109 protein-coding genes, 1 pseudogene and 1 riboswitch (2 of these 111 running past the window's edge) are annotated in these 108,309 nt (G+C 70.5%); of the genes and pseudogenes, 50 read left to right on the top strand and 60 right to left on the bottom strand.

Going from position 1 to position 108,309, the window contains the following annotated elements; all coding sequences use genetic code 11:
* A protein-coding gene (locus PARN5_RS0105700; RefSeq protein ID WP_017998813.1) for a condensation domain-containing protein crosses the window boundary here: on the bottom strand, positions 1–439 show its start. It extends 923 nt beyond the left edge of the window; only the first 439 of its 1,362 coding nucleotides appear in the window; the start codon lies at positions 437–439; its stop codon lies off the left edge, out of view.
* 195 nt (positions 440–634) lie between these two features.
* On the opposite strand from PARN5_RS0105700, the gene PARN5_RS0105695 reads away from it, so the two are divergent.
* Entirely contained in the window at positions 635–2,257 is a 1,623-nt protein-coding gene (locus tag PARN5_RS0105695) for a (2,3-dihydroxybenzoyl)adenylate synthase (protein ID WP_017998812.1), read from the top strand.
* Positions 2,258–2,267: 10 nt separating this feature from the next.
* Positions 2,268–2,504: a phosphopantetheine-binding protein gene (locus PARN5_RS0105690; protein WP_017998811.1), complete on the top strand. Its 237-nt coding sequence runs from the start codon at positions 2,268–2,270 to the stop codon at positions 2,502–2,504.
* On the opposite strand, the gene PARN5_RS0105685 is transcribed toward PARN5_RS0105690, so the two are convergent.
* The 3 genes from PARN5_RS0105685 to PARN5_RS0105675 are packed head-to-tail and all read right to left on the bottom strand — an operon-like array spanning position 2,501 to position 5,071.
* A complete protein-coding gene (locus PARN5_RS0105685) occupies positions 2,501–3,271 on the bottom strand; it encodes a 2,3-dihydro-2,3-dihydroxybenzoate dehydrogenase (RefSeq protein ID WP_017998810.1) in 771 nt (256 codons plus the stop codon). The genes PARN5_RS0105690 and PARN5_RS0105685 overlap by 4 nt on opposite strands.
* Before the next feature lies 1 nt (position 3,272).
* Positions 3,273–3,911 carry an isochorismatase family protein gene (locus tag PARN5_RS0105680; RefSeq protein ID WP_017998809.1) on the bottom strand — a complete coding sequence of 213 codons (639 nt, stop codon included), beginning with the start codon at positions 3,909–3,911 and terminating at the stop codon, positions 3,273–3,275.
* Positions 3,911–5,071: an isochorismate synthase gene (locus PARN5_RS0105675; RefSeq protein ID WP_232419304.1), complete on the bottom strand. Its 1,161-nt coding sequence runs from the start codon at positions 5,069–5,071 to the stop codon at positions 3,911–3,913. The genes PARN5_RS0105680 and PARN5_RS0105675 overlap by 1 nt, the downstream gene beginning before the upstream one ends.
* 387 nt (positions 5,072–5,458) lie before the next feature.
* Between PARN5_RS0105675 and PARN5_RS0105670 the strand changes: the two genes are divergently transcribed.
* From PARN5_RS0105670 to PARN5_RS0105645, 6 genes are all read left to right on the top strand, one after another.
* Positions 5,459–6,433, top strand: a complete 975-nt coding sequence (locus tag PARN5_RS0105670) for a diacylglycerol kinase family protein (RefSeq protein ID WP_017998807.1) — start codon at positions 5,459–5,461, stop codon at positions 6,431–6,433.
* Positions 6,430–7,218, top strand: a complete 789-nt coding sequence (locus PARN5_RS0105665) for a metallophosphoesterase (RefSeq protein WP_017998806.1) — start codon at positions 6,430–6,432, stop codon at positions 7,216–7,218. The genes PARN5_RS0105670 and PARN5_RS0105665 overlap by 4 nt, the downstream gene beginning before the upstream one ends.
* Before the next feature lie 229 nt (positions 7,219–7,447).
* The gene (locus PARN5_RS0105660; protein ID WP_017998805.1) at positions 7,448–9,085 is read left to right on the top strand and encodes an alpha/beta-hydrolase family protein; all 1,638 of its coding nucleotides are present in this window, start codon (positions 7,448–7,450) and stop codon (positions 9,083–9,085) included.
* Positions 9,070–9,945, top strand: coding sequence for a dienelactone hydrolase family protein (locus PARN5_RS0105655; protein ID WP_017998804.1), 876 nt, complete (start codon positions 9,070–9,072; stop codon positions 9,943–9,945). The genes PARN5_RS0105660 and PARN5_RS0105655 overlap by 16 nt, the downstream gene beginning before the upstream one ends.
* Before the next feature lie 26 nt (positions 9,946–9,971).
* Positions 9,972–10,865: a methionyl-tRNA formyltransferase gene (gene fmt / locus PARN5_RS0105650; protein ID WP_017998803.1), complete on the top strand. Its 894-nt coding sequence runs from the start codon at positions 9,972–9,974 to the stop codon at positions 10,863–10,865.
* 149 nt (positions 10,866–11,014) lie between these two features.
* Positions 11,015–11,563, top strand: coding sequence for a DUF308 domain-containing protein (locus tag PARN5_RS0105645; RefSeq protein ID WP_017998802.1), 549 nt, complete (start codon positions 11,015–11,017; stop codon positions 11,561–11,563).
* A 41-nt stretch (positions 11,564–11,604) separates the two neighbouring features.
* Here the strand turns inward: PARN5_RS0105645 and hrpB are convergent, their stop codons facing one another.
* The gene (hrpB, locus tag PARN5_RS0105640; protein ID WP_017998801.1) at positions 11,605–14,022 is read right to left on the bottom strand and encodes an ATP-dependent helicase HrpB; all 2,418 of its coding nucleotides are present in this window, start codon (positions 14,020–14,022) and stop codon (positions 11,605–11,607) included.
* A gap of 108 nt (positions 14,023–14,130) precedes the next feature.
* Here hrpB and PARN5_RS0105635 point away from each other — a divergent pair, with 108 nt between their 5' ends.
* The 7 genes from PARN5_RS0105635 (at position 14,131) to PARN5_RS0105605 (ending at position 22,746) form a co-directional block, all read left to right on the top strand.
* Positions 14,131–15,552, top strand: a complete 1,422-nt coding sequence (locus PARN5_RS0105635) for a hypothetical protein (RefSeq protein ID WP_017998800.1) — start codon at positions 14,131–14,133, stop codon at positions 15,550–15,552.
* A 58-nt stretch (positions 15,553–15,610) separates the two neighbouring features.
* The gene (locus PARN5_RS0105630) at positions 15,611–16,978 is read left to right on the top strand and encodes a YcjX family protein (protein ID WP_017998799.1); all 1,368 of its coding nucleotides are present in this window, start codon (positions 15,611–15,613) and stop codon (positions 16,976–16,978) included.
* Positions 16,979–16,987: 9 nt separating this feature from the next.
* Positions 16,988–18,136 (top strand): TIGR01620 family protein, encoded by a 1,149-nt coding sequence (locus PARN5_RS0105625; protein WP_036744745.1) that lies wholly within the window; start codon positions 16,988–16,990, stop codon positions 18,134–18,136.
* Positions 18,137–18,305: 169 nt separating this feature from the next.
* Positions 18,306–20,357, top strand: a complete 2,052-nt coding sequence (gene pbpC / locus PARN5_RS0105620; protein WP_051070974.1) for a penicillin-binding protein 1C — start codon at positions 18,306–18,308, stop codon at positions 20,355–20,357.
* Between the two features lie 66 nt (positions 20,358–20,423).
* A complete protein-coding gene (gene arfB, locus PARN5_RS0105615; protein WP_017998796.1) occupies positions 20,424–20,855 on the top strand; it encodes an alternative ribosome rescue aminoacyl-tRNA hydrolase ArfB in 432 nt (143 codons plus the stop codon).
* A complete protein-coding gene (locus tag PARN5_RS0105610) occupies positions 20,852–21,310 on the top strand; it encodes an NUDIX hydrolase (RefSeq protein ID WP_017998795.1) in 459 nt (152 codons plus the stop codon). Before arfB ends, PARN5_RS0105610 begins: the two co-directional genes overlap by 4 nt.
* Before the next feature lie 8 nt (positions 21,311–21,318).
* Positions 21,319–22,746, top strand: a complete 1,428-nt coding sequence (locus tag PARN5_RS0105605) for an inorganic phosphate transporter (RefSeq protein ID WP_017998794.1) — start codon at positions 21,319–21,321, stop codon at positions 22,744–22,746.
* On the opposite strand, the gene PARN5_RS0105600 is transcribed toward PARN5_RS0105605, so the two are convergent.
* From PARN5_RS0105600 to PARN5_RS0105585, 4 genes are read right to left on the bottom strand one after another with little or no spacing between them, the layout of a single operon-like run.
* A complete protein-coding gene (locus PARN5_RS0105600) occupies positions 22,743–23,519 on the bottom strand; it encodes an ABC transporter ATP-binding protein (RefSeq protein WP_017998793.1) in 777 nt (258 codons plus the stop codon). The genes PARN5_RS0105605 and PARN5_RS0105600 overlap by 4 nt on opposite strands.
* Positions 23,519–24,553 (bottom strand): iron ABC transporter permease, encoded by a 1,035-nt coding sequence (locus PARN5_RS0105595; protein WP_017998792.1) that lies wholly within the window; start codon positions 24,551–24,553, stop codon positions 23,519–23,521. Before PARN5_RS0105595 ends, PARN5_RS0105600 begins: the two co-directional genes overlap by 1 nt.
* Complete coding sequence (locus PARN5_RS0105590; RefSeq protein ID WP_017998791.1) at positions 24,550–25,644, bottom strand: ABC transporter substrate-binding protein; 1,095 nt, start codon at positions 25,642–25,644, stop codon at positions 24,550–24,552. Before PARN5_RS0105590 ends, PARN5_RS0105595 begins: the two co-directional genes overlap by 4 nt.
* 57 nt (positions 25,645–25,701) lie before the next feature.
* On the bottom strand, positions 25,702–27,108 hold the full coding sequence (locus PARN5_RS0105585; RefSeq protein ID WP_017998790.1) for a YncE family protein: 1,407 nt from the start codon (positions 27,106–27,108) through the stop codon (positions 25,702–25,704).
* A gap of 141 nt (positions 27,109–27,249) precedes the next feature.
* Between PARN5_RS0105585 and PARN5_RS0105580 the strand changes: the two genes are divergently transcribed.
* On the top strand, positions 27,250–28,083 hold the full coding sequence (locus tag PARN5_RS0105580) for an alpha/beta hydrolase-fold protein (RefSeq protein WP_017998789.1): 834 nt from the start codon (positions 27,250–27,252) through the stop codon (positions 28,081–28,083).
* 51 nt (positions 28,084–28,134) lie between these two features.
* The gene (locus PARN5_RS0105575) at positions 28,135–28,383 is read left to right on the top strand and encodes a hypothetical protein (protein WP_017998788.1); all 249 of its coding nucleotides are present in this window, start codon (positions 28,135–28,137) and stop codon (positions 28,381–28,383) included.
* Here PARN5_RS0105575 and PARN5_RS0105570 read toward each other — a convergent pair whose 3' ends face one another.
* On the bottom strand, positions 28,384–32,244 hold the full coding sequence (locus PARN5_RS0105570) for a non-ribosomal peptide synthetase (RefSeq protein WP_017998787.1): 3,861 nt from the start codon (positions 32,242–32,244) through the stop codon (positions 28,384–28,386).
* A gap of 153 nt (positions 32,245–32,397) precedes the next feature.
* On the opposite strand from PARN5_RS0105570, the gene PARN5_RS0105565 reads away from it, so the two are divergent.
* Both PARN5_RS0105565 and PARN5_RS0105560 read left to right on the top strand, forming a co-directional pair.
* A complete protein-coding gene (locus tag PARN5_RS0105565; RefSeq protein WP_017998786.1) occupies positions 32,398–32,970 on the top strand; it encodes a cytochrome b in 573 nt (190 codons plus the stop codon).
* Positions 32,971–33,064: 94 nt separating this feature from the next.
* Positions 33,065–33,391, top strand: a complete 327-nt coding sequence (locus tag PARN5_RS0105560; protein WP_157404010.1) for a DUF2794 domain-containing protein — start codon at positions 33,065–33,067, stop codon at positions 33,389–33,391.
* A 9-nt stretch (positions 33,392–33,400) separates the two neighbouring features.
* On the opposite strand, the gene PARN5_RS0105555 is transcribed toward PARN5_RS0105560, so the two are convergent.
* The 5 genes from PARN5_RS0105555 to cobA all read right to left on the bottom strand — a co-directional run bounded on the left by PARN5_RS0105555 (position 33,401) and on the right by cobA (position 36,751).
* The gene (locus PARN5_RS0105555) at positions 33,401–34,198 is read right to left on the bottom strand and encodes a crotonase/enoyl-CoA hydratase family protein (protein ID WP_017998784.1); all 798 of its coding nucleotides are present in this window, start codon (positions 34,196–34,198) and stop codon (positions 33,401–33,403) included.
* Between the two features lie 80 nt (positions 34,199–34,278).
* Positions 34,279–35,202 (bottom strand): AEC family transporter, encoded by a 924-nt coding sequence (locus tag PARN5_RS0105550; protein ID WP_017998783.1) that lies wholly within the window; start codon positions 35,200–35,202, stop codon positions 34,279–34,281.
* Positions 35,195–35,434 (bottom strand): sulfurtransferase TusA family protein, encoded by a 240-nt coding sequence (locus PARN5_RS0105545; protein ID WP_017998782.1) that lies wholly within the window; start codon positions 35,432–35,434, stop codon positions 35,195–35,197. Before PARN5_RS0105545 ends, PARN5_RS0105550 begins: the two co-directional genes overlap by 8 nt.
* On the bottom strand, positions 35,431–35,934 hold the full coding sequence (locus PARN5_RS0105540; RefSeq protein WP_017998781.1) for a DUF2478 domain-containing protein: 504 nt from the start codon (positions 35,932–35,934) through the stop codon (positions 35,431–35,433). Before PARN5_RS0105540 ends, PARN5_RS0105545 begins: the two co-directional genes overlap by 4 nt.
* Before the next feature lie 85 nt (positions 35,935–36,019).
* Entirely contained in the window at positions 36,020–36,751 is a 732-nt protein-coding gene (gene cobA / locus PARN5_RS0105535) for a uroporphyrinogen-III C-methyltransferase (protein ID WP_017998780.1), read from the bottom strand.
* Positions 36,752–36,853: 102 nt separating this feature from the next.
* On the opposite strand from cobA, the gene PARN5_RS0105530 reads away from it, so the two are divergent.
* From PARN5_RS0105530 to plsY, 3 genes are read left to right on the top strand one after another with little or no spacing between them, the layout of a single operon-like run.
* On the top strand, positions 36,854–37,813 hold the full coding sequence (locus PARN5_RS0105530; protein WP_017998779.1) for an aspartate carbamoyltransferase catalytic subunit: 960 nt from the start codon (positions 36,854–36,856) through the stop codon (positions 37,811–37,813).
* Positions 37,810–39,081: a dihydroorotase gene (gene pyrC, locus PARN5_RS0105525; RefSeq protein ID WP_017998778.1), complete on the top strand. Its 1,272-nt coding sequence runs from the start codon at positions 37,810–37,812 to the stop codon at positions 39,079–39,081. The genes PARN5_RS0105530 and pyrC overlap by 4 nt, the downstream gene beginning before the upstream one ends.
* Positions 39,078–39,662 (top strand): glycerol-3-phosphate 1-O-acyltransferase PlsY, encoded by a 585-nt coding sequence (gene plsY, locus PARN5_RS0105520; RefSeq protein WP_017998777.1) that lies wholly within the window; start codon positions 39,078–39,080, stop codon positions 39,660–39,662. The genes pyrC and plsY overlap by 4 nt, the downstream gene beginning before the upstream one ends.
* An 82-nt stretch (positions 39,663–39,744) precedes the next feature.
* Here the strand turns inward: plsY and PARN5_RS0105515 are convergent, their stop codons facing one another.
* The 6 genes from PARN5_RS0105515 to PARN5_RS0105490 form a co-directional block, all read right to left on the bottom strand.
* Positions 39,745–40,620: a 3-hydroxybutyryl-CoA dehydrogenase gene (locus tag PARN5_RS0105515; RefSeq protein ID WP_017998776.1), complete on the bottom strand. Its 876-nt coding sequence runs from the start codon at positions 40,618–40,620 to the stop codon at positions 39,745–39,747.
* Between the two features lie 199 nt (positions 40,621–40,819).
* On the bottom strand, positions 40,820–41,746 hold the full coding sequence (locus tag PARN5_RS0105510) for an FAD-binding protein (protein ID WP_017998775.1): 927 nt from the start codon (positions 41,744–41,746) through the stop codon (positions 40,820–40,822).
* On the bottom strand, positions 41,746–42,504 hold the full coding sequence (locus tag PARN5_RS0105505; RefSeq protein WP_017998774.1) for an electron transfer flavoprotein subunit beta/FixA family protein: 759 nt from the start codon (positions 42,502–42,504) through the stop codon (positions 41,746–41,748). The genes PARN5_RS0105510 and PARN5_RS0105505 overlap by 1 nt, the downstream gene beginning before the upstream one ends.
* A 120-nt stretch (positions 42,505–42,624) precedes the next feature.
* On the bottom strand, positions 42,625–43,197 hold the full coding sequence (locus PARN5_RS0105500) for a cob(I)yrinic acid a,c-diamide adenosyltransferase (protein ID WP_017998773.1): 573 nt from the start codon (positions 43,195–43,197) through the stop codon (positions 42,625–42,627).
* Positions 43,197–43,397: a twin transmembrane helix small protein gene (locus tag PARN5_RS0105495; RefSeq protein WP_017998772.1), complete on the bottom strand. Its 201-nt coding sequence runs from the start codon at positions 43,395–43,397 to the stop codon at positions 43,197–43,199. The genes PARN5_RS0105500 and PARN5_RS0105495 overlap by 1 nt, the downstream gene beginning before the upstream one ends.
* 25 nt (positions 43,398–43,422) lie before the next feature.
* Positions 43,423–44,238 (bottom strand): SDR family NAD(P)-dependent oxidoreductase, encoded by an 816-nt coding sequence (locus PARN5_RS0105490; protein WP_017998771.1) that lies wholly within the window; start codon positions 44,236–44,238, stop codon positions 43,423–43,425.
* A 102-nt stretch (positions 44,239–44,340) separates the two neighbouring features.
* On the opposite strand from PARN5_RS0105490, the gene parC reads away from it, so the two are divergent.
* The gene (parC, locus tag PARN5_RS0105485; protein WP_017998770.1) at positions 44,341–46,569 is read left to right on the top strand and encodes a DNA topoisomerase IV subunit A; all 2,229 of its coding nucleotides are present in this window, start codon (positions 44,341–44,343) and stop codon (positions 46,567–46,569) included.
* 28 nt (positions 46,570–46,597) lie between these two features.
* Here parC and PARN5_RS24070 read toward each other — a convergent pair whose 3' ends face one another.
* The 8 genes from PARN5_RS24070 to cbiE all read right to left on the bottom strand — a co-directional run bounded on the left by PARN5_RS24070 (position 46,598) and on the right by cbiE (position 52,517).
* A complete protein-coding gene (locus PARN5_RS24070) occupies positions 46,598–46,747 on the bottom strand; it encodes a hypothetical protein (protein ID WP_017998769.1) in 150 nt (49 codons plus the stop codon).
* Positions 46,748–46,810: 63 nt separating this feature from the next.
* Positions 46,811–47,398 (bottom strand): cytochrome b/b6 domain-containing protein, encoded by a 588-nt coding sequence (locus tag PARN5_RS0105475; RefSeq protein ID WP_017998768.1) that lies wholly within the window; start codon positions 47,396–47,398, stop codon positions 46,811–46,813.
* Complete coding sequence (locus tag PARN5_RS0105470) at positions 47,398–47,853, bottom strand: cytochrome c (protein WP_017998767.1); 456 nt, start codon at positions 47,851–47,853, stop codon at positions 47,398–47,400. The genes PARN5_RS0105475 and PARN5_RS0105470 overlap by 1 nt, the downstream gene beginning before the upstream one ends.
* 351 nt (positions 47,854–48,204) lie before the next feature.
* Complete coding sequence (gene cobF, locus PARN5_RS0105465; protein WP_017998766.1) at positions 48,205–48,954, bottom strand: precorrin-6A synthase (deacetylating); 750 nt, start codon at positions 48,952–48,954, stop codon at positions 48,205–48,207.
* Complete coding sequence (locus PARN5_RS0105460) at positions 48,951–50,240, bottom strand: cobyrinate a,c-diamide synthase (protein ID WP_017998765.1); 1,290 nt, start codon at positions 50,238–50,240, stop codon at positions 48,951–48,953. The genes cobF and PARN5_RS0105460 overlap by 4 nt, the downstream gene beginning before the upstream one ends.
* Positions 50,237–51,010 (bottom strand): precorrin-4 C(11)-methyltransferase, encoded by a 774-nt coding sequence (gene cobM / locus PARN5_RS0105455; protein ID WP_017998764.1) that lies wholly within the window; start codon positions 51,008–51,010, stop codon positions 50,237–50,239. The genes PARN5_RS0105460 and cobM overlap by 4 nt, the downstream gene beginning before the upstream one ends.
* Positions 51,007–51,357 carry a cobalamin biosynthesis protein gene (locus tag PARN5_RS0105450; RefSeq protein ID WP_017998763.1) on the bottom strand — a complete coding sequence of 117 codons (351 nt, stop codon included), beginning with the start codon at positions 51,355–51,357 and terminating at the stop codon, positions 51,007–51,009. Before PARN5_RS0105450 ends, cobM begins: the two co-directional genes overlap by 4 nt.
* Complete coding sequence (gene cbiE, locus PARN5_RS0105445; RefSeq protein ID WP_017998762.1) at positions 51,354–52,517, bottom strand: precorrin-6y C5,15-methyltransferase (decarboxylating) subunit CbiE; 1,164 nt, start codon at positions 52,515–52,517, stop codon at positions 51,354–51,356. The genes PARN5_RS0105450 and cbiE overlap by 4 nt, the downstream gene beginning before the upstream one ends.
* Here cbiE and PARN5_RS0105440 point away from each other — a divergent pair.
* A complete protein-coding gene (locus PARN5_RS0105440; protein ID WP_017998761.1) occupies positions 52,516–53,253 on the top strand; it encodes a cobalt-precorrin-6A reductase in 738 nt (245 codons plus the stop codon). The two genes, cbiE and PARN5_RS0105440, sit on opposite strands and share 2 nt — an antisense overlap.
* Here the strand turns inward: PARN5_RS0105440 and cobJ are convergent.
* The 7 genes and pseudogenes from cobJ to PARN5_RS0105405 form a co-directional block, all read right to left on the bottom strand.
* Complete coding sequence (gene cobJ, locus PARN5_RS0105435) at positions 53,229–53,957, bottom strand: precorrin-3B C(17)-methyltransferase (protein ID WP_017998760.1); 729 nt, start codon at positions 53,955–53,957, stop codon at positions 53,229–53,231. The genes PARN5_RS0105440 and cobJ overlap by 25 nt on opposite strands.
* Entirely contained in the window at positions 53,954–54,709 is a 756-nt protein-coding gene (gene cobI, locus PARN5_RS0105430; protein ID WP_017998759.1) for a precorrin-2 C(20)-methyltransferase, read from the bottom strand. Before cobI ends, cobJ begins: the two co-directional genes overlap by 4 nt.
* Positions 54,706–55,332 carry a precorrin-8X methylmutase gene (locus PARN5_RS24505; protein WP_036744739.1) on the bottom strand — a complete coding sequence of 209 codons (627 nt, stop codon included), beginning with the start codon at positions 55,330–55,332 and terminating at the stop codon, positions 54,706–54,708. The genes cobI and PARN5_RS24505 overlap by 4 nt, the downstream gene beginning before the upstream one ends.
* Before the next feature lie 918 nt (positions 55,333–56,250).
* Positions 56,251–56,433 (bottom strand): annotated as a pseudogene (locus PARN5_RS24795) (precorrin-3B synthase); the annotation flags it as partial.
* Between the two features lie 41 nt (positions 56,434–56,474).
* The gene (gene cobN, locus PARN5_RS0105415; protein ID WP_017998757.1) at positions 56,475–59,627 is read right to left on the bottom strand and encodes a cobaltochelatase subunit CobN; all 3,153 of its coding nucleotides are present in this window, start codon (positions 59,625–59,627) and stop codon (positions 56,475–56,477) included.
* A complete protein-coding gene (gene cobW, locus PARN5_RS0105410) occupies positions 59,628–60,662 on the bottom strand; it encodes a cobalamin biosynthesis protein CobW (RefSeq protein ID WP_017998756.1) in 1,035 nt (344 codons plus the stop codon). It lies immediately after the preceding gene.
* Entirely contained in the window at positions 60,659–61,033 is a 375-nt protein-coding gene (locus PARN5_RS0105405; protein ID WP_017998755.1) for a DUF1636 domain-containing protein, read from the bottom strand. The genes cobW and PARN5_RS0105405 overlap by 4 nt, the downstream gene beginning before the upstream one ends.
* 77 nt (positions 61,034–61,110) lie before the next feature.
* A riboswitch (cobalamin riboswitch) is annotated at positions 61,111–61,313 on the bottom strand.
* A gap of 37 nt (positions 61,314–61,350) precedes the next feature.
* Between PARN5_RS0105405 and cobO the strand changes: the two genes are divergently transcribed.
* Both cobO and PARN5_RS0105395 read left to right on the top strand, forming a co-directional pair.
* Complete coding sequence (cobO, locus tag PARN5_RS0105400) at positions 61,351–61,962, top strand: cob(I)yrinic acid a,c-diamide adenosyltransferase (RefSeq protein WP_017998754.1); 612 nt, start codon at positions 61,351–61,353, stop codon at positions 61,960–61,962.
* Between the two features lie 60 nt (positions 61,963–62,022).
* Positions 62,023–63,537 (top strand): hypothetical protein, encoded by a 1,515-nt coding sequence (locus PARN5_RS0105395; protein WP_017998753.1) that lies wholly within the window; start codon positions 62,023–62,025, stop codon positions 63,535–63,537.
* A 44-nt stretch (positions 63,538–63,581) separates the two neighbouring features.
* On the opposite strand, the gene bluB is transcribed toward PARN5_RS0105395, so the two are convergent.
* From bluB to leuD, 3 genes are read right to left on the bottom strand one after another with little or no spacing between them, the layout of a single operon-like run.
* Positions 63,582–64,208, bottom strand: coding sequence for a 5,6-dimethylbenzimidazole synthase (gene bluB / locus PARN5_RS0105390; RefSeq protein WP_017998752.1), 627 nt, complete (start codon positions 64,206–64,208; stop codon positions 63,582–63,584).
* Positions 64,205–65,215 carry an endonuclease/exonuclease/phosphatase family protein gene (locus PARN5_RS0105385; RefSeq protein WP_017998751.1) on the bottom strand — a complete coding sequence of 337 codons (1,011 nt, stop codon included), beginning with the start codon at positions 65,213–65,215 and terminating at the stop codon, positions 64,205–64,207. The genes bluB and PARN5_RS0105385 overlap by 4 nt, the downstream gene beginning before the upstream one ends.
* 17 nt (positions 65,216–65,232) lie before the next feature.
* Positions 65,233–65,838, bottom strand: coding sequence for a 3-isopropylmalate dehydratase small subunit (gene leuD / locus PARN5_RS0105380; protein ID WP_017998750.1), 606 nt, complete (start codon positions 65,836–65,838; stop codon positions 65,233–65,235).
* A gap of 92 nt (positions 65,839–65,930) precedes the next feature.
* Between leuD and PARN5_RS0105375 the strand changes: the two genes are divergently transcribed.
* Entirely contained in the window at positions 65,931–66,512 is a 582-nt protein-coding gene (locus PARN5_RS0105375; RefSeq protein ID WP_017998749.1) for a hypothetical protein, read from the top strand.
* A gap of 17 nt (positions 66,513–66,529) precedes the next feature.
* Here PARN5_RS0105375 and leuC read toward each other — a convergent pair whose 3' ends face one another.
* On the bottom strand, positions 66,530–67,966 hold the full coding sequence (leuC, locus tag PARN5_RS0105370) for a 3-isopropylmalate dehydratase large subunit (RefSeq protein ID WP_017998748.1): 1,437 nt from the start codon (positions 67,964–67,966) through the stop codon (positions 66,530–66,532).
* Between the two features lie 292 nt (positions 67,967–68,258).
* Here leuC and PARN5_RS0105360 point away from each other — a divergent pair, with 292 nt between their 5' ends.
* The 4 genes from PARN5_RS0105360 (at position 68,259) to PARN5_RS0105340 (ending at position 71,130) form a co-directional block, all read left to right on the top strand.
* Entirely contained in the window at positions 68,259–68,492 is a 234-nt protein-coding gene (locus PARN5_RS0105360) for a hypothetical protein (RefSeq protein ID WP_017998746.1), read from the top strand.
* 102 nt (positions 68,493–68,594) lie between these two features.
* Positions 68,595–69,026 carry a ribosome silencing factor gene (gene rsfS, locus PARN5_RS0105355; protein WP_017998745.1) on the top strand — a complete coding sequence of 144 codons (432 nt, stop codon included), beginning with the start codon at positions 68,595–68,597 and terminating at the stop codon, positions 69,024–69,026.
* Between the two features lie 3 nt (positions 69,027–69,029).
* A complete protein-coding gene (rlmH, locus tag PARN5_RS0105350) occupies positions 69,030–69,497 on the top strand; it encodes a 23S rRNA (pseudouridine(1915)-N(3))-methyltransferase RlmH (protein ID WP_017998744.1) in 468 nt (155 codons plus the stop codon).
* 1,111 nt (positions 69,498–70,608) lie between these two features.
* The gene (locus tag PARN5_RS0105340; RefSeq protein WP_017998742.1) at positions 70,609–71,130 is read left to right on the top strand and encodes a hypothetical protein; all 522 of its coding nucleotides are present in this window, start codon (positions 70,609–70,611) and stop codon (positions 71,128–71,130) included.
* Positions 71,131–71,148: 18 nt separating this feature from the next.
* Here PARN5_RS0105340 and PARN5_RS0105335 read toward each other — a convergent pair whose 3' ends face one another.
* On the bottom strand, positions 71,149–71,973 hold the full coding sequence (locus tag PARN5_RS0105335) for a TIGR00730 family Rossman fold protein (protein ID WP_026155190.1): 825 nt from the start codon (positions 71,971–71,973) through the stop codon (positions 71,149–71,151).
* Positions 71,974–72,071: 98 nt separating this feature from the next.
* Here PARN5_RS0105335 and dapD point away from each other — a divergent pair, with 98 nt between their 5' ends.
* Positions 72,072–72,896, top strand: coding sequence for a 2,3,4,5-tetrahydropyridine-2,6-dicarboxylate N-succinyltransferase (gene dapD / locus PARN5_RS0105330; protein ID WP_017998740.1), 825 nt, complete (start codon positions 72,072–72,074; stop codon positions 72,894–72,896).
* A gap of 106 nt (positions 72,897–73,002) precedes the next feature.
* On the top strand, positions 73,003–73,254 hold the full coding sequence (locus PARN5_RS0105325) for a GlsB/YeaQ/YmgE family stress response membrane protein (RefSeq protein ID WP_017998739.1): 252 nt from the start codon (positions 73,003–73,005) through the stop codon (positions 73,252–73,254).
* Positions 73,255–73,289: 35 nt separating this feature from the next.
* Here the strand turns inward: PARN5_RS0105325 and PARN5_RS0105320 are convergent, their stop codons facing one another.
* Positions 73,290–73,760 carry a YbaK/EbsC family protein gene (locus PARN5_RS0105320; RefSeq protein ID WP_017998738.1) on the bottom strand — a complete coding sequence of 157 codons (471 nt, stop codon included), beginning with the start codon at positions 73,758–73,760 and terminating at the stop codon, positions 73,290–73,292.
* A 55-nt stretch (positions 73,761–73,815) separates the two neighbouring features.
* Between PARN5_RS0105320 and PARN5_RS0105315 the strand changes: the two genes are divergently transcribed.
* Both PARN5_RS0105315 and PARN5_RS0105310 read left to right on the top strand, forming a co-directional pair.
* The gene (locus PARN5_RS0105315) at positions 73,816–74,130 is read left to right on the top strand and encodes a hypothetical protein (protein ID WP_017998737.1); all 315 of its coding nucleotides are present in this window, start codon (positions 73,816–73,818) and stop codon (positions 74,128–74,130) included.
* Positions 74,131–74,198: 68 nt separating this feature from the next.
* Positions 74,199–75,449 carry a lytic murein transglycosylase gene (locus PARN5_RS0105310; RefSeq protein WP_017998736.1) on the top strand — a complete coding sequence of 417 codons (1,251 nt, stop codon included), beginning with the start codon at positions 74,199–74,201 and terminating at the stop codon, positions 75,447–75,449.
* Between the two features lie 82 nt (positions 75,450–75,531).
* Here PARN5_RS0105310 and PARN5_RS0105305 read toward each other — a convergent pair whose 3' ends face one another.
* The 7 genes from PARN5_RS0105305 to PARN5_RS0105275 all read right to left on the bottom strand — a co-directional run bounded on the left by PARN5_RS0105305 (position 75,532) and on the right by PARN5_RS0105275 (position 83,395).
* A complete protein-coding gene (locus PARN5_RS0105305) occupies positions 75,532–76,020 on the bottom strand; it encodes an RNA pyrophosphohydrolase (protein WP_017998735.1) in 489 nt (162 codons plus the stop codon).
* Positions 76,017–77,435 (bottom strand): S41 family peptidase, encoded by a 1,419-nt coding sequence (locus PARN5_RS21670; protein WP_017998734.1) that lies wholly within the window; start codon positions 77,433–77,435, stop codon positions 76,017–76,019. Before PARN5_RS21670 ends, PARN5_RS0105305 begins: the two co-directional genes overlap by 4 nt.
* Entirely contained in the window at positions 77,432–78,670 is a 1,239-nt protein-coding gene (locus PARN5_RS21665; RefSeq protein WP_017998733.1) for a peptidoglycan DD-metalloendopeptidase family protein, read from the bottom strand. Before PARN5_RS21665 ends, PARN5_RS21670 begins: the two co-directional genes overlap by 4 nt.
* Positions 78,667–80,190, bottom strand: a complete 1,524-nt coding sequence (gene gpmI / locus PARN5_RS0105290) for a 2,3-bisphosphoglycerate-independent phosphoglycerate mutase (protein WP_017998732.1) — start codon at positions 80,188–80,190, stop codon at positions 78,667–78,669. The genes PARN5_RS21665 and gpmI overlap by 4 nt, the downstream gene beginning before the upstream one ends.
* A 114-nt stretch (positions 80,191–80,304) precedes the next feature.
* The gene (locus tag PARN5_RS0105285) at positions 80,305–81,417 is read right to left on the bottom strand and encodes a transglutaminase domain-containing protein (RefSeq protein WP_017998731.1); all 1,113 of its coding nucleotides are present in this window, start codon (positions 81,415–81,417) and stop codon (positions 80,305–80,307) included.
* 149 nt (positions 81,418–81,566) lie between these two features.
* A complete protein-coding gene (rlmN, locus tag PARN5_RS0105280; RefSeq protein WP_017998730.1) occupies positions 81,567–82,760 on the bottom strand; it encodes a 23S rRNA (adenine(2503)-C(2))-methyltransferase RlmN in 1,194 nt (397 codons plus the stop codon).
* Between the two features lie 107 nt (positions 82,761–82,867).
* Entirely contained in the window at positions 82,868–83,395 is a 528-nt protein-coding gene (locus PARN5_RS0105275; RefSeq protein WP_017998729.1) for an invasion associated locus B family protein, read from the bottom strand.
* Between the two features lie 153 nt (positions 83,396–83,548).
* On the opposite strand from PARN5_RS0105275, the gene PARN5_RS0105270 reads away from it, so the two are divergent.
* Together PARN5_RS0105270 and PARN5_RS21660 are read left to right on the top strand one after the other, a co-directional pair.
* Positions 83,549–84,535 (top strand): asparaginase, encoded by a 987-nt coding sequence (locus tag PARN5_RS0105270; protein WP_017998728.1) that lies wholly within the window; start codon positions 83,549–83,551, stop codon positions 84,533–84,535.
* Positions 84,536–84,684: 149 nt separating this feature from the next.
* A complete protein-coding gene (locus PARN5_RS21660) occupies positions 84,685–85,494 on the top strand; it encodes a calcium-binding protein (protein ID WP_017998727.1) in 810 nt (269 codons plus the stop codon).
* Positions 85,495–85,524: 30 nt separating this feature from the next.
* On the opposite strand, the gene PARN5_RS0105260 is transcribed toward PARN5_RS21660, so the two are convergent.
* The 4 genes from PARN5_RS0105260 to fsa form a co-directional block, all read right to left on the bottom strand.
* Complete coding sequence (locus tag PARN5_RS0105260) at positions 85,525–86,280, bottom strand: TSUP family transporter (RefSeq protein WP_017998726.1); 756 nt, start codon at positions 86,278–86,280, stop codon at positions 85,525–85,527.
* 158 nt (positions 86,281–86,438) lie between these two features.
* Positions 86,439–87,377 (bottom strand): tyrosine recombinase XerC, encoded by a 939-nt coding sequence (locus tag PARN5_RS0105255; protein ID WP_017998725.1) that lies wholly within the window; start codon positions 87,375–87,377, stop codon positions 86,439–86,441.
* Positions 87,374–88,084: a DUF484 family protein gene (locus PARN5_RS0105250; protein ID WP_017998724.1), complete on the bottom strand. Its 711-nt coding sequence runs from the start codon at positions 88,082–88,084 to the stop codon at positions 87,374–87,376. Before PARN5_RS0105250 ends, PARN5_RS0105255 begins: the two co-directional genes overlap by 4 nt.
* On the bottom strand, positions 88,084–88,737 hold the full coding sequence (fsa, locus tag PARN5_RS0105245) for a fructose-6-phosphate aldolase (RefSeq protein WP_017998723.1): 654 nt from the start codon (positions 88,735–88,737) through the stop codon (positions 88,084–88,086). Before fsa ends, PARN5_RS0105250 begins: the two co-directional genes overlap by 1 nt.
* A 247-nt stretch (positions 88,738–88,984) precedes the next feature.
* Here fsa and PARN5_RS0105235 point away from each other — a divergent pair, with 247 nt between their 5' ends.
* The gene (locus PARN5_RS0105235) at positions 88,985–91,183 is read left to right on the top strand and encodes a primosomal protein N' (RefSeq protein WP_017998721.1); all 2,199 of its coding nucleotides are present in this window, start codon (positions 88,985–88,987) and stop codon (positions 91,181–91,183) included.
* Here the strand turns inward: PARN5_RS0105235 and PARN5_RS0105230 are convergent.
* Positions 91,180–92,217, bottom strand: coding sequence for an AbrB family transcriptional regulator (locus PARN5_RS0105230; protein WP_017998720.1), 1,038 nt, complete (start codon positions 92,215–92,217; stop codon positions 91,180–91,182). The genes PARN5_RS0105235 and PARN5_RS0105230 overlap by 4 nt on opposite strands.
* Positions 92,214–92,954, bottom strand: coding sequence for an N-formylglutamate amidohydrolase (locus PARN5_RS0105225; protein ID WP_017998719.1), 741 nt, complete (start codon positions 92,952–92,954; stop codon positions 92,214–92,216). Before PARN5_RS0105225 ends, PARN5_RS0105230 begins: the two co-directional genes overlap by 4 nt.
* A gap of 118 nt (positions 92,955–93,072) precedes the next feature.
* Between PARN5_RS0105225 and pyk the strand changes: the two genes are divergently transcribed.
* The 7 genes from pyk to pheS all read left to right on the top strand — a co-directional run bounded on the left by pyk (position 93,073) and on the right by pheS (position 98,696).
* A complete protein-coding gene (gene pyk, locus PARN5_RS0105220) occupies positions 93,073–94,518 on the top strand; it encodes a pyruvate kinase (protein ID WP_017998718.1) in 1,446 nt (481 codons plus the stop codon).
* 36 nt (positions 94,519–94,554) lie between these two features.
* Positions 94,555–94,953, top strand: coding sequence for a hypothetical protein (locus tag PARN5_RS0105215; RefSeq protein WP_026155189.1), 399 nt, complete (start codon positions 94,555–94,557; stop codon positions 94,951–94,953).
* A gap of 108 nt (positions 94,954–95,061) precedes the next feature.
* On the top strand, positions 95,062–95,262 hold the full coding sequence (rpmI, locus tag PARN5_RS0105210; protein ID WP_017998717.1) for a 50S ribosomal protein L35: 201 nt from the start codon (positions 95,062–95,064) through the stop codon (positions 95,260–95,262).
* 12 nt (positions 95,263–95,274) lie between these two features.
* Complete coding sequence (gene rplT, locus PARN5_RS0105205; RefSeq protein ID WP_011748559.1) at positions 95,275–95,634, top strand: 50S ribosomal protein L20; 360 nt, start codon at positions 95,275–95,277, stop codon at positions 95,632–95,634.
* Positions 95,635–95,802: 168 nt separating this feature from the next.
* On the top strand, positions 95,803–97,155 hold the full coding sequence (locus PARN5_RS0105200) for a cytochrome P450 (protein ID WP_017998716.1): 1,353 nt from the start codon (positions 95,803–95,805) through the stop codon (positions 97,153–97,155).
* A 32-nt stretch (positions 97,156–97,187) separates the two neighbouring features.
* A complete protein-coding gene (locus PARN5_RS0105195; protein WP_017998715.1) occupies positions 97,188–97,532 on the top strand; it encodes an arsenate reductase family protein in 345 nt (114 codons plus the stop codon).
* Between the two features lie 72 nt (positions 97,533–97,604).
* Positions 97,605–98,696, top strand: coding sequence for a phenylalanine--tRNA ligase subunit alpha (pheS, locus tag PARN5_RS0105190; RefSeq protein WP_017998714.1), 1,092 nt, complete (start codon positions 97,605–97,607; stop codon positions 98,694–98,696).
* Between the two features lie 956 nt (positions 98,697–99,652).
* Here pheS and PARN5_RS0105185 read toward each other — a convergent pair.
* Together PARN5_RS0105185 and PARN5_RS0105180 are read right to left on the bottom strand one after the other, a co-directional pair.
* Entirely contained in the window at positions 99,653–100,012 is a 360-nt protein-coding gene (locus PARN5_RS0105185) for a hypothetical protein (RefSeq protein ID WP_017998713.1), read from the bottom strand.
* An 89-nt stretch (positions 100,013–100,101) separates the two neighbouring features.
* Complete coding sequence (locus PARN5_RS0105180; protein WP_026155187.1) at positions 100,102–100,410, bottom strand: TM2 domain-containing protein; 309 nt, start codon at positions 100,408–100,410, stop codon at positions 100,102–100,104.
* Positions 100,411–100,607: 197 nt separating this feature from the next.
* On the opposite strand from PARN5_RS0105180, the gene pheT reads away from it, so the two are divergent.
* Together pheT and mscL are read left to right on the top strand one after the other, a co-directional pair.
* Positions 100,608–102,995 (top strand): phenylalanine--tRNA ligase subunit beta, encoded by a 2,388-nt coding sequence (gene pheT, locus PARN5_RS0105175; RefSeq protein ID WP_017998711.1) that lies wholly within the window; start codon positions 100,608–100,610, stop codon positions 102,993–102,995.
* Positions 102,996–103,288: 293 nt separating this feature from the next.
* Positions 103,289–103,726, top strand: a complete 438-nt coding sequence (gene mscL / locus PARN5_RS0105170; RefSeq protein WP_017998710.1) for a large conductance mechanosensitive channel protein MscL — start codon at positions 103,289–103,291, stop codon at positions 103,724–103,726.
* 41 nt (positions 103,727–103,767) lie between these two features.
* Here mscL and ald read toward each other — a convergent pair whose 3' ends face one another.
* Positions 103,768–104,883, bottom strand: a complete 1,116-nt coding sequence (gene ald / locus PARN5_RS0105165) for an alanine dehydrogenase (RefSeq protein ID WP_017998709.1) — start codon at positions 104,881–104,883, stop codon at positions 103,768–103,770.
* A 137-nt stretch (positions 104,884–105,020) separates the two neighbouring features.
* On the opposite strand from ald, the gene PARN5_RS0105160 reads away from it, so the two are divergent.
* Entirely contained in the window at positions 105,021–105,479 is a 459-nt protein-coding gene (locus PARN5_RS0105160) for an Lrp/AsnC family transcriptional regulator (RefSeq protein WP_026155186.1), read from the top strand.
* A gap of 98 nt (positions 105,480–105,577) precedes the next feature.
* On the opposite strand, the gene rpsU is transcribed toward PARN5_RS0105160, so the two are convergent.
* Entirely contained in the window at positions 105,578–105,784 is a 207-nt protein-coding gene (gene rpsU, locus PARN5_RS23305; protein WP_011748553.1) for a 30S ribosomal protein S21, read from the bottom strand.
* A gap of 124 nt (positions 105,785–105,908) precedes the next feature.
* Here rpsU and PARN5_RS0105150 point away from each other — a divergent pair, with 124 nt between their 5' ends.
* On the top strand, positions 105,909–106,598 hold the full coding sequence (locus PARN5_RS0105150; protein WP_017998706.1) for a COQ9 family protein: 690 nt from the start codon (positions 105,909–105,911) through the stop codon (positions 106,596–106,598).
* An 11-nt stretch (positions 106,599–106,609) separates the two neighbouring features.
* Entirely contained in the window at positions 106,610–107,587 is a 978-nt protein-coding gene (locus tag PARN5_RS0105145; RefSeq protein WP_036744560.1) for an NAD(P)H-quinone oxidoreductase, read from the top strand.
* Positions 107,588–107,818: 231 nt separating this feature from the next.
* Here PARN5_RS0105145 and PARN5_RS0105140 read toward each other — a convergent pair whose 3' ends face one another.
* A protein-coding gene (locus tag PARN5_RS0105140) for a ribonuclease T2 (RefSeq protein WP_017998704.1) crosses the window boundary here: on the bottom strand, positions 107,819–108,309 show its 3' portion. 133 nt of this gene lie beyond the right edge of the window; only the last 491 of its 624 coding nucleotides appear in the window; its start codon lies off the right edge, out of view; the stop codon is at positions 107,819–107,821.

Genomic DNA, 108,309 nt, shown 5'->3' with positions numbered 1-108,309 from the left:
CCAGCGCGATGTGATGGCCGCGGTTGAACCACAGGCAATGCCCCTCGGCCAGACGCACCAGCCATTGCGCCGAAAGCGGCTGCGACAGCAGGTCCAGCGGGGCATCGACATCGGCCTGCATCATCGCGAAGGCCCGCGCCCGGCCGTCGGGCAGGCCCGACAGGTCGATCTGGCGCAGCACCGGCCGCCGGCCGGGCTCGACCCGCTGCACCGGCTGGCCGTCCGGGTCCAGCGCAAAGCGCAGCGCCATGATGTCGGTCTCGGCGATGGTGGCCTCGATGGCGCGGGTCAGCGCCGCCATGTCGGCCACGCCGCGCAGTTCGAGAGCATGGGCGACGGTGGAAACCGATTCTCCGGGGTGGAAACGGAACTCTTCCCAGAAATCCAGCTGCGCCAGTGTCAGGGGCATCCACAGCCCTTGCGCATCGTAATTCGTCATGAAAATCCTGTGCTTAGGCCAGGTGGCAGTCTTTCCGAACGAGAGAGGGCTGGCTGTGAATGCTCAGGCAGGCACGCGGCTGGCTTGCTTCAAGAGAGAAAGCGGAATAAAAATACTCAACTATTCAGATCCGCGCAAGGTGCCATCGCGTCGCCTGCGCGGGATATTGCCGTCTCGAATCGCAGGATGTCACAGATGATCGAATTCAGCCCCTGGCCGCCGGAGCTCGCAGAGCGCTATCGTCAGGCCGGTTACTGGATCGACCAGCCGCTGACCCATATCCTGGACGCGCAGATGGCCGTGGCGCCCGAGGCCGAGGCGCTGGTCTGCGGCGCACGCCGCTTCAGCTATGCCGACCTGGACCGCCTGTCGCGCAACCTGGCGGCGCATCTGGCCGGGCAGGGGCTGGGGCATGGCGACACCGCGCTGGTGCAGCTGCCGAACGTGGCCGAATTCTATGTCGTGTTCTTTGCGCTGCTGCGCATCGGCGTGGTGCCGGTGAACGCGCTGTTCAGCCACCGCCGGCTGGAACTGGCCGCCTATGCGCAGCAGATCGCGCCGCGCGTGGTGATCGCCTCGCGCCGGCACGAGCTGTTCCGCGACGACGCCTTCGTCGATGAGCTGCGGGCGCGCGGCGCGCAGCATGTGCTGCTGCTGGACGAGGATGCGCCGGCGCTGAGCCTGACGCAGCGCCTGTCGCAGCCGGGCGCGTTGCCGCGCGGGGCCGGCCCGACGCCCGCCGACCAGGTCGCCTTCTTCCAGCTGTCCGGCGGCTCGACCGGCACGCCGAAGCTGATCCCGCGCACCCATAACGACTATGACTACAGCATTCGCGCCAGCGTCGAGATCAGCGGCGTCACCGCCGCCACCCGCTTCCTGTGCGCGCTGCCGGCGGCGCATAACTTCACCATGAGCTCGCCGGGCACGCTGGGCGTGTTCCACGCCGGCGGCACCGTGGTCATGGCGCCCTCGCCCGAGCCGCTGGCCTGCTTCCAGCTGATCGCGGATCAGCGCGTGACCATGGCGGCGCTGGTGCCGCCCGCGGTCGCCCTGTGGCTGCGCGCGGTCGAGGAAGAGCCCGCGCGCTGCGCCATGCTGGACAGTCTGGACCTGGTGCTGGTCGGCGGCGCCAGCTTCGCCGAGGCGACCGCCCGGCAGGTGCCCGAGCGGCTGGGCTGCCGCTTGCAGCAGGTCTTCGGCATGGCCGAGGGGCTGGTGAACTATACCCGCCTGACCGATCCGGCCGAGGTGATCTTCACCACCCAGGGCCGCCCGATCAGCCCCGACGACGAGCTGCGCATCCTGGACGAGGACGGCAACCCGGTCCCGGACGGCACCCCCGGCGCGCTGGCCACGCGCGGTCCCTATACCTTCCGCGGCTATTACCGCAGCCCGGAACACAATGCGAAGGCCTTCGATGCCGAAGGCTTCTACCACTCGGGCGACGTGGTGGTGCGCCAGGGCGGCAACCTGCGCGTGGTCGGCCGGATCAAGGACCAGATCAACCGGGGCGGCGAAAAGATCGCCGCCGAAGAGATCGAGAACCTGCTCCTGCGCCATCCCGACATCACCCATGCCGCGCTGGTCGGGGTCGAAGACAGCCATCTGGGCGAGAAAAGCTGCGCCTTCCTGGTCTTGCGCGACGGCGCCGCGAAGCTTTCTCCGCCGGCGCTGCGCCGGCATCTGCTGGATCTGGGCATCGCGGAATACAAGCTGCCCGACCGTTTCCGCCAACTGCCCGAACTGCCGCTGACGGCGGTGGGCAAGATCGACAAGCGCCGGCTGCGCGACAGCCTCGCCGCAGCCGCCACCGCCTGAAAGGACCGACATGCTCGACAAGACCCAACTCAGCCCGGAATGGCTGGCCGCCCGCGTCGCCGCGATGATCGAGGACGATTGCGAGATCGAGCCCGCCGAGAACCTGGTCCTCTATGGGCTCGATTCCATCGCGGTGATGACGTTTTCCAGCGAATTGAAGCAGATCGGCGTCGAAGCCAGCTTCGAGGAGCTGGCCCGCGAGCCGACGCTGGACAATTGGTGGGCGCTGATCGCGGGCCGGCTCTAGGCCCGCAGCGTCGCGCCGCCATCGACATAAAGGTCAGCCATGGTGACATGGCCGGCCTGGTCCGACAGCAGATACATGACCGCGCCGGCGATATCCTCGGGCGTCGCCAGTTTCTTCAGCGGAATGCCGGTGCGATAGGCTTCCAGGCTGCCCTCGATCACCGCGCGCTCGCCCGCGCCGCCGTCCTCGGTCCACATGCCGGTCTGCATCGGCGTCAGGGTCGAGCCCGGCGCGACGATATTGCAGCGCACGCCTTGGCCGGCCAGTTCCAGTCCCAGGCAGCGGATCAGCATGGTCGCCGCCGCCTTGGACGCCGCATAGGCGCCCATGTTGGCGCGCGGAATCCCCGCCGCATTCGAGCTGACGGCGACGATGGCGCCCCGGCCCTGCCGCGCCATGGCCCGGCCGAAGGCGCGGGTCACGTTGAAGCTGCCGGTGGCATTGACGCCGATCACCCGGTCCCATTCCGCCGCCGGCAGATCCAGCAGCGGCGCGATGGCCAGCACCCCCGCCGCATGGACGCCCAGCGCCAAGGGGCCGTGTTCGGCCTCGACCTCGGCCACCAGCGCCTCGGCGGCCTCGCCGTCGCGCACGTCCAGAACGCGATTCGGCACGCCCGGCACCGGCGCGGCTTCCAGCGCGGCCATGGTGTCGGTGGCGGTGACCCGGGCACCGGCCTCGACCAGCGCCGCGACCACCGCGCGGCCGATGCCGCCGGCAGCGCCGGTCACGATGGCGGTCTTGCCCTGAAATCCGGTCAGCTGCATGTCATTCCTCCGCCAGCGCGGCCAGGGCGCGATCCGTCGTCAGGGCCACGCCGCAGGTCGCCGCGATCCAGCCCATCGCCAGGTCATGCTTCTCGCGCGAGAAATCGGCCTGGGCGTCGGCGATGGCAAAGGCCTCGATGTCGCGCTGGAACGCCTCGGCGGCGGTGGCAAGGCAGCCGATATGCGCATAGATGCCGCAGATCATCAGCTGGTCGCGGCCGCGCGCGCGCATGAGATGCTCGAGGTTGGAGCGCTGAAACGCGCTGTAGCGGTGCTTGTGCAGCACGAAATCGCCGACCACGGGCGCAAGCTCGGGCAGGATCTCCTCGTGCTCGGGGATGGCGCTCATCCCCGGTCCCCAGAGGTCGGCCTGCAAGCCGCGATCCGGGCGGAACTGGTCGCCCTTCTGCGCGGTATAGAAGACCGGCACGCCCGCCGCCCGCGCCGCGCCGATCAGCCGGGCGATATTGCCGACCACCGGCGCCAGCGGCGCGCCTTCGGGATAGGGGCGGCAGAAATAGCGCTGCATGTCATGGACCAGCAGCGCCAGCCGGTCGCGGCGCGGCTGCCAGGGGCCGCGCGGCTGCGGCAGCTCGGCCGCGGTCGGCGGGTCATAGGGGGCGATGCCGGGCAGGGCCATCAGTCTTCTCCGTCCTTGCGCAGGCCCTCCAGCCCGGCATCGGCCGGCAGGCCCAGCGCGGCCAGGAAGGCACCGAATTTCGCGCCGGTCTCGGCGGCCTCGGCCATCGGGTCCGAGCCGGGGACGATCCCCGCGCCCGCGTAAAGCCGCGCTTGCCGGCCGCTGATCTCGGCGCATCGGATGGCGACATACCAGGCACCGTCGCCCTTGCCGTCGCACCAGCCGACGGCGCCGGCATAGAAGTCCCGGGCGACGGGTTCAAGCTCGCGGATCAGCCTGGCGGCGCGGGGCGTCGGCACGCCGCAGACGGCGGGCGTCGGATGCAGCGCCGAGGCCAGCACGACCGAGGGCGTGTCCTCGTCGCGCAGCCGGCCCTCGATGCGGGTGCCCAGGTGCCACATGCTGCGGGTCGAGGTGACGCGGGTGCCCTCGGGGCAGCTGAGTTCGCGGCACCAGGGCGAGAGCGTGTCGAGGATGGCCTCGACCACCAGCGCATGCTCGCGGTGGTCCTTGGCCGAGCCGGCCAGCGCCTCGGCGCCCTCGCGGTCGGCGACCGGATCGGCCAGCCGCCGGGCCGAGCCCGCCAGCGGATGCGAGCTGACCAGACGGCCGGTCTTTTCCACCAGCAGCTCCGGCGTGGCGCCGCAGAGCATCCGGCCCTGCGGATGCGCGGGCCCCGCGGGCAGGGCGACGCGGAAGGCGGTCACGGTGCGGTCGGCCTGCAGCCGCGACATCAGCGCCTCGACCGGGATCGGGACCGCGGCCTCGACCAGCAGGGTGCGGGCCAGCACGATCTTTTCCAGCGCGTTCGCCCGGCCAGCTTCCTCATACATGATCGCGAGCGCCCGGGCGACGGCGCGGGCATAGTCGGTGGCGGCGGGCTCGGCCGCCAGGCGCCAGCCGGCCAGCGGCAGCCCCTGCGGCGCCACGCCGCTGGGCTGCGGCGCCGGCGCGCGGCGGCAGTGCCACAGGCAGTCCTCGGCCTGCCGGTCGAAGGGCAGGGCGCCGCCGATCAGGTCGTCGGCGCCGGCCTTGTCCAGCACCGCCGCGACCCGCGCGCCCAGCGTCCCGGCACTGCCGGGGGCAAGCCGCCGGGCCGGGCCGCGCGCCAGGACATGACCCGAAGGGCCGTGGAAACCGAAAAGGACTGGATCAGGCACAGGCGACGCCGATGTCTTGGGCGCCTCGGACAGGCGGACATTCATGATACATCTCGTTTCAAAGGATTTTCCTCCCCGCTCGGGCCCGTTCCGACGGGTGGCGGAGCCGGGCGCGGCGGGGAAAAGGACGAAGCTTCGCGGTGCGGACGTTCTCGCATTGGGTCAGGTTGCGGCGGCATCGGGTGGCGTCCCCGCAACCCGCGGGGTGGGCAAGGCATATGGCCCCACCCTTGGGCTTCCCGCGCGCAACCTGTCAAAGCGGCCGACAAAAGGCAAGTAAAAAGATCAGGATTTTCCCGCCGCGGCGAAATCCCGCAGGCCGCCCGGCCGGAACCCGAAGACCCCGCCGCGTGTTGCAAGGCGTATTCAGGGGCCAAGGGACAGGGCATGACGGCACAGGGCGAAGGCGCGGCGGATGAGGCGGAAGCGGGCGGCTTCGACCTGGGGCGGGCGCGGGTCTGCGTGATCGCCAACCGGGGATCGGGCCGCAAGCAGGGCGCCGACATCGCCGAAACCCTGCGCGAAGTGCTGCAGGGCCGCGTCGCCGAGCTCGAGATCCACGGCACCGACGAGGGCACGGCGCTGCCCGACATGGCGCGCGACGCCGTCCGGCGCGGCTTTCACCTGATCGTGGCGGCCGGCGGCGACGGCACCCAGGCGGCGGTCGCCAGCGCCGTCGCCGGAACCGACACCGCCATGGCGGTGATCCCCGGCGGCACCTTCAACTATTTCGCCCGCGACATCGGCTCGGGCGAAACGGTCGAGGAGGCGCTGAAGATCTTCGACGCCCCGGCCCTGCGCCGCGTCGACGTGGGCGAGATGAACGGGATGATCTTCCTCAACAACGTCAGCTTCGGCGCCTATCCCGAGATCCTGCGTCGCCGCGAAAGCATCTACAAGCGCTGGGGCCGCTCGCGCGTCGCCGCCTATTGGTCGGCGGCGGTGGCGCTGTGGAACCTGCGCCATCCGCTCAAGCTGGTGGTGCGCAGCCATGGCGAGGAACGCCGCTTCACCACCGCGCTCGCCTTCGTGGCGAAAAGCGCCTATCAGCTGGACAGCTTCGGGCTGGAAGGCGCGGATTGCGTGCGCAAGGGACAGCTGGCGCTCCTGGTGGCGCGGGCGCGACGGCCGGGGCCGCTGGTGCGCTCGGCCATGCGGCTGGCCATGGGCAAGAGCGCGCGCTATCAGGACTTCAACCTGGTCTGCGCCGAGGAGATCCGGCTGGAAACCGAGCCCGCCCATGAATATGTCGCCCATGACGGCGAAAAGACCTGGATGGATTCGCCCTTCCAGATCCGCGTGCGCAAGGGTGCGCTGAAGCTGCTGGTGCCGGCCGAAAGCGGCGGCCGTGACGCGGCATGACGCGGATCCTGCATCTCTCGGACCTGCATTTCGGCTATGAACGCGAGGGGCTGGTCGAGCCGCTGCTGGACCGGGTCAATGCCGCCCGCGCCGACCTGGTGGTGGTGACGGGCGACCTGACCCACCGCGGCCGCTCGGCGCAATTCGCCCAGGCGGCCGACTTCCTGCGCCGGATCGAGGCGCCGCTGATCGCCGTGCCGGGCAATCACGACATCCCGCTCTACAAGCTCGCCGACCGGGTGATCCGGCCCTACAGCCGCTGGCACCGCGCCATCGCCCGCAATCTGGAACCGGTGGGCCATGTCGGCGCGGTGCGGGTGCAGGGCGTGAACAGCGTCGATCCGATGGCCTGGCAGCGCGGCGTGATCACGCCCGAACAGGTCGGACGGGTGCTGAAGGGCGTCGATCCCGATTGCGTCAACATCGCCGCCCTGCACCACCCGATGCAGCAACGCCCCGAGATCGACAAGGCGCTGATGAAGGGCGCCCCCGAGGCGCTGGCCCGGTTCGAGGATCACGGCGTGGCCCTGGTCCTGACCGGCCACCTGCATCTGTGGTCCATCGGCGCCTTCCAGGGCGAAGACGGCCGGCCGATCCTGCAGCTGCAGGCCGGAACCGCGCTCTGCGCCCGGCCGGACGACCGGCAGAACGAATTCGCCACGCTGGATTTCGACGGCCCCGACCTGCTGGTCGAACGCCATGTCGCCCCGATGGACGAGCAGGGCTTCCGCCCGCCGGAACGGATCCGCTTCACCCGGCGCGGCGGGCTCTGGCGCCCGGCCTGATTTCTCTTTTGTCGAAATATCCCGGGGGAACGCCTGGCCGGCCCCATCGAGGGGCCGGCCAGGCGTGGGGGCAGAGCCCCCGCGCCTCCCGCGCCACCACCCGGCCGGCGCATAAAAGCCCGCGGCGCCCGACGCTTCCCTTTCCCCGGCGCCGCCCATAACATCCCGCCCGAACCGCCGCCCCACGAGGGCGCGCGACAGCACGACCGCAGGAGGCGGCAGGCCGCAGATGTTTTCCATGCTTCCGCTGCTCGCCGGCCTGCTGCTTGTCGCGGCCTCGCTGACGCCATCGCTGATCCCGCGCGACTGGCTGGTGCAGGGGCTGCTGGCCGGGGCCTCGATGGCGGCAGGCTATGCGATGATGCAATTCCTGCTGGCGATCTGGCGCACGCTGGAAATCCCGGTCCTGCGCGGCCGGGCGGCGCGCATCGGCCATGCGCTTCTGGCGGTGCCGGTGCTGGCGCTGCTGGGGGCTTGTGTCTTCATGGCCGACGACTGGCAGAACAGCATCCGCGCCCGCATGGGCATGCCCGCGCTCGAGGTCTCGAACACCACCAAGATGCTGGCGACGGCGCTGGCGGTCTTTCTGCTGCTGTTCCTGATCGGCAAGGCGGTGCAGGCGCTCTTCGACCTGCTGCGGCTGCGGCTGGCGCGCCATATCCCGGTGCGCAGCGCCAATGTGCTGGGGCTGCTGCTGGCGGCGCTGATCACCGTCACCCTGACCCGCGACGGCGTGGTGAACTGGGCCATGCGCATCGCCGACAGCTCCTATGTCGCGGCCCAGCACCTGACCGACGTCTCGGTCGCGCCGCCGGCGCAGGACTGGCAGGCAGGCTCGGCCGCGTCGGCGATCGCCTGGGACCTGATGGGCAAGCCCGGACGCGACTTCGTGCTGGGGGGCCCCGATGCCGCCGCCATCGCCCGCTTCACCGGCCGGCCCGCGCGCGAGCCGCTGCGCATCTATGTGGGCCTTGCCCAGGACAAGAACCCCGAGACCCGCGCCCGGACTGCGCTCAATGAGATGCTGCGGGTCGGCGCCTTCGACCGCAAGGTGCTGGTGCTGGCCAGCCCGACCGGCACCGGCTGGATGGATCCGGCAAGCTATGACGCGCTGGAATACATGCAGGGCGGCGACGTGGCGACGGTCGCGATCCAGTATTCCTATCTGCAAAGCCCGCTGGCGCTGATCTTCGAGACCGACGCCGGCCTGGCCCAGACCGAGGCGCTGATGCGGCTGGTCTATGACCACTGGCGCGGGCTGCCGGCCGAGCGGCGGCCCCGGCTGTATCTGCACGGCATCTCGCTCGGGGCCTGGTCGTCGATGCATGCCTTCAACCCGTTCCAGATGATGAACGAGCCGGTCTCGGGCGCCTTCTGGGTCGGGCCGCCCTTTCCCTCGACGCTGTGGCGCCAGGCCAATGCGGCGCGCCAGGCGCAAAGCCCCTTCGTGCTGCCGCAGATCGACCAGGGCGAGGTCATCCGCTATGCCAGCCAGTTCGCAACGCCCGATCGCTCGGGCAAGCCCTGGGGGCGGCTGCGCATCCTGTTCCTGCAATATGGCAGCGATCCCATCGTCTTCTACGACGCGACCTCGGTCTGGCGCGCGCCGACATGGATGCGCGAGCCGCCGGCGCCCGATGTCTCGCCGCTGTTGCGCTTCACGCCCATCGTCACGCAGTTCCAGCTGGCGGCGGACATGCTGGTCGCGACCTCGGCCCCGCCGGGCTTCGGCCATATCTACCACGCGCACGACTATATCGACGGCTGGATCTCGGTCACCGCGCCCGAGGGCTGGAGCGCGGCGGATACCGCGCGGCTGAAGGCGATCTGCGGCGTGAACGGGCTGGCCGGATGCGAAAACCGCTGATCCTGCTCGCGGCGCTGCTGGGGCTGGTGCTGGCGGGGCTGGGGCTGAACACGGCGCGCAACTATGCCGGCTGGCAGCCCGCTCCCGACACGCCGGCGGCGCGGCTGGCGCGGCTCGCGCCGCATTGGCGGCTGCTGCGGCCCGACACGCCCGGTCCGCATCCGGTCGTGGTGCTGCTGTCGGGCTGCGACGGGGTGCGCGACAACATGGATTATTGGGCGCGGCAGTTCACCGCCATGGGCCTGGCGGCGCTGATCCTCGACAGCCACGCCCCGCGCGGGCTGGACAAGGCCCAGGCCTGGCGCGCGGTCTGCGCGGCGCAGCTGCTGCCCGGGTCCGAGCGGGCCGGAGACCTGGCCGTGGCGCTGGCCGCGCTGCGCGACATGCCGGGCATCGACGCCATGCAGGTGGCGGTGCTGGGCGCCTCGCATGGCGGCTGGACGGCGATGGAGCTCTTGCACGCGCTTTCCGCGCCCTTGCCGCCGCCCGGCCTGACCGAATGGCCGGCGCCGCGCGCCAGCCTGGCGGCGCAACTGGGCCCGGTGGTGCTGCTTTACCCCTATTGCGGCCTCGTCAGCACGGCAGACGGGTCCTGGCCGGCGCAGGTCCGGGTGCTGATGCTGCTGGCCGGGCGGGATTCCATCACCGATCCCGACGCCTGCCGCGCCACGGCCGCCGACCAGCTGGCGCGCGGCACCGACCTGACCCTGCGCATCGACCCCGAGGCCGACCACGGCTTCGACCAGAGCGAGCGCTCGCGCCTGTCGCCCCTGGCGTTCGACCCCGAAGCCACCGCCTGGGCCCGCGCGCGCGTGCTGGCCTTCGTCCGGGGTTTTGCCCTGCCCGCCGCCGGGCTATGACGGCCAGGCAGGAACGGAGGGCAGCAATGCGCGTCATCTTCATGGGCACACCCGATTTCTCGGTCCCGGCGCTGCGGGCCATCGCCGCGCGGCATCAGGTCGTCGCGGTCTATTCTCAGCCGCCCCGCGCGGCGGGACGCGGGCAGAAGCCCCGCCCCTCGCCCGTGCAGCGCGCGGCCGAGGAGTTGGGGCTGACGGTCCGCACCCCCGAAACCCTGCGCGACCCCGCGGATCGCGCCGATTTCGCGGCCCTTGGCGCCGATGTCGCGGTGGTGGTGGCCTATGGGCTGATCCTGCCGCAGGCGGTGCTGGACGCGCCGCGGCTCGGTTGCCTGAACATCCACGCCTCGCTGCTGCCGCGCTGGCGCGGCGCGGCGCCGATCCATCGCGCGATCATGGCGGGGGATGCGGAAACCGGCGTCGCCATCATGCAGATGCAGGCGGGACTGGATACCGGCCCGGTGCTGGCCGAGGCGCGCACCGTCATCGGCGCGCAGGACACCACCGCCGACCTGCACGACCGGCTGGCCGCCATGGGCGCCGAGCTGATCGCCGCGACGCTGGACCGCCTGCCGCTGCCCGCCGTGCCGCAGGCGGAATCGGGCGTGACCTATGCCCATAAGATCGACAAGGCCGAGGCCCGCATCGACTGGAGCCAGCCGGCCGAGGTCGTGGACCGGCAGATCCGCGCGCTCTCGCCCTTTCCCGGTGCCTGGTGCCTGGTCGGGGACGAGCGGGTGAAGCTCTTGCGCTCGCGCCTGGCCGCGGGCTCCGGCGCGCCGGGCACGGTGCTGTCGGGCTTTACCGTGGCCTGCGGCACGGGCGCCATCGAGGTGCTGGAAGCGCAGCGCGAGGGCAAGCGGCCGATGCCCGCCGCCGAGGTGCTGCGCGGGCTGAGCCTGCCGCCGCTACTGAACTGAACCTGTTGCCTTTCGCCACGAAAGTGCCGGATCCGGCCGCTGCGGCAGCCGGATCCGCTCATCCCGTGGTAGCATCCGGCCGTGGCAAGACACCGCGGCCTCGCGCCGCTCCAGCGACGAAATCCGCTTCCGTCCCAAGGAGTGCAATCATGGATCATCTTGTTCGCACCATGTCCGAGAACTGGTGGCTGCTGCTGCTGCGCGGCATCGCCGCCGTGGTCTTTGGCCTGATCGCGCTGGCCATGCCGGGGCTGACGCTGCTGGTGTTGCTGATCACCTTCGGGGTCTATGCGGTCTTCGACGGCATCCTGGCCATTGTCACCGGCTTGCGCCGCAAAGGCCAGGACGACCAGTGGTGGGCCTGGGCGCTCGACGGGCTGCTGTCGGTGCTGATCGGCCTGATGGCGCTGTTCTGGCCGGCGGCGACGGCCGTGGCCTTCGTGCTGTGGATGGCGGCCTGGGCCATCGTCGCGGGCATCTTTCGCATCATCGCGGCCATCCGCCTGCGGCGCGAGATCGAGGGCGAATGGGCGCTGGGCCTCAGCGGGTTGCTGCTGGCGCTTTGGGGCATCCTGCTGGTGCTGCTGCCGGCGGCGGGCCTGCTGGGCTTTGCCTGGATGATCGGGACCCTGGCGGTGCTGATCGGCATCGCGCTGATCGTGCTGGCGTTCCGGCTGAAGCGGGCAAGGGCGGCCTAGACCGCACGGCCGCACGGGTATTTGGAAAACGGTGAAGGGGGTCAGGTCCCGCGCGGCTTGGCGCGCAGGGTCGGGTCGGCCTCCAGCGGGTTTTCGGGCCAGGGGTGGCGCGGATAGCGGCCGCGCATATCCTTCCTGACATCGCCATAGCCGCCGGCCCAGAAGCCCGGCAGGTCGGTCGTCACCGCGATGGGCTTGGCCCCCGGCGACAGCATCGAGATGCGCAGCGCCCGCCCGCCGACCGTGGGATGGCGCGAGACGCCGAACAGCTCTTGCAGCTTCAACTCGATCGAGGGCGTCTCGTGGTCGTAGTCGATCGGCACCTTGCGGCCCAGCGGCGTGACGAAATGCGCCGGCGCCGCCCGGTCCAGCGCCTGCTGGCCGTCCCAGCCGATGCGGGATTTCAGCGCCTCGGTCAGGTCGAGCCCGCGCAGGTCCGAGAGCGTCCGCGCCCTGGTCAGCCAGGGCAGCAGCCAGTCGGGATCGGCCAGCAGGCTTTCGTCGTCGACCGGCCCCAGGTCCGGCACCAGCGCGATCCGCGCCCGCAGCCGCGCGGCGCCGGGCGTCCAGGTCAGCCCGTGCTGGCGCAGCCCCTCGAAGGCCGCACGCGCCAGCGCCTGCGGATCGGGGGCGTCCAGCGCCCGGTCCGAGAGCACCAGCGCGCCCAGGCGCTCTTGCCGGCGCGCGGTCACGCGGCTGTCGCGGCGCGACCATTCCACCGCCTCGACGGTCTCGATGCGGTCGGCATGGAGCGCGCGGATCTCGGCTTCATGGATCGGCAGGGCCAGGCGGATGCGGGCCTCGCGCGTGTCGCCGTCGAGGTCGGTCGCGACGATGAAGCGATGCGCGGCCATGGCATCGCCCTCGGGCAGCACGGCGCCCTTGCCGCCCGACAGCACATAGCGCGGCTGGTCGTCGCGGCGGCGCTGGCCGATGCGGTCGGGATAGGCCAGGGCTGCCATGGCGCCGGGCGACAGGTCGGTGCTGTCGCCGGCCCCGCTTTCGCTCATGCGGCGCAGGCGCTTCGCCTCGTCGCGGATGCGGTGCAGGGCGGCGTCGTTCACCGGCCAGGGATGGCGGTCGCGATAGGCGCGCAGGTCGCGCAGCGCCGCCAGCCGGGGCGCCAGATCGGCCGGAGCCCCGCTGAGCGGGTCGCGGTCGGCCAGCAGCGCGGCCAAACCGGCGGCCTCGCGCCCGGCCACGGCCAGCATATGCGCCAGGCGCGGATGCAGTGGCAGCGCGGCCAGCCGGCGGCCGTGGTCGGTGATGCGCCCCTCCGCGTCCAGCGCGCCGAGATCGCGCAGCAGCGCGCGGGCCTCGGCCAGCGCGGCCTCGGGCGGCGGGGTCAGGAAGGCGAGGTCGCTGCCGTCCGAGCCCCAGATCGCCAGTTCCAGCGCCAGCCCCGCCAGGTCGGCAACCGCGATCTCGGGCGGGGCGAAGGCGGGCAGGGCGCCCTCTTCGGCCCGCGCCCACATCCGATAGCAGATGCCCGGCGCGACCCGGCCGGCGCGGCCGCGGCGCTGCTCGGCCTCGGCCCGGCTGACTCGTTCCGTGACCAGCCGCGACATGCCCGAGCCGGGGTCGAAACGCGCCCGCCGCGCCCGGCCGGCATCGACCACCACCTTGACGTCGGGAATGGTCAGCGAGGTTTCGGCAATGGACGTCGCCAGCACCACCCGCCGCCCCGCCGCGGGGCGCAGCACCGCCTGCTGGGCCTTGAATTCCATGGCACCATAGAGCGCCACCACCTCGGCCGGCAGGTCCAGCGCGGCCATGGTGCGGCGGATCTCGCCCTCGCCGGGCAGGAAGGCCAGGATGGTGCCGCCCAAGGCCCGCGTCGCCGCCTCGGCTTCGGCGATCAGCCGGGCGGCCTCGGGGACCAGCCGCGCGCCCGCGGGCAGGGGACGGTCCAGCCAGCGGGTCTCGACCGGGAAGGCGCGGCCCTGCGAGCGGATCACCGGCGCGCCGTCCAGCAGCGCCGCGACCGGCTCGGCGTCGAGCGTGGCCGACATGACCAGCAGCGCCAGGTCCGGGCGCAGCGCCGCCCGCGCCTCCCATGCCAGCGCGAGGCCGAGGTCGGCGTTCAGGCTGCGCTCGTGGAATTCGTCGAAGATCACGCAGCCGATGCCGTCGAGCGAGGGGTCCGATTGCAGCATCCGGGTCAGGATGCCCTCGGTCACCACCTCGATGCGGCTGCCGGCGACGCTCTCGCCGCGGATGCGATAGCCGACGCGGGTTCCCAGGGGCTCGCCCAGGGTCTCGGCCATGCGGGCGGCGGCGGCGCGGGCGGCCAGTCGGCGCGGTTCAAGCATCAGGATGCGGCCCTGGATCACCGGCAGCAGCGCCAGCGGCACGCGCGTGGTCTTGCCGGCGCCCGGGGGCGCCATCAGCACGGCCCGGCCATGAGCCGACAGCGCGGCGGTCAGGTCGGGCAGGACGGCGTCGATGGGGAGTTCCATGGCCGCCTTATGGCAAAAGCGTCACGGCGGGGAAAGGCCGTCGCGGGCGCATTGACAACGGTCGGGATCTCGCGATTGCGTGATCGCATTGAGCGGAAGGGGATTGCGATGAACGAATGGCTTTTGTTGCTGCTGGTGCCGCTGGGGGCCGCGGCCTTTGGTCAGCTTTTCCAGGATGATGATGACAACCGGGACGAGCCCGAACCGGAACCCGAGCCGCAGACCGGCGGCACCGCCGGCGACGACACGCTGACCGCGCCCGAGGGCTTTCGCGGCCGGGTGATGGGGCGTGACGGCGACGACCGGATCACGGTCGGCTCGCCTGACGATCCCGGCTATTATCACGACTCGACCAACCTGACGGCCGACGATGGCCATTGGAACGCCTGGCGGGATTGGGATCCCGATGCGCCCGGCCGCGTGCCGCCCGGCGTCGTGATGGCGCGCGGCGGCGATGGCGCGGATACGATCATCGGCTCGGGGCGCGGCATCCATGCCGACGGCGATGCCGGAGACGACCGTCTGGAACTGCACAGCGAGCCGGGCGACCTGCGCGATGGCCGCAGCGATTACGCCCTGCTGGGCCGGGGCGGCGCGGGCAATGACGAGATCATCCTTTCGGGCAGCGGCGCACTGGTGCTGGGCGATGCGGGCGACGACCTCATCAGCGCCTCGGGCGAGAATATGGTCATCAATGGCGGCGAGGGGGCGGATACCATTCACGTCGCCGGCCTGACGAACAGCGAGATCGTGCTGGGCCGGGGCGATGTGGTGACCGGGCGCGGCGAGGTCGCGGACGGGCTGCGCTTCCGCCTGTATGACGGCGCCGATTTCACCGGCAACAGCGCGGGTGAGGAGTTCGTGGCACGCGAGGGATCGCGCGCCGATGGCGGTGGTGGCGATGACGCGCTGACGAATGACTATCACGACGACAGCTCGGTCACGCTGATCGGCGGCGCGGGCAACGACAGCATTGTCGGCAACGATGCCTGGGGCAACCATGCCAGCACCGCGCAGGACGGCTATTCCTGGCGCGTCGGTGCGTCCAGCGACAGTCTGGACGGCGGCGATGGCGATGACATCATCGGCTATGACCGGGGCGACACCATCACCGGCGGCGCCGGCGCCGACAGCATCGACGGTTACGTGGACAGCCGCGAATCGGCCACCGTGACCGATTTCGACCCCACGGAGGACTGGCTGCGCGTCAACATTCCCCCGGCCGAGGCCGGCACCGATGCCGACCGCTTCGGCAATGTCTCGGTCGTCGAAGAGGATGGCGACACGATCATCCGGCTGGGCGGCCAGGACATCATGCGCATCGAGAACGCGACCGGGCTGAACATCGGCTTCCAGACCGACCGTTACCGCGAGGAATGGTCCGATGGCACCATCCACGAGGGCGAGTTCCGCGAGGGCGATGGCGAGGTTCTGGACGATGACACCATCTTCACCGACCTCGACGGCAACGAGGTGGAGCGCGACTCGCTGGACGTGGTGATCAACAACTACCTGACGCTCTATACCTGAGCCCTACACATCCGCCGCCCGGCTGCATATCTTGACCGGGCGACAGGCGGGGGACCGGATGGGAATTGCCGACGATCTGATGCAGGGCCTCGGGATTTCCGACCCGGTGATCCGGCTGGGTGTGACCGGGCTCTCGCGCGCCGGCAAGACCGTGTTCATCACCTCGCTGGTGGCGAATCTGCTGGACCGGGGCCGGATGCCGGGCTTTCGCGCGGCGGCGGACGGTTCGCTGAAGGCGGCGTGGCTGCAGCCGCAGCCCGACGATACCGTGCCGCGCTTCGACTACGAACGCCACCTGGCCGCCATGACCGGCCCCGATCCGCATTGGCCCGAGGGCACCCGCCATGTCAGCCAACTGCGCCTGTCGCTCCGCGTGCAGCCGCGCGGCATGATCGCCGGCTGGCGCGGCACGCAGGTGCTGCATCTCGACATCGTGGACTATCCGGGCGAGTGGCTGCTGGACCTGCGGCTGATGGAGCGCGACTTCGACACCTGGTCGCAGGAGGTGCTGGACCGCATGAAGGGCCGCCCCGGCGCGCTGGAGTTCCTGGCCGCGCTGGCCGGCACCGATGCCGGCCGCTTCGACGAGACGGCGGCGCAGGCGCTGGCCCAGGCCTATACCAGCCACCTGCACCGGGCGCGCGAGGCCGGCTGGTCCGACTGCACCCCCGGCCGCTTCCTGATGCCCGGAGAGCTGGAGGGCTCGCCGGCGCTGACCTTCACGCCGCTGCCGCAGCAGATGCGCGACACGGCCCTGGGCCGCGAATTCTCCCGCCGCTTCGGTGCCTACAAGGCGCGGGTGGTCAGGCCCTTCTTCCGCGAGCATTTCGCCCGCATCGACCGGCAGGTGGTGCTGATGGACGTGCTGGGCGCGATCCACGCCGGGCCGCAGGCGGTCGAGGACATGCGCCGCGCCATGGCCGACATCCTGACCGCCTTTCGCCCCGGGCGCGCCGGCTGGCTGGCGCAGCTTCTGGGCACAAGGCGGGTCGAGCGCATCCTGTTCGCCGCGACCAAGGCCGATCACCTGCACCATACCCAGCACCCGCGCCTGACCGCGATCACCGCCGCCATGCTGCGCGAGGCGCGCGACCGCGCCGATTTCTCGGGCGCGCGGACCGAGGCCATGTCCATCGCCTCGTTGCGCTGCACCACCGAGGAGATGATCCGCCAGGACGGCGAAGACCTGCCCGCGGTGCGCGGCACGCTGATGGACGGGCGGCAGGCGGCCTTCTATCCCGGCGAGCTGCCGGCGAACCCGGCGGAACTGCTGGTGCCGGCAAGCCAGGGTGCGACGCGCTGGCTGGACGGCGATTATGCGATCATGGACTTTGCCCCGGCGCCGGCCACGCTGCGCCCCGGCGACGGGCCGCCGCATATCCGTCTGGACCGGGCGGCGGAATTCCTGATCGGCGACCGGATCTGAGGAGGCATGATGGCTGAACCCCCGAAAGACCTCGCGAAACGGCGCGGGCCGGTCCTGATCGAGATGGGCGCCCCCGATGCCGCGCCCTCCGACGCCGAGCCGGTGGCCCAGGTCATGCCCGAGACCCCGCCGCTGCCGCCTTCGGGCGACCGCCGCGACCGGCGTGCGCCGCGCAGCGAGACGCGCGAGGGCGCGGCACCCTCGCCCGCCGACGCCCCGGCGATCGAGGACGGTCCGCTCGCGCCGCTGCCGCAGCCCCGCACCATGCAGATGGTGGCGCGGCTGGTCGGCGCCGGCCCGTCGCGGCTGACGCGGTTCTTCCTGAATAGCGGGGTGGCGCTTTTCACCTTCCTGCTGTCGGTGGCGGCGCTGCGCTACCTGACCGACCTGCTGAACGCCTATCCCCTGCTCGGCTGGATCGGCATCGGACTCATGGTGCTGTTCTGCCTGGCGGCGCTGGCCATGGCGGTGCGCGAATACCGGGCCTGGGCGCGCTTCGGCGCCATCGACGGCATCAACCGCGCGGCCGGTGCGGCGCTGGCCTCGGGCGACCTGGCGGCGGCGCAGCAGGTGGTCGGCCGGATGGAAGGCCTCTACCGCACCCGGCCCGAGTTGGAATGGGGCCTGACCCGGCTCAAGGAGCGCAAATCCGAGGCCTATGACGCCGAGACCCTGATCGCCATGGCCGAGGGCGAGCTGCTGGCACCGCTGGACCTTGAGGCCCGGCGCGAGATCGAGGCCGCCGCCCGCACCGTCGCGGCCGCCACCGCGCTGATCCCGCTGGCGCTGGCCGATGTCTTTGCCGCGCTGGCGGCGAACCTGCGCATGATCCGGCGCATGGCCGAGATCTATGGTGGCCGCGCCGGTGCCGTCGGCGGCTGGCGGCTGGCGCGGACGGTGATGACGCATCTGGTCGCGACCGGCGCCGTCGCGGCCGGGGACGACCTGATCCATACCGTCGCGGGCGGCGGCCTGCTGGCCAAGGTCTCGAAACGCTTCGGCGAGGGCGTGGTGAACGGCGCGCTGACCGCCCGCGTCGGCATTGCCGCGATGGAGGTCTGCCGGCCCTTGCCCTTCATCCACCAGCCGCGCCCCAAGGTCGGCAACCTGATCGCGCGCGGGTTGAAGGGGCTGTTCGGCGAGGACGAGCCGCGCTAGGCGCCCCGTCGCTGGGGTATTTGGAAAACGGTGAAACGCGCCGGGCCGGCTCGTCTTCTCTGTTTTCCAAATACCCATCCGGCCGCGCGCATCTGCACTGCCGGTTGGGTATTTTCAGAGCAAAGAAGCGGCCGTTTCCCGCGCCGCGGCACTGGCGTATGGTTCGGGTATGAGAGCGCGCCGCCTTGCCCTGTTGCTGATGTCTTTCGTGCTGCTGCTGGGGCTGGGTGCCGGGCTGCGCGACCGGCTGGACGCCTGGGTCGATGCGACCGCGCTGCCGCGGCTCGAGGTGCCCGTCGGCGTCGAGGTGGTGGCGCGGGACGGCAGCTTGCTGCGGCCGTTCCAGGTGGCCGACGGGCGCTGGCGGCTGGATGCCGGGCCGGTCGATCCATTGTTCCTGGACATGCTGCTGTTGTGGGAGGATCGCCGGTTCCAGCGCCATGCCGGCGTCGATGGGCTGGCGATGCTGCGCGCCGCGGGGCAGGCGCTGCGGCATGGGCGGGTGGTTTCGGGCGGCTCGACCCTGACCATGCAGGTGGCGCGGCTGATCGAGGCCGGGCCGACCGGGCAATGGGCCGGCAAGCTGCGGCAGTTGCGGCTGGCGCTGGCGCTGGAACGGCATCTGGGCAAGCGCGAGATCCTGGCGCTTTACCTGCGCCTCGCCCCCTATGGCGCCAATGTCGAGGGCATCCGCGCGGCCAGCCTGCAATGGTTCGGCAAGGAGCCGCGCCGGTTGAGCCCGGCGCAGGCGGCGCTGCTGGTCGCCCTGCCGCAATCGCCCGAGGCGCGGCGGCCGGACCGCTTTCCCGTCGTCGCCAAGGCGGCGCGGGACCGGGTGCTGGCGCGGGCGGCCGGGGCAGGGCTGATTTCCGATGCCGATGCCCGGGCGGCGATGGCCGAGCCGGTGCCGCGCGCCCGCCGTGCCTTTCCGGCCCTGGCGCCGCTGCTGGCGGCGCGGCTATTGCGCGAGCATCCCGGCGCAAGCCGGATCGAGACCACCATCGACCCGCGCCTGCAGCGCCGGGCCGAGGATCTGGCCTCGCGCGCCGTGCGCGGCGCCGGGCGGCGGCTGTCGGCGGCCGTGGTGCTGGCCGATCACCGCAGCGGTGAGATCCTGGCCGAGGTCGGGGCGGCGGACTGGACCGATGGCGCCTCGGCCGGTTTCGTGGACATGGCGCGGGCCTGGCGCAGCCCGGGCTCGACGCTGAAGCCCTTTGTCTATGGCCTCGCCTTCGATGACGGGCTGGCGCATCCCGAGACGCTGATCGAGGACCGCCCGACCGCCTTCGGCCGCTGGCAGCCGCAGAATTTCGACAGGCATTTCCGCGGCACCGTCAGCCTGAAGAACGCGCTGATCTGGTCCTTGAACATCCCGGTGGTGAAGCTGGCCGATGCCGTCGGGCCGAACCGCATCGCCCAGGCCCTGCGCCGCGGCGGGATCGAGCTGCGGCTGTCGGGCGATGCGCCGGGGCTGGCGGTGGTGCTGGGCGGGGCCGGGGTGACGCTGGAGGGGCTGGCGCAGGGCTATGCCGCGCTGGCGCGGGGCGGGCGCGGCATCACGCTGTCGGCGCTGCCCGGCGGCGCGGCGGCCGGGCAGGCGCCGATGTTCGGCCCGGTCGCGGCCTGGCAGGTCGGGCATGTCCTGGCCTCGATCCCGGCGCCGCATGGGGTGCGGCAGCGCGTGCTGGCCTATAAGACCGGCACGTCCTACGGGTTTCGCGATGCCCTGGCGGTGGGCTATGACGGCGCGCATGTCGGCGCGGTCTGGCTGGGCCGGCCGGATGGCACGCCGGTCCCGGGCGGCTTCGGCGGCGATCTCGCCGCGCCGGTGCTGTTCGACCTGTTCGACGCGCTGCCCTCGGTCGCGCTGCCCCCGCCGCCGCCGCAGGCGCTGACGCTGCCGAACAGCGCGCTGCCGCTGCCCCTGCGCCGCTTTGCCGCCCCGGGCGAGGCCAGCGCCGCCGCCGCCCGTCCGGCCAGCCCCGATGCGCTGCGCCTGACCTATCCGCCGGACGGGGCCGAGCTGGAACGGCGCGGGTCGCTGACCGCCAAGGCGCGGGGCGGGCGGGCGCCCTGGACCTTTCTGCTGAACGGCGCGCCGGTCGCCATCGCCCGGCCGCAGCCTTGGGCCGAGCTGCCCGATCCCGGTCCCGGCTTTGCCCGCCTGACGGTCGTCGATGCCGATGGCGCCTCGGCGACTGCGACAATACGGTTGCACTGACGCGATTTGCGCGTTTCGTGATTCGCTTGACCTTTTCTTAACCGGATTTTGCGACATATTCCGACCATGCTGCATATCAACGACCAGATCACGATCCAGGAATGGGAGCTGTCCGAGCAATTCACCCGGTCTCAGGGACCGGGCGGGCAGAACGTGAACAAGGTCGAGACCGCGGTCGAGCTGCGTTTCGAGGCCGAGCGTTCGCCGCATCTGGCGGCGCCGGTCAAGGCGCGGCTGAAGCGGCTGGCGGGCCGGCGCTGGACGCTGGACGGCGCCGTGCTGATCCGGGCCGAGGAGACCCGCAGCCAGGCCCGCAACCGCGAGCTGGCGCGCGAGCGGCTGGCCGAGCTGATCCGCCAGGCCCTGGTCGCGCCGCGCAAGCGCATCCCCACGCGCCCGACCCTGGGCAGCCAGCGCCGCCGCCTGGCCGCCAAAACCCAGCGCGGCGAGGTCAAGGCCGCCCGTGGCCGCATCCGCGATGCGGAGGGCGGCGAATGATCGTCGAGTTCCGCGACAGGCTGGCCCGCCTGCTGGGCCGCCGCCCGCCCGAGATGCAGGTCGCCGCGCTGTGCCTGGACGAGGCGAGCGGCCGGGTGCTGCTGGTGACCAGCCGCGGCACCGGGCGCTGGATCGTGCCCAAGGGCTGGCCCATGCCCGGCCGCAGCCTGGCCGGCGCCGCCCTGCAGGAGGCCTGGGAAGAGGCCGGCGTGCGCGGCCGCGCCGCGGCCTGCGAGATCGGCCGCTATCGCTATGACAAGGACCAGGAGCGCGGCTTCGCCATCCCGGTCGAGGTGCGGGTGTTTCCGCTGTATGTCGAAAGCCTCGCCGAGGATTACCCCGAGGCCGAGCAGCGCCGCCGCCGCTGGTTTTCGCCGCAGGAGGCGGCGCGGATGGTGGCCGAGCCGGGGTTGCAGCAGATCCTGCGGGCGCTGCCCGCCGCCGCCGGGTCGTGACGCGGGGCATGGCGCGCTATACCCGGGAATATCGGACGCTGGACAAGGACTTGCGCCGCGTCACCCATAGCGAGCGGGCGATGCTGCAATCGGGCCGGCCGGTGTTCCGGCTGGGCATCGCGCTGATCTTCATGGCCACGGCCGCCTATGCCGCGACGGCGATCTTTGCCGGCCAGCCGGCGCTGGGCATCGTCGCCGCCGCCATGGCGGTGGCGGCCTGGCTTGCGCTGTCGATCGGCGCCAACGATGTGTCGAACTCGCTCAGCCCCGCCGTCGGCGCGGGGGCGATCGGCATGGGCACCGGCCTTGTGCTGGTCGCGGTGATGGAGGTGCTGGGCGCGGTGATCGCCGGCGGTTCGGTCACGCAGACCCTGACCGAGGGGCTGGTCGGCGACGCGCTGGGCCAGGGCGAGGCGACGGCGCGCATGATGCTGACCGCGCTCTTGGCGGCGGGGGGCTGGATCACGCTGGCGACCTGGCTCGACGCGCCGGTCAGCACCACGCATTCCGTCGTTGGCGCCATCGCCGGCGCCGGGCTCGCGAGCTTCGGTCCCGACGCGGTGAACTGGCCCGAGCTTGGCATGATCGCCATCGGCTGGGTGGTCTCGCCGCTGATCTCGGGCGCGCTGGCGGCGCTGTTCCTGGCGGCGCTGCGCAACCGGGTCATCGAGCGCGAGGACCGGGTCGCCGCCGGCCGGGTCTGGCTGCCGGTCATGGTGGCGCTGACCGCGGCGCTGCTGGGCTCGATGGCGGGGGTGGCCTGGCACGGGCTGCCGCTTATCGCCATCCTGGCGCTGGGCCTTGGCGCCGGGGCCGCCGGCTGGGTCTATGCCCGGCTGCGCCTGCAGCGCGAGATTGCGGCCAATCGCGGCGACCAGCTGGCGCTGAAGAAGCTGCTGGGCGTGCCGCTGGTCACGGCGGCGGTGGTCATGGGCTTTGCGCATGGCTCGAACGACACCTCGAACGTCGCGGCACCGCTGGGCATCATCCTCGACAGCCTGCCGACCCGGACCGCGCTGCTGCCGCAGGGCCGGCTGGTGCTGCTTCTGGGCGGCATGGGCATCGCGCTGGGGGTGCTGCTGTTCGGGCGCCGGCTGGTGCATATGGTCGGCAGCAAGATCACGAGGCTGAGCGCGGCGCGGGCGCTGTGCATCTCGCTCGCCACCTCGGCCACGGTGCTGGGGTTTTCGGCGGCGGGGCTGCCGGTCTCGACCACGCATATCGCCGTGGGCGGCGTCTTCGGCATCGGCTTCTATCGCGAATGGCGCGACCGCCGGCTGGCCGCCGCCCGGCCCGCGCTGCCGGACGAGGAACGCAGGCGCCGCCATCTGGTGCGCCGCTCCTACATGCGGATGATCCTGGGGGCCTGGCTGATTACCGTCCCGGCGGCGGCGGCGCTGGCGGCGGCGCTGGTCTGGATCGGGCGATTGCTTTAATCCGGCGCGTGTTCGCCGTCGATCAGCACCATGATGCGGCCGCGCGAGCAGCGTTCGACCCGGGCCTCGACGCCATAGACCTGCGCCAGCAGGGCCGGGGTCAGCACCTCGTCGGGCCGGCCCTCGGCATGGGTGCGGCCGTCGTGCAAGAGCACGATCCGGTCGGCCCATTGCGCCGCCAGCGCCAGGTCGTGCAGCACTGCGACGACGATCCGCCCCTCGCCCGCCAGGCGGCGCAGTTCCGACAAGAGCCGCACCTGACGCGCCAGGTCCAGCGCCGAGGTCGGCTCATCGAGCAGCAGCAGGCGCGGGTCGCGGACGATGGCCTGCGCCAGGCTGACCATCTGGCGCTGCCCGCCCGACAGCGCCGACAGCGGCTCGAGCGCCAGGGCGGCGATGCCCAGCGTCTCCATCACCGCCATGGCGGCGTGGTCGGCCTGGCGGGCGCCGATGGTCGCCCCGGCCCGCAGCGCCGCGATCACGCTTTCCAGCGCCACCAGCGACGAGGCGCCGGGCAGGGTCTGCGGCATGAAGCCGACCAGCCGCGAGCGGGCCGAGACCGGCATATGCGCCAGGTCCTGCCCGTCCAGCACGACCCGACCGCCATGCGGCTGCAATTGCGCGATGGCGCGCAGCAGGGTCGATTTGCCGGCGGCATTGGGGCCGGCCAGCACCGTGACCTCGCCCGGGCGCAGCAGCGGCAGGTCCAGCCCCAGAAGCACGGGACGCGCGCCGAAGCGGACCGAAATGCCCTGCGCCAGCAAGCCCTGCATCAGCGCCTTCTCCCGCGCAGGATCAGCGCGAAGAAGATCGGCAGGCCGATCAGCGAAGTGACCAGGCCCACCGGCAGCAGCACGCCGGGCACCAGCGTCTTCGACAGCGTCGAAGCCAGCGACATGACCAGCGCCCCGGTCAACAGGCTGGCGGGCAGGAAGACGCGGTGGTTTTCGCCCACCAGCATCCGCGCGATATGGGGGCCCGCCAGGCCGACGAAGCCGATCACGCCGACCATAGACACGGCGGCGGCCGACAGCAGGCTGACCCGGAACAGCGTCCAGCGCCGCAGGCCGGCCACGTCGACGCCGAAGCTGCGGGCCTGATCCTCGCCCAACCGCAGCGCGGTCAGCCGCCAGGCGGCGCGGAAGGAAAACGGCACCGCCGCGGCCAACACCACGACCAGCATCACGACTCCCGGCCATTGCGCCGAGGCGAGGCTGCCCATGGTCCAGAACACCAGCTGTTGCAGCGCATCGGCCGAGGCCATGAACTGCACCAGCGACAGCAGCGCGGCGGCGGTGAAGTTCAGCGCCACGCCGAACAGGATCAGCACCTCGGGCCCGCCGCCCCGGATGCGGCCCAGGAGTTGCAGCAGCGCCAGCGCGCCAAGCGCGAACAGGAAGGCATTGCCCGAGACGCTCCAGACCGCCGGCAGGCCGGGGATGGTCAGGCCCAGGACGATGGCGACGGCGGCCCCCAGCGCGGCCGAGGCGGAAACGCCCAGGGTAAAGGGCTCGGCCAGCGGGTTTTCCAGCACGGTCTGCATCTCGGCCCCGGCCAGCGCCAGCGCCGCGCCGACCAGCAGCGCCATGCAGGCCACGGGCAGGCGCACGGCCCAGACGATGACCTCGGTGCCGCGGGCGACCTCGCCGCCGGTCAGCGCCCGCAGCGTCTCGGCCAGCGGCAGCCCGGCCGGGCCGGTCACCAGGTCGAGGAGCAGCGCGGCCAGCGCCGCGACGGCCAGCACGCCGACCAGAACCGCGTGGCGCCGGCCCTGCCGGTGATAGCGTTCAAGCGTGTCCGTGGTCATTGCCCCTTGGTCACCCACCAGGTGCCCGGCACGGTCACGGGCGAGAAGCGGGCGTTGATCTCGGCCAGGGTCGCATTCGGGTCCACGTCCTGGAACAGGTCGGGATGGAAGGTCTTGGCCAGATATTCGATCAGCGCGATATGCACCGGCGAATCGTTGAACATATGCCAGACGCCGGCCGCGCGGCCGTCCTGCACCGCCCGCAGCGCCGAGAAGCCGGGCGCCGAGACCAGCGCGTCGAAACTGGCCTGCGCCGTTTCGGCATCGACGCCCGAGCCCAGCACCAGCCCGCCCCGCGCCGCCATATGCGTGCCGCCGGTCGCGACATAGACATCGGGGTCGGCGGCGATCAGGGCTTCCAGGCTGACATTGCCCTGCACGGTCTTCACCGTCTCGTTGCCGATATTCGCGCCGCCCGCCGTGGTGATGAAGTCGTGGAACACCCCGGTGCCCACGGTCGCGCAGCAGCCGGTCGGCGCGGCATGGACGTGGAAGAACACCCGCGGGCGCGGCACCTGCGGCGGCAGGCGGTCGCGGATGCGGTCCAGCCGGGTTTCGTAGAATTCGGCGAATTCCTCGGCGCGCTCCTCGGCGCCGGTCAGCTTGCCCAGGATGCGCAGGCTGGGCATCGAGTTTTCCTGCGGATGCGAGAAGAAATCGACATAGGCGACCGGGATGCCCGCCGCCTCGATCTGCTGGCGGGCCAGCTCGGTCGCCGGGTCGTTCTGGTCGACCAGCGTCAGCACCACCAGATCGGGATGCAGCGCGATGATCGCCTCGGCCGACAGGCCGCGCGCGCCGGCGCCCACCGGCTTGACCTGGTCGAGGCTCGGGAATTTCTCGCGATAGGCCGCCAGCGTCGGCGCATCCAGCGCGCGTGCCAGCCGCCAGCCGGACACCAGCGCCACCGGATCGTCGTGGATCAGCCCCAGCACGGCCAGATGCCGCGCCTCGGCCAGGACGACATGCTCGGCCGGTTTCGGCAAGGTGACCTCGCGCCCCAGGATGTCGGTCGCCGTCACATCCGCGCGGGCCGCGGCAAGCGAGGCGATCAGGGCAAGGGCGGCCAGCAGGGCGCGGGTCAGGGTCATGGCGTCGGTCCTCAGGAGAGGCGGGGCGCGCCGTCGCGCCCCGCGGTCCGGGCCCTTTTACTCGGCAACCGGCGCGATGCGCCAGATGCGGTCGCCGGCCTCGTCGCCTTCGCCCTTGGACTTGTTCACCGCCCAGACATTGCCGTTCTGGTCGGCGCGCAGTTGGTTCGGCATGCTGCCGGCGTCGAGGTTGGCCACGATCTCGCCCTGGGGGTTGACCACGGTGATGGTGCCGGCGCCGCGGTTGGCGACATAGGCCAGCCGGCCCTTGGGCTCGAAGGCGACGTTCAGCGGCCCGGCGCCCACGGCGACATCATGCAGCACCTCGCCGGTTTCCGCCTTGACGATCAGCAGGTTGTCGGTCGCCTGCGAGGCGACGAAGATCAGCCCGTCCTGCGGATCGTAGGCCACGCCCGAGGCGGCCTTGACGCCCGGCAGCGGGATGACCCTGACCTCGCCCGACTTCAGGTCGACCAGCGCGGCCTCGGGCGTGGCGATGCTGACGGTGACCAGCTTGCCGCCGGCCTCGTCGATGTCCAGCGCCATGGTCGAGAATTCCTCGCCCCGCACCTTGCTCTCGATCACGATCGGGTCCAGCGGCTCCAGCGTCTTGATGTCGAAGACCTTGATTTCCGGCGCGCCGGTCGCGGCGACATAGGCGCGGCCGTTGGCCTCGTCGACCACCACGTCGCGGGCATGGGGCACGGCGCCCGGCTCGAACTGCTTGACCAGCGACAGGTCGGATTGCTTGTAGACCGCGACGGTGTCCTGGCGGGTGTTGGTCGCCCAGACATTGCCGTTCGCATCGTCCACGTCCACGCCATAGACGGCGAACAGCCCGCCGTCGCTGCCGTCCGGCCGCGCGGGGGCGGCGCCGGGGCTGGTCTCGGCCAGGATCTTCAGCGTCTCGGGGTCGATCTTGACCAGCTTCGATTCCTTGACCGGGGGCCGGCCGACCGCGCTGGTGACGAAGACCGCGTCGCCCGCGCCGTTCAGCCGCACCTGGTAGAGGCCGCGCACCACCGGCTCGCTGGCGATGGTGTATTTCTCGGCGCCGCCGACCGGCACCTCGGGCGAGATCTTCAGCTCGACCACCTCGGCCGAGGCCGGGTTCTCGGTCACGACGACGATGGGCTGCAGCCCGGTCTCGGCCTCGGCGTCGATGTCCAGCGGGAAGCTGAACTTGCCGTCCTGGCCGATGCTGATCGGCTCGGCGTTCAGGGGCTTGGCGCCGCGCAGCAGGGTGACGGTCTGGCCGGGGATCAGGTCCTCGCCTTCGATCACCGCCTTGCCGCCCTTGACGACCGGGGCGCGCTCGACGCCGCCGGCGCCGACATCGCCGGCGAAACTCACCAGCGGCTTGGTGAAGACGGTCTCGGCCAGGGCCGGGCCGGCCAGCAGCGACAGGCCCAGCGCCGAGGCGCCCAGCAGCGCGCGAACCGAGGGACGGGTTGAGGGGGTCATGGGAAACTCCTGCAAGGAAGGACGGGGATCGCTGACCGCTTGGGCTGGCTTCGTTCGCCGGGCAACCTATATTTCCGACAGTCCTTGTCAACTAAGACGCGCCGGGGCAAAGGGGATGCGGGCAGAAAAGGATGTCGCGAAATGTCGCAATTCGGCAAGGTTGGACCGGGGCACGCGCAGGGGCAGGCGGGCTTGCAGATCTTCCGGACCGGCGCGCCGACGCATGACCTGTCGCAGCGGGTGGTGGAGGTGGGCCCGGGCCACCGGCTGTTCCTGGCCGTGCCCAAGGGGCCGGCGCCGGCCGGGGGCTGGCCGGTGCTCTACATGCTGGACGGCAATGCTGCCTTCGACTTCCTGACGCCCGAGCATCTGGCGCTGGCGCCCGGCCTGGTGCTGGTCGGCGTCGGCTATGACACCGACCGGCAGTTCGCGCGCGAGCGGCGCACGCTGGACTTCACCGCGCCGGACGGGCCGGGCGACGGGCTGCGTCCCGATCCCGTGCATCAGGGCCGCACGGCGGGCGGGGCCGCCATCTTCCACGACCGCCTGACCGGCCCCTTGCGCGCCGCGGCCGAGGCCGGCTTGCCGGTCGATCCGGCCCGCCGCACGCTCTGGGGCCACAGTTTCGGCGGGCTCTTCACGCTTTACGCGCTGCTGGCGCGGCCGGGAGGGTTCGCGCGCTATGCCGCGATCAGCCCCTCGATCTGGTGGGACGAGGGGCTGATCCGACGTGTGGCGCAGGCCGCCGCGCCGGCGGCGCTGCCGCTCCTGGTGGCGCTGGGCGACCGCGAAAAACGCTCGGGCAGCGACGGCCCGCCGCCGGACGGCCCGGCGCCCGCGACGATGCAATTCATCGCCGACCTGCGCGCCCATCCCGGCCATGACGCGCAGGTGCATGTGCTGCGCGAGCATATCCATATCCAGACCCTGGCCGGATCTTTCCCGCTGGCGCTGCCCTTCGCCGCCGCCGATTAACCGGATCTTTGCGATTCGCTGCTTTCCTGTCGGGGAAGGAAGGGGATCGCCATGTTCCTTGTCAGATATTTGCCGGGCATGCTGGGGATCGCGCTTTGCGTGATCGGCGTCTTGGGCCTGCGGACGGATTGCCGGGCGGCCTGCGGCACGCTCGCCGCCGTGGATTGGGAGCCCGAGGAGATCCTGCCCGGCCTTGCCGGTCTGGTCGGCGGGCTGGTTTCCATGGCCTTTTCCCCGGCAGGCGCGGCACAGCCGCCGCCGGCCCCGCCGGTCCCCAGCGCGACCAGCCCGCCGGGCTGACTATGCGTCGGCCATCCGGCGGCTGAGCTCCGGCGCGATCAGGGCCGAGGCTTCGGCCGAGGTCATCCCGGCATGCAGGAAGGGCAGGTCGATCACCTCGACCGCGCCGGCATGAGGCGCCCACATCTCGGGGTGCAGGTCGCGGTCCTTGTGGTCCAGCGCGGCGCGGAAATGCGTCACCCTGCCGGCAAGGCGGCGGTGATGATGCGCCCGGATCAGCCGGTTGGTGGCGGTGACGGTGCGCACCACCCCGTCCAGCACCTGCTGCGGCAAGGCCCCCAGCGCGCTGTCGCCCCGGCGCAGGAAGGCCACGACCTTGTCGCGCGTGTCGAGCTCGGGGTGACCCTCGGGGTCGTAGCCGGCGATGGCCAAGAGCGCGCGCAGGGCGGCGACCGGGTCGGGCTCGGGCTCGTTGCGCCAGGCGTCGGCGGGATAGCTGTCCAGCATGGCGACCAGCCCCGCCTCGCGGCCCCTGCCGGCCAGGATCACCGCGATTTCCTGCGCCAGGATGCCGCCGACCGACCAGCCGGCCAGGTGCACCGGCCCCTGCGGCGCCAGTTCGGCGGCGCGCCGGGCATAATCCTGCGCCAAGGCCGACAGGCTGTCCGGCATCGGCGCGGCCGGGTCCAGTCCCGGATGCTGCAATCCATAGACCCGCCGCGCCGGCGCGATCAGCCGCGCCAGCGTGCGATAGCCCCAGGCCAGCCCGCCGGCCGGGTGGATCAGGAACAGCGGCGGGGCGCTGCGGTCGCCCTCGGCCAGCAGGATCACCGGGCCGAGCCCGTCGTCGCGCGGTGCCTGCGCCTCCAGCGCGGCGGCCAACGCCGACAGGATCGGGTTTTCGAAGATGGTGCCCAGGCCGGGGTCGCGGCCGGTCGCCTGCTCCAGCGCCTGCGCCAGCCGCACCGCGGACAGCGAATCGCCGCCGAGCGCAAAGAAATCCGCCTCGGCCGGGGCGGGGGCGTCCAGGTGCAGGATCTGCTGGAACAGCCGGGCCAGCAGCTTTTCGGTCGGGCCGGCGGCGGCGCGGCCAGTGGCGGCGAATTCCGGCGCGGGCAGCGCCTTGCGATCCAGCTTGCCGTTCGACGTGACCGGCAGCGCCGCCAGCGCCACCTCGGCCGAGGGCACCATATAGCCGGGCAGCGATCCCGCCAGCCGCTCGGCCAGCAGGCCGGGGCGGTAGTCGGGGCCGGGCACCAGATAGGCGACCAGGCGCTTCTCGCCGGCGTGATCCTCGCGCGCGATCACCACCGCCTCGAGGGCCAGGCCCGAGGCCATGATCGCGGCCTCGATCTCGCCCAGTTCGATGCGCAGGCCGCGGATCTTGACCTGGTGGTCCGAGCGGCCGAGGTAGGTCACCGCCCCGTCCGGCCGCAGCCGCGCCAGGTCGCCGGTGGCGTAGAGCCGGCCCAGCGGGCTGTCGATGAAACGCTCGGCCGTCAGGTCGGGCCGGCCCAGGTAGCCGCGCGCCAGCTGCACGCCGCCCAGATACAGGTTGCCCGCCAGACCCGGCGGCACCGGGCGCATGCGGTCGTCCAGCACCGCCAGCGCGGTGTTCCAGACCGGAAAGCCGATGGGGATCGGGTTCGAACGATCCTCGGGCCCGGCGGGCCAGTAGCTGACATCGACCGCCGCCTCGGTCGGACCGTAGAGGTTGTGCAGTTCTGCTGTCATGCGGGCATGAAAACGGTCGCGCTGGTCCGCCGTCAGTTCCTCGCCCGAGCAGAACACGCGGCGCATCGCCAGCCCCTGCGAGGCGGGCGAGGCCAGGAAGGCCGACAGCATCGAGGGCACGAAATGGCAGGTGGTGATGCCGCGGTCGCGGATCGCCCTGGCGATGGCCGCGGGGTCGCGATGGGCGCCGGGCGGGGCCATGACCAGTTCGGCCCCGGCGATCATCGGCAGGAAGAACTCCCAGACCGAGACGTCGAAGGTCGCGGGGGTCTTTTGCAGGATGCGGTCGTCGGCGGCGATGCCGTAATGCGCCTGCATCCACAGCAGGCGATTGACGATGGCGCGATGCTCGATGGCGACGCCCTTGGGCTCGCCGGTCGAGCCCGAGGTGAAGATCACATAGGCCAGATCGCCGGGGCGCGGATCGGCGGCGACATGCCCCTCGGCCGGCCAATCCCGCGGGAAAGTCAATGGCGTGCCGGGCGGGAACAGGTGCGCCAGATCCGGCGTGGTCAGCACCGCGACCGGCTGCGCCAACGCCAGGATGCGGGCGATGCGGTCGGGCGGGTGCTCGGGGTCCAGCGGCAGATAGGCCGCGCCGGCGCGCAGCGTGGCAAGCAGCGCCAGCGGCAGCTCCAGCGAGCGTTCCAGCGCCACGGCGACGATGCGGTCGCGCCCGGCGCCGCGGGCCGCCAGCGCCCCGGCCAGCGCGGCGCTGCGGCGGTCCAGCGCTGCAAAGCTCAGGGTCTCGGTGCCGAAGCTCAGCGCGGGGGCCTCGGGCATGGCGGCCATCTGCGTCTCGATCAGCGCGGTCAGCGTGGTGTCGGGCAGCGGGTGGCGGGTCGCGTCAGTGCGCGCGGCGAAAAGCGCGATCTCCGCGGGGCTGGCGGTCGGCACCTCGGCCAGCGTTTGGGCCCCAAGCGCGGCGGCGATGAAGGCCAGCAGCCGGTCGCCATGGCCGCGCACCTCGTCCGGCGTGTAAAGCGCCGGGTTGGCATCGACTTCGAAGATCATCCCCGAGGCCGGGTCGCCGCGGAAGGTCAGCGTCAGGTCGTCGACCGCGCCCGCGCCCAGGATATGCAGCCGACAGTCCAGGTCCGGGAATTCCGGCGCCCGGTCAAAGGGCTGCACGTTCACGATCGGGCCATAGAGCCGGCGGGTGCCGCCGACCAGGCCCAGTTCGCGGCGCAGGAACTCGCTGCGGTAAAGCCCGCGGCGGCGGCCCTGCGCCATGGCCTTCGACTGCGCGGCCAGCCATTCAGGCAGCGCGGCGTCCTCGTCCAGCCGCAGCCGGTGCGGCAGCACGTTCATCGCCATGCAGGGCACCTGGGCGATCTTGCGGCCCATGCGGGCCATGAAGGGCAGGCCGATCACCGCCTCGCCGCCGGTCCAGCGCGCCAGATAGGCGCCGCAGAGCGCGTTCAGCACGTCGGGCCAGCCCAGCCGGTGCTGCGCGGCATGATCGGCCAGCCGATCCAGCAGCGCCGCCGGCACCGGCCGGGAATCGCGCAGGAATTCGGGGCCGCTGACGGCACGGCCGGGGGCGGGGCCGGCGACCTCGGGCAGGCCGGCAAGCTGCGCATGCCACCAGTCGCGGTCGGCCTCGCGGCGGGGCGAGGCGCGCCAGGCCGCATCCTCGTCCAGGGCCAATGCCAGCGGGCCGAAGGGCTCGGGCTCGGGCGCCCGGCCCAGCAGGGCGGCGTAATGCGCGGCGATGCGGTTGGTGACCAGCACCATGCCATAGCCGTCGATGGCCAGGTGATGGATGCGCTCGTAAAGGAAATGCCGATCCGGCCCCAGCGCGATCAGGGTGAAGGCGGCGGCAGGCTCCTGCGCCAGGTCCAGGGGGCGCCGGCTGTCGGCCAGCATCTGCGCCATGGCCTGCGCCTCGGCCGCGGGCTGTGCGGTCAGGTCGGCAAAGCCCAGGATCGGCGGCAGGCCGATGAACTGGCGCGGCCCTTCGGCGCCGTCGCAAAACCGCAGGCTCAGCGCCGGGCTTTCGGCGATGGTGCGCGTCACCGCCTGGGCCAGCGCGTCGCGGTCCAGCGGCCCGGTCAGCTCCAGGTATTGCCCGGTGTTCAGGATCGGGTTCGCCGGATCCAGCGCCTGGACATACCACAGGCCCTGCTGCGGCTCGGTCAGCGGCCAGCCGGTCCTGCCGGGGTCGTCGCGCTGTGCTGCGTTCATGGCGGTCCTGCCTTGGCTGGGGCACGGGAAACGGCGTTCCACGGTCCTGACGACCATGTTACCCCGCGCGAGGGTTTGCAGGACTTGCCCGCTCGGGGATAGGCCCATAATGTCGCTAAGGAAATTAGTCAACTTTCGCCGCCAGGAGCCAGCATGCCCTCCCACCCCGCCCTGCCGCTGCGCGATACCGACCGGGTCTATGGCAAGGTGACGCGCCTGCTGCACTGGAGCATCGCGGCGCTGATGGCCTGGCAGTTCGTCGGCATGGGGCTGAAGCTGGCGCTGGGCCGGCACCCGGTCGCGGCGGTCTTCGTCGGCTCGCATCAGAAGGTCGGCACGGTGCTGTTCCTGCTGATCGCGCTGCGGCTCGGCTGGGCCTTCGCCAACCGCGGCCACCGGCCCGACCATGGCGCGGGCGTCTTGGGGCTGGCGGCGCGCTTTGGCCATCTGCTGCTTTACGCGGTGATGGCGATCGTCCCGGTCGCGGCCTTGCTGCGCGCCTATGGCTCCGAGCGGGGCTTCGCGCCCTTCGGCTTCCAGATCTTTGCCCCGCAGCTGCCCGAGATCGGCTGGATGGTCCGCGCCGGCGAGGCGCTGCATGGCGAGATGGGCTGGCTGCTTCTGGCGCTGATCGCCGGCCATGTGGTCATGGTCGGGCTGCACGAGGGCATGTGGCGCGACGGCACGCTGGCCCGCATGGCGGGGCGCCGGCGGGCGGGCCTTTGAGGCCACAGGTCGCGGACATTCCGGCCGGGGCGGCGCGCAGCCGCCCTTTTTCATTGCCTGCGCGCAGGCGGAGTGTCACCATTGCGACATGAACATGCCCTTCGGCTTCAATGCGGATCAGGATCGGGTGGCCTTCGACCGGGCCGAGCTGGGCGTGATCCTGTCGCTTTACGGCCGCATGGTGGCGGCGGGGGAATGGCGCGACTATGCCATGTCCTTCCTGCGCGAGGCTGCGGTCTTCTCGGTCTTTCGCCGTGCCGCCGAGCATCCGCTGTATCGCATCGAAAAGCGGCCCCGGCTGCGGACGGCACAGGGGGAATATGCGGTGATCGGCATGGATGGCCGCATCCTGAAGCGCGGCCACGACCTGCCCGTGGTGCTGCGGGTGCTGGAAAAGAAGCTGATCCGCCCCGTGGACTAGGCGGGCCGGTCAATCCGGCCGGATCTTGACCGCCGTGCCCCGTGCGAAACTGTCCAGCCGCGCCTTGGCCGCGTCCTGGGTGTTGACGATGCCCGCGAGCGTCGCCTCGGCATAGGCGGCATCCAGCCCGGACATATTCTGCATGTGGGAAATCCCCGAGCAGATGGCGAAATTCGACAGCGGCGTGTTCTGGGCGGCGCGGCGGGCGATCTCCAGCGCCTTGGCCTCGCTGTCCTCTACGCGGTATTGCGCAAGGCCGACCGAGACCGCCTCGTCCCCGGAATACAGCCGGCCGGTCAGCATCATGTCGACCATGCGGGCCTGGCCGATCAGCCGGGGCACGCGGATGGTGGCGCCGCCGCCGGTGAAAAGCCCGCGCTGGCCCTCGGGCAGGCCGAAATAGGTGGTCTCGTCCATGACGCGGATATGCACCGAGGAGGCCAGTTCCAGCCCGCCGCCGACCACCGCGCCCTTCAGCGCGGCGACGACCGGGATGCCGCCATATTCGATCTTGTTGAAGGCCTCGTGCCAGCGCAGGCAGAGGCGCATGAACTCGGCCGGGCTGCGTTCGGCGCGGCCATGCTCGACCAGGTCCAGCCCGGCGCAGAAATGCGGCCCCTCGGCGCGCAGCACCACGGCGCGGGCGCCCGCGGCGGGCAGGGCGGAAAACAGCGCCACCAGTTCCTCGATGGTCCGGGCGTCCAGCGCATTGCGCTTGGCGGCCCGGTTCAGCGTGACGGAGGCGACGCCCTCCTCGTCCATGTCGAAGAGCAGGTTCTCAAGGTGCAGTTCGGAAATCCCGGGCATGGCGTGGTCTCCCTGATGCGGCGATATGGAATTGAATAGCCGTTCATTTCCTTTCGGTCGAGAGGCTGCGTGCGGCGGGCCTAGTGGACCAGCACGATGACCAGCGGCAGGGTGATGATGGCGGCGGCGGTCGAGATCAGGATCGCGGTCGAGACGCGCTGCACCGCCACGCCGAAATATTGCGCCAGGATATAGACATTGCCCGCGACCGGCAGGCTGGCCGCTGCGATCATGACGCCGGCGGCGAAGGGCTCGACGTCAAAGACCAGCAGCGCCGCCGCGCCCACCGCCAAGGGATGCAGCACCAGTTTCGCGATGCTGAGCCAGATCGCCGGGCCCGGCCGGTCCGCGCCGCGCCCGGCCAGGCTGGCGCCGATGGCGAAAAGCGCGCCGGGCGTGGCGGCGGCGCCGAGCAGGGTGAGGAATTCCTCGGCCGGGCGCGGCATCGGCAGATGCGCCCCGGCCCAGGCCAGACCCGCCAGCATCGAGACGATCATCGGATTGGCGATGATGCCGCGCGCCAGCGGCATGACCGTGCCGAGCCCGATCCGGCCCTGCCGCGCCGCGGTGACGATCAGCGTAATGAGGGTCGAGAACACCACCATGTCGATGGTCAGCACCATCAGCACCGGCCCGACCGCGCGCTCGCCCAGCAGGACCACCAGCATGGGCACGCCCAGGAAGCCGGTGTTGCCGGTCATCGCCGTATGCGCCTCCGTGGCGCTGGCGGCGAGGGTTTCGCCCCTTGCGCGGGCGACGGCGAAGCCGATCAGCCAGACCGCGAGCGAGCCGGCCAGATAGGCGGCGACGAAGCGCGGGTCAAAGAGGCTGGCCACGTCCAGCGTCGCGGCAAAGCGGAACAGCATGGCCGACAGCGCGAAGTAGAAGACGAACCTGGTCAGCCAGCCGGTCGCCTCGGCCGGGAAGACGCCGCTGCGCCCGGCCGCCCAGCCGGTGCCGATCAGCAGGAAAAAGGGCAGGGTCTTGAGAAAGATCTCAAGCATCGTCCTGCGGGCCGCGTTCCACGGTATATTCGGTCTGGCCCGGCGCGGTCTCGACGGTTTCCAGCAGCCGGTGGCCGGATTGGGCGCAGAAATGCGGCACGTCGATCAGCGCGGCGCGGTCGGTCGCCAAGAGCGTGACCCGCGCGCCCGGCGGCAGGGCCAGCAGGCGCTTCCTGAGCCGCAGCACCGGCAGCGGGCATAGAAGGCCGCGCGCGTCGATCCGTTCGCTCACGCCGCCGCCCGGGTGCGGGCCTCGCACCAGCGCATCGCCGCCTCGGGGGCGACGGGTTCGGCCAGTTCGCCGGCGAAGTCGTGAAAGCCCGCAAGCTGCTCGGGCGCGACCGACAGCAGCACCGGGATGCCCTGGGCCAGCGCCTCGGCGATGAAGGCGCGGAAGCCGTTGCCGAAGCATTCCTGCTTGCCGAACTTGTTGACGATGACCAGGTCGGCGCCGCGCGCCAGCACCGATTCGGCCAGGGCCACCGCCTGGGCCAGCGCGCCGCCGTCCAGCCGGCAGCCTTCCGAGCAGGTGCCGAGGTCCTGGGTGATGCCGATCACCGCATCGGTGCCCAGGATGCGCAGCTGCATGTCGCAATCGCGGTCGCCGCGTTCGATATTGTGCTGGACGGCGCCGGCCAGCCGCAAGCCGCGGGCTTGCAGGGCCTCGGCGGTGGCGGCCAGCAGGCGGTCGGCGGCGCCGGCGTCCTTGGCCATGGTGACGAAGCCCAGCATGATGCCTCCGTGACGGTTCAGGCGGCCAGAATAGTCCCGGCGGCGGCCGGCGCAACATGGGTATTTGGAAAACAGAGAAAGCCGGTCAGGGGCTTTCGGCCAGCGGGCCGTAGAGGATCAGCGCCGGATGCGGGCTGGGCCCCTCGGTCGCAAGCAGCCGGGCGAGATCGGCGACGGTGCTGCGGACCAGGCGCTGGTGCGGGTGGCCGACGGCCTCGGCCAGCAGCGCCGGGGTCTCGGGCGGCAGGCCGTTCGCGATCAGGCTTGCGGCCATTTGCGGGAAGGTGCGCTGGCCCATGAAGACGACCGTGGTGGCGCGGTCGTCGGCCAGCGCCGCCCAGTTCTGGTCCGAGGGCAGCCCGCCGGTCACGTCGGCGCCGGTGACGAATTGCAGCCGCCGCGCGGTCTGGCGCCGGGTCAGCGGCAGTCCGGCGACGGCGGCCGCCGCCATGGCCGAGGGCACGCCCGGGACGATCTCATGGGGGATGCCGGCGGCGCGCAGCGCGGTCAGCTCTTCCTCGAGCCGGCCGAAGATGCCGGAATCGCCGGATTTCAGCCGCACGACATGCTTGCCGGCGCTGGCGTGTTCCACGAGCAGCGCGTTCACGCTTTCCTGTTTCGCCGAGGGGCGCCCGGCGCGCTTGCCGACCGCGATGCGCTCGGCCTGCGGCCCGGCCTGGTCCAGCACCGGCCCCGAGGCGAGGTCGTCGTACAGCACCACGTCGCAGGCTTGCAGCAGGCGGATGGCGCGCAGGGTCAGGAGCTCGGGGTCTCCCGGTCCTGAGGATACGAAGCTGACGTGGCCCTGTCTGTTCATGGCTCCGCGATGCGGCAAAATCCGCGTATTGGCAAGGGGCTGCTTGCCGGGTGACTGCGCATTTGCCATAGAGGGCGCGACCGCATCCGGGGGATCCATGCCATGTTCCGCGCCCGCCATCTTCTGGGGATCGAGCCTCTCGCCCCGGCCGAAATCACCACGCTGCTCGACCTGGCCGAGAATTACGTCGCGCTGAACCGCCGCACGGTCAAGCATTCCGACGCGCTGGAGGGCATGACCCAGATCAATATGTTCTTCGAGAACTCGACCCGCACGCAGTCGAGCTTCGAACTGGCCGGCAAGCGGCTGGGCGCCGACGTGATGAACATGGCGATGCAGAATTCCTCGGTGAAGAAAGGCGAGACGCTGATCGACACCGCGCTGACGCTGAACGCCATGCACCCCGACCTGCTGGTGGTGCGCCACCCGGATTCGGGCGCGGTGGACTTGCTGGCGCAGAAGGTGAACTGCGCCGTCATCAACGCGGGCGACGGGCGGCACGAGCATCCGACCCAGGCGCTGCTGGACGGGCTGACCATCCGCCGCGCCAAGGGCCGGCTGCATCGGCTGACCGTGGCGATCTGCGGCGACATCGCGCATAGCCGGGTCGCGCGCTCGAACCTGTTCCTGCTCGGCAAGATGGAGAACCGGCTGCGGCTGGTCGGGCCGGCGACGCTGATGCCCGCGGGTGCGGCGGATTGGGGCTGCGAGGTCTATGAGGACATGCGCGAGGGGCTGAAGGGCGCCGATGTGGTGATGATGCTGCGCTTGCAGAAGGAACGCATGGACGGCGGCTTCATCCCCTCCGAGCGGGAATATTACCACCGCTGGGGGCTGGATGCCGAGAAGCTGGCGCTGGCCGCGCCCGATGCCATCGTCATGCACCCCGGCCCGATGAACCGCGGCGTCGAGATCGACGGCACCATCGCCGACGACATCAACCGTTCCGTGATCCAGGACCAGGTCGAGATGGGCGTCGCCGTGCGCATGGCCGCAATGGACCTGCTGGCGCGGAACCTGCGCGCCGAACGCGGCGCCAAGGCCGCGGAGATGATGGCATGATCCTGCATTTCCAGAACGCCCGCCTGGTCGATCCCGAGGCGCTGGCCGTCGAAGAGGCCTCGCTGACCCTGCGCGACGGCCGCATCGAGGCGGTGGGGGCCGAGGCGCCCGCCGGCGCCGAGCTGGTCGATTGCGGCGGCAGGCATCTGGCGCCGGGGCTGGTCGACTGGGGCGTCAAGATCGGCGAGCCGGGCGAGCGGCACAAGGAGAGCTTCCGCTCGGCGGGCCTTGCGGCGGCGGCCGGCGGCGTGACCACGGTCATCGCCCGGCCCGATACGCTGCCGCCGGTCGATGCGCCAGAATCGCTGGAATTCGCCACCCGCCGCGCGGCGGACGCAGCCGTGAACATCCGCCACATGGCCGCCCTGACCAAGGGCCGCCAGGGCCGCGAGATGGTCGAAATGGGCTTCCTGCAGGACGCCGGCGCCGTGGCCTTTACCGATGGCGTGCGGGTCGTGGCCGATACAAGGCTGATGGCGCGCTGCATGACCTATGCCCGCGGCCTCGGCGCGCTGATCGTCGGCCACCCGCAGGAGCCGGGCCTGTCGAAGGGCGCGGCGGCGACCTCCGGCAAGTTCGCCTCGCTCTACGGCCTGCCGGCGGTCTCGCCCATGGCCGAGGTGATGGGGCTCGACCGCGACCTGGCGCTGGTCGCGATGAGCGGGGCGCGCTATCACGCCGACCAGATCACCGTCGCGGCCAGCCTGCCGGCATTGCGGCGCGCACGCGCGGCGGGGCTGGATGTCACCGCTGGCACCTCGATCCACCACCTGACGCTGAACGAATACGACGTCGGCGGCTATCGCACCTTCTTCCGCTTCACCCCGCCGCTCCGCGCCGAGGATGACCGCCTGGCCATGGTCGAGGCGGTGGCGGATGGCACCATCGACGTGATCGCGAGCTTCCACACCCCGCAGGACGAGGAAAGCAAGCGGCTGCCCTTTGCCGAGGCCGCGCCCGGCGCGGTCGGGCTGCAGACGCTGCTGCCGGCGGCGATGCGGCTCTACCACGCCGGCGGGCTGGGCCTGCCGCAGCTGTGGCGGGCCATGGCGCTGAACCCGGCGCGGCGGCTTGGCCTCGATGCCGGCCGGCTGGCGCCGGGTGCGCCGGCCGACCTGGTGCTGTTCGACCCCGAGGCGCCCTTCGTGCTGGACCGCTTCACGCTCCTGTCGAAGTCGAAGAACACGCCCTTCGACGGCGCGCGGATGCAGGGCCGGGTGCTGGGCACCTGGGTCGGCGGCCGGCGGGTGTTCGGAGGTGCGGCATGAGCCTGATCCTCTGGGCCGTCATCGGCTATCTGCTGGGGGCGGTCCCCTTCGGCATCGTCATCACCCGGGCCTTGGGGTTGGGCGACCTGCGCCGGATCGGCTCGGGCAATATCGGCGCGACGAACGTGCTGCGCACCGGCAACAAGCCGGCGGCGCTGGCGACGCTGCTTCTGGACAGCGGCAAGGGCGCCATCGCCGTGCTGCTGGCGCGCTGGCTCGCCGGTGCCGATGCGGCGCTGGTCGCGGGCGCGGCGGCCTTCCTGGGCCACCTGTTCCCGGTCTGGCTGGGCTTCCGGGGCGGCAAGGGCGTCGCCACCTTCCTAGGCACGGTTCTGGCGCTGGACTGGCGGCTGGGTCTTGCGGCCTGCGCGATCTGGCTGCTGACGGCGGCGGTGTCGCGCATCTCGTCGCTCTCGGCGCTGGTCGCGGCGGTGCTGACCCCGGCGTTGGCCTGGTGGCTCGACGGGGCGCGCATGGCGGCGGTCACCGGCTTCATGGCGGTGCTGATCCTGATCCGCCACCACGCCAATATCCGCCGCATCCTCGCCGGCAGCGAGCCGAAGATCGGCAAGAAGGCCTGATCTTCTTTCTTGTGCAAATATCCCGGGGGAACGCCTCGGACGCCCCATCGAGGGGCGACCGAGGCGTGGGGGCAGAGCCCCCCTACCGCGTCGGCACCGGCTCTTCGCCCGAATAGTCGTAGAAGCCGCGCCCGGTCTTGCGACCCAGCCAGCCGGCCTCGACATATTTCGTCAGAAGCGGGCAGGGGCGATATTTGGTATCCGCCAACCCCTCGTGCAGCACGTTCATGATCGCGAGGCAGGTGTCCAGGCCGATGAAATCCGCCAGCTCCAGCGGGCCCATCGGATGGTTCGCGCCCAGCTTCATCGACTGGTCGATGGACTTGACCGAGCCGACGCCCTCGTAAAGCGTATAAACCGCCTCGTTGATCATCGGCATCAGGATGCGATTGACGATGAAGGCCGGGAAATCCTCGGCGCTGGCCGAGGTCTTGCCGATCTTTTCCACCACCTCGACCAGGGTCTTGTAGGTGGCCTCGTCGGTGGCGATGCCGCGGATCAGTTCGACCAGCTGCATGACCGGGACCGGATTCATGAAATGAAAGCCCATGAAGCGCTCGGGCCGGTCGGTGCGGCTGGCCAGCCGGGTGATCGAGATCGACGAGGTGTTCGAGGTCAGGATGGTGTCCGGTTTCAGATGCGGCAGCAGGTCCTCGAAGATCGCCTGCTTGACGGTCTCGCGCTCGGTCGCGGCCTCGATCACCAGATCGGTCTGGCCGACATCGGCCAGGGTCATGGTGGTCGCGATGCGCTTCATGGCGGCGGCCTTGTCCTCGGCCGAGATCTTGCCGCGGCTGACTTGGCGCTCGAGATTGTGGTCGATCAGCGCCACGGCCTTGTCCAGCGCCTCGCGCGAGATGTCGGTCAGCAGCACGTCATAACCCGCCAGGGCGAAGACATGCGCGATGCCATTGCCCATCTGTCCGGCGCCGATCACGCCCACCGATTGAATCGCCATGAACTGCCCCTTTCGTCGGTCAGCCGGGACGATAGGCAGAAGGTCAGGGCTGTTCAATGGAAAACCGCCCGGGCCAAGCCCGGGCGGTTTGCGCCTTTTCCGGGGCGGTTGGGGGGCTCTGCCCCCCGCGGCCCCGTGGCCCCTCGATGGGGCCGCGGGGTCGCTCCCCCGGGGGTATTTGCCGAAACGGTGAAAGCGCTCAAAGCTTCCCTGTCAGTTCCGGGACGGTGGTGAACAGGTCTCCGACCAGGCCGTAGTCGGCGATCTGGAAGATCGGCGCCTCCTCGTCCTTGTTGATCGCCACGATCACCTTCGAATCCTTCATCCCCGCCAGATGCTGGATCGCGCCCGAGATGCCCACCGCGACATAGAGCTCGGGCGCCACCACCTTGCCGGTCTGCCCGACCTGCCAGTCGTTCGGCGCATAGCCCGAGTCGACCGCCGCGCGCGAGGCACCCACCGCGGCGCCGAGCTTGTCGGCCAGCGCCTCGATCACCGCGAAGCTCTCCTTCGAGCCGACGCCGCGGCCGCCCGAGACCACGCGCTTGGCCGAGGTCAGCTCGGGGCGGTCCGATTGCGCCACCTCGTCCGAGATCCAGGCCGACAGCCCGGGATCGGCCGCCGGCGCCGCCTCGGAGACCGCGGCCGAACCGCCCGCGCCCGCCGCGTCGAAGCTCGCCGTGCGCAGGGTGAAGACCTTCTTCGCGTCCTTCGAGCGCACCACCTGGATGGCGTTGCCGGCATAGATCGGCCGCTCGAAGGTCTCGGCATCGATCACCGCCGAGACATCCGACAGCACCATCACGTCGAGAAGCGCCGCGACGCGGGGCAGGATGTTCTTGGCATCCGTCGTCGCCGGCGCCGCGATATGGCTGTAGTCGCCGGCGAGGCCGACGATCAGCGCCGCGGTCGGCTCGGCCAGGCGGTGGCCGTAGAGCGGCGCCTCGGCCACCAGCACTTTCGACACGCCGGCGATCGTCGCCGCCTCGGCCGCGGCGGCCTGCGCCTGCGCGCCCGCCACCAGCACGGTCACATCGCCCAGGGCCTTGACAGCGTTCACCGCCTTGGCGGTCGCATCGCGGTTCAGCGCGCCATCGGTGACTTCACCCAACAGAAGAACGGCCATCAGATCACCCCCGCTTCTTTCAGTTTCGACACCAGCTCGTCGACCGAGCCGACCTTGATGCCGGCCTTGCGGCCCTCGGGCTCGCGCACCGAGACGACTTCCAGCCGCGGCGCCACATCGACGCCGTAATCGCCCGGGGTCTTTTCCTCGAGCGGCTTCTTCTTGGCCTTCATGATATTGGGCAGGCTGGCATAGCGCGGCTCGTTGAGGCGCAGGTCGGCGGTGACCACGGCCGGCAGCGCGACCTCGATGGTCTGGAGCCCGCCGTCGACCTCGCGGGTGACGCGGGCCTTGGCGCCGTCGAGTTCCAGCTTCGAGGCAAAGGCCGCCTGGCCCCAGCCCAGGATCGCCGCCAGCATCTGGCCGGTGGCGTTCATGTCGTTGTCGATCGCCTGCTTGCCGGCGATGATGAACTCGGTGCCCTCGGCTTTCGCGACGGCGGCGAGGATCTTCGCCACCGCCAGCGGCTCGATGTCCTGCTGCACGTCCTCGGCGGCGACGACCAGGATCGCCCGGTCGGCGCCCATGGCCAAGGCCGTGCGCAGCGTCTCCTGCGCCTGCTTGACGCCGATGCTGACGGCGATGACCTCCTCGGCCTGGCCCTTTTCCTTCAGCCGGATCGCCTCCTCGACCGCGATCTCGTCGAACGGGTTCATCGACATCTTCACATTCGCAAGATCGACACCCGTGCCGTCGGCCTTCACCCGGGCCTTCACGTTGTAGTCGATCACGCGCTTCACTGGCACGAGAACCTTCATCAGCCTCTTCCCCTTGGTTGCGTCACCTGTTCGGGGGTTTTGTTAGCGGGCCGAGACCAGCATTGACAGGGGAAAAACGACCAGGACGTGTCGTTCCATTTTCATTCCCCGACGTTGCCGCTAACGGCTGGCTCCTGGAACCCACAGGATATCCTGCGCGCCGTTTTCATTGGCGACGCGCCCCGCCACGAACAGCCAGTCCGACAGGCGGTTGAGATATTTCACGGCGGCCGGATTGGCGCCCTCGGCGGCCGAAAGCGCCACGGCGGCGCGTTCCGCACGGCGCGCCACGGTGCGCGACAGGTGCAGATGCGCCGAAAGCGCGCTACCGCCGGGCAGGATGAAGCTGCGCAGCGGCGAAAGATCCGCGTTCATCGCGTCGATTTCCGATTCCAGCCGCGTGACCTGGGCGTCGATGATGCGCAGCACGGGATAGGGCGCCTCGGCGTCCTCCTCCATGCGCGGGCGCGACAGGTCGGCGCCGAGGTCGAAAAGGTCGTTCTGGATCACCGCGATGCGTTCGGCCAGCGCGCCCGTCGCGTGCAGCCGCGCCAGGCCCAGCGTGGCGTTCAGCTCGTCCACGGTGCCATAGGCCTCGACCCGCAGCGAATCCTTGGGCACGCGCTCGCCGTTCGACAGCGCGGTCTCGCCCTTGTCGCCGGTGCGGGTATAGATCTTGTTCAGGACGACCATCACTTGCTCCGGGCCCAGAGATACAGCAGGAAGACGGCGATGGCGATGGCCTGGGCAATGATGCGCCAGCGCATCATGCGGTTGCCGTGCTTGCGGTTGAACTCGCCGCCCTTGGCGAAGCCGCCGATGCCGGTCGCGAGGATCACCACCACCGCGAGGCAGCAGATCACCAGCAGGTAGAACAGCGGATCGTTTCGCATCGCGGGCCCCTTTTCGGCGGTGACACTAGCTGCGTCGCGCGAACCAGTCCAGTGCGCGCGTCGAAAGCAGCCGCCTGCCGATGCCCGAGATATGCGTCGGCGTGGTGACGTAGTAGCGCGGGCGGGGATTCGCCGATTCCAGCGCCAGCGCGATCCTTTCGCTGACGGCGCGGGGCGGCAGCTCGAAGCGATCCTTCTTCGGCGCCGGCTCATAGAGCCGCTTCAGCAGCGTGCGGCGGTATTGGTCGGCGCGGGGGCTGGCCTGCCAGTCGATCCAGGCCTCGAAATGCGGGATCGAGTTCAGGCGGATCTTCGTGCCGATGGGGCCGGGCTCGATCAGCACGAATCTGACCGGCGTGTCGGCCATCTCGACGCGCAGCACGTCGGTCAGCCCCTCCAGCGCGAATTTCGTCGCCACATAGGCGCCGCGCCAGGGGATGCCGACCAGCCCCAGGACCGAACTGATGTTGACCACCCGCCCGCCCTGCTTGCGGAAATGCGGGATCAGCCGGCAGGTCAGGTCGTGGGTGCCGAACAGATTCGCCTCGAAGATCGACCGCAGGGCGCCGCGCGGGAGGTCCTCGGCGGCGCCGGGAATGGCGAAGGCGGCATTGTTGACCAGCGCCGTCACGCCCTGCGCCGCTGCCGCCTTGGCGCAGCGGGCCACGCTGTCCTCGTCGGCCAGCTCCAGGTGCAGGGGGGCGAAGCCTTCGGCGCGGCGGGCCTCCAGATCCGCCTCGCGGCGGCAGGTCGGGATCACCCGCCAGCCGCGGTCGCGCAGGTGATGCGCCGCGTCGAGGCCGATGCCCGAGGAGCAGCCGGTGATCAGGACGGTCTTCATCGCGCCTCCGGTTTTTGCGGCTGTTCTGGGGCAGGACGGGGCTTCGCGCAAGCCGCGCATTTCCGGCTGGACCGGCGCGGGCGGCGGGCCTATTTGTCGGCCATGTCAGACGATCCGAACACCTCCGATCCGGTTCAGCCCGATCAGACCAGCTCCGAGCCGCTGTCGCGCGCCATCGGCGAGCGCTACCTGACCTATGCGCTGTCGACGATCATGAACCGGGCGCTGCCCGATGCCCGCGACGGGCTGAAGCCGGTGCATCGCCGCATCCTGTTCGCCATGCGCGAATTGCGGCTGTCGCCCAGCGGCGCCTTCCGCAAATCGGCCAAGATCAGCGGCGACGTGATGGGCAACTATCACCCGCATGGCGACGCGGCGATCTATGACGCCATGGCGCGGCTCGCCCAGCCCTTCGCCATGCGCTATCCGCTGGTGGACGGGCAGGGCAACTTCGGCAATATCGACGGCGACAACCCCGCCGCCAGCCGCTATACCGAGGCCCGCCTGACCGCGGCCGCCGAGGCGCTGATGGAGGGTCTGGCCGAGAACGCGGTCGATTTCCGCCCGAACTATGACGGCACGCTGGAAGAGCCCGTCGTGCTGCCCGCCGCCTTCCCGAACCTTTTGTGCAACGGCGCCAGCGGCATCGCGGTCGGCATGGCGACCAATGTGCCGCCGCACAACCTGCACGAGGTGATCGACGCCTGCCTGCATCTGATCAAGGCGCCGGACGCCCGCGACGACACGCTGGTCAGCATCATCCCCGGCCCGGATTTCCCGACCGGCAGCGTGCTGGTCGAATCGCGCGAGGTGATCGCCGAGGCCTACCGCACCGGCCGCGGCAGCCTGCGCCTGCGCGCGCGCTGGTCGGTCGAGGACCTGGGCCGCGGCAACTGGCAGGTGGTCGTGACCGAGATCCCCTATCAGGTGCAGAAATCCAAGCTGATCGAGCGGCTGGCCGAGGTGATCCAGCTGAAGAAGGTGCCGATTCTGGCCGATGTCCGCGACGAATCGGCCGAGGACATCCGCATCGTGCTGGAGCCCCGCACCCGCGCCGTGGACCCCGAGCAGCTGATGGCGGCGCTGTTCCGCGTCAGCGACCTTGAGGTGCGCTTCGGCCTGAACATGAACGTGCTGATCGACGGCCGCGTGCCCAAGGTCTGCTCGCTGAAAGAGGTGCTGCGCGCCTTCCTTGACCACCGGCGCGAGGTGCTCTTGCGCCGCTCGAATCACCGGCTGGACAAGATCGCGGCGCGGCTCGAGGTGCTCGAGGGCTACATGATCGCCTTCCTGAACCTCGACCGGGTGATCGAGATCATCCGCCACGAGGACGAGCCCAAGGCGGTGATGATGGCCGAGTTCCGGCTGTCCGAGGTGCAGGTCGAGGCGATCCTGAACATGCGCCTGCGCGTGCTGCGCCGGCTCGAGGAAATGGAGCTGCGGACCGAGCACGAGAACCTGACCGCCGAGCGGGCCGAGCTGATGGCCATGCTTGCCGACGAATCGGCGCAATGGGGCCGCATCGCCGGCGAATTGCGCGAGACGCGGACGAAATTCGGCAAATCCGCCCCCGGCGGCCAGCGCCGCACCGAGATCGGCGAGGCCGGCGAGGTGGCCGAGATCGACATGGATTCGATGATCGAGCGCGAGCCGGTCACGGTGATCCTGTCGAAGATGGGCTGGATCCGCGCCATGAAGGGCCATCAGCCGCTGGATGCCGAGGTCAAGTTCAAGGATGGCGACGGCCCCTTCATGGCCTTCCACGCCGAGACCACCGACAAGCTGATGGTCTTTGGCGCCAACGGCCGCTTCTATACCCTGCCCGCGAACAACCTGCCCGGCGGTCGCGGCATGGGCGAGCCGCTGCGGCTGATGATCGACCTGCCGAACGATGCCGGCGTGATCGCCATGTTCCCCTGGCGCGAGGGGCGCTGGCTGGTCGCCTCGAAGGCCGGAGACGGCTTCATCGTGCCGGCGGCCGACATTCTGGCGCAGACCCGCGCCGGCAAGCAGGTGCTGAACGGCGAGGCCGCGCTGTGCCGTCCCGTCACCGGCGACCATCTCGCCGTGGTGGGCGACAACCGCAAGCTGCTGGTCTTTCCGCTGGACGAACTGCCCGAGATGGGCCGGGGCAAGGGCGTGCGCTTGCAGAAATACAAGGACGGCGGCCTGTCGGATGCGATCTGCATCACCTTGGCTGACGGATTGCGCTGGCAGGAAAGCGGCGGCCGCACACGGACCGAGCCCGACCTGACCGAATGGCTGGGCAAGCGGGCCGGCACGGGCTACATGGCGCCGCGCGGCTTCCCGCGCGACAACAAGTTCAACTGACCAGGCGGGGCCTGCCCCGCCCGTCCCGTCAGCTGCTGGTTACCGGCTTGATCACCGGCTGTTCGGTCTGGGTCTGGGCCGACTGGTCCTGTTTCACCTTGTGGCCCGGGCAATCGGCCAGGGCCGGCAGGGCCGTCACCAGCAGCGCCAAGGCGACGGCGGCGGTCTTGCGGATCATCACGCGCTCTCCTTTTCTGGCTTGCACCGGATTAGGCTCGCATGGCTGCATGATTCGGACAAATCACGATTCGCGGTCGCGCACCTGCTTGACGCCGGTCAGCATCGGCCGGACCAGGTCCTCGCGCTTCCAGAAGCGATAGAACAGGATCACCCCGATATGCAGCGCCACCAGCAGCAGGATCAGGTTGGCGCCGAGCCCGTGCCAGCCCACCGCCTTGGCGCGCGTGGCGCTGCTGACATAAGAGGCCAGCGGCCCGACGTTGATATAGTCGTCCGGGTCCGAGATCAGCCCGCTTGTGACCTGCGCCGCCAGCACCGCCAGCATGGCGATCACCGACAGCGCGCCCAGCGGGTTGTGGCCGGGCCAGTGGCTGGGCTCGCGCAGGAACATGCCGCGCATGTAGCCGGCGATGGCGCCAGGGCCCCGGATGAAATGCGAAAACCGCGCCGGGGCCGGGCCGACAAAGCCCCAGACCAGCCGGAACAGCAAAAGCCCCGCCACGACATAGCCGCACCAGAAATGCAGCGTCATCTTCGCGGGGCCGAACTGGCCGAGGCACCAGCCGGCGGTGACGAAGAACGCCAGCAGCCAGTGGAACCCGCGCAACAGCGGGTCCCACAGCCGGACCTCTCGCACAGGGCCCGGCATCAGCTCTTTTCGCGGAAATTGTCGTGGCAGGCCTTGCAGGCGCCGCCCAGCTTCTGGACCACCGGCCCGACATTGGCCGCGCCGCCCTTCACCGCCTCCGAGGCGCCGGTCGCGGCCTCTTGCAGCCCGGCGAACTTGGCGCGGAACTCCTCCATGTCGGTCCAGATGTCGGGCTTGGCGGCGCTGTCCTCGGCCTGGCCATGGGCGCTGCCCTCGATGAACAGGCCGGGCAGGTCGTAATGGGTCAGCGCCTCGATATTGGCGGCGGCGCGGCTGGCCGCGGGTTCGTCATAGGCGATGTCGCCCTTGGCCATGCCCGAAAGCGTGCCCATGTTGATCGCCAGCATCTGATAGAAGCCGTGGCGGGCCTCGATGGCCTGGTGGATCGGGTCGTCGTCCTGGGCGATGGCGGCCAGCGGCACCGCGGCCAGCGCGGCGGCGAGAATCAGGCGCATGTCAATTCCTTTCATGTGGCTTTCGGCTGCATTTTCAAAGGCGCGCGTGGGCCAAGCGTCGCACAACCGGCCGGTTCTGCCAACGCGGCTGAAATGCCGATTCCGTGAAGGACCGCGCGTCCCTCCGGCTTTTTGGGCCTTGGGCGCCGGGTTTTGCGCAAAATCCGGGCAGCGGCGTGCGACAGGCGGGTATGCGGACGGTTTTGCTTGCCCGATGCCGCGTTGCGGCGCAACCTGAAGGAGACGGGGCCGCATCCCCCGTCCACGCGCCCCGGGCCGCACGGGGTCTTCATGGCAGCCGCCGTTCATGCCCGCGTCTCCTCCCTCCACGCGGGCATGGGCGGCGGCTTTTTAACCAGCCGGGCGGCGTTCCAGCAGATAGATGTCCATGATCCAGCCATGCGCGGCGCGGGCCCTGGCGCGGGCCGCCAGGATGCGCGGGCCGGCCTCGGCCAGGGGGCCGGCGATCAGCAGCTCTTCGGGCATGCCCAGGAAGGCGCCCCACCAGATCCGCACGCCCTGCGGATCGAGGCTCTGGAACGCGCAATCCCCGTCCAGCATGACCACGGCGCGATCGGTGCCCGGGGGCCAGCCGTGGTCGCGGATCTGCCGGCCGGTGGTGATGGTGACCGGCTCGGCGACCGCGTTCAGCGGGATGACATGCGCGGCGCAAAGCGCCTGGATCGCGGTGATGCCGGGAATGACGCGCAGGTTCAGCGGCAGGCGCCGCGCCACGCGCTCGGCGATGCGCAGCGTGCTGTCGTAAAGCGAGGGATCGCCCCAGACCAGCAGCGCCGGGCGGATGGCGCCATGGCTGCGGATGACCTTTTCCCATTGGTCCGCGATGGCGTCGTGCCAGGCCTCGACGCCTTGGCGATAGCCGTGTTTCGCCTCGCGCGCGGGCATGTCGAACAGCGCCATGGGCGGCGGGCTGGTCAGCACGCGCCGGCACAATGCCTGGCGCAGCTGGGCCAGGTCGGCCTTGTCCCCGCCCTTCGAGGGGATCAGGATCAGGTCGGCCGCCGCCATGGCCGCGATGCCGTCGCGGGTCAGGTGGCCGGGGCTGCCGGTGCCGATGCCGATCAGCGTCAGCGCGATCATGGCGCCTCTCCGATCAGGTGGAAGAAGCTGCCCGAGGCATGGCCGCGCTGCGATCCGGTCTCGGGCACCGCATCGCCATTGGCGTCGGTGACGCGGGCCAGGGGCGCGTCGGGCTGGGCGAGGATGGTGGCATAGTGGAACTCGTGCCCCGCCAGCGGCTGCGGGTAGAGCCCGGCCAGCGGCTCGGCCCGGCGATAGCCCAGGTGCATGCGGCGCTGCGCGTAGCTGGTCTCCAGCCCCAGCAGGCCCGCCATCTGATGCCGCGTGCCCCGCGCATCGACCAGCCCGGCGCCCATCGCCATATAGCCGCCGCATTCGCCATGCACCGGCCGGGTTTCGGCAAAGCGCCGCAGCCCGGCGCGGAAGCGGTCGGCCGAGGCCAGGGCCCCCGCGTGCAGTTCGGGATAGCCGCCCGGCAGCCAGCAGGCCCCGGCGCTGTCGTCGGGCGCCTGATCGGCCAGCGGCGAGAAGGGCAGGATCGTTGCCCCCGCCGCCCGCCATCCGGCGACCAGATGCGGATAGACAAAGGAAAAGGCATCGTCCTGCGCCAAGGCGATGCGCTCGGCCGGCGGCGGCAGCGGGCAGAACGGCTCGGGCGCGATGCCGCCCCGTGCCGCCGCGATGATCGCGTCGAGGTCCAGATGCCGCTTCGCCGCCGCGCCGGCCCGGTCCAGGAGCGCCTGCAAACCGGCATGTTCGCGCGCCTGCACCAGGCCCAGGTGGCGCTCGGGCAGCTCGATTCCGGCCTCGCGCGGCAGGACGCCCAGCACCGGGATCGAAAGCCGGTCGAAGGCCTGCCGCATCAGCGCCTCGTGCCGCGGCGAGGCCGTGCGGTTCAGCACCACCCCGGCAAGCCGCACATCGGGTCGCATCTCGCGAAACCCCAGCGCCACGGCGGCGGCGGATTGCGCCTGGCCCTTGGCGTCGATCACCAGCAGCACCGGCCAGCCGGTCAGTGCGGCCACGTCGGCGCTGGCGCCGTTGCCGCAGCCGCCCGGCCGGGCCACGCCGTCGAAAAGGCCCATCGAGCCCTCGGCCACCGCGATGTCGGCCGGCCCGGCGCTGCCGACCAGATGCGCGATCTGCGCCCGGCCCATGGCCCAACTGTCGAGGTTGAAGGACTCGCGCCCGGCCGCCGCGCGGTGAAAGGCCGGGTCGATGTAATCCGGCCCGCTCTTGAAGGGCTGCACCACCAGCCCGCGCGCCCGCAAGGCCGCGATCAGCCCCAGCGTGACCGTGGTCTTGCCGCTGCCCGAAGCGGGGGCGCTGACGACAAGGCCCCTCATTCCGGGAACCGCGGCGCGGTGCCGACCGGGCGGAAGCGGCGGTCGTAATCGCCGGCATAAAGCCGGCTTTCGTCGAAGCCCTCGGCCGCCAGGGCCGGGCCGACCAGGATCAGCGCCGTGCGCTCGCCCGCGCCGATGCCGGGGTCCAGCGTCGAAAGCGTCGCGCGAATGATGCGCTGGTCGGGCCAGCTGGCGCGGAACACCACCGCGACCGGGCAACCCTCGCCGTAATGCGGGATCAGTTCCGCCTGCACCCGGTCCAGCACATGCACCGACAGGTGGATGGCCAGCGTGGCGCCGGTGGCGGCGAAATTCGCCAGGGTCTCGCCCTCGGGCATCGCGGAGGCCCGCCCCGAGGTCCGGGTCAGCACCACCGATTGCGCCACGCCCGGCAGGGTCAGCTCGGCCCCCAGCGCCGCCGCCGCCGCCGCAAAGGACGGCACGCCCGGCGTCACGTCATAGGGGATGCCAGCCGCGCGCAGCCGCCGCAGCTGTTCGCCCATCGCCGACCAGACCGACAGGTCGCCCGAATGCAGCCGCGCCACGTCCTGGCCCTCGGCATGCGCTGCCGCGATTTCGGCGATGATCGCGTCCAGGTCCATGCTGGCGGTGTTCACGATCCGCGCGCCGGGCGGGCAATGGCTCAGCAGCGCCTGCGGCACGAGGCTGCCGGCGTAGAGGCAGACCGGGCAGGCGGCGATCAGGTCGCGGCCGCGCAGGGTGATCAGGTCGGCGGCACCGGGGCCGGCGCCGATGAAATGGACGGTCATGCGGGGTCTCCTTCGGCAATGGCGCAGGTCGCCATGCCGTCTTGCGAAAGGACGCGGGGGGTCACGATGCGGGCGCCGGGGGCCAGCGCCGCCAGCGCCGCCGCCTCGGCCAGCGAGCCGGTGGCAAAAAGGGCGCGGACGCGCGGCGATTGCGTGGGGGTGGCGCGGCCCGCGACCTCGACCGCCAGCAGCGGCAGGGCCAGTTGCGCGGCCAGGGCGCGGATCGCCGGCGCCTCGGCCTTGGCCGTTGCGGTGGCCAGCGCATCGGCGGCGCCCGCCCGGGCCAGCGCATCGGCCAGCGAGGCGGTGCCGGCCGCCTTGCGGAAGCCCAGACCCGCGACCCTCATGGCCGGCTCCAGAGGGTGACGCTGCGGGCCGGGGTCCAGCCGCGCATCCGGCCCAGCGGCGCCGCCTCCTCGACCGACAGGCGGGTCAGGCGGCCGCCAAGCCGGGCGTGCAGCTGGGCGACCAGAGCCTCGGTCTCCAGCGTGACGGCGTTGACGACCAGCCGGGCCGGGGGCAGGGCGGCGATGACCTCGGCATTGGCGCCGCCGCCGACGAAGATCGCATCGGGCGCGGGCAGGCCGGCCAGCGCCGCGGGCGCCGCGCCCGCGACACGACGCATGCGGCCGGCCAGCCCGAAAGCCTCGATATTGGCGGCGATGTTCGCCAGCCGGTCGGGCCGCGGCTCGACCGTCACGGCGCGCCCGCCGTTCAGGCACCATTCCACGCTGACCGAGCCCGAGCCGCCGCCGATGTCCCACAAGAGTTCCCCGGTCCGGGGCGCCAGATGCGCCAGCGTCACCGCCCGCACCGCTTGCCGGGTGATCTGACCGTCATGGGCAAAGGCGTCGTCGGGCAGGCCGAAGCCGCGCGGCAAGCCGCTGCCCGGCGGCAGGTCCGCCCCGTCCAGCGCCACCGCGACCGGGGCGGCGCAGTCCAGCGCAAAGCCGCCCGCACGCGCCTGCCGGATGCGTTCGCGCGGGCCGCCAAGCGCCTCCAGCACCACCATGCGCGTCGCGCCCAGCCCCTGCGCCGCCAGCCATTCGGCCAGGCCGCGCGGGGCGTCGCCGTCGCGCAGCAGGCAGATCGCCCGCGCCCCCCGCGCCAGCACCGGGCGCAGCCTGGCAAAGGGCGCGGCGTGCAGGCCCAGGCAGGCCACCTCCTCCAGCCGCCAGCCCAGCCGGGCGGCGGCCAGCGAAAACGTGCCCGGGGCGGGATAGGCGCGCCATTCGCCGGGTGCCAGCGCCTCGGCCAGCGCGGCCCCGGCGCCATGCCAGAACGGATCGCCCGAAACCAGCGCCGCCACCCGCCGCCCGCGCTGCGCGAGCAGCGGCGCCACCGAAAACGGCACCGGCCAGGGCTGCCCCGCGACGCCCGCCAGCGCCAGGTGCCGGGGCGCGCCGAAGACGATTTCCGCGCCGGCCAGCGCCTCGCGGCTTGCGTCGGTCAGACCTGCCGGTCCATCTTCGCCCAGACCGATGATCGACAGCCAGGGCTCAGCCATGACGCGCATCCTTCTTCTGGGCGGCACGACCGAGGCCGGCGCCATGGCCCAGGCCCTGTCCGGGGCCGGGACCGAGGCGGTGTTCTCCTATGCCGGCCGCACCGCCAACCCCGCCCCGCAGCCGCTGCCGACCCGCATCGGCGGCTTCGGCGGGGTCGAGGGGCTGGTGCTGTTCCTGCGCGAGAACGGCATCAGCCATGTCATCGACGCGACGCATCCCTTTGCCGAGGGCATGAGCCGCAATGCCATCGCCGCCTGCGCGCGGGCCGGGGTGGCGCTGATCGCGCTGGAGCGCCCGGCCTGGACCCCAGAGCCCGGCGACCGCTGGACCCGCGTCGCGGATTACGCGGCGGCGGCGCGAGCCTTGCCCGGCGACGGCTCGACCGTGTTCCTGGCCATCGGCCGGCAGAACCTGGCGCCCTTCGTCGGGCTGAAACACCGCTGGCTCCTGCGCTTTGCCGAGGTCGCGGCCCATCCCCTGCGCGACGCAACGCTGATCGCCTCGCGCGGGCCCTATACGGTGGCCGGGGATGTCGCGCTGATGCAGCGCCATGCCGTCGCCCATATCGTCGCCAAGAATGCCGGCGGCCGCGCGGCCGAGGCCAAGCTTGCCGCCGCGCGCCAGCTGGGCCTGCCGGTGGTGATGATCGACCGGCCCGCGCTGCCCCACCGCCACAGCGTGGCGACGGTGGCCGAGGTGATGGCCTGGCTTCATGGCGCCGACCGGGGCGTATAGACCCAGGGGCCGACCCGCCGCGTGGCGCTGTTGCCCAGGATGACCACGGTGCGCATGTCGGCCATCTCGGGGCGGGCCTCGGCCAGCGTGGTGGTGCGGATCGCCTCGTCCGGGGTCGAGACGGCGCGGGCGAACGAGATCAGTCGGTCGGGCCCGCATTCCTCGCGCAGGATCTCCAGCACGCGGGCAAAGCCCTCGGGCCTGGCGCGCGAGCGCGGGTTGTAGAAGGCCATGGCGAAATCCGCCTGCGCCGCCAGCCGCAGGCGTTTCTCGATCAGCGCCCAGGGCTTCAGATTGTCCGACAGGTTGATGGCGCAGAAATCATGCCCCAGCGGCGCGCCCAGCCGGGCGGCGGCCGCCAGCATGGCGGTGATGCCGGGCAGGATGCGGATCTCGGGGGCATCCGCGCGCCCCTCCAGCGCCTCGAACAGCGCCGAGGCCATGGCGAAGACCCCCGGATCGCCCGAGGAAACCACCGCCACCCGCCGCCCCGCTGCGGCCAGGTCCAGCGCATGGCGGGCGCGGTCCAGCTCGACCCGGTTGTCCGAGGGGTGCAGCACCAGCCCGGGCCGCGGCGCGACGCGGGCGACATAGGGGATATAGCCGATCACGTCGGTCGCCTCGGCCAGCGCGGATGCGACCTCGGGGGTGACCAGATCCTCGGCGCCGGGGCCCAGGCCCGCGACCGCGACCCAGCCGCTCATTCGGCGGCATCCGCCAGCGGACGGCGGCCGTTGCCATGCACCAGCACGGTCGCGAAATAGGGGCAGGCCTCCAGGTCGGCCTGCGCCAGCGGGGTCACGCGCTGGTTCGGCATGGTGCCGCGCTCGACCAGCCAGGCGTCGCCCATGCGGCCCGAGGCCGCCAGCGCGCGGGCGATCTTGGGCAGGTTGCGGCCGGTCTTCATCACCACCAGGGCCTGCGCCCGCTGCATGTGGCGGGCCAGTTCCGCCTCGGGCAGCGTGCCCATCAGCACCGTCATCGCATCGTCGCCCCAGGTCATCGGCTGGCCGACCGCGTTCCAGCAGCCGGTCATGCCGGGAATGCCGGGGATCACCTCGACCTCGGCCAGGCCCTGCAAGCGCGCATGCAGGTGCATGAACGAGCCATAGAACAGCGGGTCGCCCTCGCACAGCACCACCACGTCGCCGGTCGCGGCCAGCGCGGCCAGCCGCGCGGTCCAGTCGTCGTAGAAGGCCGACAGCAGGCGGTTGTATTCCGGGCTGTCGAAGGGGATCTCGACCGTCACCGGATATTCCATCGCATGCTCGATGACGCCCGGGGCCAGCATCTCGGCCACGATGCGGCGGGCCTGGCCCGGCCGGCCCTTCTTGCGGAAATAGGCGATCTGGCGCGCCTGCCGGATCGCCCGGTCGGCGCGGACCGAGATCAGGTCGGGGTCGCCCGGACCAAGGCCGGCGCAGATGATCTTTCCGGGTTTCGGACCCATGGTCATTCCTTCCGGCTGGCCAGCGCGTTGACGGCGGCGACGGTGATGGCCGAGCCGCCCAGGCGGCCCCGCACGACAAGCGCCGGCGCCGGCAGGTCGGCCATCAGCGCATCCTTGGATTCGGCGGCGCCGACGAAGCCCACCGGGCAGCCGATGATCGCCGCCGGGCGCGGGCAGGCGGGGTCCTTCAGCATGTTCAGCAGGTGGAAGAGCGCGGTCGGCGCATTGCCGATGGCGACCACGGCGCCCGCGAGGTCGTCGCGCCACAGCTCCAGCGCCGCCGCGCTGCGGGTATTGCCCATGCGCGCGGCGAGGTCCGGCACGCGCGGGTCGTGCAGGGTGCAGATCACGCGATTCGCGGCGGGCAGGCGCGGGCGGGTGATGCCCTCGCTGACCATGCGTGCGTCGCAGAGGATCGGCGCGCCCGCCGCCAGCGCCGCCCGCGCCGCCTCGGCCATGCCGGGCGAGAATTGCACGTCGCGTTCCAGCCCCACCAGCCCGGCGGCATGGATCATGCGCACCACGACCGGCTCTTCCTCGGGGGAAAAGCGCGCCAGTTCGGCCTCGGCGCGGATGGTGGCGAAGGACTGGCGATAGATCGCGGCGCCGTCGGTTTCGTAATGGTGCATGGTCGGGCCTTGGGTTTTCGAGGGGATGGCATGCGGCGCGAAATCGGGCAAGTGCAGGATCTGTGCCATGCTCAGCTGCCGCGCCGCCGGCGGATCGGATGGGGTGCCGTCGCGGATCAGGTCGAAGCGGTCCGGCCCGACCGCGACCAGCGTGACCGAGGCCGGGCCTTGCCGCGCGCAGCCCTTGGCGCAGGCGCTGGCATGCAGCGTGCCGCGCAGCCGGGGCGCCAGCCGGCGGGCCAGCGCGCGCACATCGGCCAGGGCCTGCGGGCAGCCGGGCGCGCCGGTGCAGGCGTGGCTGCGCAGCAGCGGGTTGTCCGGGGCCTCGATGGCCCCGGCGAGCCGGACCGGCGTCGCCGATTCCACCAGCAGCATCCGCCAGGGCGTCAGCCGCACCGGCGCGGCGATCCGGGCCAACTGCGCCGCCGTGACCTGCCCGAAGGCAAAGCCGACCAGCCAGCCGCCAAGGCACGCGCCCGGCTGCGGCGGCGCGGCAGGCCGGGGCCGCGGACCCGGGACGGCGCCCGGTGGCGGCGGCAAGCAGGCCGCCAGCGCCGCCATGCGGCCGCGCCCGTCCTTCACGCCGCCCTGCGCCACGAACCAGCGCGCCAGCGCCAGCGCGGTCTCGGCCCCGCCCAGCAGCGACCAGTCGGCGCCCTCGGGCCAGCAGCGCCAACCGCCGGGGCCGGGGATCAGCCGGATGTCGGTCGGCGCCTCGGCCAGCACCGGCGCGGCCTCGTCCACGGCAAAGCCGAACTTGCCCGGCAGCGCCGGGGCGTCGGCGGCGGTCAGCAGGGCGGCCAGCCGTGCGGCCTCGGCCCAGGCCGCGCCGCCCACAGGGGCCAGCGGCGACAGCATGACATTGCGCCGCGCCTCGGCCTCGGGGGTGGCATCCAGCAGGTCCAGCGCCGCCAGCGCTGCGACGGCCTTGGCATGGCCGATCCTGTCCAGCCCGCGCAATTGCAGGTTGGCGCGGCTGGTCAGGTCGATCAGCCCGTTGCCGTGGCTCCAGGACAGGTCGGCGATGGCCTGCACCTGATCCGCCGCCAGCCGCCCGTTGCGCGCCCGGATGCGCAGGACCAGCCCGTCGCCCGATTGCATCGGCCGCAGCGCGCCGGGGCACCAGCCTTTGACCTGAAAGCTCATGCCACCCCCAGGACCGAGTTGCGCCGGCTGACCCAGAGGCCCGCCTCCAGGAGCCGCGCGAAAAGCGCGCGCATGGCGGCCAGCGCGGCCGGGTTTTCCCGTGCCATGAACTCCACGACATCGGGTCGGCCCAGCGTCGCCTCGTGGTAGAGGTCGAACAGGTGCCCCGGCACCACCCCGGCCAGATTGGCGAAGGCCGCCATGTGGTCCAGCGTCGCCGCGATCTCGGCCGCGCCGCGAAAGCCGTGCCGCATCATGCCATCGGCCCAGGCGGGGTTGGCGGCGCGGGCGCGGGTGACACGGGCGATTTCCTCGGTCAGGGTCCGGGCGCGGGGCGCGTCGGGGCGCGTCGCGTCCAGATGGTAAAGCGCCGGGACCGCGGCCCCGACCCGTGCCATGGCGGCGGCGAAACCGGCCTCATGCGCGGCATAATCGGCGGCCAGCAGCAGATCGGATTCCGGCAGGTCCTGGGCATGGACAAAGGCGTCGGCCCCGGCCAGCCGGTCGCGCAGCGCCTGCGGCTGGTGCGAGATGCGGCCGTCGGCGCCGATGGCATGGGAGGATGCGGCGAGCCAGGCCTCGCCCGCCGCCGTCCGCGCCTCGGCGGTGAAGGTCTCGGCCAGATCGCCGATGCCCAGCCCGTAGAGCCCGGGCTTCGGGCCGAAGACCCGGGGCGCGCGTGCCAGATAGGGATTGTCCGCGGGCGCCTCGTCGCGGGTGGCCAGCGCGGCGGCGCCGGTCTCGAACAGCTGCGCGAGGCCGGGGAAGATGTCGCGGAACAGGCCCGAGACCCGCAGCGTCAGGTCGATGCGCGGCCGGCCCAGTTCCGCCAGCGGCACCACCTCGACGCCGGCGACCCGGCCCGAGCCCGCATCCCAGCGCGGCGCAAGCCCCGCCAGATGCAGCGCCATGGCGAATTCCTCGCCCGCCGTGCGCATGGTGGCGCTGCCCCACAGGTCGACGACCAGCCCGCGCGGCCAGTCGCCATGGTCCTGAAGATGGCGGCGCAGCAGCTCCTCGGCCAGCTTCACCCCCTGGGCATGGGCGTTTCGGCTGGGCACGGCGCGCGGGTCCACCGCGTAGAGGTTGCGCCCGGTCGGCAGCACATCCGGCCGGCCCCGCGCGGGCGAGCCGGAAGGCCCCGGCGCGACCGGCCGCCCGGCCAGCGCGCGGGCCAGCCCCAGCGCCTCGCCCGGCGCGGCGCCATAGACATGCAGCCGGTCGCCGAAGCGGCTGTCCTTGAGATCGCAAAGGAAGCGGTCGATCAGCGGGATGGCCTGCGCCGAGGCGGCCTCGGGCGGCAGGCCCAGGTCGGCCTCGACGCCCGCCGCGCGCGCCTCGTCGCGGATGGCGCCGATCAGCCGGTCGCGGCGGCGCGGGTCCAGCCCGTCCGCGGTGGAATATTCGTCCAGCAGCCGTTCCAGATGCGCCAGGTTTTCCGGCATCTCGGCCGCGACCAGGGGCGGCGGCAGGTGGCCCAGCGTCACTGCGGAAAGCCGGCGCTTGGCCTGTGCCGCCTCGCCCGGATCGTTGACGATGAAGGGATAGACGACCGGCATGTCGCCCAGCAGCGCCTGCGGCCAGCAGGCCGGCGATAGCGCCACCGACTTGCCCGGCAGCCATTCCAGCGTGCCATGCGCGCCCATATGAACCAGGGCGTCGGCCTGGGTCCGCAGCCACAGGTAGAAGGCCACGTATTCGTGGCGCGGAGTGCGGCTGAGGTCGTGATAGTCGTCAGCGCGGGTCTGCGCCGCGCCGCGTTCGGGTTGCAGCGCGATCAGGTCGGCGCCGTGGCGGATGGCGGCGAAACCCAGCCTGTCGGGCGGCGGGCCCCAGGCGGCATGAAGATCGTCGCGCAGGCCCTGCGGCAGGGCCGCCAGCGCGGCGCGATAGTCGGCGGCGGGCCAGTCGATGCGCTCGGTCAGCAGCCTTTGCGCCAGCCCGGCGTGGTCCAGACCCAGCATGGCGCCGGCCGAGGCCAGCGCGTCGAGCCCGACCGCATGGGCCAGCTGATGCGCCTTGCCGGGATAGGTCGAGAGCACCACCGCCCGCCGCGCCGCCGGCAGCGCCAGCCGCGCCCGGATCCGCGCCACCGCCTGCGCGACCAGCGCCGGGTCGGGGGTGTGGACCAGGCGGGCGAATTGCAGGTCGGGATCGCGCGGCTCGGCCGCCTTGAAGCTGATCGCGCCCAGGAAGATGCGGCCGTCGACCTCGGGCAGAACGACGTGCATGGCAAGGTCGGCGGCGGACAGGCCGCGATCCTCGGCAGCCCACAAGTCCCGCGTGGCGGTCGAAAGCGCGACCTGGAACACCGGGCAATCCGCCGCGTCGAAGGGCGTGGCGCCGGCATCGTCGCGCGCGGAAAAGGCGGTCAGGTTCACCACCGCGCGCGTGCCCGGCAGATGCGGCGCGAGCCAGTCCGCGAAACCCGGCGCCTTCAGCGAGGGCGCGAAGACCCCGCTGGCCGGCAGGCCCGCCGCGCGCAGCGCCCGGATCATCGCATCGACCGGGCCAAGGTCGGCGCTGGTCAGGTAGCTGCGATAGAAGCTGACCAGCACCCCCGGCTCGGGCCGGTCGGTCACGCCCCGGTCGGGGTCGTAGAAGCCGAAGTCGGGCAGCTGCGACTGGCCGGTGACCGGCGCGGCCTCCAGCCCCGCCGCCCGCGCCAGTTCCGCCAGCGCCATCTGCGCCGCCACCGCGCCGCCCTGGTCGCACAGCGCCGACAGGCGGCGCAGCGTCTCGCCCGGCAGGGTGGAGAACCGCTCCAGCACCGGATCGGGGCGGCCGTCGGCGGGCAGCAGCGCCAACGGGATGCCCTGCCTGCGGGCCAGGTCTTGCAGCGTGGCGACGCCATAGGGCCAATAGGCCTCGCCGCCGATCAGCCGCACCAGCACGGCGCGGGCATGGGACAGCACCGAATCGGCATATTGATCGACCGAGACCGGGTGGCGCAGCGCCGAGATATTGCACAGCCGCAGCGAGGGCAGGCCGCCCGCGGCGCCCGATCGAGCCTTGTGCCAGCCCGCCGCGAAGGCGCCGAGGTCGCTGTCGGAATAGGACAGCACCACCAGATCGGCCGGGGTCTGGCCGGGATCGGTGGGGGTCTCGGTTTCCTCGAGCCCCCGGCTTTCGCGGAAAACGACGTGCATCTAGCCCACCAGAATCGCCCGGATCGCGGCTTCGTCGATGTCGTCATGTTCGGCGATGACGACAAGGCGCGACAGGCGCGGCCGATCGCCCCAGGGCCGGTCGAACTGATGCCGCACACGCTCGCCCACCGCCTGCACCAGCAGGCGCATCGGCTTGCCGGCGACGGCGACATGGCCCTTGACCCGCAGGGCCTTCTGCTCGCGGGCCAGGCGCTGGATGCGGGCGGCCAGATCGGCGGGGTCGGCGATTTCCGGCAGGTCGATCACCACCGAATCGAAATCGTCATGCTCGTGATCGTCGGCGCCGTCGTGATGGCTGGGGCGGGCGTCGAGGTCGTCCTCGGCCGCCGCCGCCAGGCCCAGGATCAGCCGCGGGTCGATGACGCCATCGGTCAAGGGCAGGATCGGCAGGCGACGCGGGGTTTCGGCCTCGATCACCGCGCGGGCGGCGGCCAGCCCGGCCTCGCCCGCCAGGTCGGCCTTGCTCAGCAGCACGATGTCGGCGCAGGCGATCTGGTCCTCGAACACCTCGGACAAGGGCGTCTCGTGGTCGAGGCTGGGATCGGTGGCACGCTGGGCCTCGACCGCGGCTTCGTCCGGGGCGAAGCGGCCGGCGGCCACGGCTTCGGCATCGGCCAGCGCGATCACCCCGTCCACGGTGATGCGCGAGCGGATCGCCGGCCAGTCGAAGGCTTTCAGCAGCGGCTTCGGCAGCGCCAGGCCCGAGGTCTCGATCAGGATGTGGTCGGGCTTGACGGGCATCGCCATCAGCCGCTCGAGCGTCGGGATGAAATCGTCGGCCACGGTGCAGCAGATGCAGCCGTTCGACAGCTCCATGATGTTCTCGGCCGGGCAATTCTCGTCGGCGCAGGATTTCAGGATCTCGCCATCGACGCCCATGGTGCCGAATTCATTCACCAGCACCGCCAGCCGCTTGCCCTGCGGCTCGGACATCAGGTGGCGGATCAGCGTGGTCTTGCCGGCGCCCAGGAAGCCGGTGATGACGGTGACGGGGGTCTTGGTCAGGTCGGTCATGATTCATCCAGTCGGGGGCCCAAGGGCGGAGGAATGCGCGCGATGCTGCGCTTGCGGAAAATCGGGCTGCGCTCGCGCCAGGGCACGATGCCGTCGGGCGTGGCGGCATAGGCGCTGGCGCCTTGCAGGATCTCGGCGGCGTCCGCGGGTTCCATGCGGCCATAGACATAGGTCCAGCGGTCGGGGCCGGAGAGCGCGATGGCGGCGCCGTTCGAACAGGCGGACAGGCATTCGACCGGGCGGATGGTCACGCCCGCCGGATCGGGGTGGCGCAGCAGCGCCGCCATCAGGCGCTGTCCCGGCACGGGCTGGCCGTCGACGACGGGCTCGCCGGCGCGGCAGGTGATGCAGACATGCAGCGTCACGGTCATGCCTCAAGTCCCCTGGTCATGGCGGCATGAGGCAGGGCGCAGGCGCCCGAACCCCAGCAGGAACACCCCGTCCGCCGGTCAATCCTTCGTTGCGCGGCAGGTCTCCCGGCTTGCGGATTCGGGCGATGGCCCACGGGCGCCCGCCTTCCCGGCCTTTCGGGCCAGTGGCATCGGGCGACCTTTCCGGTCACGGTCGCGGGGGCGGCTGCTTTCGGGCTTTCACCCGTCGCATTCCCTTTTCACCTGTCATAGGACAGGAACCGGCGCGCCCCATGCTCTGCGCTGCCGGCCCCCGCTTGTCAAGCAAAGGAGTCCCGATGGAAACCGACGACAACGCCCGCCACGCCCAGAAGATGGCCAAGGTCAAGGCCGCCCGCGACCGGATGATGGCCGGCAAGCAGGGCGAAAAGGGGCTGGTCATCGTCCATACCGGCAAGGGTAAGGGCAAGTCCTCGTCCGGCTTCGGCATGATCCTGCGCTGCATCGCCCATGGCATGCCCTGTGCCGTGGTGCAGTTCATCAAGGGCGCCTGGGACACCGGCGAGCGCCGGCTCTTGACCACGCATTTCGGCGACCTGTGCCAGTTCCACGCCATGGGCGAGGGCTTCACCTGGGAGACGCAGGACAAGGCCCGCGACATCGCCGCCGCCCGCGCCGGCTGGGACAAGGCCAAGGAACTGATCCGCGATCCAAGGATCCGCATGGTGCTGCTCGACGAGATCAACATCGCGCTGCGCTACGACTATCTGGAGCTGGACGAGGTGCTGGGCTTTCTGCAGGGCGAAAAGCCGCCGATGACCCATGTCGTGCTGACCGGGCGCAATGCGAAGCCGGAACTGATCGCCGCCGCCGATCTTGTGACCGAGATGGAGATGGTGAAGCATCCGTTCCGCGACGGCATCAAGGCCCAGCCGGGGGTGGAGTTCTAGGCCGGAATCGGCTCATCTGACGACGTAAAACGGCTTTGCCTGCGTGCGAGAGGAATATTCATGCTCTATTTCAGACAAGGACTTGTGGCGCTGCTGGCGCTGGGGCCGGTCTCGGCCGCCTGGGCGGTGCCGGCGACCAACGAGGGCGCGGCGCGGCTGACCGGCGTCTTGCAGACCTATCTGGGCGCGACCGAGGGCGTGGTCAGCGTCACCCCGCAGGGCGACAGCTACCAGCTGACGATCGATCCGGCGCCGCTTCTGGCGCAGGTGCCGGATGCCCGGGCGCAGATCACCGTCTCGCCCCTGACCTATACCTTGACCGACAACGGCGACGGCAGCTGGGGCGTCAGCGAGGACCAGGTGCTCAGCTGGTCGGTGGTGGTGCCGAAGATGTTCGAGCAGAAGGGCACCACCAAGGTGCAATCCACCGGCATCTGGGACGAGGCGCTGAAGGGCTTCCGCGAGCAGAAGGCGGTGATGACCGATTACGTCATCGATTCCGTGCAATATGGCCCGCCCGAGGCAATGGGGCCGGACGGCATGCCCGTCGCGCCCGCGCCGGATGCCGAGCCGCAGGTCATCTCGCGCGACCACCAGACCACCGCGCGGATGGAGGTGGAAATGACCGGCACCGCCGGCAAGGCGGGCGGCGTGGACCAGGCGATGGCCTTCACCGCCACCGACCTGAAGCAAAGCCAGGAGCTGGTGTTCGGTCCCGGCGGGGCGCCGATGCTGATCGAGGTTTCGGCCCCCGGCTATGACGGCAAGGGGCTGATGGCGGGCGCCCGCTCGGAGGGCGTCCTGTCGCTTCTGGCCTGGTTCGTCGCGCATCCGTCCGAGGCGCAGATCAAGCAGTCGCAGGACGGGCTGCGCGACCGGCTGGCCGCCGCCATGCCGCTGTGGGACGAGCTGAGCCTGGAGATGGCGATCCGCGACATGAAGATCGGCTCGCCCATCGGCGAATTCGGCCTGGCCTCGGCCACGCTGGGCCTGGGGCTCAGCGGCGCTGTGCCGGACGGGCGGCTGGCCGAGAAGCTGGTGCTTTCTGGCCTGACCGTGCCCGAGGGCGTGCTGCCGTCCTGGGTCGCGCCGATCCTGCCGCAAGAGGTGTCGCTGGACTTCGCCGCCTCGGACTTCGACCTGGCGGCGCCGGCGAAGCTGCTGATCGAGAGCTTCGACCTGAATGCCGAGGAGCCGCTGGCCAAGCTCTCGCCCCAGCAGATGCAGCAGGCGCTCCTGCCCGACGGCAAGGCGACGCTGAAACTGGCGCCCTCGCAGATCAAGGGCGACGGCTATCAGATCGACTATCGCGCCGATGTGGCGGTCGGTCCGGGCGCGGCGCCGGTGGGCACGGCGCTGATCTCGGCCAGCGGACTCGACACGCTGGAATCGGCGCTGGCCGCCGCGCCGCAGGACGAGGCCGCGCAGCCGCTGATGATGCTGCGCATGGCCCGCGCCATGTCGAAGCCGGGCGAGGGCGGCGACGCGGTCTGGGATATCCAGATGCCCGAAGGCGGGCAGATCAGCGTGAACGGCCAGCCGATGGGCCCGCCGCCCGCGCCGCCGCAGCAGTAAGCCGCCACCCCCAGAAAACGGGCCCCGCCGCGCGCCGGCGGGGCCTAGCGTTTCTGCCAGCCTGGCGCGGTATTGGCCTGCCAGCCGGTGCGATGCAGCAGCGGCGTGTCGTCGGTGAACTCGGGCCAGCCGAGGCACAGAAGCGCGGTGAATTCCCAGCCCTCGGGCACTTGCAGCAGCGGGCCGACATGCGCCGGGTCCAGGATCGAGACCATGCCCAGCCCCAGCCCGCGCACCCGCGCCGCCAGCCATAGCGTATGGATCGCCATGGCGGTGGACTGGTGCAGCGTCGCCGGCATGGTGGCGCGGCCCAAGCCGTGACCCTCGGCAGGGCTCGTGTCGGTAAAGACCGCGAGCCAGACCGGCGCCCGGTCCAGCCCGGCCAGCTTCAGCGCGTCATAGGCGCGGCGCTGCTCGCCCTGATAGCCCGTGGCGGCCTCGGCATTGCAGCGCAGGAAATCGGCGCGGATCTCGGCCCGCAGGCCCGGGCTTTCGACGCGGATCACCCGCCAGGGCCGGGAATTGCCGACCGAGGGCGCAAGCTCCATCGCGGCGTGCAATTCGTCCAGCAAGGGTTCGGGCACCGGGTCGGTGCGGAAATGCCGCATGTCGCGGCGCCAGCGCAGGATGCGATCGAGCGTGTCGCGGTCGGATTCGTCGAATTGGGTCATGGCCAGTCCAACTCTACCCAGACCAGGCGATGCGCGGAAGCGGTCAGCGCCGCCTTGGCGAGCGGCCCCTCGGCCGGCCAGAACACGCCCGAATCGGTGATCTTCAGCCCCTTCGCGGGCAGGACGTAATCCACCCGCAGGTTGCCCGGCGGCTTGTCGTCGGGCCAGTCGCCGGTATCGAGGCCCGGGTCGCCCTTCTGGCTGTCGTTGACACCGCCCTTGGCCGCCGCGCCGCCGGCGCTGCGGGGCAGGGGGTCGGTGACATGCGCCATGACCTGCGCCAGCGCCTGCGGCCTGCCCTCGCTGTCCTGGGGATCCAGGTTCAGGTTCCCGGCCAGCACGAAGGGCGCATCGGGCAGGTGCCCCAGCCAGAAGGCCAGCTCGTCGTGGTTGCGGCGGCCGTTCAGATCCTCGGGCCCGTCGAAGACCGGCGGCGTCGCCGACATGGCCAGCAGGTGCAGCGGCCGGCCCGCCACCGTCACCACCGCGTCCCAATGCCCGGTCGAGGACAGCCGGCGCACCGCCCGCACCTCCTCGGGCAGCGCGGGCATCAGGTTGCCGGGCAGGTCGCGCCACAGGGCATCCGTGTAATCCGTCACCGGGCCGATGGGGTGGCGCGAGAGGATCGCCATGCCGCCCTGGCCGGTGAATTCGCCGAAGCCCTGGGCATCGTCCGCGGTGCCCAACCGCCCGTCCGCGTCCAGGTCCAGCCCGGTCGCCGTGCCGCTGTTCGGTCGGGCGGCGAAGCGGTGCGGATAATCCAGCCCGGCCTGCGCCAGCCGGGCGGCAAAGGCATCCAGCGCCTTGCCGTCGAAATCCCAGTCGAAATCGGTCAGCAGCAGGATGTCGGGCCGGGTTTCGGCCAGCACGGCGACGACGGCGGCGATCTGCGCATCCTCGCGGCCGAGATCGCGCAGCAAAAGCCCCGGCCCGTCGCGCGACAGGTCGGGGCTGTAGGTGGCAATGCGCAACGGCGCGGCCGTCGCCGGCAGGGCGGCGACAGCCAAGGCAAGGGCGAGCGCCCTTACACCCAAGGCCGGCTCTGGGCCATCTGCGTCTCGTAGGCGTCGATCGAGGGCGCCTTCTCCATGGTCAGGCCGATGTCGTCCAACCCGTTCAGCAGGCAGTGGCGGCGGAACGGGTCCAGCTCGAAGGAGAAGCTCTGGCCGTCCGAGGTGGTCACGGTCATGGCCTCCAGGTCCACGGTCATGCGGGCGTTGGCGCCCTTGCGGGCGTCCTCCATCAGCACGTCCACCACCTCTTGCGGCATGACGATGGGCAGGATGCCGTTCTTGAAGCAGTTGTTGTAGAAGATGTCGGCGAAGCTGGTGGAGATCACGCAGCGGATGCCGAAATCGAGGAGCGCCCAGGGCGCATGTTCGCGCGAGCTGCCGCAGCCGAAGTTGTCGCCGGCGACGATGATCTGGCTGTCGCGCCAGGCCGGCTGGTTCAGCACGAAATCCGGCACCTCGGTCCCGTCGGGATTGTAGCGCATCTCGTCGAACAGGTTCTTGCCCAGACCCGAGCGGTGGATCGTCTTCAGGAACTGTTTCGGGATGATCATGTCGGTGTCGATATTGACCAGCGGCATGGGGGCCGCGATGCCGGTCAGGGTGGTGAACTTGTCCATTTCTTGATCCTCGCAGAATTGACTTGGGGGCGCAGCCCCCGTTAACCGAGACCCGTCCGGCGCGCGGCGCCATGTGCATACGGGTTTCGCTGATGTTTTTCGGTTTTTCCAGCCTTTCCGCCCTGCGCGCCTGCATTGCGCGCGACTGGACCCCGCAGATCGGCGATCCCGAGATCACCGGCTGGCTGACGGTGCTGTCCTATCTGGCCTGCCTGGCGCTGGCGACCCTGGTGCTGCGCCGCCGCCCCGCCCGCGCGGCGCGCGGGCTGTGGCTGGCCATCGCGGTGCTGATGGCGGCCCTGGCCTTCAACAAGCAGCTCGACCTGCAGACCGCGCTGACCGCCACCGGGCGCTGCATGGCCCATGCCCAGGGCTGGTACGACAACCGCTGGCTGGTGCAGCTGGCCTTCATCGCCGGGCTGGTGCTGGGCGTGGGGGGCGCGCTGCTCTGGGCCACGAAATCCCTGCGCGGGCGCATGCGCGGCAATGGCCTGGCCCTGGTCGGGCTGGCCGTGCTGTGCGGTTTCGTGCTGGTGCGCGCGGTGGGTTTCCATCATGTCGACAGGCTCCTCAGCCTGGATTTCGCGAACCTCAAGTTCAACTTCTGGTTCGAGAACGCCGGGCTGGTGCTGATCGCGGTCAACGCCCTGCTGCTGCTGAGGCGGGGCCGCTAAGACCCCGCCCGCAGGCATCAGACGGTTTCCGCCAGCAGTTCGCGCACGTCGGTCAGGTGACCCGCGATGCCCGCCGCCGCCGCCATGACCGGCGACATCAGGTGGGTGCGGCCGCCGCGGCCCATGCGGCCCTCGAAGTTGCGGTTCGAGGTCGCGGCGCAGCGCTCGCCCGGCGCCAGCTGGTCGGGGTTCATGCCCAGGCACATGGAACAGCCGGCCAGCCGCCATTCGAAACCGGCGTCGGTAAAGATCTTGTCCAGACCCTCTTCCTCGGCCTGCAGGCGCACCAGGCCCGAGCCGGGCACCACCATGCCGCGCACGCCCGGCGCCAGGTGCTTGCCTTTCAGGATGCCGGCGGCGGCGCGCAGGTCCTCGATCCGGCCGTTGGTGCAGGAGCCGATGAAGACCGCGTCGATCTTGACCTCGTTCAGCGGCGTGCCGGGCTTCAGGCCCATGTAGTCCAGGCTGCGGCGCGCGGCCTCGACCTTGCCGCCCTCGAAATCCTCGGGGGCCGGAACCTTGTCGGTGATCGCCGCCACGTCCTCGGGCGAGGTGCCCCAGGTCACCACCGGGGCGATGTCCTCGCCGCGGATGGTGATGACCTTGTCCCAATGCGCGCCCTCGTCGGTGAAGAGCGTCTTCCACCAGCTGACGGCGGCCTCCCAGGCGGCGCCTTTCGGGGCGTGCGGGCGGCCCTGGCAATAGGCGAAGGTCTTTTCGTCCGGCGCGATCAGGCCGGCGCGGGCGCCGCCCTCGATCGCCATGTTGCAGACGGTCATGCGGCCTTCCATCGACAGGTCGCGGATCGCCTCGCCGCAATATTCGATGACATAGCCGGTGCCGCCGGCGGTGCCGGTCTTGCCGATCACCGCCAGGGTGATGTCCTTGGCGGTGACGCCGGGACGCAGCTTGCCGGTGATCTCCACCTTCATGTTCTTGGATTTCTTCTGGATCAGCGTTTGCGTCGCCAGGACGTGCTCGACTTCCGAGGTGCCGATGCCATGCGCCAGCGCGCCAAAGGCGCCATGCGTCGCGGTATGGCTGTCGCCGCAGACGACCGTCATGCCGGGCAGGGTCCAGCCCTGTTCCGGCCCGACGATATGGACGATGCCCTGGCGGACGTCGCTCATCGGATAGTAGTTCAGCCCGAATTCGCGGGCGTTCTTGTCCAGCTCGGCGACCTGGATGCGGCCCTCGGGGTTCTCGATCCCGTTCACGCGGTCGGGCGTCGTCGGCACGTTGTGGTCCGGCACGGCGATGGTCTGGTCGGGGCGGCGCACCTTGCGCCCGGCCATGCGCAGCCCTTCGAAGGCCTGGGGCGAGGTCACCTCATGCACCAGGTGGCGGTCGATATAGAGGATGCAGGTGCCGTCCTCTTGCCGGTCCACCACATGGGCGTCGAAGATCTTGTCATACAGGGTGCGGGGCGCGCCCGCATTGGTATTGCCGGTCATGGCTGTCTCTTTCCGAAAGAGTAGCTAGGGAAAATCGCTGGTGGTCCGCCGGACCAGGGGCGCGCGCGCAGGCGCCGCCACCCGTCAAAGTCGCGCGGTGACGGACAGGCTTTCGCCGTAGAACCGGCCGGGCAGGCGGGCGCGGTCATGGATATCGAAATAGACGAATCCTTGCATGTCGGCAGTCATACGCCGGTTTTGCCTTGCGTTCAACATCGTCACACGCGGCTGTTAATTCCATGTTGAGCATTCGCCTCTATCTTGCCCCCGGAACTGAGGGAAAGGATCGGGCATGCTGATTCGCATCGTCCTGCGGGTGATCCCGCTGATCTGCGTGGCAATTTTCACCCTGGCGGTCTATCTGGCCGACACGCCGATGGAGCGCGCCCGGCAATTGGCGCGGCTGGACCACCCCCGGCTGGCCTGGAGCTCGGGCCTGGTGCGCTGCCCCGATCCCTGGGGAAATCTGCCGGTTTCCGCCTGTCTTTACGCGAACCCGCCCAGAATTCCTGCGCCCCCGCATTGAGCGGGCGCGATTCCGTGCTACATTGAAAGGGCCCGGCGCCGGGGGTGAACGGCGCGTTGACCGGAGGATGAACCCCTGTCCAATACCGTCCCGTCGGCCCCCGTGCCGGCAGCGACCACCGCGGAGCCCGGGCTGACCAGCGATCAGCTGCTGGACCGCATTCTTGCCTCTCTCGACGACGACAAGGCCGAGGATGTCGTGACCATCGACCTGCGCGGCCGTTCGGCCATGGCCGATCACATGGTGATCGCCTCGGGCCGCAATGCGCGCCAGGTGGCAGCCATCGCCGAAAAGCTGGTGGAGCGCCTGAAAGAACAGACCGGACGCTCGGCCCGCGTCGAAGGCAAGGAAACCGGCGACTGGGTGCTGATCGACACCGACGACGTGATCGTCCATGTCTTCCGCCCCGAGGTCCGCGAATTCTATCAGCTGGAAAAGATGTGGATGCCCGCCGATGCGCTGCGCTCGGCCACGCTGGACCGGCTGCGCGCCGACCACGCCGCCGAGGAAGCGGCCCGCAAGCCCCAGAACTGAGCCATGCGCATGGTCATTGCCGCGGTCGGGCGGCTGCGGCAGGGACCGGAGGCGAGCCTGATCGCCGATTACCTTGACCGCCACGCCAAGGCGGGCCGCGCGCTTGGCCTGCCGCCGGTGACCCTGGTCGAGGTCGAGGACAAGCGCGGCGGCGGCATGGCGGCCGAGGCGCCGCTGCTGGCCAAGGCCATTCCCGACGGCGCCGCGCTGGTGGTGCTGGACGAACGCGGGCAGATGCTCAGCTCGCCCGAATTCGCCGCCCGCATCGCCGGCTGGCGTGACGCGGCGCGCGACCTGGCCTTCGTGATCGGCGGCGCGGACGGCATCGACCCAGGCCTGCGATCGCGCGCCGACCTGGCGATTAGCTTCGGCCGCATGGTCTGGCCGCATATGCTGGTGCGGGTCATGCTGGCCGAGCAGATCTATCGCGCCACCACCATCCTGGCCGGCAGCCCCTATCACCGCGAATAGCTGGCGAATGTGCCGGGGGCCGCGGTTGGTCCCGGCATTTCCCCTCGCGTAAGGGCACCGCTCGGCTAAACGGCAACATTTGATGTGTGCCTGTCTTTGCGAAGGGCTTAGAAGACGGTGTGCCGACAAAATGTGTTCCGCTTTGATTCAGCCAGTAATTCAAGAGCATCTCTAGCACCCATGATCGTGGAGTGAGCTGACTGGGTCGGCGGCCTCTCCCGCGGCATTCTCCGTTCGAGGGCTGCACCAGATTGACTGGTGCCGAGCCTCGAGAATGGGAGAAAGACCCGATGGAGAGGAACAGGTTCATCGGGCCGGACGTCCATCAGGCGCCGATCTCTGTCGCCGCTGCGCATGGCGAGCGCGGCGGTGAGGTTCGGCACCGGGACTCTGTGCCGAACCGGCCCGATCCCATCCGCAAGCTGACGGAAAAGCTGGCCGCGAGCGGGGCGCAGCTGCGGTTTTGCCTTAGGGCAGGCCCCCGGCCATGGCCTGCACCGCCAGCTGGTCGAGTTGGGGCGCGATGGGGGCTAGGTGGGAGCCGATTTGGTGCGTGACCTGGATCGCCATTAAGCATGACCTAGAGCATGCCGTCAGGAGGCTTCCTACACAGTTGGGCAGAAAGGGAGCCGCACCTTGCGGGCGAAGGTGCAGACCGGGCCCCTCGTTATCCCGAGGTGGAGATGACCGGCCGCGTGGTTGGCGCGAGCATTGGCGCTCGCAAGCCCGATATCTTGGCCGCCAAGTCGCCGGTTCCTGCTGCCGGCAGCCAAAGGGATGAACTGCTCGCAGGGCATCGGAGCGAGCAACTCAGATGCTGGGACCTTCGGGGTATGCTCCGGAACTCTGCCACGAGAGGTGAGCACCGCGATCCGTTCCGATCTTGGCCTGCCCAGCCGTGCGCGACGAGGAGCCGGGGTCCGGCAAGGCACTGGTCACTTGCAGGCGATGACAATCTTCGGCAATGCGCAAGCGGCCCGCCAACCTGCCAAATGCCCGCCAAGCTGCGAGAACCATTAAGGTTTTAAGCATTTACCGCAGCATGGCCGGCTGAAAACCGCGGCTTTCGGGTTATGATGCGGCATTCCGTCAATGAGTCTCCAGGTATGCCATGATTCCTCTCGCCAACCCGATCCAAAGCCGTGCCGGACCCGTCGCCGCGCCGCAGCTCCGTCCCGGCGACGCCGTCGGTGCGATCATCGCCGCGACCGAGGCCGAGATTCCTCCGGTCGAGGAAGCCGCCGCCGCCAGCGAGGATGTGCAGCTGGGACACGAGGGCATCGCCCATGCGCGCGAGACGATGCAGGGCGAGACCCGGCGCGTCGCGCCGGCCAGATCCGCCGTCGAGGATTCCGACGGGCCGCAGGACAGGGCCGTGTTCCGCGCCAAGGTCATCAAGTTCCTCAACGCGATGTATGGCGATGACGAGGCCTTCCAGCGCGCCCTGAAGCTGGGCACCATCGTGGTGCGCGCGGTCGAGGACCAGCCCGAGCCCGAGATGCGGCCCGAGCTGACCTATGCGATCTATCGCGAAGGCGCGGCGCTGGCCGCGGCAGATCAAGTGCAGCGCCGCGCCGGCGGGCCGCCAATCAGCGTCGGGCCGAACGATTTCGTCGCCTGGTGGCCGAAGTGACCTGTCCCGGGGACAGTCTCAGGGACAGGGCACGACCCAGTTGTCGATGATCGCGACCGCTTCCTCGGCGGTTTCGACGAAGCTGATCAGCTCCAGATCCTCGGGGCTGATGGTGCCGGCCTCGGCCAGCGCCTGCCAGTTGATGACCTTGTGCCAGAATTCGCGGCCGAACAGGATGAAAGGCACCCGCGTCATGCGGCCGGTCTGGATCAGGGTCAGGGCCTCGAACATCTCGTCGAGCGTGCCGAAGCCGCCGGGGAACACCGTCACCGCCTTGGCGCGCATCAGGAAATGCATCTTCCTGATCGCGAAATAGTGGAAGTTGAAGCACAGGTCGGGCGTCACATACTGGTTCGGCGCCTGCTCATGCGGCAGCACGATGGACAGGCCGATCGAGATTCCGCCGGCCTGGAACGCCCCCATGTTGCCGGCCTGCATCACGCCGGGGCCGCCGCCGGTGCAGATGACGTTCTCGGCGCCATAGCTTTCCAGGCTGCGCTCGGTCATCTGGCGGGCAAAGCTGCGCGCCTCGTCGTAATAGCGCGACAGCGCCGCCAGCTCCGGGGTGCGGGCGCTGTCCTTTTCCGCCGGCGCCGGGATGCGCGCGCCGCCGAACATCACCACGGTCGAGCGGATGCCGCGCGCGTCCATGATCATCTGCGGCTTCAGCAGCTCCAGCTGCAACCGCACCGGGCGCAGTTCCTCGCGCAGCAGGAATTCGGTATCGGTGAAGGCCAGCCGATAGGCCGGGGCGCGGGTCTGCGGCGTGTCGGGGGTGATGCGCGCCGCTGCCACGTCCTGCTGGCTGTCGCGGAAGGGGTGGCTGCGCTCTTCTTCGTCCATCATCCAAACCTCTGGCACGGGTCGCCGTACATTGCACGGCCGCAGCCCTCGGCTTATAGCCCTTGGGCACGAGTTTCCATCCCGAGAGAGGCCAGACCATGTCGAATGACGCCCTTGAAGCCGCCATCGAATCCGCCTGGGAGATCCGCGACCAGATCACCCCCGCCACCAGGGGCGAGGCCCGCGACGCCATCGAGGCGACGCTCGAGGCGCTGGACAAGGGCGCGCTGCGCGTCGCCGAAAAACGCGGCGCCGACTGGCATGTGAACCAATGGGCGAAAAAGGCCGTGCTGCTGGGCTTCCGCCTGAAGGACATGGAGATCCACGCCGGCGGCCCGCAGGGCGGCACCTGGTGGGACAAGGTCGACAGCAAGTTCGCGCATTGGGGCCAGGCGCAATGGCAGGTCGCCGGCTTTCGCGCCGTGCCGAACTGCGTCGTGCGCCGCTCGGCCTATATCGCCAAGGGCGTGGTGCTGATGCCCAGCTTCGTGAACCTGGGCGCCTATGTCGACGAGGGCACCATGGTCGACACCTGGGCCACCGTGGGCAGCTGCGCGCAGATCGGCAAGAACGTCCACCTGTCGGGCGGCGTCGGCATCGGCGGCGTGCTGGAGCCGATGCAGGCCGGCCCGACCATCATCGAGGACAATTGCTTCATCGGCGCCCGGTCCGAGGTGGTCGAGGGGTGCATCGTGCGCGAAGGCTCGGTCCTGGGCATGGGCGTCTTCATCGGCAAGTCGACCAAGATCGTCGACCGCGAGACCGGCGAGGTCATGTATGGCGAGGTTCCCGCCGGCTCGGTCGTGGTCGCGGGCTCGCTGCCGTCGAAGAACGGCGTGAACCTTTACTGCGCGGTGATCGTGAAGCGCGTCGATGCGCAGACCCGTTCCAAGACCTCGATCAACGAGCTGCTGCGCGACTGAGCTGTTGCGCGCCTGCATCGGATTCACCCCAGCGTGAATCCGATGTGAAACCGATCCGCCCCGGCCGCGTTCAATTTCGCAGCCTCAGCAGCAAGCGGAGTTTCACATGCAGGGTTTGGGTTGGATTGCCGCGATCATCGTCGGCGGTCTCGCGGGCTGGATCGCCAGCAATATCATGAAGGCCGATACCGGAGTCTTTCTCAATATCATCCTGGGCATCGTCGGGGCCGTGGTCGGCAACGCGCTCCTGGGCCTCGTGGGCCTGAATGCCCAGGCCGGCAGCTGGCTGGCGCAGGGCGTGGCCGGGCTGATCGGCGCGGTGGTGCTGATCTGGCTCTACCGGGCGGTGGCCGGATAGCGAAAACGGGGCGGGTCGATCCCGCCTCTTTCATGTCAGGCGGTGAAATCGGCCGTCGTGGCCCCGGTCAGCCGCAGCAGTTCTGCGGGGGCGATGGCAAAGACATGGCGCGGCGTGCCTGCCGCCGCCCAGACCTGCTCGAAATCCAGCAGGCGCGGGTCGAGCCAGGCGCGGATCCGGTTCAGGTGGCCAACCGGGGCGACGCCGCCGATGGCAAAGCCGGTCTCGGCGCGGATCAGTTCGGCATCGGCCTTGCCCAGGCTTTGCCCGGCCAGCGCCGTGGCCTTGGCCGGATCGACGCGGTTGCCGCCGGCGGTCAGGAACAGCACGACATGGCCCGAGTCCTCGCCGCGAAAGATGATCGACTTGGCGATCTGGTCGACCGCGCAGCCGACCGCGGCCGCCGCGCCCTCGGCGGTGCGGGCGCGGTCGTCGGTCTCGCGGATCTCGACCGCGAGGCCCGCGGCCTCCAGGGCCGATTGCACGCGGCGCAGGCTCTTGCTCATTGTCCCCTCCCTGGTTTCGGGCGATATGACGGCAAAACCGCAGGAAGGGAAAGCCATGACCCAGCAGGTCTATACGCTTCTGGTCGAAGTCGGCCGCGCCAGGGACGACGGCCTGCCGGAAGGCGCGACGGGCGCCGCGCTGGTCTGCTACGCCTCGGGCAGGGACGAGGACGAGGCGGTGCGCGAAACCGTCGCCATCCTGAAGCAGGCGGGCCTGGCCCCGATCGAGGTCATCGGCCACGGCAGCATCGACGAGCGCCTGGCCGACGGCCATGAGATCCCCGAGGAGGAGCGCGCCCTGATGGACCGCGCGCTGGCCGAGAACGCGGTGATCGTGGCGCAGATGGAGCCGCTTTACGGCGAGGATTGACCTATCCATCGCCCGCCGCCGCCGCTAGACTGGCCCGCAACCAGAACAAGAGAGAGCGGACAGGCAGTATGACCAGACGGATTTCCCGCATCGCCCTTGGCGCGATCCTGATTGCCAGCCTGGCCGGCTGCGGGGTGTCGATGAACCGCACGCCCGGCGCGCCCGGCGGCGATTTCGCCGGCCTGCCCACTGCCGGCGGTCAGGGCAGCGAATCCGGCTTCCAGACCTGGGTGGCCAGCTTCCGTCCCCGCGCGCTGGCGGCAGGCATCTCGGGCGCGACCTTCGACCGCGCCATGGCGGATGCGCATTTCATGCCCTCGCTGATCGCGCTCGACCGCAAGCAGAGCGAATTCGCCAAGCCGGTCTGGGACTATCTCGACGGCGCCATCGGCACGCGCGGCGCCACCGGGCGCAGCAAGGCGGCGCAATATTCCTCGACACTGGCCGCCATCGAATCGCGCTACGGCGTCCCGCGCGAGGTGGTGCTGGCGGTCTGGGGCATGGAATCGAACTTCGGTGCGGGTCGCGGCAATACCCGCATCGTGCCGGCCCTGGCGACGCTGGCCTATGACGGCCGGCGCGGCGAATTCTTCGCCGGCGAGCTGGTCTCGGCGCTGCGCATCATCCAGTCGGGCGACGTGGACAGCGCGCATATGGTCGGCAGCTGGGCCGGCGCCATGGGCCATACGCAGTTCATGCCCTCGTCCTTCCTGGCGCATGCGGTGGATTTCAACGGCGACGGCCGCCGCGACATCTGGTCGGACGACCCGACCGACGCGCTGGCCTCGACCGCGCATTACCTGCGCCAGAACGGCTGGCGCCCCGGCCAGCCCTGGGGGACCGAGGTCATCCTGCCGCCCGGCTTCGATTTCAACAACGCCGGCAAGGCGGTGCAGCGGTCGGGCAGCCAATGGGCGGCGATGGGCGTGCGGACCCGCAACGGCAGCGCGGTGCCCTCGGGCTCGATCCTGGTCCCGGCCGGATCGCGCGGCCCGGCCTTCCTGATCACGGAGAACTTCCGCGCCATCCTGAAATACAACGCCTCGGACAGCTACGCCCTGGCCGTCAGCTATCTGGGCGAGGCCATCGCCGGCCGCCCCGGCATCCAAGGGTCATGGCCGCGCGGCGACCGCACGCTCTCGACCAGCGAAAAGGCCGAGATCCAGCGCCTGCTGATGGCCAAGGGCTTCGACACCGGCGGGGTCGACGGCAAGCTCGGCAGCCAGTCGACCGAGGCGATCAAGGCCTTCCAGCGCGCCCGCGGCGTCACGCCCGATGGCTATGCCGACACAAGCCTGCTAGCCCTGCTGCGCAGCTGAACGACAAGGGGCGGCCCACCCCGGCCGCCCTTCGACTTCTTTGCTCTGCAAATACCCAAAACCGGCCGCGCCACCGGCGCGATCAGGCCAGGATCTCGCGGAACTCGCCCAGCACCTGGGCATAGACATCGCGCTTGAAGGGCACGATGGACTCAAGCACATCGGCCGCGCGCATCCACTGCCAGCGGTCGAATTCGGGATGTTCGGTGGCGATCCGCACCGCCTCGTCCGGGCCAAGGAAGCGCATGGCGAACCATTTCTGCTTCTGGCCGCCGTATTTGCCCTTCCAGACCTTGCCCAGCAACTCGGGCGGCAGGTCATAGGTCACCCAGTCGGCGGTTTCGGCCAGCACGTCCACCAGGTCGGTGGTGACGCCGGTCTCCTCGACCAGCTCGCGCAGGGCGGCGGCGCGCGGCGTCTCGCCCGCGTCGATCCCGCCCTGCGGCATCTGCCAGGCCGGGGTCGGGTTGTCGATGCGCTGCCCGGCGAAGACCAGGCCGGCCGGGTTGATCAGCACCACCCCGGCGCAGGGCCGATAGGGCAGGCCCGACGGCCCCAACAGCTCGGTCATTGCGTCTGCGCGCCCTGAGCCGCGTTCTCGCCGGTATTGGCGGGCTTGGCCTCCTCGGGCACGGCCTTGGCGTTGTAGTCCATTGCCGCCAGCCCCTTCAGGATGTCCACGGCATAGGCCAGCTGGTAATCCTCGTCGCGCAGCTTGGCGGTGGCCTCGACCTCCTTTGCCTCCTCCTCCATCTGCTTCTTCTCCTCGTCCGACACGGCGTCGTTGTTCAGCGCGCCGCGCAGGTCGGCCTCGGAGCTGAGGAATTTCGAATCGGTCTTGGGCTTGTTCTCGTCCTCGTCCTCGCCGGCCTGGGGCGGGGTCGGCTGCTGCACGATGATGTCGGGCTGGATCCCCAGCGCCTGGATCGAGCGGCCCGAGGGCGTGTAATAGCGCGCCGTGGTCAGGCGGATGGCGCTGTCGGCGGTCACCGGCATGACGGTCTGGACCGAGCCCTTGCCGAAGGATTTCGTGCCCACGACAATGGCGCGGCGGTGGTCCTGCAGCGCGCCGGTGACGATCTCCGAGGCCGAGGCCGAGCCGCCGTTGATCAGCGCCACCATCGGCTTGCCCTCGGCCAGGTCGCCCGGCTTGGCGTTCCAGCGCTCGCTCTCTTCGGGCTTGCGGCCGCGGGTCGAGACGATCTCGCCCTTGTCGAGGAAGGCGTCCGAGACCTCGATGGCCTGGTTCAACAGCCCGCCCGGGTTGTTGCGCAGGTCCAGCACGAAGCCCGTGACCTTGTCGATGCCGCCGGCGTCCTTGATCGCCTTGGCCATCTCGGTGCGCAGCGTGTCCATGGTTTCGTCGTTGAAGGTGGTGACGCGCAGCACGACGGCGTGACCCTCGATCCGGGTCTTGACCACGGTCAGCTTGATCGTGTCCCGCGTCATGGTCAGATCGAATGGCTCCTTCTCGCCTTCGCGCAGGATGGTGATCTTGATTTCCGAGCCGATGGGCCCGCGCATCTTCTCGACCGCCTCGTCGAGGCTCAGCCCCATCAGCGATTCGCCGTTCACATGGGTGATGAAGTCGCCGGCCTTCACGCCCGCCTCGGCCGCAGGCGTGTCGTCGATGGGCGAGATCACCTTCACGAGCCCGTCCTCCTGCCCGACCTCGATGCCGAGGCCGCCGAAGCTGCCGCGGGTCTGGGTCTGCATGTCCTCGTAATCCTTGGCGGCGAGGAAGGACGAATGCGGGTCGAGCGAGGTCAGCATGCCGTTGATCGCCGCCTCGATCAGCTTCTTGTCGTCCACCGATTCGACGTAATCGGCGCGCACCCGTTCGAAGACATTGCCGAACAGGTCGAGCTGCTCATAGACCGAGGCGTTCCTGCCGGTTTCCTGTGCGACCAGGGGGCCGGCGAATTGCGTGGCGACCACGGCGCCCGCAAGCGTGCCGATCGCCCCTGCCAGAAGATAGTGTTTCATTCCGTCCCGTCCTGCCCGGTTGCGTTTTGGCCCGTTCCACCCTGCGTGGCATCGCCGATAATCGGATTCATCACGAACCACTCTGCCGGGTCCAGCATTTCCTTGCCCCGGCGGAGTTCAACATACAGTGTTTCGCTTTGCCCGGCGCCGCCGCCGGTGGCGGCATTGGCGACGAACTCGGCCCCGAATTCCTGCGCCGGCGGCTCTTCCCCGCCCATCAGCCCGACGGGCTCGCCCGCCGCCAGCACGTCGCCGGTCTCGCCAAAGACCTGCGCGAGCCCGGCAAATATCATCAGATAGCCGCGCGCGGGTTCAAGGATCATCACATTGCCGTAATCCAGCAAGGGCCCGCGATAGCGGATCGTCGCCGGCCAGGGGGTCGTGACCAGCGCGGCGGGCGCGGTGGCGATGACCAGCCCCGGCCGCGCCACCCCGGCCGCGTCGGGTTCGTTATAGCGGCGGATCACCTTGCCGATGGCGGGCAGCGCCAGGCTGCCCTGCGCGCCCTCGAAATCGGCCATGGGGGCGCCCACGTCCTGCTCCATCCCGGTGATGCCCGAGGCGAAGGCGTCCAGCGTATCGGCCGATTGCACCAGCGCGGTCAGTTCCTTGGGATCCTCGCCGAAGCGCACCGGCAGGCTGGAACGGTCGGTGACGGCCGAGGCCAGCAGCCGCCGCGCCTCCTGCACCTGGCCCAGGCCCTGCGCCAGCACATTGGCGGCGCTCAGTTGGATTGCGCGGACGGTGCGGATCTCCTCGAGCTTCTGCTGCATCTCCTTGGCCTCGGCCTCGAGCCCCGGCGCGACCGAGGCGAGGATCATCCCGGCCCGGGCCGAAGCCTCGGGCCCCGAGGGATGCAAGAGCAGCATGGTCTCGGGCGAGCGCTGCATCGAGGTCATCACCCCCAGCACCCGGCCCAGCCGGTCGCGGCGGGCGTCGAATTCGGTGCGGATTTCCTGCTCGCGCACGCCGGCGCGGCGCAGCCCGTCGCGCAGCGCCGACAGGCCCTGTTCATAGGCGCGGATCATCCGGGTCAGCGAGGCGACCTGGTCGTCCTCGGTCAGCGCCTGGTCCAGCTGGCCCACGGCGGCGCGCAGCATCTCGGCGGCCTCTGCCGCCTCGGCCGCGGCCTGCCCCAGCTGCCCGTCGCCCTGGGCCGGGGTCGCGGGCTGCGCCGGCGCCATCGAGACCAGCCCGAGCGCCATCACCACCGGCAGAAGCAGCGCCAGTCTCATGCGCGCGCGATCAGCGAGCGGCCGGTCATTTCTTCCGGCAGGTCGAGGCCCATCAGCTCCAGTACCGTCGGCGCGACATCGGCCAGCCGGCCGTCGCGCAAGCTGGCGCCGGCCGGGCCGCCATAGACGATGACCGGCACCGGGTTCACGGTATGGGCGGTATGCGGGCCCCCGGTCTCGGGGTCGATCATGGTTTCGCAATTGCCGTGGTCGGCGATCACGACCGCAGCACCCCCGGCGCGGTCCAGCGCATCCAGCATCATGCCCAGGCCCTGGTCCACCGCCTCGCAGGCGCGGATCGCGGCGGGCAGGCTGCCGGTATGGCCCACCATGTCGGGATTGGCGAAATTCACCACGATCAGGTCGTAGCCGGCGCCGATGGCCTCGACCAGTTTGGCGCTGACCTCGGGCGCGGCCATTTCGGGCGCCAGGTCATAGGTCGCGACCTTGGGGCTTTGCGGCATGAAACGGTCCTCGCCCGGCTCGGGCGTTTCCTTGCCGCCGTTCAGGAAGAAGGTGACATGCGGGTATTTCTCGGTCTCGGCCAGGCGGAACTGGCGCAGGCCCTTCTGCGCCACCCAGGCGCCCAGCGTGTTCACCACCTGCCGCTTGGGATAGGCGGCATCCATGAACTGGTCGTGGCGTTCCGAATAATCGACCATGCCCAGCAGCGCCGCCCATTCCGGCCGCCGGCCGGTGTCGAAGGCGGAAAAGCCGGGCTCGCCCACCGCCGCCAGGATCTCGCGCGCCCGGTCGGCGCGGAAGTTCAGGCAGAAGAACCCGTCCCCGTCCTTGGCCCCGGGATAGTTGCGGATCACGCGGGGCTGGATGAACTCGTCGGTCTCGTCCTGGCGATAGGCATCGGCCACCGCGGTGGCGGCGTCCGGCGCGGGCAGGCCCTTGCCCTGCACCATCAGGGCATAGGCGCGGGCGACGCGCTCCCAGCGGTTGTCGCGGTCCATGGCGAAATAGCGCCCGACCACGGTGCCGATGCGGGCGCCCTCGGGCAGGCTGCCTTGCAGTTCGGTCAGGAAGCCCAGGGCGGATTTCGGCGGCACGTCGCGCCCGTCGGTGACGGCGTGGACCACGACCGGCACGCCCTTTTCGGTCAGGGCGCGGGCGGCGGCGACGACATGGTGGATATGGCCGTGCACGCCCCCGTCCGAGATGATGCCCATCAGATGCGCCGTGCCGCCCGAGGCCTTGAGCTTGCGGATGAATTCGCCAAGCCCGGTGTTGCGGTAGAAGCTGCCGTCCTCGATGGCGAGGTCGATCTGGCCCAGGTCCATGGCGACGACGCGGCCGGCGCCGATATTGGTGTGGCCGACCTCGGAATTACCCATCTGGCCCTTGGGCAGGCCGACGTCGGGGCCGAAGGTGGTCAGCGTGGCATGCGGACAGTCGCGCATCAGCCGGTCGAAGTTCGGCGTGCTGGCCTGGTCCGGCGCGCTTTGCTGCGGGCGGGCGGAAATGCCCCAGCCATCGAGGATGCAAAGGACGACGGGTTTGGGATGGGTCATGGGGCGCCTCACTCGCGGGTCGGGACGCTTCTACGATCCTGCGGCGCGAGGGGCAAGGTTGGGCTGGGCATTGCGGAACCGCGCCCGCGAACGTGAACGCGGCTCCGGCATGCCTCAGGCCGACAGCGGCCTGGCGATGATGTCGTAGGTGAAGGCCTTGGCGTCCAACTCGTCCAGCCGGCGCGCGCCGACATCACCCTGCGGATACATCAGGAAGGGCAGCGCGCCGTCGCGGCCGGGCAGGGCCAGGTCCTCGGCGGTGTTGTAGCCGACCCAGTTGCCTTCCCAGTTGCCGAACAGCGCGTCGTTGACCTGCGTCACCACGGGATCGGCCGGGTCCTTGATCCAGCGGTCGGTCTCGGCCCGCATGACCTTCAGCACGTCGGCCGGATCCATCGCGACCCAGCCGTAATCCGACAGCCAGACCTCGGCCCGGCAATGCTGGGCGCCGGTGATCACCTCGTTCTTGGCGCCAAGCTGGGCAAAGCCGAAGGCCGAGGGCGCCACGCGGATGCCGTAGATGTCGCGCGCCGGCACGCCCGAGGCGCGGGCCAGCGCCACGAAAAGCCCGTTCAGGTCGGCGCATTTGCCGCCCAGCCCGGCCGAGGTCAGGGTGGCGACCGCATCGCCCGGACCGCAGCCCGGGGTGTCGAGGTTGCGATAGCAATGCGCCACGATCCAGGTATAGAGCGCGCGCACCTTCTCGACGTCGCTTTGCGCGCCTTGCGTGATCCTGGCGGCGGTCTCGGCGACCAACCCGTCCAGCGGCTTGTTCCCCGAGGGGCGCAGCGCCGCCTGCAACACGGCGGGATCCTCATGCGCGGCGGTCTTCTTCGACCAGTCGATGCTGCGGTTGCGGGTCTCGACATAGCTGATCAGGCTCAACTCGGGCTTGGCCTTGCCATCGAAGCGTGCATGAAGGACGGCGGCGCCGGTCGCGGCATCCTTGACGATGCGGGCCTCGGTCGCGTTACCCTGGATCTCGTTGCCCAACGTCTTTTGCCAAGCGGTGTCCAGCGACGGTGCCGGCAGCCAGACCTGCGCCGGTCCGGCATCGGCCGGCAGCGCGACATGGGTCACGATCCGATAGCCCTGCCATTCGCTGGGCTGCGGCGCGAAGGCGCGCACCGCTTCGGCGCGCGCCGGGCGCGGGGGGATTCCGAACAGGGGCAACGCGGCCCCGGCCAGGGCGACGGTCAGGAAACGGCGGCGAGATGAGGTGATCATGGCGGCTCCTTCGCGATGGGGCGCAGGCGGTCAGGGTCGGCCTGCCGGGACCAGCCCATGCTAGGCGCAAATCCCGCACCGCTCAAGGCTGACGAGGGGGGACCGCGATCCGGCCTGCGCCGCCGAGATATAGCGCAGCCGGTGGCCGTTCAGGCCGCGCTGCCGGTCTCGGCCGCGATCTCGGCCCGCGACTTGCGGCCGCGCTCGGTCGCGGATTTCAGCTGGCCGCAGGCGGCCATGATGTCCTCGCCCCGGGGCGTGCGGATCGGCGAGGCATAGCCGGCCTTGTGGACGATGTCGGCGAAGGCCTCGATCCGCTCCCAGCTCGAGCGGCGATAGGCCACGCCCGGCCATTCGTTGAACGGGATCAGGTTGATCTTGGCCGGGATGCCGCGGATCAGCTTGACCAGACGGCGGGCGTCCTCGTCGCTGTCGTTCACGCCGTCCAGCATGACATATTCGAAGGTGATGCGTTCGCTGTTCGACAGCCGCGGGTATTCGCGCAGCGCGTTCAGCAGCGTCTCGATGTTCCACTTGCGGTTCACCGGCACCAGCTTGTCGCGCACCGCGTCGGTGGTGGCGTGGAAGCTGACGGCCAGCAGGCAGCCGATCTCTTCGGCGGTCTTGGCGATCTCGGGCACGATGCCGCTGGTCGACAGCGTGATGCGGCGGCGCGACAGGCTGATGCCCTCGCCGTCCATCACCACCTTCATGGCGTCGCGGACATTGTCGAAGTTATACAGCGGCTCGCCCATGCCCATCAGCACGACGTTGGAAACCAGCCGGGTCTCGTCTTTGGGCGCGCCGGGCTGCGGCCATTCGCCGAGGTCGTCGCGGGCGACCATGACCTGGCCGACGATTTCCCCGGCCGTCAGGTTGCGCACCAGTTTCTGCGTGCCGGTGTGGCAGAAGGAACAGGTCAGCGTGCAGCCCACCTGGCTGGAAATGCACAGCGTGCCGCGCGATTCCTCGGGGATATAGACCGTCTCGACCTCATGCCCGCCGGCGATGCGCAGCAGGTATTTGCGCGTGCCGTCGGCCGAGACCTGCCGGGTCACGATCTCGGGCAGCGCGATCTCGAACCGCTCGGCCAGAAAGGCGCGGTAATCCTTGGCAAGGTTGGTCATCTGCGCGAAATCGCGCACGCCCCAGTGATAGACCCATTGCCAGATCTGGCCGACGCGCATCCTGGCCTGCTTTTCGGGCGTCCCTGCCTGGACCAGCGCTTCGCGCAACTGCTCGCGGGTCAGGCCGACGATATTCGTCAGCGCCGATTCCGGCAGCTTGCGCGGGATGGTCAGAAGATCCTGCGTGATCGGTGCAGCGGGGATGGGGGCGTTCATGGCTTGGGCGGGTCCGGGCGTTGGGCAAGGCCCCTATATAGGCGAAAGCGGCCCAAAAGAAAACAGGGGCCGAAGCCCCCGTTCCCGTGTCGTGGCGTGGCCGTGGCTTATTTGCAGGCGGCCTGGGCCTTGTTGGTCGCGGCGGTGATGCCGGACAGGCTGAACGTGTCCTTGGTCACCGTGCCGCGGGCCGAGCGCCCCGAGATGACCGCCGACGAGCCGCCGCGCAGCGCGCTGACCAGCTTGCTGTCCTCGGAGGGCGAGCCGGTCCAGGCGCTTTCGCCCTCGGTGAACAGCTTGAAGACCGTGCCGCCGACATTCACCTCGACCGTCGAATCCGGTGCGAAGGGATAGCCGCCCGAGAACGAGACCTCGCCGCCCTGGCCGGGGCGATAGGCGACGTAAAGGCGGATGTCGCCGCGCGTCACTTCCTTGGGCTTGCCCGAGGCATCGACGTTCTGGGTGGATTTCGGGGCCGACACGGCCCAGCATTCCTTGGGGCTGTTCGCCGAGAAGACGGTCCAGTCGCCCTCGGTCCCGATCACATTCGTCGAGTCCTGGGCCAGGACCGGCGAAGACGCGGCGATCGCGATTGCAGCGGCAGCCGCTGCGGCGCGCGGCGCGGATTTCAACATGCTCTGGTCTCCTGCCATGGTCCGGTTCGATCCGGCTTGTTGCCGATGACGGTGGTATTTTCAACCATCTGGCTGCAAGATAATGCGAAATTGAACGGGGGAAAAACCCCTTTTTTGCGGAAAATCGCGCGATTGTCAGAGCAAGGGGGAGCCATGACGGCCGCAAGACTGATCGAATTGTGGCGCGGGGGCCTGCGCGAAAGCAGCCATCTGGGCCATGTGGTGATCTCGGACGCCGATGGCGTGGTCGAGGCCTGGGGCAATCCGGGCACGGTGATCTTCCCGCGGTCCTCGTGCAAGATGATCCAGGCGCTGCCGCTGGTCGAAAGCGGCGCGGCCGATGCGGCGGGGCTGGGCAGCGAGCAGCTGGCGCTGGCCTGCGCCAGCCACAACGGCGCGCGGGCGCATGTCGACCGGGTTTCGGCCTGGCTCTCGGACCTGGGGCTCGAGGAGGAGGATCTGCGCTGCGGCGCCCATATGCCGCGCGACCCGGCCGAGCATCGGCGGCTGCTTTGTTCCGACACCGCGTCCTGCCAGATCCACAACAACTGCTCGGGCAAGCATGCCGGCTTCCTGACGTTGAAGCGGCACATGAAGGCCGGGCCGGAATATGTCGAGATCGACCACCCGGTGCAGCGTGCCGTGCGCCGCGCCTTCGAGGAGGTCACGGGCGAGACGGCCGCCGGCTGGGGCATCGACGGCTGCGCCGCGCCGAATTTCGCCTGCACGGTCGAGGGGCTGGCCCGCGCCATGGCGTCCTTTGCCCGGCCCGGCGCCGGGGCGCGCGGCACGGCGCAGCGCCGGCTGGTCGAGGCGATGATCGCGCATCCCGAGCTGGTCGCCGGCGAAGGCCGCGCCTGCACCGAGCTGATGCGCGCCATGAAGGGCCGCGCCGCCGTCAAGACCGGGGCCGAGGCGGTCTTCGTCGGCATCGTGCCCGAGCGGGGCCTGGGCATCGCGCTGAAGGTTTCGGACGGCGGCACGCGCGGCGCCGAGGCGGCGATCACCGCGCTGATGGTGCATCTGGGGCTGCTGGAGGAGGGCCATCCGGTGGTCGGGAAATACCTGACCGACCCGATCCGCAACTGGCGCGGCATGGCCACGGGCGAGATGCGCCGCGCCTCGGGCTTTCCGAACTGATCGGTCCGGGAATCTCCGGGTTCCGAACCGCTTGATCCGGCGGTTTTGCGCCGGTCCGCCGGCGCGGCATGTCACCTTCCGCGGGAATATGGGAATGTGGTTTCGCCCGAAGATTTCGGGCGGTTTTTCATGTTACCGAGGTAAAACCCATGGCGACTTTGTCTTATGATTATTACTGGGCGGTCTATTCCGAGACCCTGGCCGACGTGGCTGCCGAACTGGCGCGGCAGATGGGCCGGCTGCCCATGCTGAACGTGATCCACGGCGTTTCCGGCCCCGAGATCCTGGACGGCAGCGACAGCGACGACGGCATCCTGGGCGGCGGCGGCAACGACCGGCTGCGCGGCTTTGGCGGCGATGACTTCCTGCACGGCGGCTTCGGCAATGACAGCCTGTGGGGCGGCGACGGCCGCGATTCGATGCACGGCTGCAATGGCAACGACCGCATGTGGGGCCAGGCCGGCCATGATTTCATGCATGGCGGGCTGGGCAATGACGCGATGTGGGGCGGGACCGGCAATGACAGCCTGCACGGCTGCTTCGGCAGTGACACGCTGAAGGGCGAGGCCGGCAACGACTTCCTGCACGGCGGTTTCGGCAATGACCAGCTGATGGGCGGTTCGGGCAACGACACCGTCAACGGCTGTTTCGGCGACGATCTGGTCGATGGCGGGGCGGGGAACGACCTGCTCTCGGGCGGCTATGGCCGTGACACTTTCGTCTTCGACGGCGGCAGCGACCGCATCATCGACTTCGAGACCGGCGGCTGCGGCTGCGGTTCGGACCAGGCCGAGGTGATCCGCGTCGATCTGGCCGGCATCGACGATTACGCGGCGCTGATGGACGCCGCCCGGCAGGACGGGGCGGATGCGGTCTTCGACCTGGGCGGCGGCAACCGGCTGGTGCTGGAGGGTGTCGCGCTGGCCGAGCTGGACGATTCGATGTTCGTCTTCGTCTGAGCCTTGCGGGGCGGGCGCGATCCCGCCCCGTTACATGAGCTGCCAGACCAGCCGAAGCGCCAGCGCGGTCGAGGTCACGACCAGCAGCGGCTTGATGACCCGGGCGCCGATGCGCATGGCCAGCCGCGCGCCAAGGCTGGCGCCGGCGATCTGCGCCACCGCCATGGCGGCGCCGACCAGCCACAGCGGCTTGCCGACCAGGGCGAAGGCGACCAGCCCGCCCAGATTCGAGGCGAAGTTCAGCAGCTTGGTGTGCGCCGTGGCCTTGAGAATGCCGTAACCCGCCAGCATTACGAAACCCAGCATGAAGAACGAGCCGGTGCCCGGTCCCAGCAGCCCGTCGTAGAAGGCGACCGCCGGCACCACCGTCGCGGCAAAGACCGCATGCGGCATGCGCCGCGCCCGGTCTGTGTCGTCGAGCCCCGGCTTCAGCGCGAAGAAGACCGCGATGCCGATCAAGAGCACCGGCAGGCCGTAGCGCAGCGCCTGCGTCGGCAGGAAACTGACCAGTGCCGCGCCCCAGAGCCCGGCCATGAAGGCCACGGCGGCCTCGGGCAGCTGCGCGCGCGGATCGACGAGGCCGCGGCGGGCATAGGAGATCGCGGCCGTCGCGGCGCCGAAGACGCCCTGCACCTTGTTGGTGGCCAGCGCCTGGGCGGGCGGAATGCCGGCCAGCAGCAGCGCCGGCACGGTGATCAGCCCGCCACCGCCGGCGATGGCATCGACGAAGCCGGCCGCGAAGGCGGCGCCGATCAGCATCAGCAGGAGGTCGAGCGAGAGGTCCATGGGCCGGGCTTTGCGGCGCGGCGCCCGGATTGTAAAGGCCGCGCGTGCGGCTCGGTGGCCGGGGGTATTTGGGAAACGGTGAAAGCCGCTGGGGCCGGGCTGCGGCGGCCGGGCCCGTGGCACGGGCGGCGGGGGTATTTTCGGAGCAAAGAAGCCGATCAGCTCCGGGGATGGGCGGCGCGGTAGACTTCCAGCAGCCGGGCGTCATCGACGCCGGTATAGACCTGGGTGGTCGAGAGGCTGGCGTGGCCCAGGAGTTCCTGGATGGTGCGCAGATCGCCCCCCGCCGCCAGCAGATGCGTGGCGAAGCTGTGGCGCAGCGCATGCGGCGTCGCCGTTGGCGGCAGGCCCATGACCTGGCGCGCGTGCCGCATCGCCGCCGCGATCAGCGACGGGTTCAGCCGGCCGCCGCGCGCGCCGCGGAACAGCGGCGATTGCGGCTCCAGCGGCCAGGGGCAGAGCTGCAGATAGGCCGCCGTCGCCTGCTGCGCGATGGGCAGCACCGGCACCTGGCGTTCCTTCTTGCCCTTGCCGCGGATGGTCAGCGCCTCGCGGAAGGGCCAGTCGCGGCCGTCGAGGCCGAGCGCCTCGGAGATGCGCAGCCCGCAGCCATAGAGCAGGGTCAGGACCGCTGTGTCGCGGGCGGCGATCCAGGGCTTGGGGCTGGTTTCGCCGGCGATGTCCAGCACCGCCTCGGCCTGGTCCGGCGCCAGAGGGCGCGGCAGCGAACGGGTGAATTTCGGGCTGCGCGCCGCCAGCGCCCTGGAGGCGTCGAAGCCGTGCCGGTCCGACATCCAGCGGATGAAGCTGCGCGCGGCCGAGAGCCTTCGCGCCAGCGAGCGGGCGCCCAGGCCGCGGGTGCGCTCGGCCGCGGCAAAGGCGCGCATGTCGGTCTGGGTCAGGCTGCCCAGCGTCGCGGGCAGGGCCGGCGTGCCGTGATAGCCGCCGAGGAAGGCCAGGAAGGCCAGCAGATCGCTCTGATAGGCCCGGATCGTGTGTTCGGAGCGGTCGCGCGTCGCCTTTTCGCTGTCGAGCCAGCGCGCGAGGTTGTCGGCCATGGCCGGGGCCAGCGCCAGGGGGCCGGCCGGCTGGCTCATGCCCGCAGCCAGGAGATCAGCACCAGCCGGAACACCTGCCCGAAGAAGCGCAACAGGTCCGTGCCCTGCGCCGGGTTGAAGCGCCCGACATCGCCCGAACCCATCAGCAGCAGCGCCGGGAAACGGCCGGGGCCGAGGTCCAGCGGCAGCAGCGCCTCGGAGCGGATCGGCGCGCGCGCTTCGCCGTGAAAGGGCAGGGTCTGGCTGGCGGCGCGGCGCAGCACGATGTCGTCGCCGCGCGGCATGCGCCGGCCGCCCGAGATCAGCTCGGCCACCGTGCCGGCGGGGGCGACGATCAGCGGGCCGCTGGCCTCGGGCTGGGGCAGGGCGCCGCCCGCCTCCATCACCAGCCGCAGGGTTTCCACCCGCAGGATCGGCGCGACGGCGAGTTCCAGGTTTTCCAGGAAGCCCTCGAACTCCATCGGCTCCAGCAGGGACAGCACGGCGCGGTGGATGGTGTTCATCCCCGACTGGTTGTCATAGGCGGCCGAGATCACCGATTCATGCGCCGCCTCCAGCCGGTCCAGCCGCGATTCCAGCGCCTGCATGGCGCGGCCGCGGATGTCGATCACGTTCTCGCCCACCTCGGCCTCGCGCGCGCCGATCAGCGCGCGCATCAGGTCGCGGTCGGCGAGGATCAGCTCGGGCTGCGCCAGCAGCCGGGCGCGGATCTCCTCGGTCAGTTCGGCCGCAGTCTGCTCGGCCATCAGACGATCTTCTGCCCGGTCTTGGCCCAGTCGGCGTTGAACTGTTCCAGGCCCTTGTCGGTCAGGACGTGATTCGCCATGGCCTTGATGACCGCCGGCGGGGCGGTGATGACGTCGGCGCCGATGCGGGCCACGTCGGTGATGTGGTTCACCGAGCGGATCGAGGCGGCGAGGATCTCGGTCTGGAAGTCGTAATTGTCATAGATCTCGCGGATCTGCGCGATCAGTTCGACGCCGTCCAGGTTGATGTCGTCGAGCCGGCCCAGGAAGGGGCTGATGAAGGTCGCGCCGGCTTTCGCCGCCAGGATCGCCTGCGCCGGGCTGAAGCACAGCGTCACGTTGACCTTGTGGCCCTGCGACGACAGCGCCTTGCAGGCCTTGAGCCCGTCCCAGGTCAGCGGCACCTTGACGGTGATGTTCGAGGCGATCTTCACCAGGCGCTCGCCCTCGCGGATCATGTCGGCGGCGTCGCTGGCCACCACCTCGGCGCTGACCGGGCCTTCGACCAGGTCGCAGATTTCCTTGGTGACTTCCAGGATGTCGCGGCCGGATTTCAGGATCAGCGAGGGGTTGGTGGTGACGCCATCCACCATGCCCAGGTCGTTCAATTCGCGGATCGCGGCGACGTCGGCGGTATCGACAAAGAATTTCATGCGCGGGGGCCCCCTCTTGCGGATTTGCCGAGGGTTTAGCGCATAACAATCGGCGCGTGAAGTCCGCGCGGCTTGCGGGCGGGTGCGGCCCTGTGCAAGATCCCGGCCTTGTCCGCAGGAGAGCGCCCTTGGAAGCCCTGAACCCCGACCTGTTCGATCTGCTGCCGCTGCTGGCCGCCGGCCCGCTGCTGGCCGGGCATTGGCCGCTGCTGCTATTCGTCGGCTGGGCTGCGGTGCCCTGAACCCGATGCCGCCGCCCTTCTATCCCCATGGCGCTCGCATCGCCGTGCTGACGCAGGAAGTCGTCGGCGTGCTCGACTATCTCGCGCCCGAGGGCGGGGTGCGGCTGGGCCAGCTGGTGGTGGTGCCGCTGGGGCCGCGCCGGGTGATGGGGGCGGTCTGGGGGCCGGGCATGGGCGATTTCGACATGGCCAAGCTGCGGCCCGTCGCCCGGCTGGTCGATGCGCCGCCGCTGTCGGGGGGCATGATCGAATTCCTGACCCGGATGGGCGAATACACGCTGACGCACTTGCCCGCGATGCTGCGCATGGCGACGCGGGCGCCGGACCTGGACCAGCCGCCCTCGGCCCGCCGCATCATCCATCGCGCCGGCCCGCCGCCCGCGCGCATGACCGATGCCCGCGCCGCCGTGCTGCGGGTGATCGAGGATCACGGCGGCGCCGGCTTCGCCCCCGGCGAGCTGGCGCAGCTGGCCGGCGTCAGCCCGGGCGTGGTGCAGGGGCTGGTCAAATCCGGCACGCTGGCCGAGGTGCTGGCGCCGCGCGACGTGCCCTATCCGCGGCTTGACCCCGGTCTGCCCGGCAAGCCGCTGGCCCGGGACCAGGCCGAGGCCGCCGATGCCCTGCGGGCCGAAGTCGCCCGCCGCGCCTATGGCACCACGCTGCTGCGCGGCGTCACCGGCTCGGGCAAGACCGAGGTCTACCTCGAGGCCGTGGCCGAATGCCTGCGCCAGGGCCGGCAGGCGCTGGTGCTCTTGCCCGAGATCGCGCTGTCGGCCGAGTTCCTGAACCGGGTCGAGGCCCGCTTCGGCGCCCAGCCCGGCGAATGGCATTCCGGCATCACCCGCAGCGAGCGCCGCCGGCTGTGGACCATGGCGGCGACGCATAACGTCGGCATGGTGGTCGGCGCCCGCTCGGCCCTGTTCCTGCCCTTTGCCGACCTGGGCCTGATCGTCGTCGATGAGGAACACGATTCCAGCTACAAGCAGGAGGACGTGGTCTATTACAGCGCCCGCGACATGGCGGTGCTGCGCGCCAGCATCGAACAGGCGCAGGTGGTGCTGGCCTCGGCCACGCCCTCGGTCGAGACCTGGGTGAATGCCGCCGCCGGGAAATATCGCCGGCTGGACCTGCGGTCGCGCTATGGCACCGCCGAACTGCCGGAAATGGGCACCATCGACCTGCGGCAGCAAGAGATGGAAAAGGGCCGCTGGATCAGCCCGCGCCTGGCCGCCGAGATCGCCGCCCGCAAGCAGCGCGGCGAACAGTCGCTCTTGTTCCTGAACCGGCGCGGCTATGCCCCGATCACCGCCTGCCGTGCCTGCGGCCAGCAGATCGGCTGCGACCATTGCGACGCCCGCATGGTCGAGCACCGCTTCCAGAACCGCCTCGTCTGCCACCAATGCGGCGAGACCAAGCCGATCCCGACCGCCTGTCCGTCCTGCGGCGTCGAGGGCAAGATGACCGCCATCGGCCCCGGCGTCGAGCGGCTGGCCGAGGAGGTCGCCGAGCGTTTCCCCGAGGCCCGCGCCTCGGTGCTGTCCTCGGACCTGTTCCACTCGGCCCGGGCGCTGAAGGAGGCCATCGCCGAGATCGGCGCCGGCGAGACCGATATCATCATCGGCACCCAGCTGGTCGCCAAGGGCCACAACTTCCCGCGCCTGACGCTGGTCGGGGTGATCGACGCCGATCTGGGCCTGCAAGGCGCCGATCTGCGCGCGGCGGAACGCAGCTTTCAGCTGATGCGCCAGGTCGCCGGCCGGGCCGGGCGCGAGGGCGGCGAGGCGCGGGGGCTGGCGCTGCTGCAAACCTATCAGCCCGAGCATCCGGTGATCCGGGCGATTCTGTCGGGCCGGGACGAGGATTTCTGGGACGCCGAGGCGGCGCAGCGCCAGGCCGCCGGCATGCCGCCCTTCGGCCGGTTGGCCGGGATCATCCTGTCGCATCCCGACATGCCGGTGGTCGAGGATTACGCCCATGCGCTTGCCCGCCGGGCCGAGCCGCTGCGCGCCGTGGGGGCCGAGCTTTTCGGCCCCGCGCCGGCGCCCATCACCCGCATCCGCGGCCGCTGCCGGGTCAGGATGCTGATCCGCGCCCCGCGCCAGGCGCCGGTGCAGGCGGCGATCGCGGCCTGGCTGGCGCAGGCGCCGAAACCGCCGACGAACCTGCGGCTGTCGGTCGACATCGACCCGCAGAGCTTTTTCTAGCGCCGCCGCTCGATCAGCTTCGAGGCCAGCGGCGCCAGGGTGATGACGATCACCATGCGCAGCAGGTGGTGGCTGACGACATAGGCCAGATCCGCCCCGGCGATGATGGCGATGACCACCATCTCGGCCTGCCCGCCCGGCAGATAGGCCAGGAAGGCGTCGAGCGCCGGGGCCAGGCCCAGCTGCATGATCAGTTCGATGAAGATCAGGCTGATGAGCGCCAGGAACAGCGCATAGACCAGCCCTGCGGTCACGTCGATGCGCAGCTCGCGCCCGGTGATGCCGACGTATTTCACCCCGACCGCGACGCCAATGAAGAATTGCGCCGCCTGGATCATCTCGGCCGGCGGGCGGTGTTCGATCACGCCCGACAAGGACAGCGCCGCCGTCAGGATCATCGGCCCCAGGATCGAGGCGCCGAACAGGCCCAGCCGCTCGGCCGCCTTCCAGCCGATCAGCCCGGCGGCGACCATGATGGCGATCTCGGCCGGATCGGTGGCGCGGATCGAGACGCCCGGCGGCTGCGACAGGTCCACGCCCCAGAAGCTTTGCATGATCAGCGGCGCCACGGTGACGATGACCAGCACCCGCGTGGCATGGATCAGCGACAGGGCGCGCACGTCGCCGCCCGCCTCCTCGCCGAAGACCAGCATGTCCTGCAACCCGCCCGGCATGGCGGCATACCAAGCGGTCGGGTGGTCGAAGCCGAAGCCGCGCCGGAACAGCGGATAGCCGACCAGCGCGATCGCCAGGATGAAGGCGGGGACGAAGGCCAGCGAGGCGGCGATCTCGGGGATCTTGCCCAGCACCGCGGGCGTGATCGAGGCCCCGACCGCGACGCCCAGGAAGGTGCGCATGAAGGTGCCGAGCCCGCCCGCGCCCATCAGCGGCGCCCCCGCCAGCGCCGCGATCAGGCAGGCGAGCATCGGGCCCAGCAGCAAGGGCAGCGGCAGCTGCAGCGCCAGGAACAGCGCGCCGCCACCCGCGGCCAGGGCAAAGGTCAGGGCCCGGCGGGCCATGGCGGAGCGCATCATAGCCCGCACCTGTCCAGGAATCCCTCCAGCACGGCGCCCAGCCGCTCGGCCCAGAGCGCCTGGCCCGCGGCGTCGGCGATCAGGTCGTTCCTGACCTCGATCAGCACGTTCGGCCGGCCCTGCGCCAGGGCGTGGCGGTCGATGGAATCGCCGTCCAGATGCCCGGAATAGGGCTCGTTGTCGCCGGTGATCCAGCCCAGGTCGCGGCATTCGCGCACCAGCGCCTTGCCCAGCCGCTCGTCGCGATGCGAATAGAGCACGCCCACCGCCCAGGGCCGGCGCGGCCTTCCGCGCAGCTGGCGGGTAAAGCTGTGGATGGCGCAGATCGCCCGGTCCGGCCGGGCCGCGGCCAGGGCCTCATAGGCGGCGTGATAGGGGCGATAGAGCCGCTCCATCCGCAGCGCGCGTTCGGCCGGCCCGGCGTGGCGGTTCGCCGGGATCACCGTGCCGTCATAGATCCGCATCAGCAGCGTCGGATCGTCCTCGCCCCGGTTCGGGTCGATCACCAGACGCGAGAAATCGGTCAGGATCGCCGGCGCGTCCAGCCGTTCGGCCAGCTTCCGCGTCAGCCCGGCGGCGCCCACGTCATAGGCGATGTGGCGGGCCATGTCCTCGGGCGCGATGCCCAGGGATCCGCCGCCCACCCAGTCCGGCACGCGGTTGGTGGCGTGGTCGCAGGTGATCAGCCAGCGCGACCCGCGCGAAGGCCCGATGATGGAATGCGATTCGTGTGTCATGTCGGCTTTGCCTCGCATCGGGCAAGCTTTAGTGCAAGCCTTGCGCAAGGCGCGGTTGCCGCGCGCGGGCGAATGGGTCTATAGAGCCGATAGCGCAAACAACAGGCGGGAGAACGGGATGAGACGGCATCGCAAGGTCAAGATCGTGGCAACCCTGGGGCCGGCATCCAGCGATTTCGCCACCATCCGGGCATTGTTCGAGGCCGGCGCCGACGTGTTCCGCCTGAACATGAGCCATGGCACGCATGAGGAACAGCGCGCCCGCTATGACATCATCCGCAAGGTCGAGGCCGAATCGGGCCGTCCCATCGCCGTGCTGGCCGACCTGCAAGGGCCGAAGCTGCGCGTGGGCGCCTTTGCCGCCGGGCCGCACGACCTGGCGGACGGCCAGGCCTTCCGCTTCGACCTCGACGCGACGCCGGGCGACGCGGGCCGGGTGCAGCTGCCGCATCCCGAGATCTTCGCCGCGCTGGAACCCGGCGCCGAACTGCTGGTCAACGACGGCAAGATCCGCCTGCGGGTGGAAAAATGCGGCGCCGATTTCGCCGATTGCGTGGTGACGGCGGGCGGGCCGATCTCGAACCGCAAGGGCGTGAACGTGCCCGACGTGGTGCTGCCGCTGGCGGCGCTGTCGGACAAGGACCGCGACGACCTGGAATTCGCCTGCGGGCTGGGGGTGGACTGGCTGGCCCTGTCCTTCGTCCAGCGCCCCGAGGACGTGATCGAGGCGCGCGAGCTGGCGCGCGGCCGCGCCGCCATCCTGTCCAAGATCGAGAAACCCGCCGCCGTGCGGGCCTTCAGCGAGATCCTGAAGGTCTCGGACGGGATCATGGTGGCGCGCGGCGACCTGGGGGTCGAGCTGCCGGTGCATTCGGTGCCGCCGATCCAGAAGCGGCTGGTGCGCGCCTGCCGCGCGGCCGCGAAGCCGGTGATCGTGGCGACCCAGATGCTGGAATCGATGATCGAAAGCCCGATGCCGACGCGGGCCGAGGTCAGCGACGTGGCGACCGCGATCTATGAAGGCACCGACGCGATCATGCTTTCGGCCGAAAGCGCCGCCGGCGCCTATCCGGTCGAGGCGGTGGCGACCATGGACAACGTCGCCCGCTCGGTCGAAAGCGACCCGACCTATCGCGAGATCATCGAAAGCTCGCGCCAGGCCAAGCGCCAGACCGTGGCCGACGGCATCGTCGCCGCCGCGCGCGAGATCGCCGAGACCACCGACATTTCCGCCATCTGCGCCTTTACCCAGTCCGGCACCACCGGCAGCCTGGTGGCGCGCGAGCGCCCGCGCGTGCCGATCGTCGCCATGTCCTCGGAACAGCGGACGCTGCGCCGGCTGTGCCTGACCTGGGGCACGCATTGCGTGCTGACGCCCGAACTGGAACGCTTCAAGCAGGCCGTGGTCAATGCCGCCAAGGCGGCGCGCGACTTCGGCTTTGCCGACGAGACCAACCAGATCGTCGTCATGGCCGGCGTCCCCTTCAACGTGCCCGGCACCACCAACATCCTGCGCATCGCGCCCTGCGACGAGCGCTTGATCTATCGCACCGATCCGGAATAAGCCCCGCGTAACGAGCTGTTACGGAAAGGTGATCCGATGATCGACATCCTGTTGCTGGCCGGCGTGGCGCTGTGCGTGCTGTCGGTGCTGCTGGCCATCGTCTCGGTGGCGCGCACCCGCGCGCCGCGCGGCGCGGCCATCGCGCTGGTGCTGGGCCTGGTCCTGGTCTTTGCCGGCGCCTGGCTGGACCCGCGCCCCTTCGGCGTCGAGGCGCTGAAGGAAAGCTGGCAGCGCCTGCTGGATGGCCAGATCACTCTGGGCACCGATCCGGTGAGCGCGCCCGCGCCCGAGGCTGCCGCGCCGGCCGAGACCGCCCCCGCCGAGCCTGCCCCTGTCGAGACCGCCCCTGTCGAGACCGCCCCGGCCCCCGCTGCCGAGGCCCCCGCGGAAGCGCCGGCCGCCGAGACCGCTCCGGCGGCGCCGGCCAGCCAATAAGGCTTGTCAAATTCGCGGCGCGCCCTTATAGGGCACGCTTCCACCCGCGCGGCCGGCCGATATGGCATTGCCGAGTCGTGCGTTCACTCTGACCGCAAGGAGAGTAAAATGCCGAAGATGAAGACCAAAGCGGCCGCCAAGAAGCGGTTCTCGATGACGGCTTCGGGCAAGGTCAAGGCCGGCCCGGCCGGCAAGCGCCACGGCATGATCAAGCGCTCGACGAAATTCATCCGCGATGTGACCGGGACCATGATCCTGTCCGACGCGGACGCGAAGATCGTCAAGAAATACATGCCCTACAACCGCTAAGGAGAACCGGAGATGGCACGAGTCAAATCGGGTAAGATCACCCACGCCCGCCACAAGAAGGTTCTGGACGCGGCGAAAGGCTATTACGGCAACCGTTCGCGCAACTTCCGCACCGCGACCCAGGCCGTCGACAAGGCCAACCAGTATGCGACCCGCGACCGCAAGACGCGCAAGCGCAATTTCCGCGCGCTGTGGATCCAGCGCATCAACGCCGCCGTGCGCGCCGTCGATGCCGAGATGACCTATTCGCGCTTCATCGCCGCGCTGGCGAAAGCCGGGATCGAGGTGGACCGCAAGGTCCTGGCCGACCTGGCCGTGCACGAGCCCGAGGCCTTTGCCGCCGTGGTCGCGCAGGCGAAAGCCGCCGCCTGATCCTTCGGGCCTGGCAGAGACACGGAAACCCGCGCCCCGGCGCGGGTTTTTTCGTTGCGTCCGGGGGGCTCTGCCCCCACGCCGGGCAGGCCCGGCGTTCCCCCGGGATATTTCCACAAAAGAGAAGCTGTCCCTGGAACCCGGCGGGGCAGGGCGGGGTTGCGGGGCATGTCCTTGCCGCATGAGTTTCCCGTCCGCGTGCCCCTGCACCGCAAGCCGCTCGGTGTGCTGGCCTCGGCCATGGTGGCGCGGCGCAATGTGCTGGAGCTGATCCCCGAGATCGCCGTGCGCCAGCCCATGGTCTCGGGCAAGACCGGCAAGCGCTGGCACATGGTCATGGATCCCGAGGCGCTGCGCGTGGTGCTGAAGGATCGCGTCGAGGATTATCCCAAGTCGCTGGTGACGCGGCTGATCCTGGGGCCGGCGGTGGGCTGTTCGATGTTCGTGGCCGAGGGGGCGCATTGGCGCTGGCAGCGCCTGGCCGCCGCCCCGGCCTTTGCCCAGCGTCATGTCGAGGCGCTGGGTCCGGTGATGAGCGCCGCCGCCGAGGCGAGCGCGGCGCGGCTGGCCTCGGCCGAGGGGCCGGTCGATGTCTTTGCCGAGATGGTGGCCGCGACCTTCGAGGTGATCTCGGACGTGACCTTTTCCGGCGACGAGGGCTTTGACCGCGCTGCCGTGCATCATGCCATCGACGCCTATATCGCCGGGGCGGCGCGGATCTCGGTCCTGGATGTCCTGGGCCTGCCGGGCTGGATCCCGCGGCCGGGCCGGCTGTTCGCCGGTGCCGACCTGCGGCGGATGAAGCGGGTCGCGGACGGCGCGATCCGTGCCCGGGCCGCCGCCGGGCCGCGCCGGGTGCCGGATCTGCTGGACCTGCTCCGCGCCGGTGCCGATCCCGAGACCGGACGGCGCATGACGGCCGCCGAGCTGCGCGACAACCTGCTGACCTTCATCGTCGCCGGGCATGAGACGACGGCGCTGACCCTGGCCTGGTCGCTTTACCTGCTGGCCTTCGATCCCGGGGTCCAGGCCCGCGCCGCCATCGAGGCGGACGCGGCCCTGGGCGGTCGCGTCGCGACCGCCGCCGACCTGCCGCGCCTGCCCTATCTGCGCCAGGTGGTCGAGGAGGCGCTGCGGCTCTATCCGCCCGCCGCCTTCCTGTCGCGCACCGCCCGCAGCCGCGATACCCTGGGCGGGCGCGAGGTGCGGCCCGGCGACACCATCATGCTGCCGATCTATGCGCTGCACCGCCACCGCCTACTGTGGGACGACCCCGACGCCTTCGACCCCGACCGTTTTGCGCCGGGCGTCAGCCGCGACCGCTTCGCCTTCCTGCCCTTCGGCGCCGGCCCCCGCATCTGCATCGGCGCCAGCTTCGCCCTGCAGGAGGCGGTGATCATCCTGGCCACGCTGGTCTCGCGGCTGCGCTTTGCGCTGACCGGGCGCCGGCCCGAGCCGCGCATGATCCTGACCCTGCGCCCGCATGGCGGCGTCTGGCTGCAGGTCTCGCGCCGGGCTTGAAAGCCGGCCCGCGCCGGGGCAGGATCGCCGCCATGATTACCATCTATCACAAGCCGACCTGCTCGACCTCGCGCAAGGTGCTGCAGATGCTCCGCGACGCCGGGCACGAGCCCGAGATCGTCGACTATGCCCGCGAGGGCTGGACCCGCGCCCAGCTGCTGGGCCTGTTCGCCGCCGCCGACGTCACGCCCCGCGAGGCCCTGCGCGTCAAGGGCACCGATGCCGCCGAGCGCGGCTTGCCCGAGGCCGGGGACGAGGCAATCCTTGCCGCCATGGTCGAGAACCCGCTTCTGGTCGAGCGGCCCATCGTCTGTGGCCCCGGCGGCGTGCGCCTGTGCCGCCCGGCCGAGCTGGCGCTGGAAACCCTGACCCGCTAGAGCCGTCGCGAGGCTTTTCCCGGCCCGCCCTGCGTGCTAATCGGCGGGCAAACCGCAAGGAAAGCCTGCCCCATGTCCGACCAGTCCGACCTGAACGCCCTTCGCCAGACCTATCTCGACCGCATCTCGGCCGCCGGTGACGGTGATGCGCTGGAACAGGTGCGCCTGGCCGCCCTTGGCAAGAAGGGCGAGATCAGCGGCATGATGAAGGAACTGGGCCGCATGACGCCGGAAGAGCGCCAGACCACCGGCGCCGCGCTGAACCGGCTGAAGGACGAGGTCGATGCCGCCCTGCGCGCCCGCCGCCAGGGCCTCGAGGATGCCGCCCTGGACGCCCGGCTGCGCGAGGAATGGCTGGACGTGACCCTGCCCGGCCGGCCGCGGCCGCAGGGCACCATCCACCCGGTCAGCCAGGTGTCCGAGGAGGTCACCGCGATCTTTGCCGACATGGGCTTCCGCGTCGCCGAGGGGCCGCAGATCGAATCCGACTGGTTCAACTTCGACGCGCTGAACATCCCGCCCGAGCACCCCGCCCGGCAGGAGCACGACACCTTCTTCATGGCCCGGGAGACGGGCGACCCGCGCCCGCCGCATGTCCTGCGCACCCATACCTCGCCGGTGCAGATCCGCGCCATGCAGGAAACCGGCGCGCCGATCCGCGTCATTGCCCCCGGCCGGGTCTATCGCATGGACATGGACCAGACCCATGCGCCGATGTTCCACCAGGTCGAGGGCCTGGCCCTGGGCCGCGACATCTCGATGGCGAACCTGAAATGGACGCTCGAGGAATTCTGCCGCGCCTTCTTCGAGCTCGACGAGGTCGAGTTGCGCTTCCGCGCCTCGCATTTCCCCTTCACCGAGCCGTCGGCCGAGGTCGATATCCGCTGCTCCTGGGAGGGCGGCAAGCTGACGCTGGGCCAGGGGAATTCGTGGCTCGAGATCCTCGGCTCGGGCATGGTGCATCCCAAGGTGCTGGCGGCGGGCGGCATCGATCCCGAGCAATGGCAGGGCTTCGCCTTCGGCATGGGCATCGACCGGATCGCGATGCTGAAATACGGCATCCCGGATCTGCGGGCCTTCTTCGAAAGCGACCTGCGCTGGCTGCGGCATTACGGCTTTGCCGCGGGAGATGTGCCGAGCGTGGCGGGTGGGCTGTCGCGGTGACCAAGCGCCCTGGTCTTCGGCATCGGCTCTGACGGCTCCTCCCGGCGGCGGCACGGCTGGAGGCTGACCGAGCAATTGTCCCGCCGATCTTTCATGTTGCATCCGAAAGCGTGGATCGGCTTAAACTTGCCGGCAGCGGCTGTGTTGTTGTGTATCACCGCGCCGATATTGTCTGCACGGACAGGACATGAGCCCAGCGCCCTCGGACGCAGACGCTCCCCCAGCGCAACGGGCGGGTGGACTACGGCCGCCTCATCGCCGCGATGGGCAAGTCTGGTTCCATAGCCAGGCATCGGGCGCGCTTGGCCTATGCGGCGCTGCCTTTTTTCTGGTCCTGCTCGCCATGCCGTCCCGCGCCGGCTTGCGGGTTCGGCGCAGCGTCTCCTATTGCCGTTCCTGCGTGGGTCGGTGATCTACGACGTGCTCGGGATGGCCCTTTCCTTGCGCCATCACCAGCCGCTTGGCCGATGGGAATGGCACATGCTTCTGACAAGCAGTTCGCTGCATCTTTGGTTTCTCCCTTCGCCTTCCTGGCCGCGATGCTCACGCCGATGCTGGCCGCGCCGGATCGTGGCTCCGATCGCGGCGCTGTCGGGAGCCGCATTCTGCCTGTTCGGCACCCCTGAAGTCATCCCGTTCGCACAATGGAGTTTCGGCCTGATCCCGTGCTTGTCGGTATTTCCTGCTTCACAAGCGGTTGGCGCATTGCGGCGGAAACCCTCATCCTCTGCTGGCTCATGCTGACCCTCGGGCGGCACTCGGCGGACAACCTCACGATTCTTGCCGGAACCGGTGTCGCGCTCGTGGTTCTGGCTGTCAGAGTCGCACCGACGCGGCTCTCAGGCTGGTGCGCCGGGCTTTCGATGTGGGTCTACCTGGCCCATCCCCTGGTTCTCGTGGCGGGACGGACAGCGGGGGTATCAGGATTCGCGCTGGGAATTTTTGCCATCCTCGGGTCATTGCTGCTTGCGCAAGGCATCGAGGCGGCCATGCAGGGCCGGCCCCGCGCCCGGGACATCGAAAAAGTCGATCCTTGACGGGCCCGATCTGCGGCGTGCCGGGATCGTGGTTCCGGGCTGACTATGCGCGCTCACCAATACCGCCACATCCCGTAGACCCAGACCCCCCATCATCACCGTGGCCGCGCCCATCACCAATACCCAAGGCTCGCCCGCGATCACGCTCATTGCCAGCAGCACGCCCCACAGCGCCACGATCAGCAGCCGTCCCTGCCGGGAATCCCGCGCCAGATACCACAGCCACAGCGCCCCGCCGCAGATCAGCGGCACCAGGACCACCACCAGAGCCGTCTCCATCCATCCCTCCACGACCGGAACCGGATCGCGCCCCGCCGCCCCGATGATCCGCCGGCTGCCGTTCGGGCTGCTGGCGCTGGGCGGCTGATCTACCAGCGCGAGCCCAGGCTGCGGCGCATCGCGTCCTTGTCCTGCTGGATCATGCCGGGGATCAGGAACAGGTCGATCAGCGCCCAGAGGCAGACCAGCCCGACCAGCGGCCAGCCGATCAGGATCGGCGCCGTCAGCCAGCCCAAACCCCACAAGACCAGCATGAAAAGCCCGCTGAACCAGCGCCCCAGATACATCCGGTGCGCGCCGAAGCCCCATAGAAAAATCGCCAGCAGATAGGCAACCAGCGGCGACTTGGCGTCATTCGCGACCCGTTGCTCGATCAGCATTTCCCGTTGCGTGTCCATCGGCCCCCATGCCCATGTTAATCCCCTTCACATATAGGGCGGGCCGGGTTTCCTGCAAGATGCGGGGGCGCACGGGGCGTACACCGCGCGTACACAGGCCGTGCACCGGCCGTCGGCCAGCGCGGCCTCCCGCGCGCCCCTACCAATCCGCCGCGCCATGCGCTAAGGGACGGCCAAACCCGACGGAGCGCTCGCCGATGAAATTCACCCTCTCCTGGCTCAAGGAGCATCTCGACACCACCGCCTCGCTGGACGCGATCACCGAGGCGCTGACCGACCTGGGGCTCGAGGTCGAGGGCGTGACGGACCCCGCCGCCAGGCTGGCGCCCTTTACCATTGCGCGCGTCCTGGAGGCGGTGCAGCACCCCGACGCCGACCGGCTGCGGGTCTGCAAGGTTCTGACCGACGAGGGCGAGAAGCAGATCGTCTGCGGTGCCCCGAATGCCCGCGCCGGCATCACCGTGGTGCTGGCCAAGCCCGGCGACTATGTCCCGGGGCTCGACACCACGCTGGGCGTCGGCAAGATCCGCGGCGTCGAGAGCCATGGCATGATGGCCTCCGAGCGCGAGCTGGAGCTTTCCGACGAACACAACGGCATCATCGAGCTGGCCTCGGGCGAGGTCGGCGAGAGATTCGTCGACTGGCTGGCCGCGAACCGCCCCGAGGCGGTCGATCCGGTCATCGAGATCAAGATCACCCCGAACCGCCCCGATGCGCTGGGCGTGCGCGGCGTCGCCCGCGACCTGGCCGCGCGCGGCCTGGGCCGGCTGAAGCCCCTGGCCGATGTCACCGTGCCGGGCAGCTTTCCCAGCCCGATCAAGGTGGTGATCGATCCGCAGGTGGCCGAAAAGGCGCCGTTCTTCAGCGGAAGGCTGATCCGGGGCGTCCAGAACGGCCCCTCGCCGGACTGGCTGCAAAAGCGCCTGACCGCCATCGGCCTGCGCCCGATCAACACGCTGGTCGACATCACGAATTTCTTCACCTTCGACCTGAACCGGCCGCTGCATGTCTTTGACGCCGCCAAGGTCAAGGGCGACCTGGTGGTGCGCCCCTCGGCCGAGGGCGAGGAACTGCTGGCGCTGGACGGCAAGACCTATGCCTTCGCCCCCGGCACCATGGTGATCGCCGACGAACAGGGCCCGGAAAGCATCGCCGGCATCATGGGCGGCGAGCTTTCGGGCTGTTCCGAGGCAACCACCGAGGTCTTCCTGGAAAGCGCCTATTGGGACCCGATCGCCATCGCCACCGCCGGCCGGGCGCTGAAGATCAACTCGGACGCCCGCTATCGCTTCGAGCGCGGCGCCGATCCGGCCTTCACGCAACAGGGGCTGGAGCGGGCGACGCGGATGATCCTCGAGCTGTGCGGCGGCGAGGCCTCGGAGGTCGTCACCGCCGGAGCCGTGCCCGACACGACGCGCAGCTACGGGCTGGACCCGGCCCGGGTCATCAGCCTGGTCGGCATGGAGATCCCCGAGGCGGAACAGCGCGCGACCTTGCAGGCGCTGGGCTTCCGGCTGGAGGGCGACCAGGCCTTCGTGCCGTCCTGGCGCCCAGACGTGCAGGGCAGCGCCGACCTGGTCGAGGAGGTCGCCCGCATCGCCAGCCTGACCAAGCTGCAAGGCCAGCCGCTGCCGCGCCCGCAGGCCGGCGTGCCGCAGCCGGTGCTGACGCCGCTGCAACGCCGGGAATCGGCGGCGCGGCGCATGGCGGCGAGCCTGGGCTATAACGAATGCGTCACCTACAGCTTCATCGACCAGCCGGCGGCGGCGCTGTTCGGCGGCGGCTCGGACGCGGTGCGGATCGAGAACCCGATCAGCAGCGAGATGACGCATATGCGCCCCGACCTGCTGCCCGGCCTGCTGGCGGCGGCGGCGCGCAACCAGGCGCGCGGCTTCATGGACCTGGCGCTGTTCGAATGCGGCCCGGTCTTCAGCGGCGGCGAGCCGGGCGAGCAGGACCTGCATCTGTCCGGCATCCTGGTCGGTGCGACGGCGCCGCGCGACCCCTATGCCTCGCGCCGCAAGGTGGACATCTATGACGCCAAGGCCGATGCCGAGGCGGTGCTGGCCACCGTGGGCGCGCCGGCCAAGGCGCAGGTCAACCGCAAGCTGGACGGCTGGTGGCATCCCGGTCGCGCCGGCAATATCGCGCTGGGCCCGAACACGCTGGCGACCTTCGGCGAGATCCACCCGCGCGTGCTGAAGCATTTCGGCATCAAGGGCACGGCGGTCGGCTTTACCGTGCGCATCGCCGCGGTGCCGCTGCCCAAGGTCCGCACGCCCTCGCGCCCGGCGCTGGTGCTGTCGGACCTGCAGGCGGTCGAGCGCGACTTCGCCTTTGTCGTGGATGCGCAGGTCGAGGCGCTGGCGCTGGTGAACGCGGCGGCCGGCGCGGACAAGGCGCTGATCGAGCGGGTCACGGTCTTCGACCAGTTCACCGGGCTGGAGGGCGGCAAGAAGTCCATCGCCATCACCGCCCGGTTGCAGCCGAGGGACAAGACCCTGACCGATGCCGAGATCGAGGCGGTCAGCGCGAAGATCGTCGAGAAGGTGGGCAAGGCCACCGGCGGCACGCTGCGCGGCTAGGACATCCGGCGCCCCGCCCGCCCGTCGCGGCGGGGCGCCGATTCCCGACTGTTTTTCATGGAAATTCGGCCCGGCTGGCTTGACGCCGCTGTGCGATCCGGTTTTTCCTCTTGGCATGATTTCAAGCAGGGGACGACTTTTCATCGGCCCGTATTCCTCGCGGCGCGCTCCGGCGGTGCGTGACGGGACAGCCGATCGGCGCGGTCGTGGTTCCGTTCCGTCTGGGCTGGATTCCGGCAACGTGTTATGCGCACATTTGTTAACAGGTGCGACAGGTTCGAAAAGGTAAGCACATGATCAAGGAATTCAAGGAATTCATCGCCCGGGGCAATGTCATCGACCTTGCCGTCGGGATCATCATCGGCGCGGCGTTCACCGCCATCGTCAATTCGCTGGTTGCCGATCTGATCAACCCGATCATCGGTCTTCTGACCGGCGGCACCGATTTCAGCGGCCATTACGTCGTGCTGAAGGGCACCGTCCCCGAGGGCGCCAGCCTGGCCGCGGCGCGCGATTCGGGCGCCTCGGTCTTTGCCTATGGCTCGTTCCTGTCGGCGGTCATCAACTTCCTGATCATCGCCTGGGCGGTGTTCCTGCTGGTCAAGGGCGTGAACAAGCTGCAATCCGCCGCCATCCGCAAGAAAGAAGCCGAGGCCGCCGCCCCCGCCGGCCCGACGCAAGAGGAACTGCTGCTGCAGATCCGCGACGAGCTGCGCGCGCAGCGCGCCTGATCCCCGGCGCCGGCGCGGGGGGACCGCGCCGGCCCAAGGCCTCAGGCGACCAGCGCCTCGGGCGGCTGCCAGCCCAGGCCCTGCACCTCGGCCACCGGGGCCGAGGCCAGCACGCCCTCATGCACCGCCAGCCCCGCCAGCAGATGCGGATCGTCCCGCAGCGCCTGGCGCCAGCCCTTGTCCGCCAGCGCCAGCACGAAGGGCAGGGTGGCGTTCCCCAGCGCCCGGGTCGAGGTGCGGGCCACCGCGCCGGGCATGTTCGCCACGCAGTAATGCATGATCCCGTCCACCGCATAGACCGGATCCTGGTGGGTGGTCGGGCGCGAGGTCTGAAAACAGCCGCCCTGGTCGATGGCGACATCCACCAGCGCCGAGCCGGGCTCCATCAGCGAAAGCTGCGCCCGCGTCACCAGCTTGGGCGCGGCGGCGCCCGGCACCAGCACCGCGCCGATCACCATGTCGGCCGCGGGCAAGAGTTCGGCGATGGCGCCCTGCGTCGCATATTGCGTGGTCAGCCGGCCCATGAACACGTCGTCAAGGTAGCTGAGCCGCGGCACCGAGCGGTCCAGCACCGTGACATTGGCGCCCATGCCGACCGCCACCCGCGCCGCCGCCGTGCCGACCACACCGCCGCCGATCACCACGACATTGCCCGGCCGCACCCCGGGCACGCCGCCCAGCAGCACGCCCGAGCCGCCATTGGCCTTTTGCAGCGTCCAGGCCCCGACCTGCGGCGCCAGCCGCCCCGCGACCTCGGACATCGGCGCCAGGAGCGGCAACCCGCCGCGCGCATCGGTCACCGTCTCATAGGCGATGGCGGTGACGCCGCTTTCCAGCAGCTCGCGGGTCTGGGCCGGGTCGGGCGCCAGGTGCAGATAGGTGAACAGCAGCTGGCCCCGGCGCAGCATGGCGCGCTCGGCCGCCTGCGGCTCCTTGACCTTCACGATCAGCTCGGCCTCGGCAAGGACGGCGGCGGCATCGGGCAGGATGCGGGCGCCGGCGTCGATGTAATCCTGGTCCGGGAAGCCGGAACCGTTTCCGGCACCGGCCTGGACCAGCACCTCGTGCCCGCGGGCCGTGGCCTCGCGCACCGCCTCTGGCGTCAGGCCGACGCGGAACTCCTGCGGCTTGATTTCCGTCGGGCATCCGATCTTCATGGGTATCCTCCCTTTTCCTGTCGTTCCATGCTGGCACGGCGCCGCCGACAGTTCCTGCTTAAACTGCGCGGCGAAACCGGCTAGTTTCGAAGAATTGGCGCGAACCGGCGCCCGTCACGACGGGATCTTCAGCGATGATCGACCTTGACGCAACGGACCGCCGCATCCTGACCGTGCTGCAACGCGACGGGCGCAAGACCAATGCCGACCTGGCGGCCGAGGTCGGCCTGTCGGCCAGCGCCTGCCACCGCCGCGTCCAGCGGCTGGAGGAGGCCGGGGTGATCCGCGGCTATGTCGCGCTGCTGGATGCGCGCAAGCTGGAGCGGCCGACCACGGTCTTCGTCGAGATCACGCTGTCGGGCCAGGCGGACGAGCTGCTGGAAGCCTTCGAGCGCGAGGTGCGCAAGATCCCCGACGTGCTGGAATGCCACCTGATGGCGGGCTCGGCCGACTACCTGCTGAAGGTGGTGGCGCAGGACACCGACGATTTCGCCCGCATCCACCGGCAATTCCTGGCCAAGCTGCCGGGCGTCGCGCAGATGCATTCCTCGTTCTCGCTGCGCACGGTGGCGCAGACCACGGCGCTGCCGGTGTGAATGAATCCCCCCCGGCGGGCGGGGATTTTCCTGAAACGCCGGATATGAAAAACCCCCGCGAGAGCGGGGGTTTTCCTGAAACGAACGTGTCGCTCGTCTTACAGCGCGCCTTCGCGCTGGGCCTTTTTACGGGCCAGCTTGCGGGCGCGGCGAACGGCCTCGGCCTTTTCACGGGCCTTCTTGACCGAGGGTTTCTCGAAATGCTGCTTGAGCTTCATTTCACGGAACACCCCCTCGCGCTGAAGTTTTTTCTTCAGAGCACGAAGCGCCTGTTCGACGTTGTTGTCGCGAACACTTACCTGCATGTGGTTGTCACCACCTTCCTAGGTTAAAGTTGAGCAGATTTGCAGGACGCGGCCTTCTAGCAGGGCGAATCGCCCTTGTCCAGATTTTCTGGCTCGCTCTGCAACAACATGGAGGAACAAGGCCATGACCGATGAACGCGCGCGGCTGATCCGGGCCGCGCTCAGCCATGTCGCCTTCGAGGGCATGGGCGATCGCGCCATCGCCGAGGGCGCCCGCGACATCGGCATGAAGCCGGCGCTGGCCCGGGTGCTTTTGCCGCGCGGCGGCGCCGATCTGGCGGCGGCCTATCACCGCCAGGGCGATGCCGCCCTGCGCGACTGGCTGGCGCAGCATCCGCCGCAGGGCCGGTTCCGCGACCGGGTGGCGGCGGCGGTGATGCAGCGGCTGTCGCTCAGCGACCGCGAACTGGCGCGGGCCGGCGCCTCGGTGCTGGCGCTGCCGCAACACGCCAGCCTCGGCGCGCGGCTGGTGTGGGAGACGGCTGACGCGATCTGGGACGGGCTCGGCGACCGCTCCGAGGACGTGAACTGGTATTCCAAGCGCGCGACGCTCTCGGCGGTCTGGGCCGCGACGGTGCTCTATTGGCTGGGCGATGATTCGCCCGAGCTGCACGACACCCGGGAATTCCTCGACCGCCGCATCGAGGGGGTGATGCGCTTCGAAACCCTCAAGGGCCGGATCGGCGCGCTGCCGGGCATTTCGGTGCTGACCGAGCTTGCAACGGGCTGGATTAAGCGGCCGGAACGTCGCAATCTGCCCGGAGAATTGCGCGGGCGCGCGCGGATGCACGAATCTGGAGGGGGACGAGGGTGATTCCCGATGTCATGCAGGCGATCGAAATATCCGCTCCGGGCGGTGCCGAGGTGCTCAAGCCGGCCACGCGGCCGGTGCCGGTGGCGGGCCACGGCCAGATCCTGATCCGGGTCGCCTGGGCCGGGGTGAACCGGCCCGACGTGCTGCAACGCGCCGGCTCCTATGCGCCGCCGCCCGGCGCCTCGGACCTGCCGGGGCTGGAATGCGCCGGCATCGTCGCGGCGGTGGGGCAGGGGGTGACGCGCTGGAAGCCGGGCGACCGGGTCTGCGCGCTGCTGCCCGGCGGCGGCTATGCCGAATACGCGACCTGCCCGGCCGAACACGCCCTGCCGATCCCCGCCGGCCTGTCGCTGCGCGAGGCCGCCGCCCTGCCCGAGACCGCCTTCACCGTCTGGTCGAACGTCGTCATGCGCGGCCGCCTGCAACCGGGCGAGAAGTTTCTGGTCCATGGCGGCTCGTCCGGCATCGGCACCATGGCGATCCAGGTGGCGCGCGCCCTGGGCGCGCGGGTCTGGGCCACCGCCGGCTCGGCCGAGAAATGCGCGGCCTGCACCCGGCTGGGCGCCACCGCCATCAACTACCGCGAGGAGGATTTCGTGACCCTGCTGCGCAAGGCCGGCGGGGCGGACCTGATCCTCGACATGGTGGGCGGGGATTATATCGCCCGCAACATCAAGTGCCTGGCCGAGGATGGCCGGCTGGTGATGATCGCCTTCCTGGCCGGCCCCAAGGCCGAGATCAACTTCGCCCAGATCATGACGCGGCGGCTGGAGGTGACCGGCTCGACCTTGCGGCCGCAATCCGACCTGGCCAAGGCGCAGATCGCGCGGGAACTGCAGGACAGGCTGTGGCCGCTGATCGAGGCCGGGGTGGTGCTGCCACAGATCGACAGCAGCTTTCCGCTGCGCGAGGCGGTGGATTCTCATCGCCGCATGGAGGGCAACGGCCATATCGGCAAGATCCTGTTGCAGGTTTCGGCCGAGGATTGAACCGGTCGCGCCGATTGCGCCGTGGCTGGCCTCCGGCGGGGATATTTGAACAAGAAAGAAAAGCACACACCCCGCCCGCCGGAGCAAAGGGTCGGGGGTGTGGCTTCTCTCTTGACGGTCATCGGCGTCCCCGCCTGTACCGTGAGTCCACCTTGCCGGAAAATCCTTGCGATTCGGTTAACGGCTTCTTTCTTGTCTAAATATCCCCGCCGGAGGCCAGCGGCATGGCCATCAGCGCGGCGCCGGCATCAGGAAGCTGCCGCTGCAATCGCGCCGCGCATCCGGGGCGCAACTGCGGGGCTCGAGCTCGCGGGTCAGGCAGATGCGCACCTCCTGCAAGGCGCGGTCGCGGCAGGTCACGGTGATCGCATCGCGCGACAAGCCGGGGTTCGCGGCGATGAAGGCGTCCTCGACCACCGTCGCGGGCAGGGTTACGTCGCGGCCCAGGCGCCGCAAGGGTTCGGGAATGGTGATGGTCCTTGCGGCCTCGCGCGTCAGGGCGAAATAATCGCCCGCCGGCAGGCCCGAGCAGCGGCCGTGCTTCTTCCATTGATACCAGGCCAGCCCGGGCGAGCCCATCAGGTCCGCCATGGCGCGGGTCTCGCGCTGCGAGGGATCGCGGGCGGCGCTGCGGCAGTCCTGCGGCCAGCCGCGCTCGTATTGCGGCCAGAGGCCGTGGACCACGAAGCCGATGCGCCTTCCCGGTGCGCATTGGCCGTCGG

The organism is Paracoccus sp. N5, assembly GCF_000371965.1.
GTDB lineage: Bacteria > Pseudomonadota > Alphaproteobacteria > Rhodobacterales > Rhodobacteraceae > Paracoccus.
Note: the sequence above shows the minus strand (reverse complement) of the source record. Positions and strands in the feature narration are given on the sequence as shown.

What these genes read in the sequence shown, in the direction of transcription:
- PARN5_RS21660 (WP_017998727.1), top strand. Translation starts at nt 84,685, where the DNA reads ATGGCGACTTTGTCTTATGATTATTACTGGGCGGTCTATTCCGAGACC.
- PARN5_RS0105180 (WP_026155187.1), bottom strand. Translation starts at nt 100,410, where the DNA reads ATGGACACGCAACGGGAAATGCTGATCGAGCAACGGGTCGCGAATGAC.
- PARN5_RS0105550 (WP_017998783.1), bottom strand. Translation starts at nt 35,202, where the DNA reads ATGCTTGAGATCTTTCTCAAGACCCTGCCCTTTTTCCTGCTGATCGGC.
- pyk (WP_017998718.1), top strand. Translation starts at nt 93,073, where the DNA reads ATGAGACGGCATCGCAAGGTCAAGATCGTGGCAACCCTGGGGCCGGCA.
- PARN5_RS0105575 (WP_017998788.1), top strand. Translation starts at nt 28,135, where the DNA reads ATGTTCCTTGTCAGATATTTGCCGGGCATGCTGGGGATCGCGCTTTGC.
- pheT (WP_017998711.1), top strand. Translation starts at nt 100,608, where the DNA reads ATGAAATTCACCCTCTCCTGGCTCAAGGAGCATCTCGACACCACCGCC.
- PARN5_RS0105230 (WP_017998720.1), bottom strand. Translation starts at nt 92,217, where the DNA reads ATGATGCGCTCCGCCATGGCCCGCCGGGCCCTGACCTTTGCCCTGGCC.
- PARN5_RS0105560 (WP_157404010.1), top strand. Translation starts at nt 33,065, where the DNA reads ATGCCCTTCGGCTTCAATGCGGATCAGGATCGGGTGGCCTTCGACCGG.
- PARN5_RS0105500 (WP_017998773.1), bottom strand. Translation starts at nt 43,197, where the DNA reads ATGGTCGTCCTGAACAAGATCTATACCCGCACCGGCGACAAGGGCGAG.
- arfB (WP_017998796.1), top strand. Translation starts at nt 20,424, where the DNA reads ATGCTGCATATCAACGACCAGATCACGATCCAGGAATGGGAGCTGTCC.
- PARN5_RS0105490 (WP_017998771.1), bottom strand. Translation starts at nt 44,238, where the DNA reads ATGAAGACCGTCCTGATCACCGGCTGCTCCTCGGGCATCGGCCTCGAC.
- PARN5_RS0105670 (WP_017998807.1), top strand. Translation starts at nt 5,459, where the DNA reads ATGACGGCACAGGGCGAAGGCGCGGCGGATGAGGCGGAAGCGGGCGGC.
- cobF (WP_017998766.1), bottom strand. Translation starts at nt 48,954, where the DNA reads ATGATCGCGCTGACGCTGATCGGCATCGGCACCGGCAGCCCCGGCCAC.
- PARN5_RS0105645 (WP_017998802.1), top strand. Translation starts at nt 11,015, where the DNA reads ATGGATCATCTTGTTCGCACCATGTCCGAGAACTGGTGGCTGCTGCTG.
- leuC (WP_017998748.1), bottom strand. Translation starts at nt 67,966, where the DNA reads ATGACCGGCAATACCAATGCGGGCGCGCCCCGCACCCTGTATGACAAG.
- PARN5_RS0105600 (WP_017998793.1), bottom strand. Translation starts at nt 23,519, where the DNA reads ATGCAGGGCTTGCTGGCGCAGGGCATTTCGGTCCGCTTCGGCGCGCGT.
- PARN5_RS0105630 (WP_017998799.1), top strand. Translation starts at nt 15,611, where the DNA reads ATGGGAATTGCCGACGATCTGATGCAGGGCCTCGGGATTTCCGACCCG.
- PARN5_RS0105470 (WP_017998767.1), bottom strand. Translation starts at nt 47,853, where the DNA reads ATGCGCCTGATTCTCGCCGCCGCGCTGGCCGCGGTGCCGCTGGCCGCC.
- PARN5_RS0105285 (WP_017998731.1), bottom strand. Translation starts at nt 81,417, where the DNA reads ATGATCACCTCATCTCGCCGCCGTTTCCTGACCGTCGCCCTGGCCGGG.
- bluB (WP_017998752.1), bottom strand. Translation starts at nt 64,208, where the DNA reads ATGACCCAATTCGACGAATCCGACCGCGACACGCTCGATCGCATCCTG.
- plsY (WP_017998777.1), top strand. Translation starts at nt 39,078, where the DNA reads ATGAGCCTGATCCTCTGGGCCGTCATCGGCTATCTGCTGGGGGCGGTC.
- leuD (WP_017998750.1), bottom strand. Translation starts at nt 65,838, where the DNA reads ATGGACAAGTTCACCACCCTGACCGGCATCGCGGCCCCCATGCCGCTG.
- PARN5_RS0105555 (WP_017998784.1), bottom strand. Translation starts at nt 34,198, where the DNA reads ATGCCCGGGATTTCCGAACTGCACCTTGAGAACCTGCTCTTCGACATG.
- ald (WP_017998709.1), bottom strand. Translation starts at nt 104,883, where the DNA reads ATGAAGATCGGATGCCCGACGGAAATCAAGCCGCAGGAGTTCCGCGTC.
- dapD (WP_017998740.1), top strand. Translation starts at nt 72,072, where the DNA reads ATGTCGAATGACGCCCTTGAAGCCGCCATCGAATCCGCCTGGGAGATC.
- PARN5_RS0105260 (WP_017998726.1), bottom strand. Translation starts at nt 86,280, where the DNA reads ATGGACCTCTCGCTCGACCTCCTGCTGATGCTGATCGGCGCCGCCTTC.
- PARN5_RS0105310 (WP_017998736.1), top strand. Translation starts at nt 74,199, where the DNA reads ATGACCAGACGGATTTCCCGCATCGCCCTTGGCGCGATCCTGATTGCC.
- PARN5_RS0105585 (WP_017998790.1), bottom strand. Translation starts at nt 27,108, where the DNA reads ATGACCCCCTCAACCCGTCCCTCGGTTCGCGCGCTGCTGGGCGCCTCG.
- PARN5_RS0105255 (WP_017998725.1), bottom strand. Translation starts at nt 87,377, where the DNA reads ATGAGCCAGCCGGCCGGCCCCCTGGCGCTGGCCCCGGCCATGGCCGAC.
- parC (WP_017998770.1), top strand. Translation starts at nt 44,341, where the DNA reads ATGTCAGACGATCCGAACACCTCCGATCCGGTTCAGCCCGATCAGACC.
- PARN5_RS0105270 (WP_017998728.1), top strand. Translation starts at nt 83,549, where the DNA reads ATGACGGCCGCAAGACTGATCGAATTGTGGCGCGGGGGCCTGCGCGAA.
- pheS (WP_017998714.1), top strand. Translation starts at nt 97,605, where the DNA reads ATGTCCGACCAGTCCGACCTGAACGCCCTTCGCCAGACCTATCTCGAC.
- PARN5_RS0105250 (WP_017998724.1), bottom strand. Translation starts at nt 88,084, where the DNA reads ATGGCCGAGCAGACTGCGGCCGAACTGACCGAGGAGATCCGCGCCCGG.
- PARN5_RS0105495 (WP_017998772.1), bottom strand. Translation starts at nt 43,397, where the DNA reads ATGCGAAACGATCCGCTGTTCTACCTGCTGGTGATCTGCTGCCTCGCG.
- PARN5_RS0105595 (WP_017998792.1), bottom strand. Translation starts at nt 24,553, where the DNA reads ATGACCACGGACACGCTTGAACGCTATCACCGGCAGGGCCGGCGCCAC.
- cobI (WP_017998759.1), bottom strand. Translation starts at nt 54,709, where the DNA reads ATGACCATGGGTCCGAAACCCGGAAAGATCATCTGCGCCGGCCTTGGT.
- PARN5_RS0105225 (WP_017998719.1), bottom strand. Translation starts at nt 92,954, where the DNA reads ATGACACACGAATCGCATTCCATCATCGGGCCTTCGCGCGGGTCGCGC.
- PARN5_RS0105185 (WP_017998713.1), bottom strand. Translation starts at nt 100,012, where the DNA reads ATGGAGACGGCTCTGGTGGTGGTCCTGGTGCCGCTGATCTGCGGCGGG.
- PARN5_RS0105580 (WP_017998789.1), top strand. Translation starts at nt 27,250, where the DNA reads ATGTCGCAATTCGGCAAGGTTGGACCGGGGCACGCGCAGGGGCAGGCG.
- PARN5_RS0105515 (WP_017998776.1), bottom strand. Translation starts at nt 40,620, where the DNA reads ATGGCGATTCAATCGGTGGGCGTGATCGGCGCCGGACAGATGGGCAAT.
- fmt (WP_017998803.1), top strand. Translation starts at nt 9,972, where the DNA reads ATGCGCGTCATCTTCATGGGCACACCCGATTTCTCGGTCCCGGCGCTG.
- rlmN (WP_017998730.1), bottom strand. Translation starts at nt 82,760, where the DNA reads ATGAACGCCCCCATCCCCGCTGCACCGATCACGCAGGATCTTCTGACC.
- PARN5_RS0105605 (WP_017998794.1), top strand. Translation starts at nt 21,319, where the DNA reads ATGGCGCGCTATACCCGGGAATATCGGACGCTGGACAAGGACTTGCGC.
- PARN5_RS0105375 (WP_017998749.1), top strand. Translation starts at nt 65,931, where the DNA reads ATGTTTTTCGGTTTTTCCAGCCTTTCCGCCCTGCGCGCCTGCATTGCG.
- PARN5_RS0105590 (WP_017998791.1), bottom strand. Translation starts at nt 25,644, where the DNA reads ATGACCCTGACCCGCGCCCTGCTGGCCGCCCTTGCCCTGATCGCCTCG.
- PARN5_RS0105320 (WP_017998738.1), bottom strand. Translation starts at nt 73,760, where the DNA reads ATGAGCAAGAGCCTGCGCCGCGTGCAATCGGCCCTGGAGGCCGCGGGC.
- PARN5_RS0105685 (WP_017998810.1), bottom strand. Translation starts at nt 3,271, where the DNA reads ATGCAGCTGACCGGATTTCAGGGCAAGACCGCCATCGTGACCGGCGCT.
- PARN5_RS0105195 (WP_017998715.1), top strand. Translation starts at nt 97,188, where the DNA reads ATGATTACCATCTATCACAAGCCGACCTGCTCGACCTCGCGCAAGGTG.
- PARN5_RS0105305 (WP_017998735.1), bottom strand. Translation starts at nt 76,020, where the DNA reads ATGACCGAGCTGTTGGGGCCGTCGGGCCTGCCCTATCGGCCCTGCGCC.
- PARN5_RS0105635 (WP_017998800.1), top strand. Translation starts at nt 14,131, where the DNA reads ATGAACGAATGGCTTTTGTTGCTGCTGGTGCCGCTGGGGGCCGCGGCC.
- PARN5_RS0105405 (WP_017998755.1), bottom strand. Translation starts at nt 61,033, where the DNA reads ATGACCGTGACGCTGCATGTCTGCATCACCTGCCGCGCCGGCGAGCCC.
- PARN5_RS0105325 (WP_017998739.1), top strand. Translation starts at nt 73,003, where the DNA reads ATGCAGGGTTTGGGTTGGATTGCCGCGATCATCGTCGGCGGTCTCGCG.
- cobM (WP_017998764.1), bottom strand. Translation starts at nt 51,010, where the DNA reads ATGACCGTCCATTTCATCGGCGCCGGCCCCGGTGCCGCCGACCTGATC.
- PARN5_RS0105315 (WP_017998737.1), top strand. Translation starts at nt 73,816, where the DNA reads ATGACCCAGCAGGTCTATACGCTTCTGGTCGAAGTCGGCCGCGCCAGG.
- rplT (WP_011748559.1), top strand. Translation starts at nt 95,275, where the DNA reads ATGGCACGAGTCAAATCGGGTAAGATCACCCACGCCCGCCACAAGAAG.
- PARN5_RS0105690 (WP_017998811.1), top strand. Translation starts at nt 2,268, where the DNA reads ATGCTCGACAAGACCCAACTCAGCCCGGAATGGCTGGCCGCCCGCGTC.
- PARN5_RS0105655 (WP_017998804.1), top strand. Translation starts at nt 9,070, where the DNA reads ATGCGAAAACCGCTGATCCTGCTCGCGGCGCTGCTGGGGCTGGTGCTG.
- PARN5_RS0105215 (WP_026155189.1), top strand. Translation starts at nt 94,555, where the DNA reads ATGATCGACATCCTGTTGCTGGCCGGCGTGGCGCTGTGCGTGCTGTCG.
- PARN5_RS0105340 (WP_017998742.1), top strand. Translation starts at nt 70,609, where the DNA reads ATGATTCCTCTCGCCAACCCGATCCAAAGCCGTGCCGGACCCGTCGCC.
- PARN5_RS0105145 (WP_036744560.1), top strand. Translation starts at nt 106,610, where the DNA reads ATGCAGGCGATCGAAATATCCGCTCCGGGCGGTGCCGAGGTGCTCAAG.
- PARN5_RS0105565 (WP_017998786.1), top strand. Translation starts at nt 32,398, where the DNA reads ATGCCCTCCCACCCCGCCCTGCCGCTGCGCGATACCGACCGGGTCTAT.
- PARN5_RS0105460 (WP_017998765.1), bottom strand. Translation starts at nt 50,240, where the DNA reads ATGAGGGGCCTTGTCGTCAGCGCCCCCGCTTCGGGCAGCGGCAAGACC.
- PARN5_RS0105440 (WP_017998761.1), top strand. Translation starts at nt 52,516, where the DNA reads ATGACGCGCATCCTTCTTCTGGGCGGCACGACCGAGGCCGGCGCCATG.
- cobN (WP_017998757.1), bottom strand. Translation starts at nt 59,627, where the DNA reads ATGCACGTCGTTTTCCGCGAAAGCCGGGGGCTCGAGGAAACCGAGACC.
- rpsU (WP_011748553.1), bottom strand. Translation starts at nt 105,784, where the DNA reads ATGCAGGTAAGTGTTCGCGACAACAACGTCGAACAGGCGCTTCGTGCT.
- PARN5_RS0105335 (WP_026155190.1), bottom strand. Translation starts at nt 71,973, where the DNA reads ATGGACGAAGAAGAGCGCAGCCACCCCTTCCGCGACAGCCAGCAGGAC.
- PARN5_RS0105625 (WP_036744745.1), top strand. Translation starts at nt 16,988, where the DNA reads ATGGCTGAACCCCCGAAAGACCTCGCGAAACGGCGCGGGCCGGTCCTG.
- PARN5_RS24505 (WP_036744739.1), bottom strand. Translation starts at nt 55,332, where the DNA reads ATGCACCATTACGAAACCGACGGCGCCGCGATCTATCGCCAGTCCTTC.
- PARN5_RS21670 (WP_017998734.1), bottom strand. Translation starts at nt 77,435, where the DNA reads ATGAAACACTATCTTCTGGCAGGGGCGATCGGCACGCTTGCGGGCGCC.
- PARN5_RS0105360 (WP_017998746.1), top strand. Translation starts at nt 68,259, where the DNA reads ATGCTGATTCGCATCGTCCTGCGGGTGATCCCGCTGATCTGCGTGGCA.
- PARN5_RS0105660 (WP_017998805.1), top strand. Translation starts at nt 7,448, where the DNA reads ATGTTTTCCATGCTTCCGCTGCTCGCCGGCCTGCTGCTTGTCGCGGCC.
- fsa (WP_017998723.1), bottom strand. Translation starts at nt 88,737, where the DNA reads ATGAAATTCTTTGTCGATACCGCCGACGTCGCCGCGATCCGCGAATTG.
- PARN5_RS0105530 (WP_017998779.1), top strand. Translation starts at nt 36,854, where the DNA reads ATGTTCCGCGCCCGCCATCTTCTGGGGATCGAGCCTCTCGCCCCGGCC.
- PARN5_RS0105395 (WP_017998753.1), top strand. Translation starts at nt 62,023, where the DNA reads ATGCTCTATTTCAGACAAGGACTTGTGGCGCTGCTGGCGCTGGGGCCG.
- PARN5_RS0105200 (WP_017998716.1), top strand. Translation starts at nt 95,803, where the DNA reads ATGTCCTTGCCGCATGAGTTTCCCGTCCGCGTGCCCCTGCACCGCAAG.
- mscL (WP_017998710.1), top strand. Translation starts at nt 103,289, where the DNA reads ATGATCAAGGAATTCAAGGAATTCATCGCCCGGGGCAATGTCATCGAC.
- PARN5_RS0105475 (WP_017998768.1), bottom strand. Translation starts at nt 47,398, where the DNA reads ATGCCGGGCCCTGTGCGAGAGGTCCGGCTGTGGGACCCGCTGTTGCGC.
- PARN5_RS0105665 (WP_017998806.1), top strand. Translation starts at nt 6,430, where the DNA reads ATGACGCGGATCCTGCATCTCTCGGACCTGCATTTCGGCTATGAACGC.
- PARN5_RS0105505 (WP_017998774.1), bottom strand. Translation starts at nt 42,504, where the DNA reads ATGAAGGTTCTCGTGCCAGTGAAGCGCGTGATCGACTACAACGTGAAG.
- cobJ (WP_017998760.1), bottom strand. Translation starts at nt 53,957, where the DNA reads ATGAGCGGCTGGGTCGCGGTCGCGGGCCTGGGCCCCGGCGCCGAGGAT.
- PARN5_RS0105150 (WP_017998706.1), top strand. Translation starts at nt 105,909, where the DNA reads ATGACCGATGAACGCGCGCGGCTGATCCGGGCCGCGCTCAGCCATGTC.
- gpmI (WP_017998732.1), bottom strand. Translation starts at nt 80,190, where the DNA reads ATGACCCATCCCAAACCCGTCGTCCTTTGCATCCTCGATGGCTGGGGC.
- PARN5_RS0105235 (WP_017998721.1), top strand. Translation starts at nt 88,985, where the DNA reads ATGCCGCCGCCCTTCTATCCCCATGGCGCTCGCATCGCCGTGCTGACG.
- pyrC (WP_017998778.1), top strand. Translation starts at nt 37,810, where the DNA reads ATGATCCTGCATTTCCAGAACGCCCGCCTGGTCGATCCCGAGGCGCTG.
- PARN5_RS24070 (WP_017998769.1), bottom strand. Translation starts at nt 46,747, where the DNA reads ATGATCCGCAAGACCGCCGCCGTCGCCTTGGCGCTGCTGGTGACGGCC.
- PARN5_RS0105540 (WP_017998781.1), bottom strand. Translation starts at nt 35,934, where the DNA reads ATGCTGGGCTTCGTCACCATGGCCAAGGACGCCGGCGCCGCCGACCGC.
- PARN5_RS0105510 (WP_017998775.1), bottom strand. Translation starts at nt 41,746, where the DNA reads ATGGCCGTTCTTCTGTTGGGTGAAGTCACCGATGGCGCGCTGAACCGC.
- rlmH (WP_017998744.1), top strand. Translation starts at nt 69,030, where the DNA reads ATGCGCATGGTCATTGCCGCGGTCGGGCGGCTGCGGCAGGGACCGGAG.
- rpmI (WP_017998717.1), top strand. Translation starts at nt 95,062, where the DNA reads ATGCCGAAGATGAAGACCAAAGCGGCCGCCAAGAAGCGGTTCTCGATG.
- pbpC (WP_051070974.1), top strand. Translation starts at nt 18,306, where the DNA reads ATGAGAGCGCGCCGCCTTGCCCTGTTGCTGATGTCTTTCGTGCTGCTG.
- cobA (WP_017998780.1), bottom strand. Translation starts at nt 36,751, where the DNA reads ATGAACAGACAGGGCCACGTCAGCTTCGTATCCTCAGGACCGGGAGAC.
- cobW (WP_017998756.1), bottom strand. Translation starts at nt 60,662, where the DNA reads ATGACCGACCTGACCAAGACCCCCGTCACCGTCATCACCGGCTTCCTG.
- cobO (WP_017998754.1), top strand. Translation starts at nt 61,351, where the DNA reads ATGGAAACCGACGACAACGCCCGCCACGCCCAGAAGATGGCCAAGGTC.
- PARN5_RS0105610 (WP_017998795.1), top strand. Translation starts at nt 20,852, where the DNA reads ATGATCGTCGAGTTCCGCGACAGGCTGGCCCGCCTGCTGGGCCGCCGC.
- PARN5_RS21665 (WP_017998733.1), bottom strand. Translation starts at nt 78,670, where the DNA reads ATGAGACTGGCGCTGCTTCTGCCGGTGGTGATGGCGCTCGGGCTGGTC.
- PARN5_RS0105695 (WP_017998812.1), top strand. Translation starts at nt 635, where the DNA reads ATGATCGAATTCAGCCCCTGGCCGCCGGAGCTCGCAGAGCGCTATCGT.
- cbiE (WP_017998762.1), bottom strand. Translation starts at nt 52,517, where the DNA reads ATGGCTGAGCCCTGGCTGTCGATCATCGGTCTGGGCGAAGATGGACCG.
- PARN5_RS0105450 (WP_017998763.1), bottom strand. Translation starts at nt 51,357, where the DNA reads ATGAGGGTCGCGGGTCTGGGCTTCCGCAAGGCGGCCGGCACCGCCTCG.
- hrpB (WP_017998801.1), bottom strand. Translation starts at nt 14,022, where the DNA reads ATGGAACTCCCCATCGACGCCGTCCTGCCCGACCTGACCGCCGCGCTG.
- PARN5_RS0105680 (WP_017998809.1), bottom strand. Translation starts at nt 3,911, where the DNA reads ATGGCCCTGCCCGGCATCGCCCCCTATGACCCGCCGACCGCGGCCGAG.
- PARN5_RS0105275 (WP_017998729.1), bottom strand. Translation starts at nt 83,395, where the DNA reads ATGTTGAAATCCGCGCCGCGCGCCGCAGCGGCTGCCGCTGCAATCGCG.
- PARN5_RS0105570 (WP_017998787.1), bottom strand. Translation starts at nt 32,244, where the DNA reads ATGAACGCAGCACAGCGCGACGACCCCGGCAGGACCGGCTGGCCGCTG.